This window comes from Streptomyces sp. T028 (assembly GCF_048159505.1).
Lineage (GTDB): Bacteria > Actinomycetota > Actinomycetes > Streptomycetales > Streptomycetaceae > Streptomyces.
This window is the reverse complement of the sequence record NZ_JBLRVZ010000024.1, coordinates 4,563-117,190: the sequence shown is the minus strand read 5'-3', so window position 1 is coordinate 117,190 and position 112,628 is coordinate 4,563. Positions and strand designations below refer to the sequence as shown.

General features: G+C 71.5%; 103 protein-coding genes, 5 pseudogenes and 1 riboswitch (1 of these 109 only partly in view). Of the genes and pseudogenes, 61 read left to right on the top strand and 47 right to left on the bottom strand.

Translation table 11 applies throughout. The features are described 5' to 3' along the window. Together ACLZN2_RS23385 and ACLZN2_RS23380 are read right to left on the bottom strand one after the other, a co-directional pair. Positions 1–765 carry the 5' end (the start) of a cytochrome b gene (locus ACLZN2_RS23385; protein WP_416980949.1) on the bottom strand. It extends 837 nt beyond the left edge of the window, so 765 of the gene's 1,602 nt are visible here — the first part of the coding sequence; its start codon is at positions 763–765; the stop codon falls past the left edge of the window. Beyond that, positions 758–1,051: a WhiB family transcriptional regulator gene (locus tag ACLZN2_RS23380; protein ID WP_416980948.1), complete on the bottom strand. Its 294-nt coding sequence runs from the start codon at positions 1,049–1,051 to the stop codon at positions 758–760. The genes ACLZN2_RS23385 and ACLZN2_RS23380 overlap by 8 nt, the downstream gene beginning before the upstream one ends. Before the next feature lie 199 nt (positions 1,052–1,250). Here ACLZN2_RS23380 and ACLZN2_RS23375 point away from each other — a divergent pair, with 199 nt between their 5' ends. Next, on the top strand, positions 1,251–2,165 hold the full coding sequence (locus ACLZN2_RS23375; RefSeq protein WP_416980947.1) for a sigma factor-like helix-turn-helix DNA-binding protein: 915 nt from the start codon (positions 1,251–1,253) through the stop codon (positions 2,163–2,165). Here ACLZN2_RS23375 and ACLZN2_RS23370 read toward each other — a convergent pair. Continuing rightward, positions 2,083–3,015 carry an RNA polymerase sigma-70 factor gene (locus ACLZN2_RS23370; protein ID WP_416980946.1) on the bottom strand — a complete coding sequence of 311 codons (933 nt, stop codon included), beginning with the start codon at positions 3,013–3,015 and terminating at the stop codon, positions 2,083–2,085. The genes ACLZN2_RS23375 and ACLZN2_RS23370 overlap by 83 nt on opposite strands. 227 nt (positions 3,016–3,242) lie before the next feature. On the opposite strand from ACLZN2_RS23370, the gene ACLZN2_RS23365 reads away from it, so the two are divergent. Beyond that, positions 3,243–3,449: a hypothetical protein gene (locus ACLZN2_RS23365; RefSeq protein WP_416980945.1), complete on the top strand. Its 207-nt coding sequence runs from the start codon at positions 3,243–3,245 to the stop codon at positions 3,447–3,449. Between the two features lie 105 nt (positions 3,450–3,554). Then, positions 3,555–4,004 carry a hypothetical protein gene (locus ACLZN2_RS23360; RefSeq protein WP_416980944.1) on the top strand — a complete coding sequence of 150 codons (450 nt, stop codon included), beginning with the start codon at positions 3,555–3,557 and terminating at the stop codon, positions 4,002–4,004. Positions 4,005–4,027: 23 nt separating this feature from the next. Here the strand turns inward: ACLZN2_RS23360 and ACLZN2_RS23355 are convergent, their stop codons facing one another. The 6 genes from ACLZN2_RS23355 to ACLZN2_RS23330 all read right to left on the bottom strand — a co-directional run bounded on the left by ACLZN2_RS23355 (position 4,028) and on the right by ACLZN2_RS23330 (position 9,985). After that, positions 4,028–4,369, bottom strand: coding sequence for a hypothetical protein (locus ACLZN2_RS23355; RefSeq protein WP_416980943.1), 342 nt, complete (start codon positions 4,367–4,369; stop codon positions 4,028–4,030). Beyond that, a complete protein-coding gene (locus ACLZN2_RS23350) occupies positions 4,332–5,690 on the bottom strand; it encodes an NAD(P)/FAD-dependent oxidoreductase (protein ID WP_416980942.1) in 1,359 nt (452 codons plus the stop codon). The genes ACLZN2_RS23355 and ACLZN2_RS23350 overlap by 38 nt, the downstream gene beginning before the upstream one ends. Positions 5,691–5,782: 92 nt before the next feature. Then, positions 5,783–6,679, bottom strand: a complete 897-nt coding sequence (locus ACLZN2_RS23345; protein WP_416980941.1) for an RNA polymerase sigma-70 factor — start codon at positions 6,677–6,679, stop codon at positions 5,783–5,785. A gap of 1 nt (position 6,680) precedes the next feature. Then, positions 6,681–7,787 (bottom strand): NAD(P)/FAD-dependent oxidoreductase, encoded by a 1,107-nt coding sequence (locus ACLZN2_RS23340; RefSeq protein ID WP_416980940.1) that lies wholly within the window; start codon positions 7,785–7,787, stop codon positions 6,681–6,683. A gap of 157 nt (positions 7,788–7,944) precedes the next feature. Next, complete coding sequence (locus ACLZN2_RS23335; protein WP_416980939.1) at positions 7,945–8,664, bottom strand: TetR/AcrR family transcriptional regulator; 720 nt, start codon at positions 8,662–8,664, stop codon at positions 7,945–7,947. 100 nt (positions 8,665–8,764) lie between these two features. Further along, on the bottom strand, positions 8,765–9,985 hold the full coding sequence (locus ACLZN2_RS23330) for an FAD-dependent monooxygenase (protein WP_416980938.1): 1,221 nt from the start codon (positions 9,983–9,985) through the stop codon (positions 8,765–8,767). A gap of 169 nt (positions 9,986–10,154) precedes the next feature. Here ACLZN2_RS23330 and ACLZN2_RS23325 point away from each other — a divergent pair, with 169 nt between their 5' ends. The 3 genes and pseudogenes from ACLZN2_RS23325 to ACLZN2_RS23315 all read left to right on the top strand — a co-directional run bounded on the left by ACLZN2_RS23325 (position 10,155) and on the right by ACLZN2_RS23315 (position 13,377). Continuing rightward, on the top strand, positions 10,155–10,601 hold the full coding sequence (locus ACLZN2_RS23325) for a carboxymuconolactone decarboxylase family protein (RefSeq protein WP_416980937.1): 447 nt from the start codon (positions 10,155–10,157) through the stop codon (positions 10,599–10,601). Positions 10,602–10,654: 53 nt separating this feature from the next. Then, a pseudogene (locus ACLZN2_RS23320) lies at positions 10,655–11,834 on the top strand (bifunctional class I SAM-dependent methyltransferase/NUDIX hydrolase). Between the two features lie 295 nt (positions 11,835–12,129). Continuing rightward, entirely contained in the window at positions 12,130–13,377 is a 1,248-nt protein-coding gene (locus tag ACLZN2_RS23315) for a phosphodiester glycosidase family protein (protein ID WP_416980936.1), read from the top strand. Between the two features lie 18 nt (positions 13,378–13,395). Here ACLZN2_RS23315 and ACLZN2_RS23310 read toward each other — a convergent pair whose 3' ends face one another. From ACLZN2_RS23310 to ACLZN2_RS23285, 6 genes are all read right to left on the bottom strand, one after another. Further along, positions 13,396–13,590, bottom strand: coding sequence for a hypothetical protein (locus ACLZN2_RS23310; protein WP_416980935.1), 195 nt, complete (start codon positions 13,588–13,590; stop codon positions 13,396–13,398). 110 nt (positions 13,591–13,700) lie between these two features. Further along, positions 13,701–14,555: a phosphatidylinositol-specific phospholipase C/glycerophosphodiester phosphodiesterase family protein gene (locus ACLZN2_RS23305; RefSeq protein WP_416980934.1), complete on the bottom strand. Its 855-nt coding sequence runs from the start codon at positions 14,553–14,555 to the stop codon at positions 13,701–13,703. 181 nt (positions 14,556–14,736) lie between these two features. After that, positions 14,737–15,828: an acyl-CoA dehydrogenase family protein gene (locus ACLZN2_RS23300; protein ID WP_416980933.1), complete on the bottom strand. Its 1,092-nt coding sequence runs from the start codon at positions 15,826–15,828 to the stop codon at positions 14,737–14,739. Then, positions 15,825–17,006 carry an acyl-CoA dehydrogenase family protein gene (locus ACLZN2_RS23295; RefSeq protein ID WP_416980932.1) on the bottom strand — a complete coding sequence of 394 codons (1,182 nt, stop codon included), beginning with the start codon at positions 17,004–17,006 and terminating at the stop codon, positions 15,825–15,827. Before ACLZN2_RS23295 ends, ACLZN2_RS23300 begins: the two co-directional genes overlap by 4 nt. Beyond that, positions 17,003–17,980, bottom strand: coding sequence for an NADPH:quinone oxidoreductase family protein (locus ACLZN2_RS23290; RefSeq protein ID WP_416980931.1), 978 nt, complete (start codon positions 17,978–17,980; stop codon positions 17,003–17,005). Before ACLZN2_RS23290 ends, ACLZN2_RS23295 begins: the two co-directional genes overlap by 4 nt. A gap of 139 nt (positions 17,981–18,119) precedes the next feature. Further along, positions 18,120–18,695: a helix-turn-helix domain-containing protein gene (locus ACLZN2_RS23285; protein ID WP_416980930.1), complete on the bottom strand. Its 576-nt coding sequence runs from the start codon at positions 18,693–18,695 to the stop codon at positions 18,120–18,122. Between the two features lie 69 nt (positions 18,696–18,764). Between ACLZN2_RS23285 and ACLZN2_RS23280 the strand changes: the two genes are divergently transcribed. From ACLZN2_RS23280 to ACLZN2_RS23260, 5 genes are all read left to right on the top strand, one after another. Next, positions 18,765–19,712, top strand: a complete 948-nt coding sequence (locus ACLZN2_RS23280; RefSeq protein ID WP_416980929.1) for an NAD(P)/FAD-dependent oxidoreductase — start codon at positions 18,765–18,767, stop codon at positions 19,710–19,712. A gap of 29 nt (positions 19,713–19,741) precedes the next feature. Next, positions 19,742–21,280 carry an ATP-dependent DNA ligase gene (locus ACLZN2_RS23275; RefSeq protein ID WP_416980928.1) on the top strand — a complete coding sequence of 513 codons (1,539 nt, stop codon included), beginning with the start codon at positions 19,742–19,744 and terminating at the stop codon, positions 21,278–21,280. Continuing rightward, positions 21,277–21,741 carry an NUDIX domain-containing protein gene (locus ACLZN2_RS23270; RefSeq protein ID WP_416980927.1) on the top strand — a complete coding sequence of 155 codons (465 nt, stop codon included), beginning with the start codon at positions 21,277–21,279 and terminating at the stop codon, positions 21,739–21,741. Before ACLZN2_RS23275 ends, ACLZN2_RS23270 begins: the two co-directional genes overlap by 4 nt. Before the next feature lie 263 nt (positions 21,742–22,004). After that, positions 22,005–23,390: an NADP-dependent succinic semialdehyde dehydrogenase gene (locus tag ACLZN2_RS23265; RefSeq protein ID WP_416980926.1), complete on the top strand. Its 1,386-nt coding sequence runs from the start codon at positions 22,005–22,007 to the stop codon at positions 23,388–23,390. Positions 23,391–23,415: 25 nt separating this feature from the next. Then, positions 23,416–23,652 carry a DUF6213 family protein gene (locus tag ACLZN2_RS23260; protein WP_416980925.1) on the top strand — a complete coding sequence of 79 codons (237 nt, stop codon included), beginning with the start codon at positions 23,416–23,418 and terminating at the stop codon, positions 23,650–23,652. 141 nt (positions 23,653–23,793) lie between these two features. On the opposite strand, the gene ACLZN2_RS23255 is transcribed toward ACLZN2_RS23260, so the two are convergent. Further along, a complete protein-coding gene (locus tag ACLZN2_RS23255; RefSeq protein WP_416980924.1) occupies positions 23,794–25,020 on the bottom strand; it encodes an acyl-CoA dehydrogenase family protein in 1,227 nt (408 codons plus the stop codon). 178 nt (positions 25,021–25,198) lie between these two features. On the opposite strand from ACLZN2_RS23255, the gene ACLZN2_RS23250 reads away from it, so the two are divergent. Further along, the gene (locus tag ACLZN2_RS23250; protein WP_416980923.1) at positions 25,199–25,843 is read left to right on the top strand and encodes a TetR family transcriptional regulator; all 645 of its coding nucleotides are present in this window, start codon (positions 25,199–25,201) and stop codon (positions 25,841–25,843) included. Positions 25,844–25,913: 70 nt separating this feature from the next. Here the strand turns inward: ACLZN2_RS23250 and def are convergent, their stop codons facing one another. Next, entirely contained in the window at positions 25,914–26,456 is a 543-nt protein-coding gene (gene def / locus ACLZN2_RS23245; protein ID WP_416980922.1) for a peptide deformylase, read from the bottom strand. A 156-nt stretch (positions 26,457–26,612) separates the two neighbouring features. On the opposite strand from def, the gene ACLZN2_RS23240 reads away from it, so the two are divergent. From ACLZN2_RS23240 to ACLZN2_RS23225, 4 genes are all read left to right on the top strand, one after another. After that, entirely contained in the window at positions 26,613–27,851 is a 1,239-nt protein-coding gene (locus ACLZN2_RS23240; RefSeq protein WP_416980921.1) for a MurT ligase domain-containing protein, read from the top strand. A gap of 20 nt (positions 27,852–27,871) precedes the next feature. Next, positions 27,872–28,600, top strand: coding sequence for a type 1 glutamine amidotransferase (locus tag ACLZN2_RS23235; protein WP_416980920.1), 729 nt, complete (start codon positions 27,872–27,874; stop codon positions 28,598–28,600). 213 nt (positions 28,601–28,813) lie between these two features. Then, on the top strand, positions 28,814–29,839 hold the full coding sequence (locus ACLZN2_RS23230) for a 6-phosphofructokinase (RefSeq protein ID WP_416980919.1): 1,026 nt from the start codon (positions 28,814–28,816) through the stop codon (positions 29,837–29,839). A gap of 280 nt (positions 29,840–30,119) precedes the next feature. After that, positions 30,120–31,544, top strand: a complete 1,425-nt coding sequence (locus ACLZN2_RS23225; RefSeq protein ID WP_416980918.1) for a hypothetical protein — start codon at positions 30,120–30,122, stop codon at positions 31,542–31,544. A 31-nt stretch (positions 31,545–31,575) separates the two neighbouring features. Here ACLZN2_RS23225 and ACLZN2_RS23220 read toward each other — a convergent pair whose 3' ends face one another. Further along, positions 31,576–32,334: an HAD family hydrolase gene (locus ACLZN2_RS23220; RefSeq protein WP_416980917.1), complete on the bottom strand. Its 759-nt coding sequence runs from the start codon at positions 32,332–32,334 to the stop codon at positions 31,576–31,578. A 141-nt stretch (positions 32,335–32,475) separates the two neighbouring features. Between ACLZN2_RS23220 and ACLZN2_RS23215 the strand changes: the two genes are divergently transcribed. Continuing rightward, entirely contained in the window at positions 32,476–33,426 is a 951-nt protein-coding gene (locus tag ACLZN2_RS23215; protein WP_416980916.1) for a cytochrome c oxidase assembly protein, read from the top strand. A 107-nt stretch (positions 33,427–33,533) separates the two neighbouring features. After that, positions 33,534–33,704 carry a hypothetical protein gene (locus ACLZN2_RS23210; protein WP_107103440.1) on the top strand — a complete coding sequence of 57 codons (171 nt, stop codon included), beginning with the start codon at positions 33,534–33,536 and terminating at the stop codon, positions 33,702–33,704. Here ACLZN2_RS23210 and ACLZN2_RS23205 read toward each other — a convergent pair whose 3' ends face one another. The 4 genes from ACLZN2_RS23205 to ACLZN2_RS23190 are packed head-to-tail and all read right to left on the bottom strand — an operon-like array spanning position 33,705 to position 37,793. Next, positions 33,705–34,910, bottom strand: coding sequence for a sensor histidine kinase (locus ACLZN2_RS23205; RefSeq protein WP_416980915.1), 1,206 nt, complete (start codon positions 34,908–34,910; stop codon positions 33,705–33,707). Beyond that, positions 34,907–36,670, bottom strand: a complete 1,764-nt coding sequence (locus ACLZN2_RS23200) for a cation acetate symporter (RefSeq protein ID WP_416980914.1) — start codon at positions 36,668–36,670, stop codon at positions 34,907–34,909. The genes ACLZN2_RS23205 and ACLZN2_RS23200 overlap by 4 nt, the downstream gene beginning before the upstream one ends. 11 nt (positions 36,671–36,681) lie before the next feature. Further along, a complete protein-coding gene (locus ACLZN2_RS23195) occupies positions 36,682–37,041 on the bottom strand; it encodes a hypothetical protein (protein ID WP_416980913.1) in 360 nt (119 codons plus the stop codon). Positions 37,042–37,043: 2 nt separating this feature from the next. Continuing rightward, on the bottom strand, positions 37,044–37,793 hold the full coding sequence (locus tag ACLZN2_RS23190; RefSeq protein WP_416980912.1) for a LytR/AlgR family response regulator transcription factor: 750 nt from the start codon (positions 37,791–37,793) through the stop codon (positions 37,044–37,046). A 78-nt stretch (positions 37,794–37,871) separates the two neighbouring features. On the opposite strand from ACLZN2_RS23190, the gene ACLZN2_RS23185 reads away from it, so the two are divergent. The 6 genes from ACLZN2_RS23185 to ACLZN2_RS23160 all read left to right on the top strand — a co-directional run bounded on the left by ACLZN2_RS23185 (position 37,872) and on the right by ACLZN2_RS23160 (position 45,603). Next, complete coding sequence (locus tag ACLZN2_RS23185) at positions 37,872–38,357, top strand: Lrp/AsnC family transcriptional regulator (protein WP_416980911.1); 486 nt, start codon at positions 37,872–37,874, stop codon at positions 38,355–38,357. Positions 38,358–38,460: 103 nt separating this feature from the next. Continuing rightward, positions 38,461–39,294: a dimethylargininase gene (ddaH, locus tag ACLZN2_RS23180; RefSeq protein ID WP_416980910.1), complete on the top strand. Its 834-nt coding sequence runs from the start codon at positions 38,461–38,463 to the stop codon at positions 39,292–39,294. Further along, positions 39,291–40,535 (top strand): ornithine--oxo-acid transaminase, encoded by a 1,245-nt coding sequence (gene rocD, locus ACLZN2_RS23175; RefSeq protein WP_416980909.1) that lies wholly within the window; start codon positions 39,291–39,293, stop codon positions 40,533–40,535. Before ddaH ends, rocD begins: the two co-directional genes overlap by 4 nt. Positions 40,536–40,647: 112 nt before the next feature. Then, positions 40,648–43,428, top strand: coding sequence for a SpoIIE family protein phosphatase (locus ACLZN2_RS23170; RefSeq protein ID WP_416980908.1), 2,781 nt, complete (start codon positions 40,648–40,650; stop codon positions 43,426–43,428). Between the two features lie 86 nt (positions 43,429–43,514). Further along, positions 43,515–44,774: a PP2C family protein-serine/threonine phosphatase gene (locus ACLZN2_RS23165; RefSeq protein ID WP_416980907.1), complete on the top strand. Its 1,260-nt coding sequence runs from the start codon at positions 43,515–43,517 to the stop codon at positions 44,772–44,774. 106 nt (positions 44,775–44,880) lie between these two features. Continuing rightward, positions 44,881–45,603 carry a lysophospholipid acyltransferase family protein gene (locus ACLZN2_RS23160; protein ID WP_416980906.1) on the top strand — a complete coding sequence of 241 codons (723 nt, stop codon included), beginning with the start codon at positions 44,881–44,883 and terminating at the stop codon, positions 45,601–45,603. Positions 45,604–45,686: 83 nt separating this feature from the next. Here the strand turns inward: ACLZN2_RS23160 and ACLZN2_RS23155 are convergent, their stop codons facing one another. The 8 genes from ACLZN2_RS23155 to ACLZN2_RS23120 all read right to left on the bottom strand — a co-directional run bounded on the left by ACLZN2_RS23155 (position 45,687) and on the right by ACLZN2_RS23120 (position 52,904). Beyond that, positions 45,687–47,285 (bottom strand): alpha/beta hydrolase, encoded by a 1,599-nt coding sequence (locus tag ACLZN2_RS23155; protein WP_416980905.1) that lies wholly within the window; start codon positions 47,283–47,285, stop codon positions 45,687–45,689. A 134-nt stretch (positions 47,286–47,419) separates the two neighbouring features. Then, complete coding sequence (locus ACLZN2_RS23150) at positions 47,420–48,178, bottom strand: urease accessory protein UreD (protein WP_416980904.1); 759 nt, start codon at positions 48,176–48,178, stop codon at positions 47,420–47,422. A gap of 1 nt (position 48,179) precedes the next feature. Further along, a complete protein-coding gene (gene ureG, locus ACLZN2_RS23145; RefSeq protein WP_416980903.1) occupies positions 48,180–48,857 on the bottom strand; it encodes an urease accessory protein UreG in 678 nt (225 codons plus the stop codon). Between the two features lie 251 nt (positions 48,858–49,108). Then, complete coding sequence (locus ACLZN2_RS23140; protein WP_416980902.1) at positions 49,109–49,783, bottom strand: urease accessory protein UreF; 675 nt, start codon at positions 49,781–49,783, stop codon at positions 49,109–49,111. Between the two features lie 13 nt (positions 49,784–49,796). Then, positions 49,797–51,518 (bottom strand): urease subunit alpha, encoded by a 1,722-nt coding sequence (locus tag ACLZN2_RS23135; RefSeq protein ID WP_416980901.1) that lies wholly within the window; start codon positions 51,516–51,518, stop codon positions 49,797–49,799. Further along, positions 51,511–51,822 (bottom strand): urease subunit beta, encoded by a 312-nt coding sequence (locus ACLZN2_RS23130; RefSeq protein WP_416980900.1) that lies wholly within the window; start codon positions 51,820–51,822, stop codon positions 51,511–51,513. The genes ACLZN2_RS23135 and ACLZN2_RS23130 overlap by 8 nt, the downstream gene beginning before the upstream one ends. A gap of 14 nt (positions 51,823–51,836) precedes the next feature. Continuing rightward, positions 51,837–52,139: an urease subunit gamma gene (locus ACLZN2_RS23125; RefSeq protein ID WP_037782101.1), complete on the bottom strand. Its 303-nt coding sequence runs from the start codon at positions 52,137–52,139 to the stop codon at positions 51,837–51,839. A 111-nt stretch (positions 52,140–52,250) separates the two neighbouring features. Then, a complete protein-coding gene (locus ACLZN2_RS23120) occupies positions 52,251–52,904 on the bottom strand; it encodes a TetR/AcrR family transcriptional regulator (protein WP_416980899.1) in 654 nt (217 codons plus the stop codon). A 129-nt stretch (positions 52,905–53,033) separates the two neighbouring features. On the opposite strand from ACLZN2_RS23120, the gene ACLZN2_RS23115 reads away from it, so the two are divergent. Continuing rightward, on the top strand, positions 53,034–54,023 hold the full coding sequence (locus ACLZN2_RS23115) for an ABC transporter permease (protein ID WP_416980898.1): 990 nt from the start codon (positions 53,034–53,036) through the stop codon (positions 54,021–54,023). A 60-nt stretch (positions 54,024–54,083) separates the two neighbouring features. Here ACLZN2_RS23115 and ACLZN2_RS23110 read toward each other — a convergent pair whose 3' ends face one another. Next, on the bottom strand, positions 54,084–54,386 hold the full coding sequence (locus ACLZN2_RS23110) for a type II toxin-antitoxin system Phd/YefM family antitoxin (protein ID WP_416980897.1): 303 nt from the start codon (positions 54,384–54,386) through the stop codon (positions 54,084–54,086). A 98-nt stretch (positions 54,387–54,484) separates the two neighbouring features. Continuing rightward, positions 54,485–55,380, bottom strand: a pseudogene (locus ACLZN2_RS23105) (IS256 family transposase); the annotation flags it as partial. A gap of 218 nt (positions 55,381–55,598) precedes the next feature. On the opposite strand from ACLZN2_RS23105, the gene ACLZN2_RS23100 reads away from it, so the two are divergent. The 11 genes from ACLZN2_RS23100 to ACLZN2_RS23050 are packed head-to-tail and all read left to right on the top strand — an operon-like array spanning position 55,599 to position 67,136. Further along, positions 55,599–56,855 carry an ATP-grasp domain-containing protein gene (locus ACLZN2_RS23100; RefSeq protein ID WP_416980896.1) on the top strand — a complete coding sequence of 419 codons (1,257 nt, stop codon included), beginning with the start codon at positions 55,599–55,601 and terminating at the stop codon, positions 56,853–56,855. Then, entirely contained in the window at positions 56,852–57,715 is an 864-nt protein-coding gene (locus ACLZN2_RS23095; protein WP_416980895.1) for a Rossmann-like domain-containing protein, read from the top strand. The genes ACLZN2_RS23100 and ACLZN2_RS23095 overlap by 4 nt, the downstream gene beginning before the upstream one ends. Next, positions 57,712–58,821: a PLP-dependent cysteine synthase family protein gene (locus ACLZN2_RS23090; RefSeq protein ID WP_416980894.1), complete on the top strand. Its 1,110-nt coding sequence runs from the start codon at positions 57,712–57,714 to the stop codon at positions 58,819–58,821. The genes ACLZN2_RS23095 and ACLZN2_RS23090 overlap by 4 nt, the downstream gene beginning before the upstream one ends. After that, entirely contained in the window at positions 58,818–59,876 is a 1,059-nt protein-coding gene (locus ACLZN2_RS23085; protein WP_416980893.1) for a mandelate racemase/muconate lactonizing enzyme family protein, read from the top strand. The genes ACLZN2_RS23090 and ACLZN2_RS23085 overlap by 4 nt, the downstream gene beginning before the upstream one ends. After that, positions 59,860–61,122, top strand: a complete 1,263-nt coding sequence (locus ACLZN2_RS23080) for an MFS transporter (RefSeq protein WP_416980892.1) — start codon at positions 59,860–59,862, stop codon at positions 61,120–61,122. Before ACLZN2_RS23085 ends, ACLZN2_RS23080 begins: the two co-directional genes overlap by 17 nt. Positions 61,123–61,135: 13 nt before the next feature. Beyond that, positions 61,136–61,939 carry a class I SAM-dependent methyltransferase gene (locus ACLZN2_RS23075; RefSeq protein ID WP_416980891.1) on the top strand — a complete coding sequence of 268 codons (804 nt, stop codon included), beginning with the start codon at positions 61,136–61,138 and terminating at the stop codon, positions 61,937–61,939. 22 nt (positions 61,940–61,961) lie between these two features. After that, positions 61,962–63,545, top strand: a complete 1,584-nt coding sequence (locus tag ACLZN2_RS23070; RefSeq protein ID WP_416980890.1) for an ABC transporter substrate-binding protein — start codon at positions 61,962–61,964, stop codon at positions 63,543–63,545. Positions 63,546–63,547: 2 nt separating this feature from the next. Further along, entirely contained in the window at positions 63,548–64,501 is a 954-nt protein-coding gene (locus ACLZN2_RS23065) for an ABC transporter permease (protein WP_416980953.1), read from the top strand. Then, positions 64,498–65,364 carry an ABC transporter permease gene (locus ACLZN2_RS23060; protein ID WP_416980889.1) on the top strand — a complete coding sequence of 289 codons (867 nt, stop codon included), beginning with the start codon at positions 64,498–64,500 and terminating at the stop codon, positions 65,362–65,364. The genes ACLZN2_RS23065 and ACLZN2_RS23060 overlap by 4 nt, the downstream gene beginning before the upstream one ends. Beyond that, the gene (locus ACLZN2_RS23055; protein WP_416980888.1) at positions 65,361–66,932 is read left to right on the top strand and encodes an ABC transporter ATP-binding protein; all 1,572 of its coding nucleotides are present in this window, start codon (positions 65,361–65,363) and stop codon (positions 66,930–66,932) included. Before ACLZN2_RS23060 ends, ACLZN2_RS23055 begins: the two co-directional genes overlap by 4 nt. Before the next feature lie 9 nt (positions 66,933–66,941). Next, positions 66,942–67,136: a hypothetical protein gene (locus tag ACLZN2_RS23050; RefSeq protein WP_416980887.1), complete on the top strand. Its 195-nt coding sequence runs from the start codon at positions 66,942–66,944 to the stop codon at positions 67,134–67,136. Between the two features lie 119 nt (positions 67,137–67,255). Here the strand turns inward: ACLZN2_RS23050 and ACLZN2_RS23045 are convergent, their stop codons facing one another. After that, complete coding sequence (locus tag ACLZN2_RS23045; protein ID WP_416980886.1) at positions 67,256–67,651, bottom strand: DUF2267 domain-containing protein; 396 nt, start codon at positions 67,649–67,651, stop codon at positions 67,256–67,258. 1,163 nt (positions 67,652–68,814) lie between these two features. Between ACLZN2_RS23045 and ACLZN2_RS23040 the strand changes: the two genes are divergently transcribed. After that, the gene (locus ACLZN2_RS23040; protein WP_416980885.1) at positions 68,815–69,936 is read left to right on the top strand and encodes a site-2 protease family protein; all 1,122 of its coding nucleotides are present in this window, start codon (positions 68,815–68,817) and stop codon (positions 69,934–69,936) included. A gap of 225 nt (positions 69,937–70,161) precedes the next feature. Here the strand turns inward: ACLZN2_RS23040 and ACLZN2_RS23035 are convergent, their stop codons facing one another. Then, positions 70,162–73,083, bottom strand: coding sequence for a SpoIIE family protein phosphatase (locus ACLZN2_RS23035; RefSeq protein WP_416980884.1), 2,922 nt, complete (start codon positions 73,081–73,083; stop codon positions 70,162–70,164). Between the two features lie 1,285 nt (positions 73,084–74,368). Here ACLZN2_RS23035 and ACLZN2_RS23030 point away from each other — a divergent pair. The 4 genes and pseudogenes from ACLZN2_RS23030 to ACLZN2_RS23015 form a co-directional block, all read left to right on the top strand. Then, entirely contained in the window at positions 74,369–74,896 is a 528-nt protein-coding gene (locus tag ACLZN2_RS23030) for a hypothetical protein (protein WP_416980883.1), read from the top strand. A gap of 138 nt (positions 74,897–75,034) precedes the next feature. Continuing rightward, on the top strand, positions 75,035–75,607 hold the full coding sequence (locus ACLZN2_RS23025) for a YceI family protein (protein WP_416980882.1): 573 nt from the start codon (positions 75,035–75,037) through the stop codon (positions 75,605–75,607). A gap of 186 nt (positions 75,608–75,793) precedes the next feature. Continuing rightward, positions 75,794–76,084, top strand: a pseudogene (locus tag ACLZN2_RS23020) (PAS domain-containing protein); the annotation flags it as partial. A gap of 51 nt (positions 76,085–76,135) precedes the next feature. Continuing rightward, positions 76,136–77,284 (top strand): annotated as a pseudogene (locus ACLZN2_RS23015) (ATP-binding SpoIIE family protein phosphatase); the annotation flags it as partial. 126 nt (positions 77,285–77,410) lie between these two features. Here the strand turns inward: ACLZN2_RS23015 and ACLZN2_RS23010 are convergent. Beyond that, positions 77,411–79,543, bottom strand: coding sequence for a SpoIIE family protein phosphatase (locus ACLZN2_RS23010; protein WP_416980881.1), 2,133 nt, complete (start codon positions 79,541–79,543; stop codon positions 77,411–77,413). A 341-nt stretch (positions 79,544–79,884) separates the two neighbouring features. On the opposite strand from ACLZN2_RS23010, the gene ACLZN2_RS23005 reads away from it, so the two are divergent. Next, complete coding sequence (locus ACLZN2_RS23005) at positions 79,885–80,325, top strand: hypothetical protein (protein ID WP_416980880.1); 441 nt, start codon at positions 79,885–79,887, stop codon at positions 80,323–80,325. A 335-nt stretch (positions 80,326–80,660) separates the two neighbouring features. After that, positions 80,661–82,196, top strand: a complete 1,536-nt coding sequence (locus ACLZN2_RS23000; RefSeq protein ID WP_416980879.1) for a S8 family serine peptidase — start codon at positions 80,661–80,663, stop codon at positions 82,194–82,196. A gap of 336 nt (positions 82,197–82,532) precedes the next feature. Here the strand turns inward: ACLZN2_RS23000 and ACLZN2_RS22995 are convergent, their stop codons facing one another. Genes ACLZN2_RS22995 through ACLZN2_RS22980 form a run of 4 tightly spaced genes read right to left on the bottom strand, consistent with a single transcriptional unit; the run spans position 82,533 to position 86,227 of the window. Beyond that, on the bottom strand, positions 82,533–83,345 hold the full coding sequence (locus ACLZN2_RS22995; RefSeq protein ID WP_416980878.1) for a hypothetical protein: 813 nt from the start codon (positions 83,343–83,345) through the stop codon (positions 82,533–82,535). After that, positions 83,285–85,474 (bottom strand): heavy metal translocating P-type ATPase, encoded by a 2,190-nt coding sequence (locus ACLZN2_RS22990; RefSeq protein ID WP_416980877.1) that lies wholly within the window; start codon positions 85,472–85,474, stop codon positions 83,285–83,287. Before ACLZN2_RS22990 ends, ACLZN2_RS22995 begins: the two co-directional genes overlap by 61 nt. Continuing rightward, positions 85,474–85,728 (bottom strand): hypothetical protein, encoded by a 255-nt coding sequence (locus ACLZN2_RS22985; RefSeq protein WP_416980876.1) that lies wholly within the window; start codon positions 85,726–85,728, stop codon positions 85,474–85,476. Before ACLZN2_RS22985 ends, ACLZN2_RS22990 begins: the two co-directional genes overlap by 1 nt. A gap of 55 nt (positions 85,729–85,783) precedes the next feature. Continuing rightward, positions 85,784–86,227, bottom strand: a complete 444-nt coding sequence (locus ACLZN2_RS22980; RefSeq protein WP_416980875.1) for a hypothetical protein — start codon at positions 86,225–86,227, stop codon at positions 85,784–85,786. 191 nt (positions 86,228–86,418) lie between these two features. Here ACLZN2_RS22980 and ACLZN2_RS22975 point away from each other — a divergent pair. After that, positions 86,419–86,814: pseudogene (locus ACLZN2_RS22975) on the top strand (sensor histidine kinase); the annotation flags it as partial. A 377-nt stretch (positions 86,815–87,191) separates the two neighbouring features. Next, positions 87,192–88,133, top strand: coding sequence for a matrixin family metalloprotease (locus ACLZN2_RS22970; RefSeq protein WP_416980874.1), 942 nt, complete (start codon positions 87,192–87,194; stop codon positions 88,131–88,133). Here ACLZN2_RS22970 and ACLZN2_RS22965 read toward each other — a convergent pair. Then, positions 88,127–89,071 carry an ion transporter gene (locus ACLZN2_RS22965; RefSeq protein WP_416980873.1) on the bottom strand — a complete coding sequence of 315 codons (945 nt, stop codon included), beginning with the start codon at positions 89,069–89,071 and terminating at the stop codon, positions 88,127–88,129. The genes ACLZN2_RS22970 and ACLZN2_RS22965 overlap by 7 nt on opposite strands. A 175-nt stretch (positions 89,072–89,246) precedes the next feature. Here ACLZN2_RS22965 and ACLZN2_RS22960 point away from each other — a divergent pair, with 175 nt between their 5' ends. Next, positions 89,247–89,462 (top strand): twin-arginine translocase TatA/TatE family subunit, encoded by a 216-nt coding sequence (locus tag ACLZN2_RS22960; protein WP_416980872.1) that lies wholly within the window; start codon positions 89,247–89,249, stop codon positions 89,460–89,462. A gap of 15 nt (positions 89,463–89,477) precedes the next feature. On the opposite strand, the gene ACLZN2_RS22955 is transcribed toward ACLZN2_RS22960, so the two are convergent. After that, positions 89,478–91,823: an ABC transporter permease gene (locus ACLZN2_RS22955; protein WP_416980871.1), complete on the bottom strand. Its 2,346-nt coding sequence runs from the start codon at positions 91,821–91,823 to the stop codon at positions 89,478–89,480. Continuing rightward, positions 91,820–92,512 carry an ABC transporter ATP-binding protein gene (locus ACLZN2_RS22950; RefSeq protein ID WP_416980870.1) on the bottom strand — a complete coding sequence of 231 codons (693 nt, stop codon included), beginning with the start codon at positions 92,510–92,512 and terminating at the stop codon, positions 91,820–91,822. The genes ACLZN2_RS22955 and ACLZN2_RS22950 overlap by 4 nt, the downstream gene beginning before the upstream one ends. 213 nt (positions 92,513–92,725) lie before the next feature. Here ACLZN2_RS22950 and ACLZN2_RS22945 point away from each other — a divergent pair, with 213 nt between their 5' ends. The 6 genes from ACLZN2_RS22945 (at position 92,726) to ACLZN2_RS22920 (ending at position 97,945) form a co-directional block, all read left to right on the top strand. Beyond that, positions 92,726–94,021 (top strand): sensor histidine kinase, encoded by a 1,296-nt coding sequence (locus tag ACLZN2_RS22945; protein ID WP_416980869.1) that lies wholly within the window; start codon positions 92,726–92,728, stop codon positions 94,019–94,021. Further along, complete coding sequence (locus ACLZN2_RS22940) at positions 94,018–94,716, top strand: response regulator (protein WP_416980868.1); 699 nt, start codon at positions 94,018–94,020, stop codon at positions 94,714–94,716. Before ACLZN2_RS22945 ends, ACLZN2_RS22940 begins: the two co-directional genes overlap by 4 nt. A gap of 404 nt (positions 94,717–95,120) precedes the next feature. Then, complete coding sequence (locus ACLZN2_RS22935) at positions 95,121–95,513, top strand: hypothetical protein (RefSeq protein ID WP_416980867.1); 393 nt, start codon at positions 95,121–95,123, stop codon at positions 95,511–95,513. 464 nt (positions 95,514–95,977) lie between these two features. After that, a complete protein-coding gene (locus tag ACLZN2_RS22930; protein ID WP_416980866.1) occupies positions 95,978–96,604 on the top strand; it encodes an ATP-dependent Clp protease proteolytic subunit in 627 nt (208 codons plus the stop codon). A gap of 6 nt (positions 96,605–96,610) precedes the next feature. Then, positions 96,611–96,916, top strand: a complete 306-nt coding sequence (locus ACLZN2_RS22925) for a hypothetical protein (protein WP_416980865.1) — start codon at positions 96,611–96,613, stop codon at positions 96,914–96,916. 369 nt (positions 96,917–97,285) lie between these two features. After that, positions 97,286–97,468, top strand: a riboswitch (cyclic di-AMP (ydaO/yuaA leader). 3 nt (positions 97,469–97,471) lie between these two features. Beyond that, entirely contained in the window at positions 97,472–97,945 is a 474-nt protein-coding gene (locus tag ACLZN2_RS22920; protein WP_416980864.1) for a C40 family peptidase, read from the top strand. Between the two features lie 52 nt (positions 97,946–97,997). Here ACLZN2_RS22920 and ACLZN2_RS22915 read toward each other — a convergent pair whose 3' ends face one another. Beyond that, the gene (locus ACLZN2_RS22915; RefSeq protein WP_416980863.1) at positions 97,998–98,477 is read right to left on the bottom strand and encodes an ATP-binding protein; all 480 of its coding nucleotides are present in this window, start codon (positions 98,475–98,477) and stop codon (positions 97,998–98,000) included. Between the two features lie 266 nt (positions 98,478–98,743). Here ACLZN2_RS22915 and ACLZN2_RS22910 point away from each other — a divergent pair, with 266 nt between their 5' ends. Both ACLZN2_RS22910 and ACLZN2_RS22905 read left to right on the top strand, forming a co-directional pair. Then, complete coding sequence (locus ACLZN2_RS22910; protein ID WP_416980952.1) at positions 98,744–99,604, top strand: helix-turn-helix domain-containing protein; 861 nt, start codon at positions 98,744–98,746, stop codon at positions 99,602–99,604. A 9-nt stretch (positions 99,605–99,613) separates the two neighbouring features. Continuing rightward, positions 99,614–99,859, top strand: coding sequence for a DUF397 domain-containing protein (locus ACLZN2_RS22905; RefSeq protein ID WP_416980862.1), 246 nt, complete (start codon positions 99,614–99,616; stop codon positions 99,857–99,859). 73 nt (positions 99,860–99,932) lie between these two features. Here the strand turns inward: ACLZN2_RS22905 and ACLZN2_RS22900 are convergent, their stop codons facing one another. After that, positions 99,933–101,060, bottom strand: coding sequence for an 8-amino-7-oxononanoate synthase (locus ACLZN2_RS22900; RefSeq protein ID WP_416980861.1), 1,128 nt, complete (start codon positions 101,058–101,060; stop codon positions 99,933–99,935). A gap of 148 nt (positions 101,061–101,208) precedes the next feature. Here ACLZN2_RS22900 and bioB point away from each other — a divergent pair, with 148 nt between their 5' ends. The 3 genes from bioB to bioD are packed head-to-tail and all read left to right on the top strand — an operon-like array spanning position 101,209 to position 104,451. Continuing rightward, positions 101,209–102,444: a biotin synthase BioB gene (gene bioB / locus ACLZN2_RS22895; RefSeq protein WP_416980860.1), complete on the top strand. Its 1,236-nt coding sequence runs from the start codon at positions 101,209–101,211 to the stop codon at positions 102,442–102,444. Beyond that, the gene (locus tag ACLZN2_RS22890) at positions 102,437–103,726 is read left to right on the top strand and encodes an adenosylmethionine--8-amino-7-oxononanoate transaminase (RefSeq protein ID WP_416980859.1); all 1,290 of its coding nucleotides are present in this window, start codon (positions 102,437–102,439) and stop codon (positions 103,724–103,726) included. The genes bioB and ACLZN2_RS22890 overlap by 8 nt, the downstream gene beginning before the upstream one ends. 2 nt (positions 103,727–103,728) lie before the next feature. Further along, complete coding sequence (bioD, locus tag ACLZN2_RS22885; protein ID WP_416980951.1) at positions 103,729–104,451, top strand: dethiobiotin synthase; 723 nt, start codon at positions 103,729–103,731, stop codon at positions 104,449–104,451. Between the two features lie 87 nt (positions 104,452–104,538). Here bioD and ACLZN2_RS22880 read toward each other — a convergent pair whose 3' ends face one another. After that, a complete protein-coding gene (locus tag ACLZN2_RS22880) occupies positions 104,539–106,842 on the bottom strand; it encodes a helix-turn-helix transcriptional regulator (protein ID WP_416980858.1) in 2,304 nt (767 codons plus the stop codon). A 115-nt stretch (positions 106,843–106,957) separates the two neighbouring features. Here ACLZN2_RS22880 and ACLZN2_RS22875 point away from each other — a divergent pair, with 115 nt between their 5' ends. Together ACLZN2_RS22875 and ACLZN2_RS22870 are read left to right on the top strand one after the other, a co-directional pair. Beyond that, entirely contained in the window at positions 106,958–107,644 is a 687-nt protein-coding gene (locus tag ACLZN2_RS22875) for an esterase/lipase family protein (protein ID WP_416980857.1), read from the top strand. Between the two features lie 102 nt (positions 107,645–107,746). Then, positions 107,747–108,424, top strand: coding sequence for a class I SAM-dependent methyltransferase (locus ACLZN2_RS22870; protein ID WP_416980856.1), 678 nt, complete (start codon positions 107,747–107,749; stop codon positions 108,422–108,424). Between the two features lie 52 nt (positions 108,425–108,476). On the opposite strand, the gene ACLZN2_RS22865 is transcribed toward ACLZN2_RS22870, so the two are convergent. After that, on the bottom strand, positions 108,477–108,851 hold the full coding sequence (locus ACLZN2_RS22865) for a fic family toxin-antitoxin system, toxin component (protein WP_359276407.1): 375 nt from the start codon (positions 108,849–108,851) through the stop codon (positions 108,477–108,479). 4 nt (positions 108,852–108,855) lie between these two features. After that, positions 108,856–109,098, bottom strand: a complete 243-nt coding sequence (locus ACLZN2_RS22860) for a toxin-antitoxin system HicB family antitoxin (RefSeq protein ID WP_133915249.1) — start codon at positions 109,096–109,098, stop codon at positions 108,856–108,858. A gap of 121 nt (positions 109,099–109,219) precedes the next feature. Here ACLZN2_RS22860 and ACLZN2_RS22855 point away from each other — a divergent pair, with 121 nt between their 5' ends. Both ACLZN2_RS22855 and ACLZN2_RS22850 read left to right on the top strand, forming a co-directional pair. Further along, positions 109,220–110,044, top strand: a complete 825-nt coding sequence (locus ACLZN2_RS22855) for an ABC transporter ATP-binding protein (RefSeq protein ID WP_416980855.1) — start codon at positions 109,220–109,222, stop codon at positions 110,042–110,044. A gap of 4 nt (positions 110,045–110,048) precedes the next feature. Beyond that, positions 110,049–112,616 (top strand): ABC transporter permease, encoded by a 2,568-nt coding sequence (locus tag ACLZN2_RS22850; RefSeq protein WP_416980854.1) that lies wholly within the window; start codon positions 110,049–110,051, stop codon positions 112,614–112,616. The last annotated feature ends 12 nt before the right edge of the window (positions 112,617–112,628 follow it).

Here is a 112,628-nt window from a genome sequence, read left to right as displayed (position 1 = left end):
CTTGCCGGTCCGTCCCGGACCCGGATACTGCGTGTGCTTGTGACGGAGGATCAGGAGCAGATGGGCGACCAGCAGCCCCACCATGAGGGCGGGAATCAGCAGAATGTGGATCGTGTGGAAGCGCGCCACCATATCCTTCCCCGGGAACTCGCCTCCGAAGAGGAACATCGAGAGGTAGGTTCCGATGATCGGGATGGACAGGATCGTTCCGTTCACGACCGCGAGCCCGGTTCCGGAAAGGAGGTCGTCAGGAAGGTCGTATCCGGTCAGGCCTGCGAACATTCCGAGGATCAGCAGTGAGAATCCGAACAGCCACGTGAGCTCGCGAGGCTTGCGGAAGGCGCCTGTGAAGAACACGCGCATCATGTGGACGAGCATCGCAGCGACGAAGATCAGCGCCGCCCAGTGGTGGGCCTGCCGGATCAGCAGGCCGCCACGGACGTCGAAGGAAATGTGCAGGGTCGAATCGAATGCCTCCGACACCAGCTGTCCCCGCAGCGGCGCGTAGCTGCCGTGGTACGTCACTTCCTCCATCGACGGGTGGAAGTACAGGGTCAGATACACACCCGTGACGACGATGATGACGAAGCTGTAGAGGCATATCTCTCCCAGCATGAACGACCAGTGATCCGGGAAAGCCGTTCGCGCTTTCTCCCTGGCCAGGCTGTAGACACCCAGGCGCCCTTCAGTCCACTCGGCGACCTTTTCCCCCCTTTCCCCCTTTCTCTCCGGCCGCACCTCGGTGTCCTGACTCCTGTCACCCATGCCCCACCACCAAGACCTTTTCCCGGCGGGACGCACGTCGGCGCATCGCGCGACGTTCACTCTCCGTCGTGCCGCCCCAGATGCCTTCCACCTGTACCGCCCGCAGAGCCCAGTCGAGGCATTGCTCCACGACGGGGCAACGGCCGCAGACGGCCTTGGCCTCGTCGATCTGAACAACCGTCAGGCCACTGATTCCTATGGGGAAGAAAAGGTCGGGGTCGTCAACGTGCAGGCACAATGCCCGTTCGCGCCAGTGCACGGCGTGGTGTTCTCGTTCAGCAGCCATGAGTACGCAGACCTCCACGATTCGCCGGCCGGCAGGAAATACCGGGGCTCTCATGTAGGACCGGACAACCGGCGCAGCTGTGACATGCGAGCGGCGAGCGGCGGCCGGCACACGGCGCTCATGTCACAAGATCCGTGCGTGCCCGGTCAATCGGACCGAGCCGGGAAACGAGGGCCGTCAGGACGCGGGAGGATGCCGTATGGACCACTCCGACACGGTGCCGATCGCGGAGCTGCTGGAGGAGCGTCAATTCCTGCTGGATGTCGCCTACTGGATGCTGGGCAGCCCCGGTGAGGCGGACAGCGTCGTCGACGACACCTACCGCCGGTGGTACGGGCTGTCCGACACCGCGCGTCGGCAGATCGCGGCGCCCCGGTCCTGGCTCGCGAGGACCGCGGGCGGGATCTGCCTGAGGCGGCTCGCCCTCCCCGACCGGGGTGCGGCGGGCCGGCGGGAGGATCACCGCACGCGGACGGGAGACGCCGAGGCGGCGCGGGAGCAGTTGGAGAAGGAGGTCAGTCGGGTTCTGTTGAACGTGCTGGATTCCCTGCCGCCGGCCGAGCGGGCGGCGTTCGTCCTCAGTGACGTCTTCGGGATGACGCCCGACACGGTCGCCGACATCATGGGACGCACCGCGCCGGAGTGCGCCGAACTCGCCGACCGGGGCCGCCACAGCCTTCGCCGGCTGCGCTCACGTCCCACGACAGCGGCAGAGCACGATGCCGTCGCCGACGCCGTCCGCCGGGCCTGCGTGGACGAAGACGCCGAGTCGCTGGTGTCGCTGCTGTGCCCCGACGCCACCGCGTTCTTCGACGGCGGCGGCAAGGTCAGGGCACTCACCAGGCCCGTCCACGGCAGCCGGCAGGTCGCCCGCAGTCTGCTGACGCTCCTGGCCCATCACTCGCGCACCACTGTGACCACGCACTCCGTCAACGGCCGCACCGGCCTCGTCGCCCGCTACGACGGCCAGGTCGCCGCCGTCATCAGCCTCGACATCGCCGGCCACCACGTCGTCCAGGTCTGGGTCGTCCTCAATCCCGACAAACTCCGCTCCTGGAACCGACCGCCCACCCCGCGCGGGAACCGAGGAACGCGGCGATCTTGCTCGGGCTGAACATCCACATCAACGTGTGAATGCCTTCCTTCGAGGCCGCAAACGTCATGAACACGACGGGTTGGCCGTCTCGGTAGACCATCACGCCCGGAGATCCGTTGGCGTCGACCAACCTGGGCTCCGCCTCCCGCCAGAGCTTCCGATAGGTGACCATCCTGGCCACCCTCGCACGGCCGAGCACGGGTACACGAGCGCAGCCCCGCATACCGTTGCCGTCGGACAGGCTGACGGCATCGGGAGTGAGCAGGGCCTCAAGTGACGCCACATCCCCCGTCTGAGCCGCCGAGACGAAGACGCTCAGAAGCCGTCGGTGCTCGGCCGTGTCCACCCGCTCCCGCTGTTCCTCCGACAGATGCTTGCGAGCACGGCTCACGATCTTCCGCACGTTGACCAGGCTGAGCCGCAGGATCTCGGCTATCTCCGGATAGGCGTAGTCGAATGCCTCGCGCAGTACGTATGCGGCGCGTTCAGTGGGGCTCAGCCGCTCCAGGACCAGAAGCAGCGCCAGTTCGAGCGCCTCCGCGCGCTGCGCGCCCACCTCCGGGTCCGCGCTCGTGTCGACGGGTTCTGGCAGCCACGGTCCTATGTAGGTTTCCCGACGTACCCGCGCGGACTGTGCGACGTTGATGGCCAGGCGGGTCGTCGTACTCGACAGGAACGCGACCGGGCTGACCACCACGGAACGGTCGGTGTTCTGCCACCGCAGCCACGCTTCCTGGACCACGTCCTCCGCCTCGACCGCGCTGCCGAGGACGCGGTAGGCGATGCCGAAGAGACGGTTCCGGTGCTGCACGAAGACGGAAACAGCGTCGTCAAGGTCACTCGTCGTGGGAGACGGTTCGACATCCATGGTCCTGCGGTCTCCGTTCCTCCGGGCTGCTCCCGTCGCTTCCGTTCCACTAAGACCGGGCTCGGACCGCCTTTGTGACAGTGACGGGGGCCAAGCTCGTCCAGTGCCCGCGTGTCACACCTGCGTGAGCTGTTCGGTCCATGTGGGAGGGGAGGCCTGCGGACCGCCCGCCACACGCCCCTCCGCCTGGGTACGCCCCCGGCTTGAGCCGCGCAGAGAGACACGTCATGCCACGAGATTCCGACCAGCACTCCGATCCCGCCGTCGCAGGTGTGTTCCTGGCGGCCGAGGCCGCGCTGATCGAGGCCCGCCTCCGCCTGCTTCAGGAGGCGATCGCCACCGTCGACGCACGCATCAGGGCGATCTCCGACGCGCTGGGCCGGCTGCATCCCGCTGACCCGGCGTCCTCCGGTGCAAACAGTGGCAACGATTGACACACGAAGTCCCTGTTGTGAACCTGGGGCGCGTCCCTGTCACCTCTGTGCTCCGAGTGGGCCACTGCATATGATGGCACGCGGGGTTGAGGACGAGAGGAACACATGGTCTCCGCAACGGGGCACAACATTGAGATCACCGCCGAGAGCCTTCAGGCGGACCTGGCCCGCCTGCAGATCCAGAAGCAGGCGCTGGAAAGGGAACTCGCCGCGGTCGTGGCGCATCTCGGCTCGGTACAGCGGGCTCTCGGCGCTCTCGAGACCCTGCTGCACGACCGGGCGGACGTCGCCTCCCCCGAGTCCGCGGGAAACCCTGTCACCGCAGGCACCGAGGCGGACGTACAGACGAAATACGGCAAGGTCACCGAGCAGATCATGGAGTACTTCGCCACAGTCGGCGACGCCGACGTACGGGCCCGTGATGTTGCCGCGGCCCTCGGCCGCGACACCGACAGCGGAAGCATCAACGGCGTGCGCAGCACCCTCGACCGCCTCGTCGGTGCGTCGCGAGTCCAGCGCACCGGCCGGGGGCTCTACCGCGCCAAGCGTTCTTGAGAGTGCCCTCCGGCGGGCACAGTTCAGCTCAACGATCCCAGGACCACGGTCACGCACAGTCCCAGCGCCATGGTGATCAGGACCATCGCCGTCAGTGTTCCGCGGAGCCATCGCCCGAAGCGGATGTGCTGTTGCTCTTTCACCACGTCGATGCATGCGGCTATGTGCTCGGTCACCATGCGGGCGACGTATCTCTGCTCTTCGAGGTACCACCGTTCGATGTCCGCCTTCTGCTCCCGGGTCAGCCCCGGCGCTCGTGTGGTGAAGTCCGCCACGCGCCGCCGCGCCGCCGCCAGATGAGCCTCCTGGTACAGGAATCCCTCGATGTCACTCAGGCCGCGTGCGGCCTCCTCGCTCGTGTCCATGGTGTGCTCCTGCGGAGAATCGCCCGACGAACGCGTCCCGGGGGTGCTGGACGGAGGCCAGGGAGACGAGGTCCCTCCCGCACCAGGCCGCGATGAGCCAGACGGAAAGGACGCGGACCTTCCGTTCCCAGGTGGGCACGGCCAGGACGTGATAGCCGCGGTGCATCAGCCAAGCCGGAAGTCCCTTGATGACCAGGCTCCTGTACTGGAAGATGCCGCGCCCCAGCCCCAGCGTCGCCACCACTCCCAGACTGCTGTGGCGGTAGTCCCGGACCCTGCCTCCGCGCAGGCTCGCCGCGATGTTCCTCGCGAGACACTTGCCCTGCCGTACGGCGTGCTGGGCATTCGGCACTGTGTGCGCCCCCGATACGGGCGAGGCCAGGTCGGGAACGGCAGCGTCGTCTCCGGCCGCCCACACGTCCGGCACGGGCTCGCTGTCGGTGCCCACCCGCAGGTCAGGCCGGACCACGAGCAGGCCACGCTCGTCGACGGGCAGGTCCGTGTGGTTGCGCACCACGGGGTTCGAGACGTTTCCCGCGGTCCAGACGATCAGCGCCGAGTCGAACTCCTCTCCGCTCGAGAGCACGACGTGCCCCTCTTCCGCGGAGACGAGCCGGGTGTTCAGGTGGACCTGCGCGCCCCGGCGTTCCAGCGAACGCACCACCCAGGCACCGGGCTCGTCCCCCACCTCGGGCAGGATGCGGCCTCGGGACTCCACCAGGTGGAAGGACAGGTCGTCGATGCTCAGTTCCGGATAGAACCTGAGCATCGCGGTCGCCAGTGACAGCAGCTCACCGAAGCCCTCGACGCCGGAGAATCCGCCGCCCACGAACGTGACGGTGAGCAGCCTCTGCCGCTCCGCGCCGGGCGGCAGTGACGCGGCCTCGTCGAACGCGGTCATCAGCCGGTCCCGAATGGCCACCGCCTCCTCCACGTGTTTGAGGCCTATCGCCTGCTGTGCCAGCCCCGGTATGGGGATGGTGCGCGTCACGGCTCCGGCCGTGACCACGACGATGTCGTAGCGGAGCGCGTAGTCGGCTCCGTTCACCGGCCGGACGGTGACGGTCCGGTCGGCGTTGCGGATCTCGGTCACTCTCCCCGCGATCAGACGGGTGCGGCGCAGGTGCCGCCGCAAGGACACGGCGGCATGACGTGCCTCGACCGAGCCGGCCGTCACCTCCGGCAGAAACGGCTGGTAGGTCATGTAGGGGCGTGGATCGACGACCGTGATGCGTGCCTCGTCCGGACGCAGGGTCTTCTCGAGGCCCCACGCGGTGTAGAAGCCCGCGTAGCCGCCGCCGATGATCAGAATCTCGCGCATGACTCCCTCTGGTGGTTGTTCGACACCAGATAGACAACGCGGGGCGGGACGGTGTGACAGGGCCGAGCGGCGGAACCGCATCACGACTCCGGTCAGCGGGAGGTGAGGGGGGTTTCGGACTCGATGCGGGTGAGTTTCTCAGGGTTGCGGACGTAGTAGAGGCCGGTGACGCGGGCGCTCTCCACGCGGAGGGCCAGCACGCCGTCGATCACGCCGTCCACGCGCAGGATGAGTCCGGGGTTGCCGTTGACCGTCGTGGGCTCGCTGGTGAAGGTGCCGCCGGCCTTGTCGACGCTGCCGGCCATGTAACGGAGCACCTTGTCGGCGCCGACGACCGGCCGCAGCGCCGCCAGCTTGAGGCCGCCGCCGTCGCTCACGAAAACAACGTCCGGGGCGAGTACGTCGAGCAGTCCTTGCAGGTCCCCGGTCTCCAACGCGGACTGGAACGAGTTCATCGCCGCCCGGGTCTCCTCCGGGGACACCGATGTGCGCGGTCGGCGGGCGTCGACGTGCCGGCGGGCGCGGTAGGAGATCTGGCGTACGGCGGAGGGGCTCTTGTCGATCGCGGCCGCGATGTCCTCGTAGCCGATGTCGAACACTTCGCGCAGCACGAAGACGGCGCGTTCGGTCGGTGAGAGGGTTTCGAGGATGAGCATGAGTGCCAGCGACAGGTTCTCGGACAGTTCGACGTCCTCGGCCACGTCCGGCGAGGTGAGCAGGGGCTCGGGCAGCCAGGGGCCGACGTAGGCCTCCTTGCTCCGTTTGAGGGTGCGTAGCCGGTTGAGTGCCAGCCGGGTCGTGATCCGTACCAGGTAGGCGCGCTGGTCCTGCACCTGCGTCAGGTCGACCTTGACCCACCGCAGCCAGGCCTCCTGGAGGACGTCCTCGGCGTCCGCCGCCGATCCGAGCATCTCGTAGGCGACGGTGAACAGCAGGTCGCGATGGGCGACGAAGGCCTCGGTCGCGGGGTCGGTGACGTGGTCGTTCATGTCAACTGGCCTTGCGTGCCCCGGACACCAACTTGTTGAGGGTGAACCGGCAGGCGATCTCCTTGACGCCGGCACCGGGCCGCCCGCTGATACGGAGCGCGTTCACCTTGTCGTTCGGGTAGGAGAACTGGGTGACGCCCTCGTTCCGGCCGAGGCTGAGGCACTGCCCGGCGAAGAACATCCGGACGGGAGCCGGTGTTTTCCCCCCGATCCGGCGCAGGATCGTGGCGGCGGCTGCCGGGCCCAGCTGCACGGCCGCCTGGCAGCTCATCCGGAACGGGTGGTCCGTCATCACCGCCGCGTCCCCGGCGGCGACGATGCGCTCGTCGTCCACGCAGGTCAGCGAGGAGTCGGTGACCAGGCGGCCTTCGGTGTTGGTGCGCAGCCCGCTGCGGGCGGCCAGGTCCGGTACACGGAATCCCGCGGTCCAGATCGTCACCGCGCTGGGCAGCTCACGGCCGTCCTCCAGCCGTACGGCGTCGCGTGTCACTTCCGTCACCTGCGCGCCGGCACCTTCGAGGACGGACACACCCAGCGCGGCAAGTCGGCGGGCGACCGGGCGGCGGACCCGGGCATGCAGGGAGGGGCCGAGCACGTCGCCGCAGACCAGGGTGACCTTGCGCCCCGCTTCCGCCAGCTCGGCGGCGGTCTCCAGGCCGGTCGGGCCGGCACCGACCACGGTCACCGGTGCCGACGCGGACGTGGCCAGCGCCGACCGCAGTCGTTCCGCCCCCTCGATGTCCGACACCCAGTGTGCGAACTCCGCCGCTCCGGGCACGCCGGGATCGGCGGCGCCGCTGCCCACCGCGTAGACGAGGTAGTCGTAGGAGACCGTGCCACCGCCCGCCAGTGACACCTGGCGCTCGCCGGCGTCGATCCGGGTCGCGGTGTCGACCACCAGCCGGACGTTCCCGCCCAGTACCTCACCGAAGCCCACGACCGCGTCGTCGGAGCCGGTCACGAGCTGGTGCAGGCGGATCCGCTCGACGAAGTCGGGACGCGGATTGACCAGGGTCACCGACACGCCATCGCGCCGAGCGAGGCTGTTGGCCGCCGTCACGCCCCCGTACCCGCCGCCGATCACGACCACCTGGACGTTCCCGTTCATCACTTCTCCCTGGGTGTTTATGGACTCGGCATTGAGACACCGGCCACGCGTCCGGTGTAACAGCCCCCAGGTGAGACGTAGCCCACATCGGACGCGGCGAAGCCCCCGGCCCCTTCCGCTGATCCGCAGCTGAACGGCAGGGCCTTGAGGACGCCGGTCATCTGGTTCCGGCGGCGCCCGTCGCGACGAGTCCCAGGAGGTTGTCGTGAATCTCGGTGAACCGGGCCCGCACCGCTTCCGCGGCCTTGGCGACATCGCGCGCGGCGGGGTCGCGAGGCCGTTCGAGCAGCAGGTGGACGGTGTCGGCGAGGGCGGTTTCGGGATCGTCGACGCCGAGCGGGCCTGCGACATCGGCGTCGCTCATGACGGTGAGGAACCCGACCAGCACGGCGTGCAGGGCGTACATCTGTCGGGGCAGCGGGAGATCGTCGCGCACGATCCCGTGGTCGCGCAGGATCGTGATGACCGCGTTGCCCATCGCGCCCGTGGTGGCCTCGGCGAAGCGCTCCTGGTCGGCGGGGCGGTGGAGCAGTTGCCGCAGGGCGCTTTCGTCGCTCCGGAGCCATCGCAGCCACGGGTTGTCCAGTGTCGTGCGGATGAGCAGCGGAGCGAGACGGCGGGGCAGGATGGACTGCGGGTCCTGGGCGATCCGGCGATTGATGGTCTCGATCCAGGCGAGTACCTCGCGCGCGGCCAGCCCCACGAACAGGTCTTCCTTGGTCTCCCAGTACAGGTAGACCGTGCCCTTGCCCACGCCCGCGGACGCGGCGATCTCGGCGATGGTCACCTTGCGGACGCCGTGTTCGAGGACCAACTCGCGCGCGCTGTCGAGGATTCTGGCCGCCTTGACGGAGTCGTGTTCGATCAGCCGCCTCACCGTCGTGGTTCCTCCCGTTCGCTCTTCCGCAGCATGATGTCACGGAGGTTCACGGAGGTTCACGGAGGTGAGCCGACCGTGCGGCGGGCCTGAGACGGGGTCACTCCAGGGCGATGTCGACCGTCTTCATCCGGGAGGCCCTGCTGCGGTGCTCGGCCTCCGAGAGGAGCGTTCTGCCGAGCGTCGTCCCTGCCACATGGTCGAAGACGAACCGGATCCCGTACTCGGTGCGGTCGGCCGGGACGAAGAGCTTGCGCATGGCCATGCCGGAGCCCTGGTGGAACTCGATGAAGGGGCGGAGTTTCGCCTCCCAGGCCCGCAGCGCCCGCGGCACGTCCGTGGGATACCGCTCCAGCATCGTGCCCAGCATGTCGGCCCCGGCCAGGCCGCTGGAGGCCCCCATCCCGGAGTACAGGGTCAGGCACCACGCCGAGTCGCCGACGAGGACCACCCTGCCCTGGTGCCACGTGTCGAGCCGCACCTGCTCGGCGGTGTCGAACAGGTGGTCCGGCGCCTGCTCGAACCGGTCGAGCAGCCAGCCGAGCGTCGCACCCGTGGGCTCCGGTCCGAACACCGCCCGCAGCGAGTCGATGGCGGGCCGGGTGAACTCGCCGTCCACATCGTCGGTCCGGTAGTTGAACAGCACCGTCGGCGGCCGGTCGGCGAAGGCGAACACCCATGCCGACCGGCCCAGCTCGGCCATGATGATTCCGTCCGTGCCCCGGAAACCGGGGACCGGGCCGGGCAGGGCGCACGCCGCGAGCATGTAGCCGAGACGGTGAATGCTGCCTTCATCGGGCCCGAACGCCAGCCGGCGCACGGTCGACCGCAGGCCGTCGGCCCCGACCACGAGATCGAACCGTTCGGTGGTCACCGTCCCCGCGGCCCGGTCCTCGATGTCGACCTGCACGCTTTCGGTGTCGTGGCGCAGCGCGACCGGAATGGACGAGTACCGGATCTCCACGTCCTCGGGCAGGGCGTCGAACGCGGCCTGCTCGACGTCGCCGCGCACGACCGGGCGTGACTCGCCGGGCACGGCCTCGGCGAAACCCATGCCGCGCCGCCGGTGGCCCGCGCGATCGACGTTGTAGTAGGCGATGTCCGTCGAGAAGCGGTCCGGCACCTCGATGCCCAGTCGCTCCGCCGCGGTGATCCCGGTGCCGAAGAGGGTGAGGAAGTACCCGCCGCGGCGGCGCTCGGCTGCCTTCTCCAGGACGACAACGTCCCAGCCCGCCCTGTGCAGCCGCAACGCGGAGGCGGTTCCGCTGACGCCGAGTCCGACTACGAGCGCCCGCTGTCGCGGGGTGGTGTTCGTCTTCATGCCCCCAGCCTATACTCACTGACCAGATTGGTCATTTGGTCAGTGCGCGGTGCGGCGAGGCCATGTTTGAAGGCGGGGCCGAAAGGGTGGTACGTCACGTGGCGTGAGAACCTCCACCTTGGCGGTCTCGCTCACCTCTGGATGCCCACGAATGGTTTAATATTCAACTATGAGCCGGATCTTCATAGACAAGCAGAGCCCCAAGGCCTACCACGCGCTGGTCCAGACGTCCGAGGCCGTCCGGGCGACCGCCGCCGACGCGGGTCTGGAACGGACCGTCGTGGAACTCGTCAATCTGCGCGTCTCGCAGCTCAACGGCTGTGCGTTCTGCCTGGACGTGCACACCAAGGCCGCCCTGCGGGCCGGGGAGGACACCCGGCGGCTCGGTGTCCTGGCCGCCTGGCGCGACACCGGGCTCTTCACCCCGCTGGAGCGCGCGGCCCTGGCCCTCGCCGAGGCGACCACCCACCCCACCGACGCCGACGCCCAGGAGGCCGCGTACGCCGAGGCCCGGGAGGTGCTCACCGAGGATCAGATCTCCGCGGTGGTCTGGGTCGCCGTCGCCATCAACGCCTTCAACCGGGTGTCCATCCTCAGCAAGCACCCCGTGCGCTGACCCCTCCCTGTCAGCTTCCCGCCCCCCGACCGTCGTCCCCTGGAGGCCCGCCGATGCCCGAGTCCGTCAACGCCGAGGCCTGGCAGGCGTACGCGGTCCACCACCTGCGGCGTGGCACGGCCCCCGCCGAGGCGGAGCGGATCGACTGGGGGTTCCCGGGCTCCGGGCCGGACGAGGCGTTCCTCGGGGAGCTGAAGGGGCGGCGCGTGCTGGACCTAGGCTGCGGCACGGCCCGGCACGCCGCGCGTCTGGTGCGGGCGTACGGCGCGGAGGTGGACGCGGTGGACTCCGCGCCGGGCCAGATCGAGCGGGCCCGCGCCCGGTACGGTTCCCTGCCCGGCCTGCGCCTGGCGCACGCGGACGCCGTCGCCCATCTGCGCGCCTCGGAGCCGTACGACGTGATCTACGCCGTCAACGCCGTCCCGTACATCGACCCTCGCCGGCTGCTGCCCGCGCTGGCGACCGCGCTGAAGCCCGGCGGGACGCTGTGCTTCAGCGTGCTGCACACCAACTCCCGGGGAAATGGGCCGACTTCAGAGCTCGCCCCCCGCCCCGAGACCCTGCGGTTCGCGGGCGGCGGGGAGACCACGGTCCGGATGTGGGTGCTGGACACCGAGCGGTGGGAGGAACTCCTCACCGGCCACGGTCTGCACGTCGAGCGTGTGGAGACGGTCGACGCGCCCGACCCCGCCGTCAACCGCGCCTCCTATCGCGTCTTCCGCGCCCGCCGCCCCCTACGGATCACGGCCCGTCCCCGCACCGCGCATCCGCCCGTCGCACACGCCGCCCTCGGTGTCGGCGCCATCCTCTACGGCCCCCGGGGACTGCTCCTGGGCCGCCACCGCCGGGGCACCTGGGAGCTTGCCCGGCGGCACGGTGGAACCCGGGGAGTCCCTGGAGGAGACGGTCGTACGGGAACTGCGCGAGGAGACCGGGCTGCGCGCCGCCCCCTCGGACGTACGGCTGCTCGGCACCAGCCTGGACCGGGTGGAGGGGGTGGTACGGATGACGGTCGGCGCCGTCGTCGACCGGTGGACGGGCGAACCGGCCGACCAGCCGGGCGAGAGCGTGGGCGACTGGCGCTGGTATCCGCTGGACCGGCTCCCGCCCTCCTTGTTCGAGTGCAGCGCCCAGTCCCTGACCGCCTGGCGCCCGGACCTGCCGATCGACCACGCCCCGGCCCGCTTCACGCCCTACGCGGCTCCCGTCACCCCTCCCCCGCCCTCGGACTGACCAGCCCCGAGCTTGGTGAGGACCCGGGAGGGTCATGGACTCGATGACGGCCCTGCTCACGCCCGCCTGGTCCTGACGTCGGTGATGCCGCCGCCCGGGCGGTGCGGGTCCGTACGGCGACCGCGCTGCGGACCGAGTAGCACGAACGCCCCCGGCGCCACGCCCGAACGGCCTGGGAAGACACCCGGATTCGTGGATTCCGTCACCCGTTCTTGTGGTTCTGTCCCCTCGCCCTCTGGCGACCGGTCCCGTGACCCGTGAGAAGGTTGCGCGGCCTATCGACTCAGGGGGGTCTGTGACACGGCATCAGAAAGGGTCCGAGGCACGCGGAACGTCGGTCTCCAGGGCACGCAGGACGACGCCGACGCTGCTCACCGCACTGGGAACGCTGGCCGGCGCGGGCCTCTTGGGGGCCGCGCCGGCCGGTGCCGCGAGCTGGACCACCGTGGCGGCGGGCGTGACCTACCGCCACTACGACCTGTCGGCCGCCGCCGGGACCGCGCACGTCCATGTGCTGAGCGTCGACCTCGCCCGAGTGCGGCTCGGGCTGCTGTACCCGGGGAGGGTCGCCCAGCGCTCGGCCGTCTCCTCGATGGCGAACGCGCAGAAGGCCGTGGCCGGCGTCAACGGCGACTTCTTCAACGTCTCCGAGGCCCAGCACCCCGGCGTCAGCGCGACCGGGGCGAGCGTGGGTCCGGCGATCGGGAACGGCAGGGTACTGAAGGCGGCGGTGCCGGACGCCCAGCGGTTCGGGCCGGGGCTGCCACCGGGCACGAACACCAGGGCGGTGCTCGGGGTCGGCACCGACGGCCGGGCCCGGCTGGACACACTGACGCTCAAGGGCACGGTCACCGCGTTCCACCGGCGGTTCACGCTGGCCGGGCTCAACCAGTACGCGCTGCCGGTGAACTCGGTGGGCGCGTTCACCCCGGACTGGGGCAGCGTCTCCCGTAAGCGGGCCACCTGCGGCACGGACACCAGTCGGGCCGCGCCGTGCAGCACGCGCACGTACGAGGTGGCGGTCAAGCACGGCCGGGTCGTGTCGGTCTCGACGACGCCCGGCAGCGGTGCCGTCGCGGCGGGCACCACGGTCCTCGTCGGCCGGGAGGCGGGCGCGCAGCAGTTGAGGACGCTCAGGGTGGGCGCCCGCGTGACGGTGCGGTACGGGCTCGTGTCCGGGTCGGGCACGGCGTACCGCTTCGCCCTCGGCGGCAGTCCGGTGCTGTCGGGCGGACAGCCGCTGACGGGGCTGAACACGAGCGTGTCGGCCGTACGGACGGCGGTCGGTGTGGGCGACGGGGGCAGGCGGGTGTTCCTGTTCGCGCTGGACGGCGCGACCGCCTATCGCAAGGGGCTGACGATCGCCGAGGTCGCCGCCGCCCTGAAGAGCCTCGGGGCGACCGAGGGCTTCAATCTCGACGGCGGCGGCTCCTCGACCCTGGTGGCCCGCCCTGCGGGCTCGACCAGGGTCGCGGTGCGCAACCACCCGTCCGACGGGGTGGAGCGCCCGGTGCCGAACGGCGTCGGGGTCTTCACCCAGTGATCGGGATCCCCACCGGCCTCACGGCCGAAGGCTGCCGACGAGGTCGGCCGTCGCCATGAGACCGCTGTGGATGGTGGGGGCCATGCTCGTGCCGGCCAGGAAGAAGCCGAGCAGCAGACAGACCAGTGCGTGCGAGACCTTCAGTCCGCTGTTGCGCACGAAGATCACCGCCAGGACGAACAGCAACAGCACCACGGAAATGGAAATGGCCATCGTCAACCTCCTCCGCCACGTCCGCTTTCACGGCGTTCGGCCGCAAGTGTGGCGTAACGGAGGGTTCGTCCGGGCAGCTGACCTGTCGTCCGAACGGGTGGTGTCCGGGCCTACCGGTGTGCGTCGAGGAACGCCTCCAGGCCCGCCAGGTCGTCGGTGTTGAGGTAGTCGACGCCGGCCGCGAGGAGTTCCGTCCACAGGGCGTCGCGCTCGGGGCCGGCCAGGTCGGGGGTGGCCCAGAAGCGGACCTGCTGTCCGCGCGCGTGGGCCGTGTCCACGATCCCGCGCAGCTTGGTCCGCTCCGCCTCGGGGAAGGCGCCGGCGCCGAGCCAGGTGAAGTTGAGGGTCCAGTTGTCGCTGATCAGGGAGGCGAAGGACGCCTCGCTGGTGCCGAGGTCGGCGAGGCGGCCGTCGTAGAAGGCGCGGCGGACGGTCTGTGCCGCCATGGGGACGCGGGCCGCCCGGTCGCCGGAGATGACGGCCGTGACCGGGCCGCGGCGGATCCGGCCGTGAGAGTACGTCGTGAACAGGTGCCGGTAGCGCTTGAGCAGCTCGTCCAGGGCGAGGTAGGTGGACGACCCCTCGGTCTTGATGTCGATGAGCAGTTGCAGCGGCTGCCGGTAACCCCGGTACACGGAACCGTGGTTGGCCTTGACGCGGGCGGCGAGCGGGCCGAGGTAGAGGCCCTCCAGGGTGCGGGTGGGGTCGAGCTGGTCCGCCGAGTGGGCGATGAGGAGTTCGCCGTCGACGAGGAAGATGTCGGCCTCGACACTGCCGAAACGGTGGTCGAGCGCGTCGAAGAGGGGGCGCGGGTGCTCGTAGTCGTTGTGGGCGTGGGCGTGCCACAGCGGGCGGGGGCCGCGCTTCTGTGCGTCGGCGAACGCGCTGCCGGCGGGCGGCGCGAGGACCGCGGCGGTGGTCGCGGCGAGACCGGTGAGCACTCTGCGGCGGGTGACGTGGGCCATGGTGATCCTCCCTGCGGGGCGGGTCCGAACCACAGGGAGTATGGGGCCGTACGACCCCCAACGAACCTGTACATGCCAGGAGTTGGCCGGACCGCCGTCGTCCGTTCACTCCTTCCGCCCCGCCGCACGGAAAAGCCCGCCCCAGGTGGGGCGGGCTTCACCGGATGAACGGCGGCGGAGGTCAGGGGGCTTGCAGATCGACCAGTTCGGCCACGGCCGACCGGTGGGCGCCGGCCGTGCCGTAGGCGATCGAGTCGGACTTGGCCCGCTTGAGGTACAGGTGGATGGGGTGCTCCCAGGTCATACCGATCCCGGCGTGCAGCTGCAGCGCCTCCTCGGCGGTGTGCACGGCGACACCCGCCGCGTAGGCCTGGGCGACGGCCACCGCGAGATCGGCGTCCTCGCCGGTCGCGAGGGCGTCGGCGGCACCCCGGGCGGCGGCGCGCAGGTTGACGACCTCCAGCCACAGCTGGGCGAGCCGGTGCTTGAGCGCCTGGAAGCCGCCGACGGGCCGGTTGAACTGCTTGCGCTCCTTGAGATACCGCACGGTCTCGGTCAACAGCCAGTCGGCCACGCCCAGTTGCTCGGAGGCGAGCAGTCCGGCGCCGGCGCGCAGGGCACGCCGTACGGCGTCCTCGGCGTCACCGATCGGCCGGGCCGCGGCCCCGTCGAGCGTGACGGTCGCGAGGGGACGGGTGAGGTCGAAGGAGATCTGCGGAGTCACGGTCACGGCGCCCGCCTCCACGGCGTACAGCGCACCGTCCTCGGCCGGCACCAGCAGTACGTCGGCGACCGCGGCGTCCGCGATGCCGGTCAACTCCCCGTGCAGGTTGCCCTTTTCGACGTGTACGGCCTTGAAGGCGGCGCCGGGGGCGGTGTGCAGCCCGACCGCGAGCGCGCCGATCGTCCGGCCGGAGGCGAGCTTTTCGAGCAGTTCCTCGTCACCGCAGGCCAGCAGTGCCTCCGTGGCGACCACGGCACTGGTCAGATACGGCACGGGGGCGACGGCGCGGCCCAACTCCTCCAGGACGACGGCGACTTCGCGATGGGTCGCCCCCTGTCCGCCCCGCGCCTCCGGAATCAGCAGGCCGGCCAGGCCCATGCCGTCGGCGAGCGCCTTCCAGGCGGCCAGGTCGTGCGGGGCGTCCGACTCGGTGCGGGCGATGACGCCCGGTGCGTCGCAGTGGTCGGCGAGCAGGTCCCGTACGGCCGCCCTGAGCGCCTCTTCCTCCTCCGAGTACAGCAGGTCGGGCTGCGTCGGCTGCGGCTTCATCGGGCGAGGTCCTTCCAGGCGACGTCCTTGTCGGTGCGCGGCTCGGCGGGCAGGCCCAGGACGCGCTCGGCGACGATGTTCAGCAGGACCTCGGTGGTCCCGCCCTCGATGCTGTTGCCCTTGGAGCGCAGATAGCGGTACCCGGCGTCCCGCCCGGTGAAGTCCACCAGCTCCGGGCGGCGCATGGTCCAGTCGTCGTACAGCAGGCCTTCCTCGCCCCGGAGTTCGATCTCCAGGCCGCTGATCTCCTGGTTGAGGCGGGCGAAGGCGAGCTTCATGCCGGCGCCCTCGGGGCCGGGCTGACCGGCGACGAGCTGCTGGCGCAGCCGCTCGGCGGTGAGGCGGGCGACCTCGGACTCCACCCACAGCTTGAGCAGCCGCTGGTGCAGGTCGTGGGTGCGCAGTGCGGGGCGCTCGCGCCAGGTCTTCGCGACCGGGCCGATCATGCCGCCCTCTCGGGGCAGCCGCATACCGCCGATGGCGACGCGTTCGTTGTTGAGGGTGGTCTGCGCGACCCGCCAGCCGTCGCCGATCTCACCGAGGCGGCGGGAGTCGGGGATGCGGACGTCGGTGAGGAAGACCTCGTTGAACTCGGCCTCGCCCGTGATCTGCCGCAGCGGGCGGACGTCGACGCCGGGGTCGGTCATGTCGCAGATGAAGTAGGTGATGCCGGCGTGCTTGGGCACGGTCGGGTCGGTGCGGGCGATGAGGATGGCCCAGCGCGAGTTGTGCGCGCCGGACGTCCACACCTTCTGCCCGTTGACGACCCACTCGTCGCCCTCCCGGACGGCCCGGGTGCCGAGGGCGGCGAGGTCGGAGCCGGCGCCGGGCTCGCTGAACAGCTGGCACCAGACCTCCTCCCCGATCCACAGGGGCCGCAGATAGCGCTGCTTCTGCTCCTCGGTGCCGTACCTGAGGATCGTCGGGGCGGCCATGCCGAGCCCGATGCCATTGCGGCGCGCGTCGTTGTCGGGGGCGCCGGCGGCCGCCAGCTCGGCGTCCACGACGGCCTGCAGGGAGCGCGGGGCGCCCAGGCCGCCGAGGCCTTCCGGGTAGTGCACCCAGGCCAGTCCCGCGTCGAAGCGGGCCTTGAGGAAGTCGAGGCGGTCGGTGGTGGCGGGCGGGTGCGCGGCCAGCAACTCGGCTGTGCGGCGCGTGAGTTCGGCTGCGTCGGTCATACCGCGGCTCCGTTCTCCAGGGTCGGCACGACGGCGACCCGGCCGGTGGTGACCCCGTCGCCGACCCGCTGCACGGCCGCCGCCGCCCCGGCCAGCGGCACGCGCTCGCTCACCAGCGGCTTGATCGCGCCCCGGGCGGCGAGGTCGGTGAGCCGCTCGTGGCAGTCTCGGACCAGCTTCGGGTTCTTGGTGTTGTACAGGCCCCAGTGCAGGCCGAGGATCGAGTAGTTCTTCACCAGGGCGTGGTTGAGACCGGGGCTCGGGATGGTGCCGCTCGCGAAGCCGACGACCACGATCCGGCCCTCGAAGGCGACGACCTTCGTCGACTGCGTGTAGGCGTCGCCGCCGACCGGGTCGTAGATCACGTCGGCGCCCCGGCCGCCGGTGGCCTCCTTCACGGCGGCGACGACGTCCTCGGCGCGCCGGTCGACGACCACGTCACAGCCCAGCTCCCGGGCGACGGCGGCCTTGTCGGCGCCGCCCACGACACCGATGACGGTGGCTCCGGCCGCCTTGCCGAGCTGCACGGCCGCGCTGCCGACCCCTCCCGCGGCGGCGTGGACGAGCAGGGTCTCGCCGGCTTCGAGTCCGGCCCGGCGGTGCAGGCCGAACCAGCCCGTCTGGTAGCCGATGTGCAGGGCGGCGGCCTCGGCGTCGTCGAGCGCGTCCGGGGCGGGCAGGAGGGCGGCGGCGTCCGCGACGGCGTACTCGGCGAAACCGCCGTACGGCAGGGCCGGGTTGGCGATCACACGACGGCCGTCCTCGGTCTCGCCGCAGATCTCCACCCCCGGGGTGAACGGCAGCGGTGGGCGCACCTGGTAGTGGCCCCGGCACATCAGCACATCGGGGAAGTTGATGTTGGCGGCACGCACCCTGAGCAGCACCTGGCCGTCGCCGGGCGTGGGCCGCTCCACCTCGTGGAGCCGCATCACCTCGCTCGGCTCACCGTTCTCGTGCACTTGCCATGCCTGCATGCGGTGCCTCCACAGACTGCTTCGTCGGGGTCCACCGCATACTAAGCGGTCGCTTGCCACCGAGGGAACCGTATCCGAGGTAACACCGTGTCCGAGGTAACACCGTGTCCGAGGTGACACCGCGTCCGGGGGAACGGCGTCACGCCTTCCCGCGAGGCCGCGCCCGTACGTGCATCCGCTCCCCCTGCGGACCGAACAGGCTGAGGAACTCCACCGGCCCCTCCCCCGTCGACCCGAACCAGTGCGGCACCCGCGTGTCGAACTCGGCGGCCTCCCCCGCCGCCAGCACCACGTCGTGCTCCCCGATCACCATCCGCAGCCGCCCGGACAGCACGTACAGCCACTCGTAGCCCTCGTGGGTGCGCAGGTCCGGCTCCTCGACTGCCCGCGGCACCAGCACCTTGAACGCCTGGAGGCCGCCGGGCTGCCGGGTCAGCGGCCAGAAGGTGCGCCCGTGCCGGACCAGCGGTTTGGCCCGCACCCGGGGATCGGTCACCGGTGGCGCGCCGACCAGCTCGTCCAGCGGCACCTGATGGGCCTGGGCGATCGGCAGCAGCAGCTCCAGGCTGGGCTTGCGCAGCCCCGACTCCAGCCGGGACAGGGTGCTGACCGAGATCCCGGTCGCCTCGGACAGCGCCGCCAGGGTCACCTCCCGCTCCTTCCGGATCCGGCGCAGCCGGGGGCCCACTTCCGCGAGAACGTCTTCGGCACTCATACCCCTTATTGCAGAATCGGCAAAGAAGTTTGTCAATCCGGTGCCGTCCGGGTCACCTTCTCGGTGGAGGTGGTCACCTTGACCGATACGACTGGTACGTACGAAGTGATCGTCGTCGGCGGCGGCGCCGCGGGCCTGTCCGCGGCTCTCGTCCTGGGCCGGGCCCGGCGCCGCACGCTGGTGGTCGACGCGGGCGAGCCGCGCAACGCGCCCGCCGCCCATATGCAGGGCTATCTGACCCGGGACGGCATGCCGCCCGCCGAGTTCCTCGCGAAGGGACGGGAGGAGATCGCCCGGTACGGCGTGGAGCTGGTCCGGGACCGGGCGGACGCGGCCGCCCGGAAGGAGGGCGGTTTCGCCGTCGGACTCGCGTCCGGCCGGACCGTGCGGGCCCGGCAGCTGGTCCTCGCGACCGGCCTGAAGGACGAGTTGCCCCCGGTGGAGGGGCTCGCGGAGCGCTTCGGCCGGGATGTGCTGCACTGCCCGTACTGCCATGGCTGGGAGGTCCGCGACCAGGCGTTCGGCGTGCTCGCCACCAGCCCGATGAGCGCGCACCAGGCGCTGATGGTCACCCAGTGGTCCAAGGACGTGACGTTCTTCCTGCACCGGGTCGCCGAGGAGGAGCTGACCGACGACGACCTGCGACGCCTGGCCGCCGCCGGGGTCCGTGTGGTGCCGGGCGAGGTGGCGGGGCTGCGGATCGAGGACGACCGGCTGACCGGGGTTCGGCTGGGGGACGGGAGCGTGCACGAGCGGGAGGCCCTGTTCGTCGCCCCGCGCCCGGTCCCCCGGAACGACCTCCTGGTCCAGCTCGGCGCGGAGCTGAGGGAGACCCCCTTCGGCGCCTACCCGGTGATCGACGAGCGGGGCCTGACGACCGTGCCGGGCCTGTGGGCCGCGGGCAACGCGAGCGGGTTCGCCGAGCAGGTGGTGAACTCGGCGAGCCGTGGCTACCGGGCCGGGGCGGCGATCAACGGCGAGCTGCTCTTCGCGGACCTGGACGCGGCCGGGGTGTAGTCCCGGCACCGCCGTTGCACCATGGCTGCATGCTGCTGACCCGGCTCGCCGACGTGTCCCGGGAGGTCGCGGCCACCTCGGCGCGCTCCCGCAAGATCGCTCTGCTCGCCGAGCTGTTCCGGGAGGCGGACGCGGACGACGTCCCGATCGTCATCCCCTACCTGGCCGGACGGCTCCCGCAGGGCCGGCTCGGCGTCGGCTGGAAGGTGCTGAGCCGCCCGGTCGACCCCGCCGAGGTCCCGGCGCTGACCGTGCGCGAGGTCGACGCGCTGCTGACCGGGCTGGGCAAGGTGTCCGGCCCCGGCTCCCAGGCCGAACGGCTGCGCCTGGTAGGCGAGTTGATGGGCGCGGCCACGGCGGACGAACAGCGGTTCCTGCTCGGGCTGATCACCGGCGAGGTCCGCCAGGGCGCCCTGGACGCGGTGGCCGTCGAGGGCCTGGCGCAGGCGACCGGAGCGCCCCCGGCGGACGTACGGCGGGCGGTGATGCTCGCGGGCTCCCTCCAGACGGTCGCCGAGTCCCTGCTCAGGGACGGCCCGCCGGCGCTGGAGGCGTTCCGGCTGACCGTCGGCCGCCCGGTGCTGCCGATGCTCGCCCACTCCGCGTCCTCCGTCGCCGAGGCGGTCGGCAAGCTGGGCGGCTGCGCGGTGGAGGAGAAGCTGGACGGCATCCGCGTCCAGGCGCACCGGGACGGCGACACCGTCCGCCTCTACACCCGCACGCTCGACGACATCACCGACCGCCTGCCCGAAGTGACTTCGGCAGTACGGGAGTTGGCGGGCGACCGGTTCATCCTGGACGGCGAGGTCATCGCCCTCGACGAGCACGGGCGGCCCCGCTCGTTCCAGGAGACGGCCGGGCGGGTCGGTTCCCGGGTGGACGTGGCGTCGGCCGCCGAGGCGGTCCCGGTCTCCCCGGTGTTCTTCGACGCGCTGTCCGTGGCGGGCCGGGACCTGCTCGACCTGCCGTTCGCCGAACGGCACGCGGAGCTGGCCCGGCTGGTGCCGGAGCCGATGCGGGTGCGGCGGACGGTGGTGGACGGTCCGGGAGACCTTCCGGCGGCCGAGGAGTTCCTGGCCCAAACCCTCCGGCGCGGTCACGAGGGCGTGGTCGTGAAGTCCCTCGACGCCCCCTACAGCGCGGGCCGGCGCGGGGCGTCCTGGCTGAAGGTCAAGCCCGTGCACACCCTCGACCTGGTCGTCCTGGCCGCCGAGTGGGGCCACGGCCGCCGCACCGGCAAGCTCTCCAACCTCCACCTCGGCGCCCGCACCGCCGACGGCGGCTTCGCCATGCTGGGCAAGACCTTCAAGGGCATGACCGACGCGATGCTCGGCTGGCAGACGGAACACCTCCAGCGGCTCGCCGTGCGGGACGACGGCTGGGTGGTGAGCGTACGCCCCGAACTCGTCGTCGAGATCGCCTACGACGGCCTCCAGCGCTCCACCCGCTACCCGGCCGGAGTCACCCTGCGCTTCGCCCGCGTGGTCCGCTACCGCGAGGACAAGCGGCCGGAGGAGGCCGACACGGTGGAGACCCTGCTCGCCGCCCACCCGGAGGTGCACCCGTGACGCAGAAGCGCAGCGCGGGCCTGCTGCTGTTCCGGCACACCGCGGACGGCACCGAAGTGCTGCTCGGCCACATGGGCGGCCCCTACTTCGCGAAGAAGGACGCCGGGGCCTGGACCGTGCCCAAGGGCGAGTACGAGCCCGACGAACCCGCCTGGGACGCGGCCCGCCGTGAGTTCCGGGAGGAGCTGGGGCTGGAGCCGCCCGACGGCGAGGCGATCGCCCTCGGGGAGGTCCGGCAGACCAACGGCAAGATCGTCACCGTATGGGCGATCGAGGCGGACCTCGACCCGGCGACGGTCGAGCCGGGGACGTTCACGATGGAGTGGCCGCCGCGCTCCGGGCGGACGCGGGAGTTCCCGGAGCTGGACCGGGTGGCCTGGTACGGCCTGCCCCGCGCCCGCGAACTGATCGTCCCGGCCCAGGCCACGTTCCTCGACCGCCTGCCGGAACACTCACCCTGAGGGCGTGTCGTTCGGATCGGCCCGAGGCCCCTGCGGGTGCGTTGTGGCTTGTCGCGCAGTTCTCCGCGCCCCTTGAGGTGGGTGCGGTGGACGTGTGAGGTGGGTGCGGTGGACGTGCCTGTCAGGGGCGCGGGGCTGTATCGATGTGCGGCTCCGCCGCGCGGGCGCGATCAGCCCCCACGCGCCCGCAGGGGCCCGCACGCGTTGCGGTGTCCCGTGCGGCGCGGGAAGGTCGAAGCAGGCAGCTCTCCAGGAGGTCGGTCATGCCCATTGCGACGGTGAACCCGGCGGACGGCGAGACGCTCAAGACGTACGAGCCCATGGGCGAGGAGGAACTGGAGCGCCGGCTCCAGCTCGCGGAGGCCACGTTCCGTACGTACCGGCTGAGCAGCTTCACCGACCGCTCACGCCTGCTGCTCCAGGCGGCGAACCTGCTGGAGGAGGACCAGCGGGACATCGCCCGGGTGATGACCACTGAGATGGGCAAGCCGATCAGGCAGGCGCGCGCCGAGGCCGCGAAGTGCGCCAAGGCGATGCGCTGGTACGCCGAGCGCGCGGAGGGCCTGCTCGCGGACGAGCGGCCGGCGGACGCCGACGTCGAGGACTCCGGGGCCACCCGGGCCCTGGTCCGCTACCGCCCGCTGGGCCCGGTGCTCGCCGTGATGCCGTGGAACTTCCCCCTCTGGCAGGTGATCCGGTTCGCCGCGCCCGCGCTGATGGCGGGCAACGTGGGTCTGCTCAAGCACGCCTCCAACGTCCCGCAGACCGCCCTGTACCTGGAGGACCTCTTCCACCGCGCGGGCTTCACCGAGGGCTGCTTCCAGACCCTGCTGATCGGGTCGGGAGCGGTGGACGAGATCCTGCGCGACGAGCGGGTCAAGGCCGCGACCCTGACCGGCAGCGAACCGGCCGGACGGGCCGTCGCCTCCGCCTCCGGCGAGATGGTCAAGAAGACGGTCCTTGAGCTGGGCGGCAGCGACCCGTTCGTCGTCATGCCCTCCGCCGACCTCGACCGGGCGGCACGGGTGGCGGTGACGGCCCGGGTGCAGAACAACGGTCAGTCGTGCATCGCCGCCAAGCGGTTCATCGTCCACTCGGACGTGTACGACGCGTTCGCCGAGCGGTTCACCGAAGGGATGAAGGCACTGAAGGTCGGCGACCCGCTGGAGGAGGACACGGAGGTCGGCCCGTTGGCGAGCGAACAGGGCCGGGCCGACATCGAGGAACTGGTGGCCGACGCCCGCCGCAGCGGCGCCACGGTGCTGTGCGGAGGCGAACGCCCCGACTGGCCCGGCTGGTACTACCCGCCGACCGTCCTGACCGGCATCACCCGCGAGATGCGCATCCACCGCGAGGAGGCGTTCGGCCCGGTCGCGACGCTGTACCGGGCGGCCGACCTGGACGAGGCGGTGCTCATCGCCAACGACTCGCCGTTCGGACTGAGTTCGAACGTATGGACGCAGAACGAGGCCGAGGTGGACCGTTTCGTCCGGGACCTGGAGGCCGGTGGTGTGTTCGTGAACGGGATGACCGCGTCCCATCCGGCGTTCCCGTTCGGCGGGGTGAAGCGGTCCGGGTACGGGCGTGAGCTGTCCGGGCACGGAATCCGCGAGTTCTGCAACATCACCACGGTTTGGCACGGCGCGTGAGTGCTGCGCGGCTACGATCCCGGGTGTGAACCGCGAAGTGACCCTGCCCCTGATCGTCGACGACCGGGGGACCTTGCAGGTGGCTGCCGGCGATGTGAGCAAGCTGCTCCGCACGTTGGGCGGTCGGTGGCTGCACCTTGTCGAGGCGGGGGCGGAGGGACTCGACGAGGACACGGTGGCTGCGCTGACCATCGAGCTGGCCAAGCTGGCCGACCGGATCGATGTCGCGTGCATCGCGCACAGCAGCGGGGGGACTCCGTAGGGGGTCGGTTCGTTGCCGGGTGCGGGTGCGTTGTGGCTGGTCGCGNAGTTCCCCGCGCCCCTGACAGGCACGTCCACCGCACCTACCTAAAGGGGCGCGGGGAACTGCGCCACAAGCCCCCACGCACCCGCAGACCGCGTACTACCGAATGGACATCCCCGACAGCGTCCTGGCGATCACCAGCCGCTGGATCTCACTCGTCCCCTCGAAGATCGTGTAGATCGCCGCATCGCGGTGCATCCGTTCCACCGGGTACTCACGGGTGTACCCGTTCCCCCCGAGGATCTGGATCGCCTGCGCGGTCACCTTCTTCGCCGTCTCACTCGCGAACAGCTTGGACATCGAGCCCTCGGCCGCGGTGAACGGCTTCCCGTTGATCGCCATCCAGGAGGCCCGCCACACGAGCAGCCGCGCCGCGTCGATCTGCGTCCGCATGTCGGCGAGCTGGAACGCGACGCCCTGGTTGTCGATGATCGGCCGCCCGAACTGCTCCCGGGTCTTGGCGTAGTCGAGGGCGACCTCGTAGGCGGCGCGGGCGGTGCCGACCGCCATGGCTCCCACCGCGGGGCGCGACGCCTCGAACGTCGCCATCGCCGCGTTCTTCACGCGCTCGCCGCCCGCCTTCGCCCGCTCCCGGGCCCGCGCGAGGCGCTCGTCCAGTTTCTCCTTGCCGCCCAGCAGGCAGGAGCCGGGGACGCGCACGTTGTCGAGGATGACCTCGGCGGTGTGCGAGGCGCGGATGCCGTGCTTCTTGAACTTCTGGCCCTGGGCGAGGCCGGGCGTGCCCGCCGGGACGATGAAGGAGGCGTGCCCCTTGGAGCCCAGCTCCGCGTCGACGACGGCCACCACGACATGGACGTTGGCGATACCGCCGTTGGTCGCCCAGGTCTTCGTGCCGTTGATCACCCACTCGTCCTTGGCCTCGTCGTACACGGCACGCGTGCGCATGGAGGCGACGTCGGAGCCGGCGTCGGGCTCGGAGGAACAGAACGCGGCGACCTTGACGTCGTTGGCGTCGCCGTACATCTGGGGGATCCAGGTGCCGATCTGTTCCTCGGTTCCGTTGGCGAGGACTCCCACGGCGGCAAGGCCCGTGCCTACGATCGACAGGGCGATGCCCGCGTCGCCCCAGAACAGTTCCTCCATGGCCATCGGGATGCCGAGGCCGGTGGGGTCGAAGTACTGCTGCGCGTAGAAGTCGAGGGAGTAGATGCCGACCTTCGCGGCTTCCTGGATGACCGGCCAGGGAGTCTCCTCACGCTCGTCCCATTCGGCGGCCGCGGGGCGGATGACGTCGGCGGCGAAACCGTGCAGCCAGTCCCGGACCTCCTTCTGTTCGTCGTTGAGCTCCATGGTGAACTCGGCCATGTCCCCTCCAGCGGCGGGCGTGCGTGTTACTAGCGGTAACCCCGAGTCTGTTACTCGCGGGTAGGAAAAGTCAACTCCTGACGACGACCAGGGAGCCCTCAGACCTGTTCGCTGTCAGGCTGCTGTCAGGTGTTAGTTTGCGCAGGCGGTACCGGAACATCACGGGTGGGGAGAGCACATGGACACCACACAGCGGACCGAGCAGCAGCGGTCCGCCGACCGCCGTCGGCGTGAGTTGCTGGAGGCCGCGGACCGGGTGGTGCTCCGGGACGGCCCTCAGGCGTCGATGAACGCGATCGCCGCGGAGGCCGGCATCACGAAGCCGATCCTCTATCGCCACTTCGGCGACAAGGGCGGGCTGTACGCGGCCCTGGCCAAGCGGCACACGGACGCGTTGCTGGATTCCCTGCGGGCGGCGCTGGACGCGCCCGCGGAGCGGCGGGAGCGGGTGGAGGCGACCCTCGACACGTACCTCGCGGCGATCGAGGCGCGGCCTCAGGTGTACCGGTTCCTGATGCACCCTTCCGAGGGCGGACAGGGCGCGGACCAGGGGTTCGACGTGGGCAAGCACAGTGCGCCGCTGCTCCGCAGGATGGGCGAGGAACTGGCTCAGGTGATCGAGGACCGGTTGGATCTCGGGCCCGAGAGTCAGCGGGTGGCCCGTGTGTGGGGGCATGGGATCGTCGGGATGATGCATGCGGCGGGGGACTGGTGGCTCGGGGAGCGGCCTTGTTCTCGGGCGGAGCTGGTGCGGAGTCTTGCGGATCTTTTGTGGGGGCGGCTTGCTGCTGCGGGGGACAAGATCGGGGGTCCTGGGTTCTGAGGGTTGCGGGTCGGGTGCGGGTCCGATGTGGCTTGTCGCGCAGTTCCCCGCGCCCCTGGGGTGAGACACCTCACCCCTGGCTCCAAGAGGCTCGGGACACCTGTCTCATGAGTCTTCTCTTTCGCCAGCCCTCCACCCGGTCCGCGTACATCATCCCCTCCAGGTGGTCGGACTCGTGTTGCAAGCATCTGGCAAAGAATCCCGTGCCGTGGACGGTGACCGGGTCGCCGGTCGCCGTGAAGCCCTCGACGACCGCGTGGTCGTAGCGTTCCGTTCCCGCCTCCAGGCCCGGGAGGGAGAGGCAGCCCTCCGGGCCGCGCAGGACGATTCCGTCGGCCTCCACCAGCCTCGGGTTCACGACATGGCCCAGGTGGCGGACGTCCTCGTCGTCGGGGCAGTCGTAGACGAAGACCCGCAGGGGTTCGCCGACCTGGTTGGCGGCGAGGCCCACGCCCTGGGCGGCGTACATCGTGGCGAACATGTCCTCGACGAGCCGGGCGAGTTCGGGGCCGTAGTCGGTGACCTCCCGGCAGGGCTGTGCCAGGACGGGGTCACCGAGGAGCGTGAGGGGCCGGACGCGTCCGTGCGCGCCCTGGATGGAGCCGTGTCGCATGGCGGCAAGGGTACGGTCCCTTCTGACACGCGCATGTCGTACAGGCGTGAGGTGGTGGCACGATTCGGGGCTGCGAATGGATCTCGATAGGCTGACCACCTACCACGTTGCCGTACGGCAGAGGCGCGGCGCGTACGCAAGGAGGATCGAGAACTGATGGCAGGCAACTCGGACCCGCTCACGCCGCGGGCCAAGATCGCCGTGACCGCGGGCAAGGCGGTCGCTGCGGCATCGCGCGCGGCCGGACGCGGCAGCGGATCGGTGATCGGTGGCCGGGTGGCACTCAAACTCGACCCCGATCTCCTCGCCCGGCTCGCCCAGAACCTGGACGTCATCCTGGTGTCGGCGACCAACGGCAAGACCACGACGACCCGGCTCATCGCCGAGGCCCTGCGGGCCGCGGGACCGGTCGTGTCCAACGCGCTCGGCGCCAACATGCCGGCCGGCATCACCTCGGCGCTCGCGGGCGGCTCGGACGCCAAGTACGGCGTCATCGAGGTCGACGAGAAGTACCTGGCCGGCGTCGCCCGGGACACCGCCCCGAAGTGCATCGCCCTGCTGAACCTCTCCCGCGACCAGCTGGACCGCGCCGCCGAGACCCGGATGCTCGCCGAGAACTGGCGCGAGGGGCTGGCCGGTTCCAAGGCCGTCGTCGTCGCCAACGCCGACGACCCGCTGGTGGTGTGGGCCGCCTCCTCCTCCCCCAACGTGGTGTGGGTCGCCGCCGGGCAGATGTGGAAGGACGACGCCTGGTCGTGCCCGTCCTGCGGCGGTGTCATGCAGCGGCCCGGCGACGACTGGTTCTGCGGCGAGTGCGGGTTCCGCCGGCCGCAGCCGAGCTGGGCGCTCTCCGGGGACCACGTCCTCGACCCGCACGGGTCCGCCTGGCCCATCCATCTGCAGCTGCCCGGGCGGGCCAACAAGGCCAACGCCGCCTCCTCCGCCGCCGTCGCCGCCGTGTTCGGCGTGCCGCCGCAGGTCGCGCTGGAGCGCATGTACCAGGTGCAGGCCGTCGCCGGACGGTACGACGTCGTCCAGTTCCAGGGCCGTGACCTGCGGCTGCTGCTCGCCAAGAACCCGGCGGGCTGGCTCGAGACGTTCAGCCTGATCGATCCTGCACCGGCCCCGGTGATCCTCTCGGTGAACGCGCGCGGCGCCGACGGCACCGACACCTCCTGGCTGTGGGACGTCGACTACACGCGGCTGACCGGCCACCCGATCTTCGTCATCGGTGACCGCAAGCTGGACCTCGCGGTCCGGCTCGAGGTGGCCAACCAGCACTTCCAGGTGTGCGACACCGTCGACCAGGCCGTGCAGCAGTGCCCGCCGGGCCGGATCGAGGTCATCGCGAACTACACCGCGTTCCAGGACCTGCGCCGCCGCGTCGGCAACTGACCACGAAGGACGACCAGTTCATGAGCGACAACCAACTGCGGATCGTCTGGGTCTACCCGGACCTGCTCAGCACCTACGGCGACCAGGGCAACGTCCTGGTCGTGGAGCGCCGGGCCCGCCAGCGCGGTCTCGACGTGGCCCGCCTCGACGTGCGCAGCGACCAGCCGATCCCCACGTCCGGCGACATCTACCTCATCGGCGGCGGCGAGGACCGGCCCCAGCGGCTCGCGGCGGAGCGGCTGCTGCGCGACGGGCACCTGTTCCAGGCGGTGAACAACGGCGCGATCGTGTTCGCGGTCTGCGCCGGCTACCAGATCCTCGGCCACGAGTTCGTCAACGACGTCGGCCAGCGCCAGCCGGGCCTCGGCCTCCTCGACGTCACCACCGTGCGCGGCGAGGGCGAGCGGTGCGTCGGTGACGTCCTCGCCGACATCGACCCCCGGCTCGGGCTGCCGTCCCTGACGGGCTTCGAGAACCACCAGGGCGTCACCCATCTCGGCCCGACCGCCCGCCCGTTCGCCCGCGTCAGCATGGGCCGGGGCAACGGCACGGGCGACGGCACGGAGGGCGCGTACAACGACACCGTGTTCGGTACGTACATGCACGGGCCGGTGCTGGCCAGGAACCCGCTCATCGCGGACCTGCTGCTGAAGCTGGCGCTCGACGTGAACGCGCTCCCGCCGACCGACGACCGCTGGTACGAGGCGCTGCGGGGCGAGCGGATCGCGGCGGCGCAGCAGCCTGCGTGAGCGGACGCGGGGCAGTCCTCGCGATCCATGTGTTCACCCGCTTTTCAGAGCACCGTCAGCGGCCCGTCTGACGGTACGTCCGCACAGGTGAGCAGGCACGTCCAGCAGGCGGACGCATGCTTCGGCCCCGCCCCCTCCTGCCGCTAGGGTGGCGGGGATCGAGCCGGACGACGGGGTCCGGATCCGGCCCTCGTGAAGAAGGTTTTTCGGGCTATGCGCATTGGTGTCCTCACGTCCGGCGGCGACTGCCCCGGCCTGAACGCCGTCATCCGGTCCGTCGTGCACCGTGCCGTCGTCGACCACGGCGACGAGGTCATCGGCTTCCGGGACGGCTGGAAGGGCCTCCTGGAGTGCGACTACCTCAAGCTCGACCTCGACGCGGTGGCCGGAATCCTGGCCCGCGGCGGCACCATCCTCGGCTCCTCCCGGGTCCAGCCCTCGCATCTGCGGGACGGCGTGGAGCGGGCCCGGGGGCATGTGCAGGAGCTCGGGCTCGACGCGATCATCCCCATCGGCGGTGAGGGCACGCTCAAGGCGGCCCGGCTGATGTCGGACGCCGGTCTGCCGGTCGTCGGCGTGCCGAAGACCATCGACAACGACATCGCGGTCACCGACGTCACCTTCGGCTTCGACACGGCCGTCGGCGTCGCGACCGAGGCGCTCGACCGGCTGAAGACCACCGCCGAGTCCCACCAGCGGGTCCTGGTCGTCGAGGTCATGGGGCGGCACACCGGCTGGATAGCGCTTCAGTCCGGCATGGCGGCGGGCGCCCACGCCATCGTCGTACCGGAGCGGCCGTTCGACATCGAGGAGCTGGCCCGGCGGGTCGGTGAGCGGTTCGAGGCGGGGAAGCGGTTCGCGATCGTCGTCGCGGCGGAGGGCGCGAAGCCTCTCGCCGGCACGATGGACTTCGACGAGGGCGCCAAGGACATCTACGGGCACGAGCGGTTCGCCGGGATCGCCCGGCAGCTGTCCATCGAGCTGGAGGACCGGCTGGGCAAGGAGGCCCGTCCGGTCATCCTCGGGCATGTGCAGCGCGGCGGTACGCCCACCGCCTACGACCGGGTGCTGGCCACTCGGTTCGGGTGGCATGCGGTGGAGGCCGCGCACCGCGGGGAGTTCGGGAAGATGACCGCGCTGCGGGGCACCGACATCGTGATGGTGCCGTTGGCCGACGCCGTCGAGACCCTGAAGACCGTTCCCGCGGAACGGTACGCGGAAGCGGAGTGCGTGCTCTAGCGCTCCGCTGGCTGTGTCGATATGCGGCTCCGCGCCCCCCTCGGGGCGCTGCCGAACCGCAGCGGACATCACCCGACCGGCCGAGCGGGCGTCTTCTCCGTGGCGGCCCGTGCCCCTGGGCGTGGGCCGCCACAGGCGTCCCCGCCTGACTTCTGTTCGGATTGACACCCGGTTCCGGGGGCCGCGTACTGAACGCGAGGAACTCTTGGTCAAGAGGTTCCTGTGGTGCGCTCGCGACGCGCTCCACCACCCCCCATCTCTTCCCTTTCAGGGAGCCCCCATGACCCAGCAGGTCACCATCCCCACGGTTCTCGTGTACGAGGACGACCCCGGATTCCCTCCGCAGGTCAACATGCCCGTACCGCATCCCGTGCCGCAGCTCGACACCCAGCCCTTCCCGACGGCCATCGCGGAGACCGCGCCGCAGCCGGACGGTGCCGGTCCCGGCACCGAGGCGTTCCGCTACTGGGTGACGGCCGACGCGCTCAGCAGGGCCAGCCGGACCTGGGGTCCCATGGTTCCGACCGGGACGCAGTGGCATCCGCGGGTCGGACGCGCCCTCACCGCGCACCTCAACGCGGGAGACGGCCTCAACGCCTTCTACGACCGCAGGGGACTGTGGTTCTTCCGCGCCACGGTCGCGGGCGTCACCGTCGCCTCGTGCGAGAGCAACGAGATCGTCGAGCACGAGGAGGGGCACGCCGTCCTGGACGCGCTGCGCCCCCAGCTGTTCAACGCGGCGAGCGCGGAGACGGCCGCCCTGCACGAGGCGTTCGGTGACATCAGCGCCCTGCTGAGCTCGCTCCAGCTGGAGTCGCTGCGGATCGCCGTACTGGCCGAGACGCAGGGCGACCTCGAACTGTCCTCCCGGGTGTCGAGGATGGCCGAGCAGCTGGGCTGGGCGATCCGCCAGCGCCGCCCGAGCAAGGTCGACCCGGACTGTCTGCGCAACATGGCGAACAGTTTCTTCTACCAGGACCCGGTGCTGCTGTCGCCGGAGGGGCCGGCGAGCATGCTGACCAGCGAGCCGCACTCGTTCTCTCGGGTGTTCAGCGGCGCGTTCCTGAAGATCGTCGCCGGGATCTTCCGGCAGCAGGACCTCCAGGACCAGGCCGGTCTGGCCCTGTCCGCCGAGATCGCGGGACAGCTCCTGGTGGACGCCGTCGTGGCCGCGCCCGTGGTGTCCGCCTACTACGCGCAGGTCGCCGGTCACATGATCGCGGCGGACCAGCGCCGCCACGGCGGCAAGTACGGCCAGGCCCTGCGCACGGCGTTCATCCGGCACGGCATCCTCTCCCTGGAGGCCGCCGCGTCCGTCACCGAGCCGGAGGTGTCACGCCGGGCCGCCGGGATCGCCGAGGCCATGCCGGGCGGTGCGGACGATCAGGGTCTGACGGCCATCAGCGTCCAGGGGACGGTGTACGGCCTCACCCAGCCGCTCAGCCTCGCCGCCCCGGCGCAGGAGAGGCGCTTCGGCATCGCCGGCTCCGACCCCGCCGGCGGCTCGGTGCGGCCCGCCGACCCCGAGCGGGTCGCCACGTCGTTCCTCGAGGACCTGTTGCGCCGCGGCCGGGTCGACATCCCCGAGGAACACCGCTCGGCCACGGCGTTCGTCGACGACAACCCGTCCCGGCTCAAGACCCACGAGATCGCGCGGAGCACGGACGGCGAGGGGCTCGCCCTGGTCCGGCGGTGCTTCGACTGAGAGGTCGGTGGATGAAGGCCCGACCGAGAGGTCAGTGGTAGAAGCGCAGACGGCGGACGGTCAGCCGTCCGTCGTCCGCGCGCTCGATCACATGGGTCGTCCGGGGGGTCGGCTCCTCGCCCTCGAAGACCGCCTCGCCGCGCGCCAGCAGATCACTGACGAACTTCTCGGTCGCCGGGTCCGGGGAAGCCACCAGGCCCTCCACCGGCCCCCGGACGTCCACCGTGAAACCGGCGCCCTCCAGCGCTTCGACGCCCCGCGCGGTCACCATGGCGAGCACGAGCCGCTCCGAGACGACCTCGGCGGGCACGGCCTCGGTCCCGTCCATGGCCGCCGTCAACGAGCTAAGGTCCTGAGCGTCCCGCAACTCGACCCGCGCCCGGAGTACGGGACGGTTCTCCGTCGCCGCGAGGGCGAACACCGGGTGGGCCGCGGTACGCATCCCCGCCTCCCGGGCGAAGCCACGCTCCGCGGCGTTCTCGCCCACGAAGACACAGTCGTCGGCCACTGCCCCGGTACCGGCCACCGCCCGGTCGAAGATCTGCCGGCTGTCCTTCACCCCCCAGTGCACGAGGGCCGGGTCCGTGAAGCGGCCCGGGAACGCGTCCGCCAGTGCCCGTGCCACGGCGGCCTGCTGCGACCCGGGGTTGGAGATGATGCCCTTGCGCGTCCCGCCCAGGGCGTCGAGGACGGCGAGGACACGCGGCAGGGGCAGCAGCGTCAGCGAGCCCTCGGGTTCCTGCCGGGGAGTCGCGAGGGTGTCCCCGATGTCGAAGAAGATGACAGACATGGCACATGCCTCCCCCCGGTGAACGCATCCGAGTCGGGACCGCCCGGGTGACGGCCCCGGTGCCGGAGGGCCGCGGGGGCGGTTCTACTCTGGTGGGCGGCAGGAAACGCACAACCCCCCACGAATCAGGAGCCGCCCACCATGGAACACAGCGGGCACGGCACGCACATGGATCTGTTGCCGTTCACGCTGGGGCGGGGGCTTCAGTGGTCGGCCGACCCGTTCTTCCTGGTCGCCTGTCTGGCCGGGCTGGGGTTGTACGGGTGGGGTGTGGTGCGACTGCGGCGGCGCGGGGACGCCTGGTCGGCCTGGCGGACCGTGTCGTTCGCCATCGGGGTGCTGACGATCATGCTGGTGATGTGCACCGGGCTGAACGACTACGGGATGGTCATGTTCAGCGTGCACATGGTGCAGCACATGGTCATCAGCATGCTGTCGCCGATCCTGATCCTGCTGGGCGCGCCCATGACGCTGGCGCTGCGGGCGCTGCCGACGGCCGGCGGGGGGCGCAAGGGGCCGCGTGAGCTGCTGCTGATGCTGCTGCACAGCCGGTACATGCGGATCATCACGCATCCGGCGTTCACCATCCCGATGTTCATCGCCTCGCTGTACGCGCTGTACTTCACCCCCCTCTTCGACTTCCTGATGGGCTCGAAGGTCGGGCACATCGCGATGATGGTGCACTTCCTCGCGGTGGGCGTGACGTTCTTCTGGCCGATCATCGGCGTGGACCCGGGACCGCACCGGCCCGGGCATCTGATGCGGATGCTGGAGCTGTTCGCCGGGATGCCGTTCCACGCGTTCTTCGGCATCGCGTTGATGATGGCGTCCGAGCCGATGGTCGACACGTTCCTGAACCCGCCCGCCTCGCTCGGCATCGACGCGCTGTCCGACCAGAGCGCGGCGGGGGGTATCGCGTGGGCGTTCAGTGAGATCCCGTCCGTGCTGGTGCTGATCGCGCTGCTGTTCCAGTGGTACGGCTCCGAGCAGCGACAGGCCAAGCGCAAGGACCGGGCCGCCGACCGGGACGGCGACAAGGAGCTGGAGGCGTACAACGCCTACCTCGCGGCGCTCAACGCCCGGGGGCGCTGAGCGCCGCGGGCACCGGGGGCGACGAATCCGGCGCGCCCGCGCGCGAGCCGGGGCACCATGGAGGTGGACACGCCCGGCGGAGGGCGGCCCTAGGAGAGGGTGTCGCGATGGCAGGTTCCACGGACAGTTCCACGAAGACCATGGGGGTGCTCACCGTCGGCGCGCTGGTCGCGGTGACCGCCTACACGGTGGCGCTCGGCAGCAACGGCTGGCTGTGGTTCGGCTGGGTCGTGCTCGGGCTGATCACGCTGGCGATGATCGTGCTGAAGACCGGCTGATCACCCGGGGGTGAGGCGGGCGGCCGAGTGGACGCCCGGCTGGTACTTCGGGAGCCGGGCGGTGATCTTCATGCCCGCTCCTACGGCCGTCTCGATGACGAGGCCGTAGTCGTCGCCGTACACCTGGCGGAGCCGGTCGTCGACGTTGGACAGGCCGATGCCGCCCGAGGGGCTGACCTCGCCTGCCAGGATGCGGCGCAGCAGGACCGGGTCCATGCCGGCGCCGTCGTCCTCGATGACGACGAGGGCCTCGGCGCCGGCGTCCTGGGCCGTTATCTGTATATGGCATTTGTCGGACTTACCCTCCAGGCCGTGCTTGACGGCGTTCTCGACCAGGGGCTGGAGGCAGAGGAAGGGCAGGGCGACCGGGAGGACCTCGGGGGCTATCTGGAGGGTGACGGCGAGGCGGTCGCCGAAGCGGGCGCGGACCAGGGCCAGGTAGTGGTCGATGGCATGGAGTTCGTCGGCGAGGGTGGTGAAGTCGCCGTGCCGGCGGAACGAGTAGCGGGTGAAGTCGGCGAACTCCAGGAGCAGCTCACGGGCGCGTTCGGGGTCGGTGCGGACGAAGGACGCGATCACGGCGAGCGAGTTGAAGACGAAGTGCGGGGAGATCTGGGCGCGCAGGGCCTTGATCTCCGCCTCGATCAGTCTCGTGCGGGACTGGTCGAGATCGGCGAGCTCCAGCTGGACGCTGACCCAGCGGGCCACCTCCCCCGCCGCCCGAACCAGGACGGCCGACTCGCGGGGCGCGCAGGCGACGAGGGCGCCGTGCACGCGGTCGTCGACGGTGAGCGGGGCGACCACGGCCCAGCGGAGCGGGCAGTCGGCGTGGTCGCAGGTGAGGCGGAAGGCCTCGCCCCGGCCGCTGTCGAGGGGGGCGGCGAGGCGTTCCATGATCTCGGTGCGGTGGTGTGCGCCCACGCCGTCCCAGGCCAGGACCCGCTCGCCGTCGGCGAGGCAGAGCGCGTCCGTGCCGAGGAGGGTGCGCAGTCTGCGGGCGGACTTGCGGGCCGTCTCCTCGGTGAGGCCGGCCCGCAGCGCGGGTGCGGCGAGCGAGGCGGTGTGCAGGGTCTGGAAGGTGGCGTGCTCGACGGGGGTGCCGAGGCCGCCCTGGCTGTCGGGGCGGGCGGTGCGGCGGCCCAGCCAGAAGCCGAGGGTGAGGAAGGGGAGGATGGCGATGCAGACGCCCGCCAGGAAATCGCTCATGGCCTGGCCTCCGTCGTCCTGAGTTCGTCCGTCGTCCTGAGTTCCTCCGTGCGCAGTTCCTCCGTGCGCAGTTCCTCCGGCAGGTGGAAGCGGGCCAGGATCGCCGCCGTGCCGGCCGGGACGCGGCCCGGCGTGGCCAGGGAGACCAGGATCATGGTGAGGAAGCCCAGCGGGACCGACCACAGCGCCGGCCAGGCGAGGAGGGCGTGCGGACCGCCCGTGACCGGCAGGCCCGCCATGATCGCGGCGACCGCCAGGAACGCCGACCCGCCGCCCACCACCATCCCGGCGACGGCCCCCGGCGGGGTCAGCCGGCGCCACCAGATGCCGAGGACGAGCAGCGGGCAGAAGGAGGACGCCGACACCGCGAAGGCGAGGCCCACCGCGTCGGCCACCGGCAGTCCGCCCACCAGCAGGCCGGCGGCGAGCGGTACGGCCACGGCGAGCGCGGTACCCAGCCGGAAGTGCCGTACGCCCCGGGTCGGCAGCACGTCCTGGGTGAGGACGCCCGCGACGGCCATGGTCAGCCCGGACGCCGTGGACAGGAACGCGGCGAAGGCGCCCCCGGCGACCAGGGCGCCGAGCAGGTCGCCGCCGACGCCGCCGATCATCCGGTCCGGCAGCAGCAGGACCGCCGCGTCGGCGTCGCCGGTGAGGGCGAGTTCGGGGGCGTACAGGCGGCCGAGGGCGCCGTAGAGGGGCGGGAGCAGGTAGAAGACGCCGATCAGGGCGAGGACGGCGACCGTGGTGCGGCGGGCGGCGACTCCGTGCGGGCTGGTGTAGAAGCGGACGACGACGTGCGGCAGGCCCATCGTGCCGAGGAAGGTGGCGAGGATCAGGCCGTACGTGGCGTACAGCGGGCGTTCCTCGCGGCCCGCGGCGAGCGAGGTGGACATGCCGCCGTCGCCGCCGCGCTCGGCGGTGGGGACGGGGGTGCCCGCGGCGAAGGTGAGGCGGGTGCCGCGCTCGATGCGGTGGGTACCGGCCGGGAGACGCAGGAGGGTGTCCTGCTGCGGGCGGCCGTCGACCCTGCCGTCGACCGTCACGGTCAGCGGGCTGTCGAGCCGCAGGTCGAGGGTGTCGTCGACGCGGATTGTGCGCTGTTCGCGGAAGGCGGCCGGTTCCGCGAAGGCGTGCCGGGGGGCTCCGTCGCCCTGCCAGGCGAGGACCAGGAAGAGGGCGGGGACGAGGAGGGCGGTGAGCTTGAGCCAGTACTGGAAGGCCTGGACGAAGGTGATGCTGCGCATGCCTCCCGCGGCGACGGTCGCGGCGACGACGACGGCGACGATCAGCCCGCCGAGGTAGTCCGGCGCACCGGTGAGGACGGTCAACGTCAGCCCGGCTCCCTGGAGTTGGGGCAGGAGGTAGAGCCAGCCGACGCCGACCACGAGGGTGCCCGCGAGCCTGCGGACGGTGTGGGAGGCGAGGCGGGCCTCGGCGAAGTCGGGGAGGGTGTAGGCGCCGGAGCGGCGCAGCGGGGCGGCGACGAAGAGGAGCAGGACGAGGTATCCGGCGGTGTAGCCGACGGGGTACCAGAGCATGTCGGGGCCCTGGACCAGGACCAGGCCGGCTATGCCGAGGAAGGAGGCGGCGGAGAGGTACTCGCCGCTGATGGCGGCCGCGTTGAGGCGGGGGCCGACGGTGCGCGAGGCGACGTAGAAGTCGGACGTGGTGCGGGAGATCCTGAGGCCGAAGGCACCCACGAGGACGGTCGCGACCACCACCAGGGCGACAGCGGGCACGGCGTACGCCGAGTTCATCTGTCCGGCCCCTATCGGTCTTCGACCAGCCGCACGAAGTCGCGTTCGTTGCGTTCGGCGCGGCGCACGTACCAGCGGGCCAGCAGGACGAGCGGGAGGTAGAGGCAGAAGCCGAGGACCGCCCACTGCAGGCGGTGGGCGTCCGGCATCGCCGCGAAGAGCAGCGGCAGCGGGCCGACGAGGAGGGCGAGGACGGCGAACACCGCGAGGGCGGCGCGCAGTTGGGTGCGCATGAGGGAGCGGACGTAGGTGTGGCCGAGGGTGGTCTGCTCGTCGATCTCGGTGCGCGGGCGGTAGTAGCCGGAGGCGCGGCCGGTGCGGCGGGGCGGGCCGGTGACGACGACGCGTCGTTCAACGGGGTCCTGCGGCATGGTCACGGCCTCCTCATCAGCAGGTCCCGCAGTTCGCGGGCGTGGCGGCGGCTGACCTGGAGTTCCTCGCCGCCGACGAGGACGCTGACCGTGCCGGCGTCGAGGCGGAGTTCGCCTATGTGGCGCAGGGCGACGAGATGGCGGCGGTGGATGCGGACGAAGCCGCGGCCACGCCAGCGGTCCTCCAGGGTGGACAGGGGGATGCGGACGAGGTGGTGGCCGCGGTCGGTGTGCAGCCGGGCGTAGTCGCCGTGGGCCTCGACATGGGTGATGTCGTCGACGGCGACGAACCGGGTCACGCCGCCGAGCTCGACGGGTATGTGGTCGGGGTCCGGCTCGTGGACGGGGATGCGGGGCGCGGTGCCGCGCAGTTCGGCGGCCCGGCGGACGGCCTCGGCGAGGCGTTCCTTGCGGACCGGCTTGAGGACGTAGTCGACGGCCTTGAGGTCGAAGGCCTGGACGGCGAAGTCCTCGTGGGCGGTGACGAACACGACCACCGGCGGCCGGGCGAACCCGGTGAGGAGACGGGCCAGGTCCAGGCCGTCGAGGCCGGGCATCTGGATGTCGAGGAAGACGACGTCGATGGCCTCCGGGCCGTGCGGACCGGACTCCAGGGCCCGGTTGATCCGGCGCAGCGCCTCGGTCGCGTCGCCGGCGCCCTCCACGCTGCCGATGCGGGGATCGGCGTTCAGCAGGTACAGCAGTTCCTCGAGCGAGGGGCGTTCGTCGTCGACGGCGAGGGCGCGCAGCATGAACGTGGAGTGTAGGGGCGATCGGCGCGGCTGGACATGTGCCGGGGTGTGGACGTATTCGCTGGATACAGTGCCCGCATGAACAGCGGCACTGCCTCTTTCGACGAGCTCGACCGGAAGATCGTCACCGCTCTGATGGCGAACGCCAGGACCAGTTTCGCGGAGATCGGGTCGGCGGTCGGCCTGTCGGCGACGGCGGTCAAGCGCCGGGTGGACCGGTTGCGGGACACCGGGGTGATCACGGGGTTCACGGCCACGGTGAAGCCGGCGGCGCTGGGCTGGCGCACGGAGGCGTACGTGGAGGTGTACTGCGAGGGCGCGGCCCCGCCGCGTCGGCTCGCGGAGGTGGTGCGCAACCATCCGGAGATCACCGCGGCGATGACGGTGACGGGCGGGGCGGACGCGCTGCTGCATGTGCGGGCGCGGGACGTGGAGCACTTCGAGGAGGTGCTGGAGCGGATCCGGGTGGAGCCGTTCATCCGCAAGACGATCAGTGTGATGGTGCTGTCGCATCTGCTTCCGGAGAGCCCGGAGGCGGGAGCCACACACGCGGCCCCGGAATGACGCAGGGAACGTGCGCGAGCAGGGATGATTGCGCAGCGATCGTGCGCGAACACGCAATGTTCGTTTCTTGTAGCGCTCCGCTGTCGCTTCTTACCTTTGGGACATGCCCGAGAGTGTGACCACCGGCCGCAGGCCGAGTGCCCGGCGCTTTCTCGTCTGCGAACCCAGACACTTCGCCGTGCAGTACGCGATCAACCCGTGGATGCGTCCCGACACCCCCGTGGACGTGGACCTCGCCCAGGAGCAGTGGCAGTCGCTGATCCGCGCCTACCGCTCCCACGGACACACCGTCGACACCGTGGAGCCGGCCCCCGGCCTGCCGGACATGGTCTTCGCCGCGAACTCCGCGGTCGTCGTGGCCGGCCGGGTGTTCGGCTCGCTGTTCCACGCGCCCGAGCGGCGCCCCGAGTCCGCGCACTACGACTCCTGGTTCAAGACCGCCGGCTACGACGTGTACCGCCCGGAGCACGTCTGCGAGGGCGAGGGCGACCTGGTGTGGACAGGCCGGTACGTGCTCGCCGGCACCGGGTTCCGTACGACCCGGGAGGCGCACCGCGAGGTGCAGGAGTTCTTCGGCCATCCGGTGATCAGCCTGACCCTGGTGGACCCGCACTTCTACCACCTGGACACGGCGCTGTTCGTGCTCGACGACGGGCCCGAGGAGAACATCGTCTACTACCCGGAGGCGTTCTCGCCGGGCAGCCGCGAGGTGCTCGCCCGGCTGTACCCGGACGCGGTGCTCGCCACCCGCGACGACGCGATGGCCTTCGGCCTGAACTCCGTCTCCGACGGCCGCCATGTGTTCATCGCGCCCCGGGCCGAGGCCCTCGCCGCCCGGCTGACCGAGCGCGGTTATGTCCCCGTCCCCGTCGACCTCTCGGAGTTCCAGAAGGCCGGCGGTGGCATCAAGTGCTGCACTCAGGAGATCCGTCCATGACCGCACCCGTCGTCCCCGCGCCTTCTCCCGAGACCGCCCCCGCGCGCTCCTCCGCCGAGCTGATCCGCGCCGAGGAGCCGGTCCTCGCGCACAACTACCACCCGCTGCCCGTGGTCGTCGCGCGCGCCGAGGGCACCTGGGTGGAGGACGTCGAGGGCCGCCGCTACCTCGACATGCTGGCCGGTTACTCGGCCCTCAACTTCGGCCACCGCCACCCCCTGTTGATCGAGGCGGCGCACCGCCAGCTCGACCGGCTCACGCTGACCTCGCGCGCCTTCCACAACGACCGGCTCGCCGGATTCGCCGAGCGGCTCGCGGAGTTGACCGGCCTGGACATGGTGCTGCCGATGAACACCGGCGCGGAGGCGGTGGAGAGCGGCATCAAGGTGGCCCGCAAGTGGGCGTACGAGGTGAAGGGCGTCCCCGCCGACCGGGCGACGATCGTGGTCGCGGCGGAGAACTTCCACGGCCGTACGACGACGATCGTGAGCTTCTCGACGGACGAGACGGCCCGGACGGGCTTCGGCCCCTTCACCCCGGGCTTCCGGATCGTGCCGTACAACGACCTGGCGGCGCTGGAGGCGGCGGTCGACGAGACCACGGCCGCGGTGCTGATCGAGCCGATCCAGGGCGAGGCGGGGGTGATCATCCCGGACGACGGCTATCTGGCCGGGGTGCGGGAGCTGACCCACCGCGCGAACTGCCTGTTCATCGCCGACGAGATCCAGTCCGGGCTGGGGCGCACGGGCCGGACGCTGGCCGTGGAGCACGAGGGTGTCGTCCCCGACGTCGTCCTGCTCGGCAAGGCGCTCGGCGGTGGGATCGTGCCGGTGTCGGCGGTGGTGGGCCGGCGCGAGGTGCTGTCGGTGCTGCGGCCGGGCGAGCACGGGTCGACGTTCGGCGGCAATCCGCTGGCGGCGGCGGTCGGCACCGCGGTGGTGGAGCTGCTGGAGACCGGTGAGTTCCAGCGGAGGGCGGCGGACCTGGGGAGTGTCCTCAGGGACGGTCTGACCGCTCTCGTCGGCAAGGGGGTCGTCGGTTTCCGGGCCCGGGGTCTGTGGGCGGGTGTCGACATCGATCCGGCCCTCGGCACCGGCCGTGAGGTGAGCGAGCGGCTGATGCGGGAGGGCGTGCTGGTCAAGGACACGCACGGGTCCACCGTTCGGCTGGCGCCGCCGCTGACGATCACGGGAGAGGAACTGGGGTCGGCGCTGGAGGCGTTGGAGAGGGTGCTCGCCTGAAGAGGGCCAAGCGGCCTGAGGGGGCCTGAGCGGGCCTGAGCGGTGTCGTGCAGGCAGGGTGAAGATTGGGTCAGGAGGTGGTAGACCACTCTCAGCGACAGAGAGGTCGGCCGTGGGCACACACGACGAGGACGGCGTTGCCCGGCGGCGGTTCGACGTGGCGGACGCCGCGCCCCTGCTGCTCGACGGGCAGGGCGTGGTGACGAGTTGGACCAGGGACGCCGAGCGGCTGCTGGGGTACACGGCGCCCGAGGCGGTCGGCCGGGACCTGGCCGGGCTGCTCACCCACGGGGACGCCGGCCGGGTGCCCGAGATCCTCGAACGGTGCCGTCGGGACGGCGGCTGGAGCGGGCTGCTGTCCGCCCTGCGCGGGGACGGCCGGCCGGTGCCGGTCATGGCCCGTGTCACCTGCGCCGACGAGCCCGGCGGGGCGGACCGCCGACTGGTGCTGCTGAGCGAGATGGGGGACGCCCCCGGCTGGACGATGAGCCGCTCCGTCCTGGAGCAGATGGTGTCCGGCTCCCCGATCGGCATCGCGATCGTGGACACCGATCTGCGGTTCGTGTGGTCCAACGACGCGCTGGCCAGGTTCGGCGGGGGCCGGCCCGGGCAGCGGCTGGGGCTGCGACTCGGGGACGTACAACCGGGCCTGGACGCCGAGGCGGCCGAGGCACGGATGCGGCAGGTGCTCGCCGACGGCGAGACGGTGGTCGGCTACGAGCACGTCGGGCACGTACGGGCCGCCCCGCACCGGGAGACGGCGCACATGCTGTCGTTCATCCGGCTGGACGACGACCACGGCAACCCGGTGGGCGTCTACTACACGGTCGTCGACATCACCGACCGCCACCGCGCCCGGCAGCGGCTCGCCCTGCTGGACCGGGCGGGCCGGAGCATCGGCAGCAGCCTGGACATCGCCCGCACCGCCCAGGAACTGGCCGACGTGGCCGTCCCCGGTTTCGCCGACGCGGTCGCCGTGGACCTGCCGGCCCCGGTCCTGCGCGGCGCGGAACCCACCCATGCCCCGTCCGGCGCGGAACCCACCCCGGCCCAGCCGACCACGCCGGGCCCGGCCGCCCCGGTCCCCCTGCACCGGGCGGGACTGAGAGTCGCGGCCCCGGCACAATCGGCCGACGCCGCCGAAGACACCGGGGAGACGGGGTCGGCCCCCGCCTCCGAGGGCACCGGCGCCACCGCCCCGCCCGGCGACGCCACCCCCTCCGTGCGCTGCCCCTCCGTCAGCTACCCCGCCGGCTCACCCCCCGTCCGCTGCCTCCTCACCGGCCGCCCCTGGCGCGGCGAACACCTCGACCCGTCGGCCGAGGAGTGGCTGCGGGGGCTGCCCTCCGCGCCGGGAACGGCACCGGCACCGCCCGCACCCACCGCCTGCGAAGCCGCGCACCTGCCACCCGAGCCCGCAACAGCGTCCGCACGGCCCACGCCCGCCGCCCCCGAAGCCACGTCCCTGCCGCCCGAACCCGGACCCGGACCCGGACCCGGACCCGGACCAGCGTCCGCACGGCCCACGCCCGCCGCCCCCGAGGCCGCCACCGCACCGCCCGCACACGCCACCCCCGAAACCGCCCCCACCCCGGCCGAGCCGGTCAGTGTGCTGATCGTCCCCGTGCGGGCCCGCGGCGCCACCCTCGGCGTCACCAGCTTCCTCCGGCGCGGGCTGCGGGAGCCCTTCGACGCCGATGATCTGGCGCTCGCCGAGGACCTGGTCTCGCGGGCCGCCGTCTGTGTGGACAACGCCCGGCGCTACACGCGCGAGCGCGAGGCGGCGCTGGTGCTGCAGCGCAATCTCCTCCCCCGCCGGCTGCCCGAGCAGGACGCGGTCGAGGTGGCCGCCTGTTACCGGCCCGCCGACGAGCTGACCGGCCTCGGCGGCGACTGGTACGACCTGATCCCGCTGTCGGCGGCGCGGGTGGCGCTGGTGGTGGGCGAGGTGCCCGGGCACGGCATCGACGCCGCCGCGGCCATGGGACGCGTACGGACCGCCGTACGCACCCTGGCCGCCCTGGACCTGCCGCCGGCGGAGGTCCTCGCCCACCTGGACGACCTGGTCGCCCGCATGGCCCGCGAGGAGGGGCTGGAGGCGGGCACCCAGGCGCAGGGGGCGGGATGCGTGTACGTCGTATACGACCCCGTCGACGGCCGGTGCGCGATGGCCGCCGCCGGGCACCCCGCACCGGCGGTGGTCCTGCCCGACGGCGAGGTCACGTTCGTGGACCTGCCGCAGGGGCCGGCGCTCGGCGCGGGCGGGCCGCCGTTCGAGTCGGTGGAGCTGACCCTGCCGGAGGGCAGCACGCTCGCGCTGCACACCGACGGTCTGCTGGCGCAGGGCGAGGGGTGGGCGCTGGACACCGATCGCACCCGGCTGCGGCGGGCCCTGGAGCGGCGGGCGGCCAGTCTGGACGTGCGCTGCCGGAGCGTGATCGACGCGCTCGTCCCGGCCCGTCCGTACGACGACGTGGCCCTGCTGATGGCCCGTACCCGCCGCCTCCCCGCGGACCGGGTCGCCGACTGGGAGCTGCCCGCCGACCCGGCCGCGGTCGCCGAGGCGCGCAAGACCGCGAGCCGCCGACTGGCGGAGTGGGATCTGCCGGAGCTGTCGTTCACGACCGAGCTGGTGGTCAGCGAGCTGGTCACCAACGCCATCCGGTACGCCACCGGCCCGATCCGGCTGCGGCTGATCCGTGAGCGCTCCCTGGTCTGCGAGGTCTTCGACGGCGGCGCCACCGCCCCGCATCTGCGCCATCCGCGCACCACGGACGAGGGCGGCCGCGGTCTGCTGCTGGTCTCCCAGGTCACAGAACGCTGGGGCACCCGCTTCCTCGGCGAGGGAAAGATCATCTGGGCCGAGCAGTCGCTCACGGACCCGGGCGTGTGAACACGCGGTCCTCCCTGCGTCCCCCGCATGCGAAAATTACCCAAACCGGTGGATGTGGTGCAGTACCGGCAGATGGGGCGCGAGCCATGAACGACACGCCGATCGACCACGCGTCAGCGATCGACTACGCGGCGGTGTTCCAGTCCCTGCCCGGCATGGTGGCGCTGTTGACGCCCGAGCTGGTGTACGCGGACGTCAACGAGGAGTTCCTGCGTGTCTCGGGCCGAAGACGCGAGAACATGATCGGCCGGCAGCTGTTCGACGTGTTCCCGGACAACCCCAACGACCCCGCCGCGACGGGCGCCCGCAATCTGCAGGCCTCGCTGCACCGGGTGCTGGCCACGGGTGAGCGTGACGCGATGGCCCTGCAGCGCTACGACGTCGAGGACCCCGAGCGGCCCGGGGAGTGGGACGAACGCTACTGGAGCCCGGTCAACGCGCCGGTGTTCGGCCCCGACGGCTCGGTGGTGCTCGTCGTGCACCGCGTCGAGGAGGTCACCGAGCTGATCCGGGCCCGAGGGTCACGGGGCGCCGGAGATCCCGGCACCCGGACCAGGGTGCTGGAGGCCGAGCTGTACACGCGCGCCCGTGAGCTGCAGGAGGTCAACGAGCGGCTGCGGCAGGCGCACGCCCGGGAGCGCGAGGTGGCCCTCGCCCTGCAGGAGGCGATGCTGCCCGCCCACCGGCAGGTCGGCCACCATCAGGCGGCGGTGCGCTACCGCCCGGCGGTCGGCTCGCTGAACGTCTGCGGGGACTGGTACGACCTGGTCGACCTGGTCGGCGGCGACCGCATCGGCGTGTCGGTGGGGGACGTCGTGGGGCACGGTCTGGCGGCCGCCGGGGTCATGGGCCAGCTGCGCAGCGCGCTCAGTGCCGCCTCCCGGGTCGCGGAGGGGCCCGCCGAGGCGCTCAATGTGCTCGGGCGGTACGCGCATGTCGTGGACGGCGCCGAATCGGCCACCGCGGTCACCACGTTCATCGACTTCGACCGGCAGACCATCAGCTACAGCAGCGCCGGCCATCCCCCGCCCGCGCTCGTCCACCCCGGCGGCCGGGTGGAGTTCCTCGACCGGGCCACCGACCCACCGCTCGACGCCCGCCCGAACCCGACGCCCAGGCCGCAGGAGTGCGCCTCCTACGACCAGGGCGCCACTCTCGTCCTGTACACGGACGGGCTGGTGGAGCGGCGGCAGGAGGACATCGACACCGGCCTGAACCGGCTCGCCGAGGCCCTCGCCCGGCACCGGGACGCCGACCCGGAGACCCTCGCCGACTCCGTCCTCCTCGAACTGCTGCCCCCGGGCGGCGCGACCGACGACACGGCCCTGGTCGTCGTACGGCTGTGAGGAACCGACGACAACGCCCGACGCGGACTTGCTGTGCGGCCACCGGCGGCAGGAACCTGGAGCCGCGGCCGCCCGTCGCGGATCCACCGGAGTGAGGAGCTACCCCTTGTTCTACTACGTGCTCAAGTACGTCTTGCTGGGCCCGTTGTTGAAGCTGGCCTTCCGCCCGCGCATCGAGGGCCTGGAGCACGTACCGGAGTCGGGGGCGGCGATCGTCGCCGGCAACCATCTGTCGTTCTCGGACCACTTCCTGATGCCCGCGGTCCTCAAGCGGCGCATCACCTTCCTCGCGAAGGCCGAGTACTTCACCGGCCCCGGCCTCAAGGGCAGACTCACGGCCTACTTCTTCCGCAGCGCGGGGCAGATCCCGGTGGACCGCTCGGGCAAGGAGGCGGGCCAGGCGGCGATCCGCGAGGGCCTCGGCGTGCTGAGCAAGGACGAGCTGCTGGGTATCTATCCGGAGGGCACTCGTTCGCACGACGGGCGGCTGTACAAGGGCAAGGTCGGGGTCGCGGTGATGGCCCTGAAGGCCGGGGTGCCGGTGATCCCCTGCGCGATGATCGGCACCTTCGAGGCGCAGCCGCCCGGCAAGATCGTCCCCAACCTGCACCCGGTGGTGATCCGCTTCGGCAAGCCGCTGGACTTCTCCCGCTATGCCGGCATGGAGAACGAGAAGGCGATCCTGCGCGCGATCACCGACGAGATCATGTACGCGATCCTGAAGCTGTCCGAGCAGGAGTACGTCGACGAGTACGCGGCGGTGGTGAAGGCGCAGCAGGCCGCGACGGCGGAGAAGCAGCGCAAGTTCCCCCGGATACCGCTCAGCTGACGGAAAGCCATGAGCTGACGGGATGTCACAGCGCGGAGGGGCGGCCGGAGTTGTTCCGGCCGCCCCTCGCTGTCAGCCGGTTGCTACGGCTTCGGCGTGGCGTGCGGGGCGCAGGTCACGTCCTCGGCGTCGAGCTTGCCGGTGAGCAGGTAGCTGTCCACCCTGGTGTTGACGCAGGAGTTGACGAGACCCGTCACACCGTGGGAGCCGGCGCCCTTCTCGGTGATCAGACGGGAGCCCTTGAACCGCTTGTGCAGGGAGACGGCACCCTCGTACGGGGTGGCCGCGTCCCGCTCGGACTGCACGATCAGCACACCCGGCAGGCCCTTGTGGGTCTTGACCTCCACCGGGGTCTGCTGCTTGACCGACCAGAAGGCGCACGGCAGGTTCATCCATGCGTTGGCCCAGGTCAGGAAGGGGTAGTCCTTGTGGAGCCGGGTGTTGTCGGCGTTCCACTTGCGCCAGCTGGTGGGCCACTTGGCGTCGGTGCACTCGACGGCCGTGTAGACGGCGTTGCCGTTCTCCGCGGTGATGTTGCCGGCGGTGTCGGTCAGGTCCGGGGCGGCGGCGTCGACGAGGGCCTGGGTGTCCCCGGCGAAGTACTTGCTGAAGACCGTCGCCACCGGGATCCACGAGGAGTCGTAGTACGGGGCGCCCGTGAAGAAGGAGGTCAGCTCGGCCGGGCCGACGAGACCGCCGATGGGGTTCTTCTTGGCGGTGGCGCGCAGTTCGAGCCACTTGGCCTGGACGGCGGCACGGGTGGTGCCCAGGTGGAAGGTCGCGTCGTTGGCGGCGACCCAGTCCTGCCAGTCCTTCCAGCGGCCCTCGAACGCGACGTCCTGGTCGAGGTTGGCCTCGTACCAGATCTTCTCGCGGGAGGGGTTGACCACGCTGTCGACGACCATGCGGCGGACGTGGCCCGGGAAGAGGGTGCCGTAGACGGCGCCGATGTAGGTGCCGTAGGAGACGCCCAGGTAGTTGAGCTTCTTCTCGCCGAGGGCGGCGCGGATGACGTCCAGGTCGCGCACGGTGTTCGGGGTGGTCATGTACGGCAGCATCTCGCCGCTGCGCTCGTAGCAGCCGTCGGCGTACTCACGGGCGAGCTTGATCTGCGCGAGCTTGTCGGCCTCGTTGTCCGGGACCGGGTCGGCCTTTGGCGCCTTGACGAACTCCTGCGGGTCGGCGCAGGAGATGGGCGCCGAGTGGCCGACGCCGCGCGGGTCGAAGCCGACGAAGTCGTAGGCCTTGGCCGCGTTGGCCCAGATCGCGTTCTTGGTCGTGACGCGGCGCGGGAAGCGCATGCCGGAGCCGCCGGGGCCGCCCGGGTTGTAGACGAGCGCGCCCTGGCGCTCCTCCTTCGTGCCCGTGTTGCCGATGCGGTCGACGGCGATCTTGATCTGCTTGCCGTTCGGGCGGGCGTAGTCGAGCGGCACGGTGACCCAGCCGCACTGGATCGGCTTCTCCAGGCCCCAGTCGGCCGGGCAGTCCTGCCAGTCGATACCGGCCTTGGCGGCGCGCTCCGCGGCGATCGCCGCACCCCGCTGTTCCCTGTCCTGTCCCGAACGGCCGCCGGCGGCGTTCGCGACCGGCGCCGCGACCGCGCTCGCCATCAGCGTGGCGGCGACGAGCGCGCCGGCCGAACCGAGCGCTGCGGTCCTTCTGTTCGGTCGTATGTCCCTCAAGTGGGCTTCTCCCCTACCTTGTTATGGCGGTACAGCGATACGGCGGTATGGGGATCCTTGCGGCTGTGAGGTACCTGAGAACAGGTTTGGTTGACCTTCTTTGCCAATCCGATAACCGGAGAGGAAAGCCCCGCTCAGCGGAGGTGAGGAACGGTCAGGGCCTCGTCCAGCACCCGCCGCAGCCGCAGCCCGTCCGGCGCGACGGCGGTCACCAGAGCGGCGGGCCCGGCGAGCGGCACCAGGGTGGCATGCTCACCGAGGACTTGCGCGGTCACCGGGGCGTCGGCGAACTCCGGTCGTACGATGACGAGTTGGCCGACGGCTCGATGTCCCGCCAGGACGGCGGGGCCGTCCCAGCCGCCGGGTGCGCCGGGCCCGCAGGCCAGTTCCTGGTCGAGGACGGCCCGGCCGTCCACGCGGACGACGAGCCGGCTGGTGAGCCGCCCGGGCTCCTCCCCCACCCGGCCGAGGACCTGCTCCTCGCGCAGCACCAGACGGGCTCCGGGGGCGAGGTCGGCGCGGGTGGTGACGTACAGGTCGCTGCCGCGCGCGGAGATCAACGGCTCGGGCAGCCAGTGGAGTTCGCCCTCGTCGGCGACGTCGAGCCGTACGTCGTAGTGGGCGGCGTCCTTGATCTGCCCGGGCAGCGCGATGGTGGCCGCGGCCGAGCCCACCCGCAGCCGGGCCCCGCTCTCCACGTCCGCCTCCACCGCGAAGCGGTCCCCGCCGAGGGGTCCGCTCATCGCGCCCACGAGCACGACCCGGGCCTCGTCGCCGGTGCCCCGGGTGCGTCGCAGCGCCAGCGGCCCGTCGCTCTCCAGGACGGGCAGGGCGGTTCCCCCGCGCCCGTCGGCCGTCGCCCTGATCCGGGCGACGGCACGCACTCCGCCCATGTCACGCCGTCCAGGCGCCGAGCCGCGCCCGCACCCAGGCGGCGACGTCCGCCACACCGGTCTCGGCGCGGAGCGACTGGAACACCACCGGCAGTTCGGCGCGCTGCGCCTTGGCGTCGGCGGCCATCCGGGCGAGGTCGGAGCCGACGTACGGGGCGAGGTCGGTCTTGTTGACGACGAGCAGGTCGGCGGTGGTGACGCCCGGGCCGCCCTTGCGCGGGATGTCGTCGCCGCCCGCGACGTCGATGACGAAGATCTGCGCGTCGACGAGCCCCTTGGAGAAGGTGGCGGTGAGGTTGTCCCCGCCGGACTCGACGAACACGAGGTCGAGCGGTCCGACGGCGTCCTCCAGGTCCTCCACGGCTTCGAGGTTGGCGGAGATGTCGTCCCGGATCGCGGTGTGCGGGCAGGCCCCGGTCTCCACGGCCGTGATCCGCTCGGGCGGCAGCACGGCCTCCCGCAGCAGGAACTCGGCGTCCTCACGGGTGTAGATGTCGTTGGTCACGACGGCGAGCGACAACTCGTCGCGCAGGGCCCGGCAGAGCGCGGCGACGGTGGCGGTCTTGCCCGAGCCGACGGGCCCGCCGAGCCCGATCCGCAACGCCCGCCGCGAACCGTCGGGCCGACGGGCATCGGCGCTGACGGCGGCGGGGCCGGGGTGGGAGTGGTCGAGGTGCATGGGAGCGGCTCCTTGTTCAGGGGTGCAGGGGCAAAGCCCCGCCGGGGTGCAGGGGCGGAGCCCCGCCGGGGTGCAGGGGCGGAGCCCCTGGCGGGGTGCAGGGGCGGAGCCCCTGGCGGGGTGCAGGGGCGGAGCCCCTGGCGGGGTGCAGGGGCGGAGCCCCGCCGGGGTGCAGGGGCGGAGCCCCTGGCGGGGTCGAAGGGGCGGAGCCCCTGGGGATGGGAATGGGTAGGGGCGGCGGGGGCGCTGAACTACGAGGCGAACAGTCTTACCGGCCACGCGGCATGCGCCTCCGCCCCGATCTCCAGCAGCGGCGCCGACGCCGCCGGCAGCGCGTCGACGCCGGCGGTCCGTACGGCGGCCCCGGCGACCGCCGCCCGGTCGACGACCCGGTCCAGCTCCGCCGCCAGCCGGGCCAGCACCGCCGTCGCCTCGAACGGGTCGAGACTCAGCAGCCGTACCACGGCCGTCGCCGGCCCGCTCACGCTCTCGTACGCCGCACAGTACGCCGCGTCCTCGGCACCGAGACCGGCCGCCCGCGCCGTCAGTCCCAGCACCACGCTCTGGTGGGCCCCCTTGGGGAACTCCCGGGCCAGGGCGTCCAGTTCGGAGCTCGGCCAGGTCACGCGGGCGGCCCGCATCAGCTGGCGCCCCAGCTTCCGCGCGGCAAGCCGCAGCGCCGGGGAGGGGGTGCGGGCGTCCGCCGCCGCGTCCAGCTCGGCCGGGTCCGCCCCGGCGGCCGCGGCGGCGGCGAGGGCGGCCGCGACGAGACCGGCCGTGTGCAGCCGGCCCCGGCAGAATGCCTCCAGGCTCGCCGCGCCGGTGATCCGCCCCGCCTTGACGGCCTCCTCCGCCCCGCCGGAGTGCGCGTGCCCTCCGGCGGGGAAGCGGCCGTCGGCCAGGACGAGCAGCGCTGCCCTGCCCATCAGATACCGCCCATCAGAACAGGAAGTAGCGCTGGGCCATGGGCAGCTCGGCCGCCGGGGTCGCCTCGACCAGCTCGCCGTCGATGTGCACGGCGAAGCTGTCGGGGTCGACCTGGACATGCGGCCGGGCGTCGTTCTCCCGCATGTCCGCCTTGGTCACCGAACGCGTGGACTCGATCGCGACGAACCGCTTGCCCAGCTGCAGCCGCTCCGGCAGCCCGTCCTCGATCGCGAGCGGTGCCACGAAGTTGAACGAGTTGGCGGCCGGGGCCCGGCCGATCGCCCCGTACATCGGACGCGGCAGGATCGGCTGCGGGGTCGGGATGGACGCGTTCGCATCACCCATCTGGGCGTAGGCGATCTGGCCCCCCTTGATCACGAGGTGCGGTTTGACACCGAAGAACGCCGGCTCCCACAGGACGAGGTCGGCGAGCTTGCCCGTCTCGACGGAGCCGATCTCGTTGGCCAGTCCCTGCGCGAGGGCCGGGTTGATCGTGTACTTGGCGACATAGCGCCGTACGCGATGGTTGTCGGCGCGGCCGTCGCCCGGCAGCGCGCCCCGCCGCCGCTTCATCACATGGGCCGTCTGCCAGGTCCGCAGGATCACCTCGCCGACGCGGCCCATGGCCTGGGCGTCGGAGGAGATGATCGAGATGGCGCCGAGGTCGTGGAGTATGTCCTCCGCGCCGATGGTGGACGGCCGGATGCGGGACTCGGCGAAGGCGAGGTCTTCGGGGACCGCCGGGTTGAGGTGGTGGCACACCATGAGCATGTCGAGGTGTTCCTCGGCGGTGTTCACGGTGTACGGGCGGGTCGGGTTGGTCGAGCTGGGCAGGACGTGCGGCTCGGAGACGACCGTCATGATGTCCGGCGCGTGCCCGCCGCCCGCACCCTCGGTGTGGTAGGCGTGGATGCCCCGACCGGCGATCGCGGCGAGCGTGTCGCCCACGAACCCGGCCTCGTTCAGGGTGTCCGTGTGGATGGCGACCTGGATGCCGGTGCGCTCCGCGACGGTCAGGGAGGCGTCGATGACGGCGGGCGTCGAACCCCAGTCCTCGTGCAGCTTCAGGCCCAGCGCGCCGCCCCGGATCTGGGAGAGCATCGCCTCCTGCGAGACGGTGTTGCCCTTGCCGAGGAAGCCGATGTTGAGCGGGTACTGCTCCATCGCCTCCAGCATGCGGGCGAGGTGCCAGGGGCCCGGGGTCACCGTGGTGGCCTTGGAGCCCTCGGCGGGGCCGGTGCCGCCGCCGACGAGGGTGGTCACGCCCGCCGACAGCGCCTCGTCGGCGATCTGCGGGCAGATGAAGTGGACGTGTGCGTCGACCGCGCCGGCCGTCAGGATGCGTCCGTTGCCCGCGATGACCTCGGTCTCGGGGCCGAGCACCAGGTCGGGGTGGACGCCGTCCATGGTGTCGGGGTTGCCCGCCTTGCCGAGCGCCGTGATCCGGCCGTCGCGGATGCCGACGTCGGCCTTGACGATCCCCCAGTGGTCGACGACCACGGCACCGCTGATGACGGTGTCCGGGGTACCGTCTGCGCGCGTAGCACGCGACTGGCCCATGGACTCCCGGATGACCTTGCCACCGCCGAAGACTGCCTCGTCCCCGGCGAGACCGGGGCCGCCGGAGCGGTCCTCCTCGATCTCGATCAGCAGATCGGTGTCGGCGAGACGGATGCGGTCCCCGGTGGTCGGGCCGAACAGGTCGGCGTACGCGGCACGCGAGATCTCAGGCATCGAGGGCACCTCCGGTCTCCCCGCGCAGTCCGGGCACCACCCTGGCACCCGCGAGCGGGACGAGTTCCACCTCGGCGGGGATGCCGGGCTCGAAGCGCACGGCGGTGCCGGCGGCGACGTTCAGCCGCTTGCCGCGGGCGGCGGCGCGGTCGAAGTCCAGGCCGGGGTTGGCCTCGGCGAAGTGGTAGTGGGAGCCGACCTGGACGGGCCGGTCGGCGGCGTTGAGTACGGTGAGCCGGGTGATCTCACGGCCCTCGTTGCAGACGATCGGGTCCTCGGCGAAGAGGATCTCTCCGGGAATCATGGCGGCCTCCCCCGTCAGACGATCGGGTCGTGGACGGTGACGAGCTTGGTGCCGTCGGGGAAGGTGGCCTCGACCTGGACGTCGTGGATCATCTCGGGGATGCCCTCCATGACGTCGTCCCGGGTGAGCAGCTTGCGTCCGGAGGCCATCAGCTCGGCGACCGTCCGTCCGTCACGCGCGCCCTCGAGGATGTGCGAGGTGATGAGGGCGACGGCCTCGGGGTGGTTGAGCCTCAGTCCGCGGGCCCGGCGTTTCTCGGCGACGTCGGCCGCGACATGGATCAGCAGCCTCTCCTGCTCGTGCGGGGTCAGTTGCACGTCCCACCTCACATCCTCGCTCCGGGCCGTGCGGGGCCCGGTTGCCGCAGCCACGAGGAAAAGCCCTGGTGGCGTGGAGGGGCAGGCTAGTTGGAGAGCATTTCGAGCAAGTTAACCGAGCCGTGACACAGGCTCTCGGACGTCCGGCCCCGGCTCCGGCACGCTCATCAGCGCCCGCAGCCCGTCGCCGAGCACCTCCACCGGCACCGGTCCGAACAGTGACTGCTGGGCGATGAAGCCCAGCACGGACGCGATCATCGTGCGGGCCACATGGTCCGGGTCGACGTCCGCGCGCATCGTCCCGGCGGCCTGGTACGCCTCGACGATCCGCGCCCAGGCCGCGCGCACCGAGCCGTAGCCCTCGCGCAGGACGGCCGCGAGCTCCTCGTTGCGCAGCGTCTCCGTCCAGACCTGGATGACCAGCCGGGGGAAGGCGGGCCTGCCGTCGACGGTCAGGGACTCCCGGGCGGCCAGGGTGCGGCCGAGCACCTCGCCGACCAGGACGTCCGGGGGCGGCGGCGGGTCGAGCCTTGCCGCCTCCTCGAAGGAGGCGCGGACCTGACCGAGCACCTCGGAGACGATCGCGGCGATGAGCTCCTCCTTGCCGCTGAAGTAGCGGTACACCGCCCCGGCCGACAGGTCGACCTCCTTCAGCACGTCCTGCATGGACGTGGCGTGAAAGCCGTTGCGGGCGAAGCAGACCGCGGCGCCGTCGAGGATCTGCCGGCGGCGGGCGTCGAGGTGGGCCTGGGATACGCGTGCCATGCCGCAAAAGTAAAACGAACATTCCTTCTTGACAAGCGAAGGCCGACGCCGCACGGTGGGACCACAGAAAAACGAACGATCCTTCTTTTTTAGGCCGCATCCCGCATCCCGCATCCCCAGGGGGAAACCATGTCCGCCACCCGGCGCCTGATCGCCGTCGTCCTGCTCGTCCCGACGCTCGCCGCCGTCGCACTGTGGGCCTTCGCCTGGCCCGCCGCCCGCACGGCGCCCCGCGACCTGCCGCTCGGCGTGGCGGGCCCGGCCGCCGCCACGGCCCAGATGGAGAAGCAGCTCTCCGCGCACGAGGGAGCCTTCGAGATCCACCGCTACCGGGACGAGGCCGCCGCCCGCGACGCCGTCGAGGACCGGACCGTATACGGCGCGGTGGTCGTCACCGCGCAGGGGCCCACGCTGCTGACCGCCTCGGCCGCGAGCCCGGTGGTGGCCCAGCTGCTCCAGCAGGCGGTGGCCCGGCAGGCCGCCACCGAGGGCACCCAGGTGACGACGGTGGACGTCGTACCGGCCCCGTCCACCGACCCGCGCGGCGCGGCCCTGAACGCGAGTGTGCTGCCGCTGGCGCTGGCCGGGATCGTCGCGGGCGCGGTGGTCACGTTCCTCGGACTGCGCGGCTTCCGCGCGGTGCTCGCGCTGGTCGGCGTGGCCGCCCTGGTCGGCCTGGTCGCGGCGGGGCTGGCGGACAGCTGGCTGGGCGTGCTCACCGGCGACTGGTGGGCGGAGGCCTCGGTGCTCGGCCTGTCGACGCTCGCGGTGGCCGCGGCGGTGGCCGGCTGCGCCGCGCTGATCGGCCCGGCGGGCGTCGGCGTCGTGTCGTTCCTGGTGATGTTCCTCGGCAATCCGTTCTCCGGCGCCGCCTCGGCCCCGAGGATGCTGCCCGAGCCGGTCGGGACGATCGGCCAGTGGCTGCCGCCGGGCGCGGGCACGACGCTGCTGCGCTCGGTGTCGTTCTTCGACGGCGCGGCGGCGACCGCTCCCGCCCTCACCCTGGTGTGGTGGGCCGTCTTCGGCCTCGGTGCGGTACTGCTGGGCGCCCAGCTGAAGGCTCGGACGACCCCGGCCGGACCGGCCGCCGAGCAGCGCGAGCCCGCGCTCGTCGCCTGACCGGCCCCCTCCGCCCCCTCGAAGGCCGTGCACCCCGGTGGCGTGCGGCCTTCGCCGTGTCTACGACGGGTTCGACCCCCGGTGTTCGGCCGCGGTCCCGCCCCGGTGTTCCGCCGCGATGCCGAACCGCTGCCGTTCGCGGGGAGCGGAACCGACCTCGCGCACGGAGGCGACCGAGCTGATCACCTGCTCCTCCACGGGCCGGTCCAGCTCGTCGAGTCGCTCCAGGTCGGCGGCGGAGACCAGGGCGACGAGGGGCTTGCCGTGCCGCGTCACGACGACGCGCTCACCGCCGTACACCACCCGGTTGATCAGGTCGGCGAGTTCAGCCCTGGCTTGCGTCACCGGAATCTCGTAGGCCATGACCCCAGCTTACGGGTCGTCCGTGACGTCCATCAGTTCCAGGGAGGGCGGGAAAAGGCCAGGTCAGATGTCTTTCGGCTGTCGTCTCACACAAGATGCTTGCCGAACGCGTCGGCGACAGTGTCGAGCTGGGCGCGGACCGAGATGGCGTCGGGCTGGGCGAAGATCGTGCGGATGGTCGTAGCGGCCATCTCGGCGTGCTGCTTCGGGATCACCGAGAAGACGTTGCGGACGAAATGAACGCGGCAGCGCTGGTGTGCGGCTCCGATCATGACCTTGCCGATGGCGGCGACCAGGCCGAGGTGCTGGTCGGAGATGACGAGGCGGACCCCGTTGGGGCCGCGTTTGCGCAGGTCACGCAGGAAGGTGGTCCAGAAGGTCTCGTTCTCGCTGTCGCCGGCCATGAGGCCGAGGACTTCGCGGCCGCCGTCCTCGGTGACGCCGGTGGCGACGACGACGGCGCGGGAGGCGATCTGGCGGTCGACGCGGGCCTTGAGATAGGTGGCGTCGAGGTAGACGTAAGGGAAGCGGGTGTGGTCCAGGGGGCGGTTGCGGAAGGCGGTGAGGCTTTCGTCGAGGTCGCCGCAGATCCGGGAGACCTCGCTCTGGAGATGCCGGTGTCCGAACCGAGGGCTTTGACCAGGTCGTCGACGCTGCGGGTGGAGACGCCATGAACGTATGCCTCGATGATGACGGCGTAGAGGGCCTGGTCGACGCGGCGCCGGCGTTCCAGGAGGCTGGGGAAGAAGGTGCCGGCGCGGAGTTTGGGGATGGTGAGTTCCAGGTCGCCGGCCTGAGTGCTGAGCGTCTTGTCGCGGTGGCCGTTACGAAGCGCGGTGCGCGTGTCGGTGTGCTCGTTCCACTCGGCGCCGATCCGGGCCGTGGCCTCGGCCTCGGCCTGGATCAGCTCCTGGAGCATCCGCTCGGCCGCATTCCGGACGAGTTCGAGCCCGTCCGCCGATCGGCTACACCACGTCACGTCAAGGGACGCCATCACCGGCGGGGTGGCGGACGAAAGGGCTCGCCGCGGCGGCGAGGCGCACGGCAGCGTGCTGGATGAGGCAAGTCTCTGGCTCCCGACGGCTTCGACAAGGGGCTAGTAAATGAAAATGATTATCGCTAGCGTGTGCGGAGCGCAAAGCCCGGCCCCTCCCGCCCGAGGGTTCTCCGGGCTGCCCTGACGTCTGAACCGCCGGTACGAAAAGGGGAGTTATGGCTCATCTGCTGATGGTCGAGAGCTGGGTCGGGTCGATGAGCAGACTGCTGCCACGGGCGATCCGGGAGGGCGGCCACGAGTTCACGTTCCTCACCCGCGACCTGCACCACTACCTCCGCTCGGCCCCCGAAGGGGTGGCACACCCACTGCTCGGCGCCCGCAACGTGATCACCGCCGACACCAACGACACAGACGCCCTGCTGCCGGAGATCGAGAGGCTGCACGACGTGCTGCGCTTCGACGGCGTGATCACTTCCTGCGACTACTACCTGCCGACCGTGGCCCGGATCGCCAGGCATCTGGATCTGCCGGGCTCCACCCCGCAGGCCGTGGAGGCCGCCTGCCGCAAGGACTCCACCCGCCGTGTCCTCGCCGACGCCGGGGTACCCGGGCCGCGCTTCGCCGTGCACGAGGAGTGGGCCGACATCGCCCGGGCGGCGCGGGAGATCGGCTACCCGCTGGTCGTCAAGCCGGTCGACCTGTGCGCGGGCATGTACGTGCGGCGCGTGGACGACGAGGAGCAACTCGCCGCCGCCGTACGAGTACTGGCCGATTTCTCGGTCAACGCCCGCGGGCAGCGGCGGGAGCCCGCCGTCCTGCTGGAGGAACTGCTGGACGGCCCAGAGGTGAGCGTCGAGACGGTGTCGCACGCCGACGCGGTCCACGTGGTGGGCGTGACCGACAAGAGCATCGGCGGCGCGCCCGCGTTCATCGAGACCGGCCACATGTTCCCGGCCGCCCTGCGGGCCGCCGACACCGAGGCCGCCGAGCAGACCGCCCTCGCCGCGCTCAAGGCCCTCGGCCTGACCGACGGCGTGGTGGCGCACACCGAGATCAAGCTGACGTCCGCCGGTCCACGCGTGGTCGAGGTCAACCCGCGGCCCGCCGGGAACCGCATCACCGAGCTGGTCCGCCACGTGACCGGGATCGACCTGGCTGCGGCCTTCGTCGAGGTGTCCCTCGGCCGCGAGCCCGATCTGCGGGGCGGCGACACCGGGCTGCGCAGCGCCGCCATCGGCTTCCTCGTGCCGGAGATCTCGGGCACGCTCCACCAGCTGGGCGGTGGCGAACTCCATCACGCGCCGGGCGTGCTGGAGGTGCAGCTCGCCAAGCCCGGCAAGCTCGTGAAAGCGGCGGGCAGCAACAACGAATACCTAGGGCATGTCATGGCGGGTGACACCGAGGGGCTGGGCGCCCGCGGCCGTGTCGAGGCTCTGCTCGGTGAGCTGCGCTCCGGGCTGGTGGTCCGATGACCGCCGTCACAGGCATGGCCCGCACGACGACGTTCGAGACGTACGCGTCGCACGACGAGCTCGTGGCGCGCGTCCGCGCTGGAGAGCTGGGTCCGGATCCGGCCACGCAGCGGATCGCGGTGGCTTTCACCACTCGGCAGGCGGTACGGCACGACGGGCGCGGCACCGGCTACCGCAACGAGGTGCTCAGCCTGCGTCTGGGCGGGGCCGTCGGCTCGTGCGCGGTCGAGCCCGGGGCGCTGCCCGACCGTGCGGTCGAGGAGTGTGTGGGCGCGAGCGTGGCTCACCTGCTGGAGCATCCGCTGCCGCCGGTGCGGGTGGCCGCGCTGGACGCCTATCTGATGCACGTCGCTCCGCACACTCCGCAGAACGGGGCGCGGCCCGTGCCGCTGCCCGCCGGGACGTCGCTGGAGAAGTCCCGGGCCCGGGCGAAGGCCGTCGTCGCGCTGCTCGATCTGCCGGCGGGTGCGACCGTGCTGGTGGTGGGGGTGGTCAACTCACTGCTGGAGGAGCTCCGTTCGCGTGAGCTGGACTACGTGCCCTGTGACCTCAAGGGCGGGCTGACCGAGTGGGGTCAGGCGGTCGTCACCGACGCGCCTGCCGAGACCGGGCGCTGCGACGCCCTGCTGGTATCCGGGATGACGCTGGGCAACGGCACCTTCGAGCCGCTCCGCCAGCACGCGCTGGCGCACGGCAAGCAACTGGTGATGTTCGCCCAGACCGGCAGCGCCGTACTGCCCCGCTTCCTCGGCCACGGGGTGAGCGCGGTGTGCGCCGAGCCGTACCCCTTCTTCTGGCTCGACGGCGGTCCCGGCACCCTGCACCGCTACGGCGGCCCCTCTCCTGAGGGCGGACGATGACCACGGCGGCCGTACGCCCCCTCACCCGCCCGGAACGTCCCGAACTGCTCACCCTCCTTGGCCGCACACCCCTGGTCCGCATCACGTCCGACCTGCCGGGCCCGCACCCCGGCTTCTGGGCCAAGCTCGAAGGGCTCGCGGCGGGCGGCATGAAGGCGCGGGCCGCCGTGTCGATGCTGCTGGGCGCCCGTGAACGGGGCGAACTGCCGCCCGGCGCACCGGTGGTGGAGTCCACCTCGGGCACCCTTGGCATCGGGCTCGCCTTCGCGGGCCAGGCCCTCGGCCATCCCGTCGTGCTGGTCGGCGACAGTGAACTGGAACCGGCCATGCGGCAGCTGCTGCGCGCCCATGGTGTACGGCTGGAGATCGTGGACCGCCCGGCGGCCCGGGGCGGCTGGCAGGCGGCGCGGCTGGGCCGGCTGCGGGACCTGCTCGCCGTCCTGCCCGGCGCGTACTGGCCGGACCAGTACAACAACCCCGACAACAGCGCCGGTTACGCCTCCCTCGCCGCCGAACTCATCGACCGGCTGGAGCACCTTGACATCCTGGTGTGCAGCGTCGGCACCGGCGGACACAGCGCGGGGATCATCGGCCCTCTACGGCGACGCTGGCCCGCGCTGCGGCTGATCGGCGTCGACTCGACCGGCTCCACCATCTTCGGCCAGCCCGCACGGCCGAGGCTGATGCGCGGCCTGGGCAGCAGCATCCACCCGCGCAACGTCGCCTACGACGCCTTCGACGAGGTCCACTGGGTCGGCCCGGCCGAGGCCGTGGACAGCTGCCGCCGTCTGGCCCGCGGCAGCTTCGTCAGCGGCGGCTGGAGCACCGGCGCCGCCGCCCGCGTCGCCGCCTGGGCCGCCCGGGTCCACCCCGGCGCGGTCGTCGCCACCGTCTTCCCCGACGGCCCGCACCGCTACCTCGGCACGGTCTACGACGACGACTTCGCCACCGCCCACGGCCTCGACCCGACCGAAGCGGCCACCCGGCCCGTCGAGATCCCGCACCCCGGCGCGGCGGAGGCCACCGGCTGGGTGCGCTGCACCCGCGTCACCGACCCGCTGAAGGCCACACCCCAGGCCGTACCTCACCCGGAAAGGACCCCGTGAAGGCCAGCCTGCGCACCGTACGCCTCGATCTCGCCGAGCCGCTGCGCATCTCCCGCTCGACCATGTCCGCCCGTGACGCCGTGTGGCTGGCCGTCGAGCACGACGACGTCACCGGCCATGGTGAGGCCGTCACCAGCGTCTACTACGGGCTCGACGCCGAGACCCTGGAACGGCTCCTCACCGCCGTCGGTACGGAACTCGCCCGCTTCCCCGCCCCCGAAAGCGCCCTTGAGGCCCTGCGGACGGGCGAGTTGGCCGGCAAGGGCACTCCCCCGGCCGTGACCGCCGCCGCTGAGGCCGCGCTGCTCGACCTCGTCGGCAAGCGCGCGAACAGCCCCGTCCACCAGCTGCTCGGTACCGCCGCATCTCCGGTCGCGGCCATCGCCCGCACCATCGGCATCACCTCCCTCGCCCACGCGGCGACACAGGCCCGCTGTCTCGCGACGAGCGGCTTCGAGGTCATCAAGGTCAAGGCGGGAACCCCTGACCCGGAGGACGACGTGGAGCGCGTCCGCGTCATCCGCGACGCGGCGCCCCGGGTCCGGCTCCTGCTCGACCCCAACGGCGCCTGGACGGTGGCGCAGGCCGAGGCGCTGCTGCACCGGTTCGCCGACCTCGGCGTCGAGGCCGTCGAGCAGCCCGTCGCGCCCGGCGACCCGAAAGCGCTCGGCGCGCTGGCCGAACGCTCACCGCTCCCGGTCATCGCCGACGAGGACGCTGTCGACCTGGAGGACGTGCGCCGCCTGGCCGGCCGCGTCCAGGGCGTCAACGTCAAACTCGCCAAGTGCGGCGGAGTGCACGCGGCCCTGCGCATCGCCGAGTTGATCGACGGCAGTGGCACGGAACTGATGCTGGGGTGCCTGACCGCCAGCAGCCTCGGCCTCGCGCCCGCCGTCCACCTCGCCGACCGGGTCCGCTGGGCCGACCTCGACGGACATCTGCTGCTCGCCCACGACCCGTGGACCGGCATCGGCGGCGAGAACGGCGTCGTACGTGCAAGTGACCGTCCCGGCCTGGGAGTTCAGGAGGTGGGGGCGTATGAAGACGTGGCGTGAGATGCGCCGCTTCCCACTCGCGGTCCAGCTCCTGCTGGTCAACCAGCTCGGCGTCAACACCGGCTTCTACCTGCTCATCCCCTACCTCGCGACCCACCTCACCGGCAACCTGGGCATGTCGGCGGCGGTCGTCGGCATCGTGCTCGGCGTGCGCAACCTCAGCCAGCAGGGGCTGTTCATCATCGGCGGCTCAGCCTCCGACCGGCTCGGCGCACGCGGTGTCATCATCGCCGGATGCGCCCTGCGCACCGTCGGGTTCGCCCTGTTCGCGCTCGGCGACAACCTGTCCGTGCTGCTCGCCGCGTCCGCCCTCAGCGGGCTCGCCGGGGCGCTGTTCAACCCCGCCGTGCGCACCTACATCGCCCAGGAGGCCACCGAAGGCAGGGCCGAGGCGTTCGCTCTATTCAATGTGTTCGCCACCACCGGCGCTCTGGTCGGGCCACTGCTGGGCAGCACGCTGCTGTTCGTGGACTTCCGCACGTCCGCTCTGACCGCCGCCGGGATCTTCGCTGTCCTCGCCGTCGCGCAGGCCCTTGTGCTGCCGGTCCGGGATGTCGAGCCGAGCAAGGGGACGGTCCTCGCGGACTGGCGCGAGGTCCTGGGCAACAGGGCCTTCCTCGCCTTCGCGCTCGCCATGGCCGGCATGTTCACCCTGGAGAACCAGCTGTACCTGCTCCTGCCCGACGGCGCCCGGCAGGCCACCGGCTGGAACGGCGCCGCCGGGCTCATCTTCGTCGTCGGCACCCTCGCCAACCTTGCGCTGCAACTGCGCATCACCCGTGCCCTCAAGGAGCGCGGGGACCGGGCGCGTTGGATCGCTACGGGCCTGGGTCTCATGGCACTGGCGTTCCTGCCGCCCGCCGTGGTGGCGGCCGGCTCCGGCGGCCCGGACGGCGCGGTCGACGCGGCGCTGCGCGCCCTGCCTGTCCTGGTCGGCGCCCTGCTGCTTTACCTCGGGGTGATGGTCGCCCAGCCGTTCGTGATGGAGCTGATCCCTGGCTTCGGCCGGTCGGAACTGACCGGCACCTACTTCGGCATCTTCTACGTGGTCTCCGGCATAGCCGCTGCCCTGGGCAACACGGTCGTCGGCTGGGCCATGGACACCGGGGAGCGGGGCGACGCCGACTGGCTGCCGTGGGCGTGCTGCGCCGTGTTCGGGCTCGCCTCCGCGCTGGGCGTGGCCTGGCTGCACCGGCTCGGATCGCTGCCGACGCCGTCGAAGCCCGCCGTACCGGCAACGGCCTGAGGAGGGCCACGACATGACTTCCGCGCCCCTTCCACACAACCTGCTCACCGACAACCCCGAGCTGTACGAGGTCCGCTTCCCCGACCCCGGTCGGCTGGCCGGGCGCTGGGCGGAGGACTGCCTCCGGCGGCACGGCGCGGGAACGCGCGTGCTCGACATGGGCTGCGGAACCGGACGCGACGCCGCCCACCTGCACGGCGCGGGCCGCACGGTCACTGGTGCCGACATCTCCGAGGCGATGCTCGCGTACGCCCGTGCCAACCACCCCGGACCCGCGTACGTCCATGCCGACCTGCACGGCTTCGACCTCGGCCTGGACGTGTTCGACGCCGTCGTGTGCCTGGACAGCGCGCTGCTGTACTGCCACAGCAACGACCAGCTCGACGCCTTCCTCTCCGACTGTCGCCGCGCCCTGGCTGCCGGCGGTCTCCTGGTGGCGGAGATGCGCAACGGCGCGTACTTCCTCGGCCGTACCGACCTGCTGGACACCGCCACCGTCAATTCCTTCATCTGGCAGGGCACCGCCTACCGGTCCCACACCACACTCACCGTGGACCGTACGGCCCAGCTCCTGCGCCGTTCCCGCGTGTGGACCACCGACGGCGGGTCGGCGCCGGTCGAGCAGCGTTCCGCGTGGCGGCTGCTGTTCCCGCACGAGCTGCGCCACCTGCTGGCCACACACGGCTTCGAGGTGCTCGAACTCCATGACGGGCCCGGCCCACGCACCGAGCCGCCGTGGCAGGAAGGCCGACTGCCCGGCGACACGACGGACGCGGATCGGCTGCACGTCGTCGCCCGCCTGAACTCCACCCACTGACACCCACACCCCAAGGACAGTCATGTACGACGCACATTTCCCCGGCCTGCGCCGCCGCGGCTTCCTCGCCGCCACGGGCGCCGCCTCACTCGGCGCACTCGCTCTCGCAGGATGCGGCGGCTCCGACCACGAGGGCTCCGACGCCAAGAGCGACGGCACTCCGAAGAGAGGCGGGCGGCTGCGCGCCGCGTTCGCGGGCGGCGGCGCCAGCGAGACCCTCGACCCGCACCTGGCCAACCTCTTCGCCGACGCCGCCCGCGCCAAGGCGCTGTACGACAAGCTCGCCGACTACGGCGCCGACCTCTCCGCCCAGCCCCGCCTCGCCGAGAAGTGGGAGCCGAACAAGACCCTGGACCGCTGGCAGGTGACCCTGCGCAAGGCGACCTTCCACGACGGCAAGCCGGTCACCACGGCCGACGTCCTCTACAGCTACCGGCGCATCACCGACCCGAAGCAGGCGTTCCGCGCCAGGGCGTCCCTGGACCCGATCGACCTCGATGCCAGCCGCGCCACCGGCGAGCGGAGCATCGAGTTCGTCCTCAAGCGGCCCACCGCCGCATTCCCCAACGTCCTGGCCGCGTTCGGCGCGTACATCGTCCCGGAGAACGCGGGGGCGTCAGGCGACTTCGACAAGAAGCCGATCGGCTCCGGCCCCTTCCGGTTCGTCTCCTTCGCCCCCGGCCGCTCCGCCGTCTTCCGCCGCTACGACGACTACTGGGAGGGCGCCCCGCACCTCGACGAACTTGAGTTCGTCGTCGCCAACGAGGAGTCCGCCCGCGTCATGGCCCTCCTCGGCGGACAGGTCGAGTACGCCCACGAACTCAACCCCGCCACCGCCCGCGCCCACGAGGGCAAGGGACAGATCGAGATCGTGCGGCTCCGGGGCAGCGCCATGCAGGGATTCGCGATGAAGACCGACCGGGCCCCCTTCGACGACAAGCGCGTACGTGAGGCGTTCTTCCTCATCGCCGACCGCCAGGAACTCGTCGACGGCGCCCTGTCCGGCGCGGGTGTGATCGGCAACGACCTGTTCGGCAAGGGCTACGAGTACTACGCCGACACCCTCCCCCAGCGCGCACAGGACCTCGACAAGGCACGCGCCCTGCTCAAGCAGGCCGGCGCCGAGAACCTGAAGGTCACCCTGGACACCTCGGCCGTCGCCGCCGGGTTCACCGAGGCCGCCGGCATCTTCCGCGACCAGGCGAAGAAGGCCGGCGTGACCGTCGACGTGAAGATGGGCAGCAAGGACTCCTACTGGGCCGACATACTCGACAACGGTACTCTGTCCTGCTACCGCTCCGGCGCCATGCCCATCGAGGCCCACATCTCCCAGCGCCTGCTCACCGACTCCACCACCAATGCCACCAAGTGGAAGCACAAGGACTTCGACGCCCTGTACCAGCAGGCCCAGTCCACCCGTGACAAGACCGAACGGGCCGCCGTCTACGAGCGGATGCAGCGCCGCCTGTACACCGAGGGGGGCTTCCTCATCTGGGGCTTCGCCGACTGGATCATCGGAACGGCGAAGACAGTGGAGGGAGTCGAGGCCAAGGCCCCCGCCAACACGCTCGACTGGGCCCGCTTCGACAACGTCTGGCTCGCGTGAAAGTGAGCGGCCTGCGTTCCTTCGTCGCCCGGCGGCTCCTCCTCGGCGTCGCACAGACCGTGGCCGTCGTGCTGCTGGTCTTCGCGCTCACCGAGGCGCTGCCGGGCGACGCCGCCGTCGCCCTGGCCGGTGACCAGCCCGACCCCGTCCGAATCGCCGCCATCCGCGAGGCCATGCACCTCGACAGGCCCGCGTACGAGCGGCTGGCCGACTGGGCGGTGGGACTTCTGCACGGCGACTTCGGCACCTCTCTCACCTCCGGCCGTCCAGTCGGCCAGTACATCTCCGACGGCTTCGGCCCGACCCTCCTGCTGGCCACGCTCACGGTCGCCCTTCTCGTCCCGATCGGCTTCGGCCTCGGCGTGCTCGCCGCCCGCCACGAAGGACGCCTCGCCGACCGGCTGATCAGCTCGATCACGCTCGCCGTGTACGCGGTGCCCGAGTTCGCCCTCGGCGTGCTGTTGGTGACCGTCCTCGCACTCCGACTGGGCTGGCTGCCGCCGACCGCTGTCGGCTACGGCACCGACCTGCTCGGCCACCCACCCGCGCTCGTCCTGCCCGTGCTGGTCCTGCTGTCCCGCCCCGTCTGCTCCCTGTCCCGCCTGGTACGGGCCGGCATGATCGACGCGCTCGCGTCCCCCTATGTGGCCCAGGCCCGCCGCTACGGCATCTCCGGCACCCGCATCCGCTACACCCATGCCCTGCCCAACGCCCTAGCCCCCGCCGCCCAACAACTCGCCCGCACCATCGACTGGCTGCTGTGCGGCGTCATCGTCGTGGAGGCGCTCTACGTGATCCCCGGCCTCGGGACCGTCCTGCTCAACGCCGTCGCCGAACGCGACGTGCCAGTGGTCCAGGGTCTCGCCGTGGTGTTCGGCGTGCTGACCGTCGTACTGAACCTGGGCGCGGATCTCGTCACCCACCGTCTCGCTCCCCGGGCGGGGGTGGCCGCATGACGAAGCCGACGAGACTACGGACGGCTCGCTTCGCCCTCGGCGTGACGATCCTCGCCGTGCCCCTCGTGCTCGCCTTGGTGGGACCCGTGTTCGCCGGCGAACCAGGGCCGCGGAGGGTCTCCTTCACCGTCAGCGAGGGCCACTGGTTCGGCACCGACTTCGTGGGCCGGGACGTGTGGCAGCAGGTGCTGCACGGCGGCCGGCCAGTTGTGCTGACCGCTCTCGCCGCCACCGCCCTGGCATATCTCGTCGCGCTCCCCGTCGGCCTGGTCGGCGCGCTCACCCATCGCCGCCGGCTGGATGAGCTGCTGATGCGTCCCCTGGACGTCCTGCTCGCCGTCCCGTCGCTGCTGCTGATCCTGCTGGCCGCCACCGTGTTCTCGCCCGGCCCCGTCGGTCTGGCCCTGCTGGTGGCACTGGTGAACGTGCCGGACGCGGCCCGGCTGGTACGCGCCGCCGCCACGGAGGCCGCCGCCCGCCCGGCGGTCGAGGCGCTGCGCATGCAGGGCGAGACCTGGTGGCGCATGGCCGTCGGCTACGTCGGCCGTTCCATGCTGCGCACCCTGGCCGCCGACGCCGGAACCCGGCTGACCGGCGTGCTGTACCTGGTCGCCACGGCCGCCTTCCTCGGTGTCGGGGTCGCCCCGGACGCCGCCGACTGGGCGGTCATGGTCGACCGCAACCGCACCGGCCTGTTCGTCCAGCCATGGGCCGTGGTCGTCCCCGCCCTGCTGATCGTCGCCCTGACGATGGGCGCAAACCTCCTCTTCGACGCCGCGCTGGACACGGACGAGCGACAGGGCGCCCTCCGGGGCTCGGGCGGAACCATCCGGAGCCGGACGGAGAAGGAAGCACGTCCGTGAACCACACAAGAGACGCAGCCGAGGAGCCCGTGGCCGAGATCCGCAACCTGCGCGTCGAAATCGACGGCAGGGCGATCGTCGACGGCGTGAACCTCAAGGCCCTCCCCGGCAAGGTCACCGCACTGGTCGGCGCATCCGGCAGCGGCAAGACCACCACCGGCCTCGCCCTGCTCGGCGAGTATCCGCCCGGCGCCCACGTCACCGGCGACGTACGCCTGGCGGCCGAAGGTCTGGTCGGCTACATCCCCCAGCACCCGGCAGCCGCCCTCAACCCCGCCCGTCGCATCTCCGCCCTCCTGACAGACATCGCCCGCGCCCAAGTTCGCCACCTGCCCCTCGCCCGGCGCCGGACAGCGGCCCGCGAACGCGTCCTGCGCGCCCTCGCCGACGCCCAACTTCCGGACGCCGAGATCCTGTTGCGCCGGTACCCGCATCAGCTCTCCGGCGGTCAGCAACAACGCGTCGTCCTCGCCCAGGCCCTGCTGCTCGGCGCCCGGGTCGTCGTCGCCGACGAGCCCACCACCGGTCAGGACGCCCTGACCAAGAGCCGTATCGTCGACCAGTTGGCGGCCCTCTCGGCACGTGGCATAGCCGTCGTCCTGCTCAGCCACGACCTGGACGTCGTGCGTGCGCTCGCCGACGAGGTGATCGTCATGCGGGCGGCCCGAGTTGTGGAGTCGGGGCCGGCACAACGCCTGTGGCGCGCGCCCCAGCACGAGTGGACCCGTGAACTGCTCTCCGGACAGCCCAAGTTCACGAAACCGGAAGGCACGACCGGCGCCGGCCGGCCCGTCCTGCGGATACGCGGCCTGACCGCACACCACCGCAACACCACACGCGGCACGACCGCAGTACTGCGTCTCCCCGAACTCGACCTGCGCGCGGGCGAATGCCTGGCCGTCATCGGCCGCTCCGGCAGCGGCAAGACCACCCTCGCCCGCTGCCTGGCCGGACTCCACCGCGACCACGACGGAGAGATCCTCCTCAACGGCACACCGCTACCGCGCAGCCTGCGCGACCGCGACCACACACAGCTGGCGGCGGTGCAGTACGTCTTCCAGGACGCGCGCGCCGCCTTCGACGAACGCCGCCCCGTCCTGCACCAGATCGCCCGCACCGCGATTCGGCTGCGCGCCACCGGAACCTCCGCCGCGACACAGGAAGCCCTGACCACTCTGACCGGCCTCGGCCTCCCCGAGGACCTGGTCCGCCGACGCCCCGGACAGCTCTCCGGCGGCGAACTCCAGCGCGCGGCTCTCGCCCGCGCCCTGCTCGCCCGGCCCCGCGTCCTCATCTGCGACGAGATCACCTCCGGTCTCGACCCGATCACCCGCCGGGGCATCCTCGGCATCCTCACCACCCTGCTCCACGACCGCGACGGCCTGTCCCTCGTCCTGGTCACCCACGACCTGGACACCGCAGCCCTGGCCCACCACATCGCCGTACTGGACGCCGGCGAACTCGTCGAACAGGGAGCCGCGCAGCGAGTCCTCACCGAACCGAGCCACCCGTTCACCATGTCGCTCATGAAAACAACGACACGGCTGGGGGCGGGAGCGGGCGCCTGACCAGCGCCGGTGAAGCGACTCGGGCAGAACACACCGGGGGACACCGGCGGATTCCTGGCCGAGGACACTGACCAGCAGGTCCCGATGGGCGCCGGCCGGTTCTCGTCACTCCTCGACGACGCCAGGAACGGCGTGCCGGACGCGGTCGTCCGGTTTCTCACCGGCCCGAACCCGCCTGGCCGGACCGCACGGGACTGCCGGTAACTCCTACGGCGCGATCGCATGCCATCGCCGTTGCCGCCCGCCTGACGCGAAAAGCCCGGAGGACCTGGACCGTCCTGGTACGAAGGGCTCAGCAGTGGCAGTAGTCAGGTCGCTGGCTGTCAGGCAAGTTCAGCTCGGCCGAACAGCAGCGCATAGCCGGGCGGCAGTTGGGTGAGGATGCGGTGCACCAGGTCATCGCCTGTGGTGTCGGCGAGGGTGCTGAGGACGGCGCCGGCGTCCCAGCGGGCGGTTTCGGAAGTGGCGCCCTCGATCAGGACGGCGACGGCTTCGACGAACTCGTGGGGGCTGAGGGGCCGGGTCGCGGGCACTGGGACCATCAGCAGCGGCCGGCACTGCGGCGGAACGTGCTCGGCGAGTTCCTTGCGTTCGGCACCGACCAGGTGGGCTCCCAAGGTGGCCAGCACCGCGCGGGTGACCTGCTCGGCGTCGCGGGTGGTGGCGTACTCGCCGCGGTCTTGCACCTGGGTCAGGAACCGTTCCCATGCGATCGCCATGGTGTGCCTCCCTCGATCGGTGTCCGGCGCCACGGCGCCGTAGCTCAGCGTGCATGCAAACGGGGTGCCTTGGCCCTCATTGGCACAGTCGCCGACAGCCGGAGCACGAGGAGATCACCCGCCTGGCGGGGGGCGGGTGTGGTGGGAGATCTGTGGCTCCCCGCCCCGAGGGCCTGGCGCTGTCGCGGTGCCAGGCCCTCGCGATGTTCGGCACGGTGCGAAGGCATGTGCGTCTGGTGCCTACATCTGCGGGAGGCTGACACCGGGGGAGGTCACGTCCGACGACGGCTACGGAAGGGAAACGTTCGTACCCGCCCGGGACGGTGCCCTCGGGGCTGGCCCTACATGCTGAACAGGCTGACGGGTGGCAGTACCGAAGGCGCCGTGACACGCATGAAAGGATCAAAAGGCACTTATACGGTCGAGCCGGATTTGAACTCCTCCGCGAAATGATCCTGCTCCGGTAACCCTCCGCGGCCGCTCCCCGAGATCTGACCAGAGCTCGCTGAACGCCGTCACGGCCAAGTCAACGCCGGTCGACACCTCGAGCCCGCGCTCGCCTCCTGGCGCAGTTCGCCATGGAGAAGGGTCCAGCCGACGGCGTCGCGCGGTAGAGCCCTCGGTTTCAGTGCCGCCGGTAGTGGGGTGGCGGGCAGGGCCGAAGCCTTCCCGCTCCTCGACAACGTAGGGGCGATGGCCGCATGTCGCTGCGCCTCCGACTCGGACGCCGTCCAGGTGTCGCATGCCTCCTGTGAATGCCAGAACGACACCCCGGTGATCCCCACTCCGTCCTCGGACCAGTACGCGAAGGCGCGGCGCAGCCCCTGCCGGTGAGGGGACTGGCGCCACGCCCTCTCGAACTCCTCCAACGCGCCCGGCCGAAGACAGCGCGTCGTTCACCCGGACGAAGTGCTCCTCCCTCGCGGCCTCCCCTCCACAGCACCGGCTCGGCTTTCCGCCCTGTCAGCCCACCGTGGGTCTCAAGCACCGCCTCCGTCTGCGCGGTGATCGCGGAGCCATGAGGGCTCCCCGGCGTGTGTGACGACTGCGCCGGACCCGGTCTCATCAGACGTTTCCGTTCCAGGGGCGCTGGACGGACCATGGAAGTGGGCTCGGAGCGCGGTCGGGGCTGCGTGCGGTGTGCCCCGTCGGCGGTGAGGGCGATGAAGGGTTCGATCAGGATCGGGAATGTGCGCGGGGTGGTGTTGCGGGCGCACTGGAGCGTGCCGCTGATCATGTTTCTGTTCGCATACGGTCTGGCCGACCGGACGCTGCCCGCGTACGCGCCCGGACTGGCGCCCGTGGTGTACGCGGTCGCCGGAGTCATGGGTGCACTGCTGTTGCTGGTGAGTCTGGTGATGCATGAGGCGGCGCATGCGCTCATGGCCCGCAGGTCCGGGATCGCTGTGCGGGACATGACGCTGTGGGCGCTCGGTGGGATGACCCGGATGGACCGGCCGACGACGGCACGGGCGGCGTTGGCGGTCGCCGTCAGCGGACCATTCGCCAGCCTGCTGCTGGGCGGGGTAGCCGTAGGGGGCGCGGCCGGGGTGCACGCGGCGCTCGGTTGGCGGATTCCTGTCGCTGTGCTGGGCTGGCTGGGTGGCATGAACCTGCTGCTGGGCGTCTTCAACCTGGTGCCGGCCGCGCCGCTGGACGGGGGCCGGGTGCTCCAGGCCGCGTGGTGGTGGCGTACGGGGGACCGTGAACGGGGCCAGCGGGCGGCCGGGCGCAGCGGGCAGATCGTTGGCATGGCGCTGGGCGTGACGGGATGGCTGGCGTTCGTGAGGGGGGCGTCGGGCGGATTGTGGCTGATGGCCGTCGGCCTGTTCGTGGCGGTCGTCGCCGCGGCCGAACGACGGTGGGCCCAGCTGGCCACAGCCCTGCGCGGCGTGCGGATGGCGGAGGCGATGACCAGTCCGGCGGTCGCCGGTCCCGACTGGCTGTCCGTGGACCGCTTCCTGTCCGACGTGGCCGCTCGGGCGGGGCATTCGGTGCTGGCGCTGGTGGACTTCGAGGGCCGCCCCAGCGGTGTGGTGCAGTTGCGCAGACTTGCTGCCGTGCCGTCCGGGCGGCGGGAGGTATTGCGGGTACGGGACACGGCGACCCCGTTGTCGCGGTGCACCCTCGCCGCACCGGACGAGCTGCTGACCGACGTCCTCGACCGTCTTGGCTCCGAGGGCGGACTGCCCATCCTGGTCATGGACGGCGGACGACTCTGCGGGATCGTCACCGCACACGACATCGAACGGCTCTCCCGGCAGCACACGGCAGGGATGGCCTGAGATTGCGGCGTGCGCGCACTCGCCGTAAGGAGGTGGCATTCGTCGATCGACCGGCCACTGGCTGGAGGGCTGTGTACGACGTGCGCCTTTGCATGAGGGGTGTCTGTTCGGATCGGGGGTGTCCGCCCGGCCTCCTGGCCTCGTTGTCTTCCGGCCATCCGACAACGTGACGTCACTCGAAAGCATCATGTCCGTGGTCTGTCGGCACAGGGGTGGGAGTGCTGGTCACGGCAGGCGCTGCTCGGTCCAGATGATCTTTCCGTCGGTGGTGTAGCGGGTTCCCCAGCGTTCGGTGAGCTGGGCGACGAGGAAGAGCCCTCGCCCGCCCTCGTCCTCAGTGCGGGCGCGGCGCAACCGGGGCGAGGTGCTGCTGCCGTCGGAGACCTCGCAGATCAGCGCACGGTCGCGGAGTAGCCGCAGCTGGACTGGGCCTGTCGCGTGGCGGATGGCGTTGGTGACCAGTTCGCTGGCGACGAGTTCGGTGGTGAAGGCCAGTTCGTCGAGGCTCCAGGAGGCCAGCTGCTCGGTGACCGCCGCACGGAAGTGGGAGACGGCGGCCGGGTCGCGGGGCACCTGCCACTGGGCCACCTGGTCCGGCCCCAGGACGTGTGTACGGGCGACGAGCAGGGCCACGTCATCGCTCGGCCTGGCCGGGAGCAGCGCGTCGAGGACCGCCTCGCAGGTGTCCTCCGGCGCCCGGTCGGCGCAGGCCAGCACAGTCCGGAGCCGGTCCAGGCCGGTGTCGATGTCCCGAAGCCGGTCCTCGATCAGGCCGTCGGTGTAGAGCACCAGCTGGCTTCCTTCGGCCAGTTCCAGCTCGACGGTCTCGAAGGGCATCCCGCCTAGCCCGAGCGGCGGCCCCGGCGGTAGGTCCACGAAATCCACCGTGCCGTCCGGGCCGACGACCGCGGGGAGCGGATGCCCGGCGCGGGTGAGGGTGCATCGCCGGGAGACCGGATCGTAGACGGCGTACAGACAGGTGGCGCCGATGATTCCGGAATCCGGGTGGGCGTTCTCCACTGCCCAGCCCTCGCCGCGGTCGAGCCGCCCGACCAGGTCGTCGAGATGGGTGAGGAGTTCGTCGGGCGCCAGGTCCAGGGAACAGAAGTTGTGTACGGCGGTGCGCAGCCGGCCCATCGTGGCGGCGGCGTGTAGGCCATGGCCGACCACATCGCCGACCACCAGTGCCACGCGGGTGCCGGACAGCGGGATGACGTCGAACCAGTCGCCGCTCACTCCGGCCTGCGCGGGCAGATAGCGGTAGGCGACCTCGACGGCGCTCTGCTCGGGCCGCCCCCGGGGCAGCAGGCTGCGCTGCAGGGCGAGGGCGGTGTCGCGCTCGCGCGTGTAGCGGCGGGCGTTGTCGATGCAGATCGCCGCACGGCCCACCAGTTCCTGGGCCAGGGACAGGTCGTCGTCCTCGAACGGGGCGGGCTGCTCGGAGCGGTAGAAGCTCACCACGCCGAGGGTCGCGCCCCGCGCCCGAAGCGGCACCGTGACCAGGGAGTGGATGCCCGCCCTGAGCACCCGTTCACCCCGTACCGGATCCTGGGCGATCCAGCCGTCGGCCTCGGGCAGTACGGGTTCGAGCACGGGCTGCCCGCCTTCCAGGCTGCGGGCCTGAGGCGTGGACGGCACATACCGGACCGGCTCGCCGACTTCGTACAGCCAGGACTCCTCGTGAACGGTGCCCAGCGCGACTCTGCGCAGCAAGGTGTCCGCGCCGAGCGGCCCCGGCTCCTCGCCCCCCAGCACCGAGTCGGGCAGGTCTACGGCGGTGAAGTCGGCGAACCGGGGAACGGTCACCTCCGCCAGTTCCTCCGCGGTGCGGGTGACGTCCAGGGTGGTGCCGATACGGACGCCGGCGTCGTGCAGCAGCTCCAGGCGCCTGCGGGCCAGTACGGCCAGTCGGCCGACGCCGGGTTCGCCGACGAGCAACAGCCATCCGTCGGCGCCGGCGCTTCTGCCCTCCTCATGCGCTCCCAGCCGCCCGCCGGGATCCGGCCCGGTCTCGGTGGGCGCCAGGGAGACCGGTGTCGTCGACGCGCGCAGGGGCGCGACGGCAGGCATCACGACAGGGGGTGTCGCGGCGAGCCCCGGCGCCGCGTGGGGCGGCGGTGGCTGCGAGGACGGGATCGTCACGGTCTGCGCGGACGACAACGACGACCTTCCCACCGCGAGCGGCGTGGTGGGTCCGACATGGCGCAGGCGCGGGCCGCCGGGGACACGGGCCTCGACGACCACGCCCGTCTCCCCCGCTGTTCCGATGACCTGGCGACGCAACAGGGTGGCGATCCGGCCGCCGGACAGGACCACTTCGTCGAGCGTGCCATGCGGTGCGGCGATGAGCTCCTCGGCCCTCTCACGCAGCACGGCCAGGTCGATCCTGCTGAGCTCGCCACCGTCGTGGGCGGCCCTGTGGCCTGTGGGAGCGTCCTCGGGCTGCCGCGGCCGTCCGCCGACGTCGCCCGTGTCGTAGCCCGCCCGCCGGTACGCGGCGAGCAGCGCCCGTTCCCGTTGAGTGGCCTGCTCCAGCAGCCGCGCCTCGATGTCGCGGGCCGCTTCACAGACCAGCCGCACCATGGCGGGGTCGCCGTGGTCGCGCAGGCAGGTGAGGTCGAGGACGGCCTCGATGCGGCCGCTGAGGGGGTTACGGATGGGCGCGCCCGCGCAGGCGAACGGCTGCAGACAGTCGGCGAAGTGCTCACGGCCGGCGACGTAGACGGGGATGCGCCCAGCCAGCGCGGTACCGACTCCGTTGGTCCCCACGAACCGCTCCGAGGCGTCGAACCCGGGAGCGAACTTCACCTCGTCGAGACGTGCGCGCAGCTTCCGGTCCCCGCCGTACCGCTGGACCATACGGGCCTGCCCGTCACAGAGCGCGACCGTCATGCTCACATCGGGAAGCGACGCGGTCAGCCGCTTCAACACCGGGCCGACCGCCTGCAGAAACCCCTCGTCCAGCGTCAGGTCCGACGCGTAGGGAACCAGCAACCGGTGCGGCTCGACTCCCGCGTACCTGCACCGCTTCCAGGACTCGAGCACCGAAGCCCGGACATCCGAGTCGACCCGCGCACCGGACAGGAAACGCTCGTGGGCATCGACGAGCCCGCCGATGGCGTCCCAGGCGACGGACAACCGGATCACTTCCCTCACCTGAAGGCGACCCGTCACGCACCGCCACTCGGCCCGCCCTCAGGACGTCCTCCACGTCATCTCACTCTAGATCCAATGTGACTCAAATCACAATATCGAGTATGGGGGCCGAGTCCTCGTGACACCGGGGGCGCTGTCGGCCGCGTCAGGATGCTGACTGCTTCGGCCACCCAGGTTCATCTACCACAGTGGCAACGGCACCTGTGCATGCGTTGGCGCGAGCCGCCGCCGAGGGCGCGGAAACGGCCCGGCGCGCACTTGCGCGGGCGCAAGGTCGCCGCGACGGCGCCGGCGGAGGCGATCAGCGCCAACCCGGCCTGGGACCGACACCCGCGGGACACCGGTGCTCGCCCAGGTCGTGCCGTCGCGCGACTAGCGCTGGGGAAGGGCGAGCTCACGGCCGCGGTGGAAGCTTTCCCGCTCCTCGACGACGTACGGGGCCATAGTGGCCCGCCGCTGCGCCTCGGGCTCGGATCCCCGCCAGGAATCGCATGCCTCCCTGGCATCCCAGAACGGACACCCCAGTGATCTCCTGCCCGTCCTCGGACCAGTGCGCGAAGGCGCGAAGCACCGCTCCTGCCCGCGTGGCGATCACGGCGCGGCCGAGGCTCCATTACCGGTTCCCGGTCACACGGGCCTGCGGACTGCGAAACTGGCGAGGACCCACCGGGTGTCAAGTCCCGCAGTGGGCACGGTGTGGCCGTCGGCGGCCCTGGCGGGCCTCACAACCACAACAGGGGGCCACCGGCACGAAGGCTGACGATCATGGCGTGCCAGGTTTCCGGGGCGACGGTGCTGTCGGCGCGGGAGCGGCCCCGCTCGCAGGCGGTACCCGTGGGCCGCGAACACGAGCTGAATCGCGGCGACGGCTCACCCTCGGCGCCGGACCTGACGAGGGACCACGTCTGAGGCTTGCCCGGTGCCGGGCCGGGGCGTCTCCGTCCCGGACAGCGCGGGAGATGGGAGCTGTGTCGCGGCCGATCCGGTGTCGGATCCGGCACCCATGCCCTCGGGCTCGCTGCCAGTACCGACGTCCTGGCCGAGCGGAAGGAACTCGGTCGTCCGCGCGGCAGGTGGTCGAGGCGCCAGGCGCCGACCGGCGGACCTGGCTCCGCCCGTGACCGCGCGTCAAGCACCCAGGGTGAGCCGCTGCGGACTGGTCGGCAACCGAACGAGGCGCACACTGGTAGTGCACACGTCTTCCGGGGGTGCGCCGGTACCGCGACCGCGGAGGCGTCCGCTGATCCCTGGCCCAGCCCGCCGACCAGGAGGAGCCATGCCGACACTCAGCGCATCCGCCCGGCCGGGGCCTGTGCCCTCCATCGGTCTGTGGCACCGCACGCTGCGACTGCTTGCTCAAGTACGCCGTCCACGTCCGGCTGCTGCCTGCCTGCCGCGCACGTCCCAGGTACGCGCGCTGATGGCCGTACTCGACGACGCGGTGGCGGCCCAGAAGCCCGTCGACGCGGCGGTGGCCGCCTGCGGTGCGCCGGAGGGCCCGACAGGGCAGGCCGCCCAGGACTGCGGACGAGCCGGTTCCCGGATCCACCAGTTGTGCGCCCGCCTGAGGGAGCTTCCGCTCACCCAGCCCGACCTGGTGGAAGTACGGGCGCTCGCAGGACGGTTGCTGTCCTACGACCAGTGGATGGTGCGCCAGGCCCTGAACCTGGCCTTCTCCGCGCACCCCGACGCCCGGACCGAGGCGGCGCGGCTGCAGTTCAACGGACTGTGCCGACCTGCCGACGACCTTCGACGGCTGCGAGACGCCCTGGAGGCGATCAGCCCCGAAGCAACGTGGCACTGACCGGCACCGACAAGGCCAGGAGACCACTGTGGAGTGTTCGGTGAACGACGAGCACGGTCCTCCGCCCCCGCCCCATGGGGACACGCCGACCGGACCGCGTTGACGGCCCCGTCCGTGTCCGCCCGTACGCTCGGCGCCGTGACACTGACAGACGGAACATACCGACTCGGACCGACGACCGGCCGCCTCTTGATCAGGACCGGCCGCGCCGGGCTGGGCCGCCGGGCGGGCCACGACCTCACCATCGAGGCCACCCGATGGTCCGGAGAGGCGGTCGTGACCGCCGGGGCCCCGGACAGGTCCTCGGTGAGTGTGACGGTCGAGACGGACTCGCTGGAGGTCCGGGAGGGAACGGGCGGACTGAAGCCGCTCACCGACGCCGACCGGGCAGAGATCAAACGGACGTTGACGGACAAGGCCCTGCTGCACACCGCAGAGCACCCCACGATCACCTTTCGTTCCACTCGCATCACGGGAACCCCTCAGTCCTTCGAGATCACCGGGGAGCTCACCATCAAGGGCCGGGCCCACCCGGCGACGGTGCACGGGAAGGGGAACGGCGCCGGCCTCCTGCGCGGCTGGGCGACCGTCACGCAGTCCGCCTGGGGAATCAAGCCCTACACCGCGTTCCTGGGCGCGTTGCGGCTGGCCGACGAGGTCCGGGTGGAGCTCGAGGTGGCCAGGCTCGACCCGGCGGACAGCCCCGGGTAGCAGCGGCGTGCGGGCCGGCCGCGTCGGCCCGTCACGGCCACCCGGCCGTGCCCGATGTGGGAAAATTGAGTACGAAGAGCGCGAACCGAAACAGGCAAACGCAGGGATGCTCTGCGGAAGCCGTAGGCAGCCGCACCGGATACGCGGCGAGTATTTTCCCGGCACACGAGACCACAAAACAGAACGATGCGTATGTACGGCGCTCCCCACGAGGGGGAGGTAGCTGCCGCGGCCGTTGACGCCCAGGGTGTCGTGACCGCGTGGAGCCGCGGTGCCCGGCTGCTTCTGGGATACGCACCAGGGGAGGTCGTAGGGCGCCCGGCGTCGGATCTTCTCGCCATCGGCCTTCCGGAGTCCGCGCATCGGAGCATCATGCGGCGGGAGGCGTGGCGCGGACGGGTCGCACTGCGGAACAAGACGGGTCGTCCTGTGGAAGCCGATCTGAGGGCGTGCCCGCTGATGGACGCCGAGAAGCAGGTCCAGTGGTTCCTCCAGGCCGCCATTCCGCAGGAAGGCGACAATATCGGCCTGGCACTGCAACACAGCCTGCTCCCGCATCACCGGCCCGCCCAGCTGGCGGTGGAGACGGCGACACGTTACCTTCCGTCGGATCCTCAGGCCGGTGTCGGAGGCGACTGGTTCGATGTCATCCCTCTCTCGGGTGCCCGTGTGGCCCTGGTTGTCGGCGACGTCGTGGGCCACGGCATCCATGCCTCCGCAGCCATGGGACGTCTGCGCACCGCGGTGCGCACCCTCGCGGATGTCGACCTGCCCCCAGACGAACTACTGACCCAGCTCGACGATCTGATCCTGGAAGAGATCGAAGAGGGGATCGAATCAGTCGGGGAGGTTGGCGCGACCTGCCTCTATGTGGTCTACGACCCGGTCTCCCGCCATTGCACGCTGGCCAGCGCCGGCCATCTCACCCCGGCAGCCGTCACTCCGGACGGCTCCGCGGCCTTCCTGCCCCTGATACCAGGCCCCCCACTGGGCGTGGGCGGCGTGCCCTTCGAAGCCACCGAAGTCCAGCTGGCCGAAGGCACCTTGCTTGTTCTGTACACGAACGGACTGGTCGCGGCCCGCGACCGCGACATCGACTCCGGACTGCGGGCGCTGCTGCGCGTCCTGGCCGCGCCTGTCCCGCCGCTCGAGACGACCTGCGACACCGTCCTCAAGGAGCTCATGCCAGGGCGGCCGGATGACGACGTCGCCCTCCTCGTCGCCCGCACTCAAGCGCTGGGTCCCTCCCATGTGGCCTCCTGGGACCTGCCCGCCGACCCGGCCGTCGTTGCCGACGCGCGTCGGCATGCCGCCGACCAGCTCATGACATGGGGTCTGCAGGAGGCCACTGCCACCACAGAGCTGGTCGTCAGCGAACTGGTCACCAACGCCATCCGCCACGCCAGCGGCCCGATCCGACTGCGGCTGATCCGCAACGCCACCCTGATCTGCGAAGTCTCCGACTCCAGCAGCACCTCACCGCACCCTCGACGAGCCCGCGGCCTCGACGAGGGCGGCCGCGGCCTGTTCCTGGTCGGCCAGCTCACCGAGCGCTGGGGCACCCGCCACACGCTCACCGGCAAAACCATCTGGGCAGAGCAGCCCCGGCCCCTCCATGCCCGTATCCAGCCCTGGCGCCTACCCGCGGCGAAAGCCCCGCTGAAGACGCCCGCGTGAGTGACCGCCGCTCCGGCCGTGCCGTGCTGTTCAGGGCCGAGGAGTCTCTTCCAGGAGTGAACCTGGGCCGCGTTTGACGCGGCGGAGCCTGCTGATCGTGGACACGTGCGCCTGCTGGCGGCACCTTCAGACCGGTCCGTCGTCCCGAAGCTGCCCGGAGGGAGTGGTCCGCTCGGCCGGCGAGGGGTGCTGGATGCGGGCGATGAGCAGGACGACGTCATCGTGTTCGGTTGGGTCGCGCAGGTCGTGGAGGAGCTGGTCGCAGGTTGCCTCCAGCGGTTGCTCGGGTTGGTCGAGACAGCTGAGGAGGGTGCCCAGGCGTGCGTCGATGGGCTGGTCGCGGGTTTCGACCAGGCCGTCGGTGTACAGAACGAGCTGGTCGCCCGGGGCCAGCTCGACGCGTGTGGTGGTGTAGGAGACGCCGCCGACGCCCAGCGGTACGCCCGTAGGCAGGTCGAGCAGTTCCGACGCGCGTCCCGAGCGCCGCAGGGCCGGCGGCAGGTGCCCGGCGAGAGAGATACGGCATTCGCCGCGATGCGGGTCGTATACGGCGTACAGGCAGGTGGCAATGGACTGTTCGAGGCCGGTGGTGCTGTGGTCGAGGTGTTGCAGGACCTCGGCCGGGTCGAGATCGAGGTCGGCCAGCGCGCGTGCGGCGTTGCTCAGCTGGCCCATGGTCGCGGCGGCGGCGACGCCGCTGCCCATGACGTCGCCGACGACGAGGGCGGTCTTGTCCGCGGTGAGGGGGATGACGTCGAACCAGTCGCCGCCGACTTCGCTGGCGGCCCCAGCGGGCTGGTAGCGGTAGGCGATCTCCAGGCCGGGCCGGGCCGGGGGATGCTGGGGCAGGAGCGTGCGCTGGAGGGTCAGGGCGGTGTGATGCTCGTGCTGGTACCAGCGGGCGTTGTCGATGGACACCGCGGCGCGAACCGCCAGCTCGCGGGCCAGAACCAGGTCGTCCTCGTCGAAGGGCAGCGGGTTGCGGATGCGTTTGAGGTCGAGCACGCCCAGCACGTTGCCGCGGGCCGCGAGAGGCACGACCAGATAGGAGTGGAGGCCGGCCCGGGTGAGGAAAGCCGCCGCCTCGGGATCACGGGCGATGGCCCGCACATCGCGGTCCTCGACATGCGGCACGAGGATGGGGTTGCCCGAGGTCGCGCACTGGGTCACCAGGCGGTCCGCATCGTACTGTGCGACCTCGCCCACGCGCTCTGCGGCTCGGACGGCCTGGGAAGGATGGCCCGCCTTCACCGCCAGGGCGCGGAAGAGAGCGGAACCCTCCTGCGGCGCCGTGGATGTGCCGCTGGCGCTGATGACGGTGTCGAGGACGTCGACTGCGGCCAGGTCCGCGAGGTCGGGCACGACGATGTCGGCCAGTTCGCGAGCCGTCTGGTCGAGGTCGAGCGTGGTCCCCACCAGGACGGAGGCTTCCGCGATGAGGGCGAGGCGCTGTCGCGCCTGGTGGGCTTCGGTGACGGCGCGATGCCGCTCGGTGACATCGATCACGGTGGTGGCCAGCCCCAGCACCGCACCCATGGGGGCTTCCAGCCGGTAGAAGGAGACCGACCACGCGTGATCACTGCCGGGATCGGCGGGGGTACGACAGCCGAGCACGTACTGGTCGAGGAGGGGGACTCCGGAGTCAAGGACCTGGCGCATGCAGGATTCGATCATGTCGACGTCGAGGAAGGGCAGGGCTTCGCGGACGTGCCGGCCGATGTGCTCGCCGGCAGGCAGGCCGTTGATGCGTTCCAACGCCGGATTGACGAGGACGTAGCGCAGGTCGGTGTCCAGAATCGCCAGTCCGATCGGCGCCTGGGAGATCAGACGCGTGGACAGAGCGAGATCCCGCTCCACCTCGTGCAGGTTCGCCTGATCGGTGACCAGACCCAGCGCGTACAGTACCTTGCGGTCGTCCGTCAGCCGCATGTTGCGGAATTCCAGCAGCCGGGTGCTGCCGTCCTTGTGGCGCGCGGGGAAGACCCCACCCCAGCTTTCCCCGCCCTCCATGACGCGCGTGAACAGTTCGATCACCCGATCCCGGTGCTGCTCATGGATCAGGAGCCGACCCGCCGGCCGGCCCAGGGCCTCTTCGGCGCTGTAGCCGAACAACTCCTCGGCCTGTGGACTCCACAACACGATCCGCCCGTCCGCGTCCAGCACGACGGCAGCCACCTTCAACGCGTCCAGCAGGCCACCGGGCGCCGGGGGAATCCCTGCCCGGCCGGGCTCGGACCAGAAGGCTTCCATCGCGCTCATCACCCGGGCTCTCCCTCCGCCCGCCGCACCGCTCACCCTGCCCGCTGCCGGATCAGGCCCGCGCCACCGTGTTTGTCCAGTATCCCCCCGTATATCCCGTCATCACAGCCTCATCGTGGCAAGCATTGAGGGCCACGGACTTGATGCCACTCGGACAGACCCTTGCGCCGCCGTCCATCCCCGTACCGGCCGGTGGACTGTCAGGGGTTTCCTACCCCCGGTAGCCGGTCGTCCGATTGCGGCCGAGTCGGCACCGACTTAACGTCAATTCGTCACGATACGTGACAGATCCAACACTCTTCGTGTCGGATTCCCCTTTGGTGGCATCGAACGGAGCATTCATGTCGGTGATGACCGGTACCCAACCCCTGCAGCAGGCCGGCCCGCAGCAGATCGCCCAGCTGGTCCAGCAGGCCATCCAGCAGGCGTGCCAGCAGACGGCCCAGCAGGTCGCGCAGCAGGTGCAGCAGACGTTCCAGCAGATCCAGCAGCTCCAGCAGCAGCTCCAGCAGCAGGGCATCGCCCACCAGGCGCACCCGTACCTGGCTCTCGCGCTGCACCGCTCGATGCACGCGGGCATCCGGCAGGCCGTGGAACAGTCCGTGCAGCAGGCGCTGCCGACCGCGATCGTGGCGCTGCTCCAGCAGAGCCAGCAGGGTCAGCAGGGTCAGCAGGGTCAGCAGCAGTGGGGTGGCGGGTTCGGCCAGCAGCCGTACGGCCAGCAGTACCAGCAGCCTGGATTCGGCTTCGGCCAGATGGGTCAGCCGTTCGGTATCGGCTGACCTCAGGGCGGCTCGATGCGGTGTGCCCGGACCGGATTTCCGGGCACACCGCATCATCGTGGAAGCGTGAGCCGCCCCGTCGCCGGATCAGAAGCACACATACGACGCAGGCGTGGTGAGGGTGGATGGACGTGATGGTCAAGGAAAGGCCCGGAAACCGCCGCGAGAGCGGGTCCGGGGGTGAGGGCACGGGCGAGTCCGAACCCGAGAGCAGGCAAACGGAGCCACGTGAGAAAGGCGCGCGGTCGCTGCGCCAGGTGCAAACGCGCCGCGAGCGGTACATGGTGACGCCGCTGCCACAGCACCTGCTCCCACCGGGAGTGTCCGAGCTCAGCATGGACACGGTGTGTGACCGGCTGGACCGGCTGCCCGAGGTCAGGGTGATCCGCAGGCTCCACCCGTCGGAGAAGCTGCAATCGGCCGGGCTGCACCCTTCCTGCCCGAAGATCGCGGTTGTCGAGGCGGCCGAGTCCCAGGTGCCGGCGATGCGGTCGCTGCACGTACACATCGAGCCGGACCTGCCGCTGTCCGGAACCGGACCCACCGCCACGCCGACCGCGAGGATCCTGCCGCTGCTCGATCCGGGGCTCGTCACGCCGCTGGACGAACCTGTGCGAATCTCGCTGCGTGTGTGTGGCCCGGAGGGCGAACCGCTGGCCGGCGCGGGGGTGTTCCTGATCGGGGCGTCCTGGCCGGGCCAGGGCATCACCGGAACCGACGGGACGGTCACCGTCACACTGGCCACAGAGACCGCACAGTCCGTTCAGTCCCTGTACGTCCGGCCCACGGGCGGCTACCTGGACCGCTGGATCCCTCGCCCGGACCTGTCTGCGGCCCAGGAGAACCTGGTCACCCTCACGCCGCTGGGCAAGGTGTCCCCCGGGCTCGACGAGAGGCAGCAGTACGGCTGGGGCCAGCGGGCCATGCGGCTGGACCGGCTGCCTCCCACGTTCCGCGCCTTCGGGACCAAGATCGCGGTCATCGGTTCGGGCGTCGCCGCCGAACACCCCGATCTGAAGGAACGCGTGCGCTCCGGGACTGGTCTGTCCGCCGGCACGGAACGGGGCTGGGACCGTGACCTGGTGGGTACCGGTACGCATGCGGCCGGCATCATCGCCGGGGCGGACACCGGCATGGGCCTGATCGGTATCGCGGTCGACGCCGAGATGGAGGTCTGCCAGGTGCTGCCGGACGGCTGCTTCAGTGATCTGATCGCAGCCCTGGACCACTGCATCGAACGCGAGATCGACGTCGCCCACATCGCCGTGGCCAGCCCACACTCGTCGGCCCTGGTCTCACGCAAGCTGGCCGACGCGAACGCGGCGGGCATCGCCTGTGTCGCTCCTGCGGGCGACACGGCCGGACCGGTCGCCTTCCCGGGCTCGCTGCCCACCGTGTTCGCCGTGGGTGCGCTGGGGGTCTTCGGCTCCTATCCACCGGACACATCCCAAGCCACCCACACGGGCTCGCAGCTCACCCCGGAAGGGCTGTTCGCCGCGCCGTTCAGCTGCCATGGCCCCGGAGTCGACGCTGCCGCCCCCGGCGTGGCAGTTCTGTCCTGCTCCCCCAGAGGCGGATACGCCGCCCTCGACGGTACCGGCGCGGCCTCGGCCCACGTCGTCGGTCTTGCCGCGCTCGTCCTCGCCCACCACGAGGACTTCCACGGTCAAGTGCCGCCCCGCGGCCCTGGCAGGGTGGAGCACCTGTTCGGCGTCATCGCCGCCAGCTGCCGCCCGCTGGCCGCTCCGGGCACGGTGGAGGCGTCCCGCGTCGGACGCGGCCTGCCCGACGCGCTCGTCGCCCTCGGCCTGGCCCCCGGAGTACAGCTCGCCCCAGCCTTGTCGCCCTACACCCCGTCCATGGCCGGTTAGGCCGATTCGTTCGGATCGCTTTCCGCTGGCCGAGGTTGTCGTTGATGATGTCCGCGTGACCAACCGCATCAGCGCTCTGATCTCGGCCTTCGGTGTCCTCGCCAACACGGTGATTCTCGTCGGGGCCGTTCGTGAGTACCGCTCCGGAGCGTCGGCTCTCTGGATCGCGGCTTGAGGTGTGATCTTCCTCAGCGCCCTCTACGCACCTGTGCGTGACGCGCGGCGATTGGGCACTGGGCGGGCCACCTGACGAACGTCGCCGTTCCCGGTTGTGTCCCTCTGCCGCTGATCCGCGTGTGCCGTTGACCGACTGCCGAGTCCGCGAGCGTCCGTGACTCACCCAAGACGCTGGGTGATGCGTGACCACACGTTCGGCGTGCCGGAGGGCGTGGGGGCGGGGCGGCCGTCGCGGAGCTGTTTCCATGTCGGTTTCGGGCAGCGTCCCTGGGGCCGGACGTTCGTGAAGTTGACGTAGGGCACCCGGCGCGGAGGAAGGCCGATCTCGACCCAGTGGGCCTTGCCGGACGTGAAGTCCCAGCCGTCGTTGGGGATGCGGACGTGGTCGGCGCGGTCGTCCTTGTTCTGGCTGGTGATCTGGAGCACCTCGACGTGGCGGAGGCGGGGCCTCATGACCACGCAGTAGTGGGGCAGTTCGGCGTCCGACTCCCGGAAGGGGACCAGGGCGTGCCAGATCTCGCCCGCGGCCGGGCGGCGGCGGCCGCCGTTGAGGCCGCCGTTGTCCCACCAGCGTGCCGCCCGGTGGCAGAGGAGCGCGGCGAGGCCGGCCGCCCCGCTCTGGGCCAGGGAGCGTGAGCTCCACTCGGGTGAGTCGAAGCGGGCCCCGGCCCAGGCGACGGCGGCCCAGCCCAGGACGAGAACGGCCGCCGTACGGGCGAGGAACACCCACGGCGGGAAGGGGCGGGTCCGGCACGTGAACGCCGTCACGGCTGCGGCGGCCGCGACGGGTACGCCGTACAGGACGGCGTACTGGTCGAAGCCGTGCACCTCCTGCGGCGGCTTCTGGGAGGCCATCAGGTCGGGCACGGTGACCGGCAGCGCCAGGGCGTAGCCGACCAGGACCCACAGGTTCAGCAGCAGACAGCCCCTGCCGGCGATGCCCAGGCAGGACGAGTTGGTACGACGGGACACGGATTCCTTCCGCTTTCTTCCGCTTCGTTGCGCGACGGCCGGGTCAGGGCGCCTTCCAGAGGGTCAGCTCGGTGACGTAGTCGCGTGCCTTGAAGCCGGCCCCGTCCTCCTGGAGGACGACGTCCTTGAAGCTGAGCATCGCCAGGTTGCCCTCGTCGGTGACCGTGCACAGAACCGTGCCCGGGGTCAACTGCTCGCCCTGGGCGTCGCCGTCGAGTTCGGAGGGCAGCGCGTTGGTCGCCGCGCCCTGGGCGCACTCCTCGGGGGTGGTGCCCGCGCTCTTTCCCGCGGTCGTCACGAAGCGCAGGGTGTGCCGGCTGCCGAACTCCTCGTATTGCAGCTCGGCTCCCGTCGTCGCGCTGGAGGCGTTCGCGTCGATCTTCGGTGCGTCCAGGTCGACGGTGGTGTACGAGCTGCGGCCGTCGGTGAACTGGGCGCGCAGGGTGAGCGGCTTGTCCTTGAAGATCTCCGTGTAGCCGTTCGGCGTCGCGTTCGCGGTGGGGGAGGTGCCGGTGTCCGGTGCGGGGGGTGCTCGGGGTGGTCCCGGCGGGGTCGACCAGCCGCCCCTCGACGCGCCCCCGTACACCCCGCCCCGGCAGAGAGCTGAAGTCAGCGACATCCGGCAGCCGCTGGGCGCCCGACTCCCGCCGGGCGTAGGCGGCGACCGCCCGTCCGAGCGGGTGTTCCGAACCCTGCTCCACAGCGCCGGCCAGCCGCAGCACCGCAGCGCTCCCGAGCCCGTCGGCTACGGCGGTCACCCGGGCGACGGTCATATGGCCGGTGGTGAGCGTGCCGGTCTTGTCGAGGACGACGGCGTCGAGATGCTGAAGCCCCTCCAGCGCCTGCGGCCCGGTGACCAGGACACCCAGCTGGGCACCCCGGCCGGTCGCGGCCATCAGCGCGGTCGGGGTCGCGAGCCCCAGCGCGCACGGGCACGCCACCACCAGGACGGCGACGCACGCGGTGATCGCCGCCTGCGGATCGGCCCCCGCGCCCAGCCAGAACCCGAGCGCGGTGGCGGCCAGCGCCAGCACGACCGGCACGAACACCCCCGCCACCGAGTCCGCCAGCCGCTGCGCCCGCGCCTTCCCCGCCTGCGCCTCGGTCACCAGCCGGGTGATCCGGGCGAGCTGCGTGTCCGCCCCGACGGCCGTCGCCCGTACGAGCAGCAGCCCGCCGGCGTTGACGGCCCCGCCGACCACCGCCGACCCTGGCCCCACCTCCACGGGCTCGCTCTCGCCGGTGACCAGGGACAGATCCACGGCCGAACTGCCCTCCGTCACCCGCCCGTCGGTGGCGACCCGCTCTCCCGGCCGGACGACGAAGACCTGCCCCGCCCTCAACTCCTCGATGGGGATGAGCCGTTCGGAACCGTCGTCCTCCCGGACGGCGACCTCCTTGGCCGCCAGCCGCGCCAGCGACCGCAGCGCCTCCCCGGTCCCGTGCCGGGCCCGCGCCTCCAGGAACCGCCCGGCGAGCACGAACAGCGGTACGCCGACGGCTGCTTCGAGATAGATGTGCGCGATCCCGTCCGAGGCGGAGGGCACGAGCGTGAACGGCATCCGCATCCACGGATCGCCCGCGCCGCCGAGGAAGAGCGCGTACGACGACCAGGCGAAGGAGGCCACCACGCCCAGCGACACCAGGGTGTCCATGGTGGCCGCCGAGTGCCGCAGCCCCCGCACCGCCCGCTCGTGGAAGGGCCAGGCCCCCCACACGGTGACCGGCGCCGTCAGGGCGAAACACAGCCACTGCCAGTTGAGGAACTGCAGGGCCGGCACCATCGACAGCACCAGCACCGGAAGTGCGAGAACGGCTGTCACGACCAGCCGGTGGCGCTCCTGCCTGGTTTCGTCGGACTCGTCGTCGGCGTCCTCGGGCTCCTTGGCCCTGGGCGGCTCCGGCAGGGCGGCCGTGTAACCGGCCTTCTCGACGGTCGCGACGAGTTCGTCCGGGCTGATGCCCGCCGGATGACTCACCCGAGCCATCCCGGTGGCCAGATTGACCGTGGCGGTGACCCCGTCCAGCTTGCCGAGCTTCTTCTCGACACGATTCACGCAGGCCGCGCAGGTCATGCCGCCGACGGTCAGGTCGGTCGTCACAAGGACGGTCCCTGGTTCGGCGCCCATCAGCCGTGTCCTCCCTGCATGCCGTCCATGTCCCCCATGTCGTCCATGCCTCCACCACTCCCACCGCCACGGTCACTGCCGGTCCTGTTGCCGTGCATACCGGGTGCGACAGGACCGGCGCCGGCACCCACGACGTAGGACACCGTGAAGATCAGGACCAGCAGCAGGAGGAAGCCGCAGAGCGCGGGTGGGGGTGCCGCCTTCCGTGGGATTGCGGCTGCGCCGCTCAAGGGGGATTGCCGGGACTCGTCCATCAACCGCGTCTCCAGGTCACGTCGTACGGCGGCGCTCGTTTTGCGCCGTACCGATTCACTGGTCGGACAAGCCACGGGCCGGGTTCCGAAGGAGATGTATGGCGCGCGTCACACATGGTGTCCCTGCCGCCAGATGTCCGACGGCAGGGGCACCGACCGGTCTACTCGCCCGGGATCCGGCGGAACGGTTGCGGGCGACGGCGAACACCCCGGCCGCCAGCCCCAGCACGCCCACGACCAGCCCGGCGACACCGGGCCCACGGGCGGTCGAGTCGCTGCTGGACGCGGTGGCCGTGGAGCTGCCCGAACTCTTCGTGGTCGCCGAGGCGGCCGTGGTGGAGGCGCTGCCCTCGGCCGTCCCCTCCGCGGCCTCCGCGGCCTCCGCTCCCTCCGCTCCCTTCGCTCCCTCCGCTCCCTTCACGGTGAGCTTGACGACCGGCGCCGGGTTCTCCGGCTCGTCGTCACCGGACGCGGCCCATCTCGAAGCCCTTGAGCGCATTGTTGGTCCGCCCAACTTCGTTCCTGCGGGCATAGAGCGCCCGGTCAATGTCTGGCGTCACGGAACTTCGAACCGCGTGCCATCGAACGTTGACGGATGCGGGTCTGTGTCATCGAAGATTGATCGAGCTGATCAGGGGCCCCCGCGGAGCCGGGCCCGGTGCCGCCCCGGGGCCCCCGGAGGGTGAGCTGCTGCGGCACATGATCAACGTTCTGGGGGCCTCCGGCAGCTGCCACCCGGAACTCACCCCCCAGCCAGACCTCGCCGACCTGGAGCGCCTCGTCGACGCCAGCGGCATCGAAGCGAAGCTGACGACCGACCTGCCCGACGACCTTCCACCCACGGTTTTGTGCGCCTTCTACCGCACCGTCCTGGATGCGTTGACCAATGTCCGCAAACACGCCCCAGGCGCCACAGCGACCGTCCGCATCCACCACGTGGATGGCGCCGTCCGCTCCGCCCTCACCAACACCGCCCCCAACAGACGCGCGTTCGCCCTGCCAAGCGCCCATCACGGCCTTGTCGGCCTGGCCCAGAGAGCCGAACTCCTCGGCGGCACCGTCAGGAGGCCGATGACGTACCGCGGACGGTCCAGGGGCGCATGGGCAAGACCGGCCCCCCGCGGACGGCGCCGACGTGCCAGTGGTGCCCCGGCTTCAGCCTCCCTTGCCCGCGGCCCGGGAACCTCTCTGGGAGGCGCGGGAGTCGGCTTGCCCGTCTCGCCCTGAGCGGGCCGGATGTCACGCCTCGCGGTGAAGACAACCTGTCTGTCCATCGGGTCAACAGACGACCCGCCGTTTGAGTGGTCACTCAAACAGGCGGCATTAAAGATGGTTTTCAGTCCGTGTGGGGCGGCTAACTTCTCCGCGACTCGATCAGGTTCCGTCCGGAGGACGGACATGCAGGCGGAGGCGAAGTGGCAGGGTGGCGCGGGCCGGGAATGGTGGGCAGGATCATCGCGGCAGTGACTCTTGCCGTGCCTTTGGCGACGGCCGACAGCAGCACACTCACGCAAGCGGTCGACGGGTGTGTCCTCCCGCCGGGCGTACTGACGGCGGACGACCTGCCCACCGGATCCTCCGTGCTCGACTGCGCGGCCGTCGGACGCCTCGTCACCCATGAGGGCGTCGGCGTCACGGTGCCCGAACCAGGCATGACGGTCGGCGTCGACGCCCTGGCGGTGGACGGCTCGCGGCATGGCTTCACCTTGGCGGTCGCCGCCGACGGCACGATCTCCTACGGCCTGGAGGCCCACGCCGGTTCCGGGGAGCGCCCCCGCGCCTCCGCCGCGGGCACTGCCGGCCGCGCCGCGTGCGCCGACGGCGCCTACGCCCTCTCCGGCCACAAGGAGTACGGCACCTACGACTGGTGGCTCGGCGACGACACCCTGCCCGGCGGTCTCACCCCTCGCGAGGCTCGCCGCGTCTTCGAGCAGGCCATCGGAACGATCACCGGCACCCGCAACGACTGCGGGTACGACGACGTCGTGGGAGCGCGGGCCAAGTACCACTCCCTGACCCGTCGTGAAGCCGGCATCGACCGCAAGGGTCACTGCACCGCACGCGACGGTCAGAGCGTCTGGGACGCCGGGGAGCTGAGCAGGGAACTCGTCGCCACGACCTGCTCATGGAGCCGCCGGGTGCGCGGCGGCCCGGACTGGCTGAAGGAGGCCGACGTCCGCTTCAACACCAGTGACTACACGTTCACGAACAATCCCGCCGACGACTGTACTGGCGCCTACGACATCCGCAGCGTCGCCACCCACGAGGCGGGACACGTCTTCGGTCTGGCCCATGTCGGCCCCGGCCACGAGAACCAGACCATGTTCACGAACTCGTTCGCGTGCACCACGGGAGCCCGCGCCCTGGGCCGGGGAGACGTCCTCGGCCTGAGTGCCCTCTACTGAGCAGCGCTTTGCCGAGCGACGCCGACGCCGTCGCGTGAACAGCCAGTGCCGGGGACGACGGACGGCCTCCCGTGAGCGAGTTCTCGTTCGAGGTCGTCCAGGGCGCGGCGGGCCGCGGTGATGCGGTCGAGAAGTGCGTGCCCGTCTTCGGACGCCTGTTGTTCCGGCAGAGCCGGTGGTTCCTCCTTCTCCATTTCCTTGGCCTCCTCAAGGGAGGTGAGAACGACCCCGATGAGGACGTTGACGAGGACGAAGGAGGCGATGAGGACGTAGGAGGTGTAGTAGACGAGGCTCCAGCGGGAGACCTCCAGGCCGGCGCGGACCGCGTCGCCGATGCCGTCCAGGGTCATCAGCAGGAAGAGGGTGAGGACCGAGCGGCCGATGGAGCCGTAGTGCTCGGGGTCGTGGCGGGCGAAGAAGACCCAGCCGACCATGGCGTAGACGTACAGGAGCAGGGCACCGACGAGCAGGAAGCTCAGGGTGCCGGGGAGGCTGCGGGCGACCGCGACCAGGACGACACGGAGCTGCGGCAGGAAGCGGGCGGTGCGCAGGACGCGGGCCAGGCGCAACAGCCGTAGGACGGTGGTGTTCTCGCGGACGACGGGCAGGAACGCACACAGGACGACGGCCAGGTCGAAGAGGTTCCAGGGGTCGCGGAAGAAGTCCCTGGGGCGGTCCGCGTGCGCGCCGAGGCGCAGCAGGATCTCGACAGTGAAGGCGGCCAGGCAGAGGTGCTCGGCGAGGCGTAACCAGCGGTGCCAGTCGGCGACCAGTCCGCTGTACGTCTCCACCCCCAGCAGCGCCGCGTTGGCGAGGATCACCGCGAAGACGGTGAGGGCGAACCAGCGGGCCTCGGTGAGGGCGCGGCAGCGGTGGGCCAGCTCCAGACGGGCGGGGTGAGCCGCCGTACCGGCGGTGGGGGCGTGGCGGTCCGGCATCCTGTTGTGTCTGCTCCTGGTGCGGGGTAACGGTCTCGGCCAACCGGTCTGGAAGGCGGCCTTGTTGAGCGGTCATGCTCCAGGAGAGACTTCTACAGCAACGTAGATTTCCGTGCGTCACCGGTCCGCCGATCGGGCGCCGCAAGCCCGGGAAAGAGAGCGCACGATGTTCGGCATGAGTGAGCTGGCCCTCATCCTCCTCGTCGTCGTGGTCATCCTCGGGATCAAGAAGCTGCCCGAGTTGACGCGGTCGGCGGGCAGGGCCGCCCGGATCTTCAAGAGCGAGGCCAGGGCTTTGAAGGAGCAGGACGCGGCTGGCGCTCCCGCCGGATCGAGGACGGTCGTCTCCGGCACAGTGGTCGAACGGGACGAGCCGACCTCGCGTTCCTGACGTAGGCGTCACGCCCTACTCGGTACGAAGGGCCACGGCGGTACGGGCTTTGGCCGCCCAGCTCGCGGGCAGCAGCGCGCCCAGGACGGCGATGAGCGGGCCCCCCAGGGCGAGCAGGGTCAGTTCGGCGGCGTGGTAGACGGCGAGTACGGAGTCCGGGAGGTTGAGGCCGGCGCTGTGGCCCATGGCGGGAATGACCCACCCGTGCAGAGTGACGCCGAGTGGAACGGCCAAGGTGCCGCCGGCCAGTCCGGTCACGACGACGGAGGTGACGACCATCGCGATCATCTGCCGCGGGGTCATGCCCAGGGCTTTGTGCACGCCGAGTTCCCGGACGCGTTCACGGGTGTCGAGCACGACCGCGTTGAGCACGCCCAGCGCGGCGACGGCAACGAGCACCAGCGTCAGGAGCGCCGACAGGGCGTTCAAGGTGGCGACCATGTCGCTGCCGCCTTCGGCCCCGCCGGTCCGGGCGGTGACCCCCAGCGGTTTCAGGCTCTTGTTCAGCGTGTCGACATAACTGGCCACGTCGGTGCCGGATTTCACCGCGATGTGCTGCGTGGTGTCGGTAAGGTCCGGGTGCGCGGGTGCGAGCGTCGCGGTGTCGGTGAACGTCTGCATGCCGTCGTTGCGGGGGTCGAGGACCTCGCCGACGATCCGGACCGTGACCGCCTCGCCCAGGCCGCCCAGCGTGACGGTGTCCCCGATGTGTTTACCGGTGGCGGTGAGGAAGCCGGTGGGCACCACGGCCTCTCCGGGCCCGTCGATCCAGCGGCCGGAGATCATCGTGTAGCCGCCCCAGGAGGCGTCGCCCGTGAAGGCGACGACCGCGGTGGTGCCGGCCACGCCGGGGACGGTGGCCCGGGCTGTCGCGGTGGTGTAGTAGGTCCGGGTCGAGGGCTGGGCGTCGATCGCCGCGGTGACCGCGGCGGCATCGGACTCGGGCCGCGTGTCGGCGATCGGACCGTCGGGGCCGGGTTCTGGCAGCGGCGCGGCCACGGTCACGTCGGCGGCGTCGTGGGCCCTTACGCTCGTCACTTCGCCGAGCGATGCACCCATGCCCACAGTGAAGGTGATGGCCGTGGCGCCGAACAGGATCCCCGTCCCCATGCCAAGGGCACGGGCGGGGCGGGCGAAGGGGCGGGTCAGCCCCAGGGCGAGCGGCCGTGACAGAGGCAGCCGTCCGGCCAGGCGTGCCGCCCACCGGCCGCGGTCCGTCCGCGCGCCGCGCCCGACGGCGATCGCGTCGACCGTGCGCAGCCGCCCGGCCCGCCAGGCGCTCGCCCATGCGGTCACCGCGACCAGGCCGAGCACGCCGGCGACCACGGCCGCGTCGACCCAGGGGGCGACGGCAAGGGACGTGGCGCCGTAGACGTCCTCCGTCTCGGACATCACCGGCACGGCCAGCAGGTGGCCCGCGAGGACGCCGAGCGCCATGCCGGCCGCCGCCGGGATGAGCGCCTGGCCCACGTAGGCCCGCACCACCTGCGCCGGGGTGAAGCCGATGGCCTTGAGGACGCCGATCCGGCGCAGTCCCGCACCCACGGTGCCGGCGACCACGTTGCCCACGATGAGCACCGACATGACCAGGCCCAGGACACCGAAAGCGAGGAGGAAGGGTACGTAGAGCGCGGTGTCGCGCTCGGCGGAGGCCCTGACGGTGAGCCAGGATTGCGTCCCCGTCACGGCCTTGGCTCCCGTTGTCACGGCCTTGCGGCCTGCCGCGACCTGTGCGGCGGTGTCGGCGGCGGTGAAGCGGTAGAGCATCTGGTAGCCGCCGGGGCGTTCGGGCGTGGTGAGCGCGGTGACCTGGGCCGGTGTCACCCACGCGTCGGCGGTCTGGGTGACCGAGCGGGCCGCGCCCACCACCTTCAGGGTGGGGTCGCCGGGCAGCCCCGGGAAGGTGAGTTCGAGACCGAGGGTGGGGAACAGTGAGGCGTCGGTGTTCAGCACGATCTCGCCGGGACGGATGGCCCAGCGCCCGGCGGTCAGCGTGAGGTCGTCGACCGCTCCGTCGGGATCGCCGCGGCCGACGACGGTCATCGGCCACTCGTCCGCGCCGTCGCGGACGCGTGGAGTGAGCGACACCGTGCGGAACGGGCCTGCCGAGGCTGCCACCCCGTCGGCGCGCCCGGTGTCCTTCGCCTGCCCGGCGCTGGTGCGGGCCGCGTCGAACTCCACGGACAGGTGCGCGCCGTGCTGCCGGGCGAAGGCGTCGTCGAACGGCGCGCCGGAGACCACCAGCAGCGAGCCTCCCAGGACGGACGCGGCCACCGCCATCATCGCGGTCAGGCCGATCACGAGCGTCTGTACCCGGCGCCGTCCCACACCCGAGCGCACCACCCGGCCCAGCGCGCTCATCGGGTCGCCCCCGCGCTGATGTCCTCGGCGATCCGACCGTCGACGATGCGGATCGTGCGGTCCGTGCAGGAGCGGGCCAGGGTGAGGTCGTGGGTGACCACGACGAGGGTCTGGCCCTCGGCGTTGAGTTCCCTGAGCAGCCGGCTGACGTCGTCGCCGGCGGCCGTGTCGAGCGCGCCGGTGGGTTCGTCGGCGAGGATCAGCGGCGGGCGGTTCATCAGCGCCCGTGCCACCGCGACGCGCTGGCGTTCACCGCCGGACAGCCGTCCCGGGTGGGCGCGGGCGTGCCGGTCGACACCGAGGGTTTCGAGGAGCTCCGCCGCGCGGTGATGCGCCTCGCCCCGCGCCATGCCCGCCAACTGCGCGGGCAGCGCGACGTTGTCGGCGACAGTCAGATCGTCGAGCAGGTTGAAGAACTGGAAGACCATGCCGACCTTGGAGCGCCGGTAGCGGGCCGCCGCGGCCTCGCCCAGCCGGTCGACCCGTACACCGTCCACGGTGACAGTCCCCGCGTCAGGGCGGTCCAGGCCGGCGATCAGGTTGAGCAGCGTGGACTTGCCACTGCCGGACGGCCCGAGGACCGCGACAGCCTCGCCGGACCGCACGGTCAGCGACACGTCGTGCAGGGCCGGCGGCCCGTCGTCGTATCTGCGCCTCACGTCGCGCAGTTCGATCACCGGCTCGGTCATGAAGGGCTCCTTGTGTCCACGCGTCTGGCGCCCTGGACGCTAGGCGGGCTCCCGGTCCGGCCACGTCCTCCGCCCGAGCCGTTCGTGGTCCTCCGTCGGAACGAGGACCTGCCGGTGTCCTCCCTGAGAAGTAGGCGGCTGATGTACGTGGGGTTCCAGGAGTGATCTCCGAGACGGATCCCACGGGGGCGGGGTGGCGGTGAGAATGTGCCGGTGACGAACGAGACGACCGCGGTGGACCGGCTGCGGGAGACAGCCCGCCGTGCGCTGCACCCGACCGGGCCGGCACCGCGACTCACCCGGCGCGGGTGGCAGTTCGACCTGGTGGTGGCGGTGGCTTTCGCCGCCACCACCGTCTACTACGCCATCGACGTCACGAACAATCAGGTTCGCGAGGTCCTCCCCGGTGTGGAGAAGGCGATCCACCCGTCGGGTACGGACGCCGCGGTCGCCTTGAGCGCCCTCGCGCTCGTCACCTCGGGCGCCCTGGTACTGCGCCGCCGCTACCCGCTCGCCGTGTTGTGCACCGTGACCTGCCTGGCGCTGCTGACCCCTCAGGACGTTGCGCGGCTGACCTTCTACCCCCTCGTCGTCGCCGTCTACAGCGCCGCCGCCTACAGCCCGTACCGGATTCCCACCCTGGCGGCCGTACCGACGGCGGTCCTCCTGGTCTACACGTCGGGCACCTCGACCACCCACGTCTACCCGTATCAGCCGGGCATCGTCCCGAACGAGTACGTGGTCCTGTGGATCCTCGGGCCGCTGGCGATGGTCGCCAACGGCCTGCGCACCTGGCGAGTTCGCACCGACGAGGGCCGCGCCCGGCTGGCCACCGTGGAACGCGAACAGGCCGAGGCGCTGCGCCGCGCCGTCGGCGAGGAACGCGCCAGGATCGCCCGCGAACTGCACGACGTCGTCACCCACAACGTCAGCGTCATGGTCATCCAGGCCGGCGCCGCCCGCAGGGTCATGAGAGCCGTACCCGACGAGGCCGACGAAGCACTGCTCGCCGTCGAGGCGAGCGGCCGGGCGGCCATGACCGAGCTGCGTCACGTCATGGGCCTGCTCACCATGGACAGCGGCAGCCAGGATGCGGACCGCACCGAGAACCTGACCCCGCAACCAGGTCTGGAGCAGTTGGAGGCACTCATCGGGCGGGTCCGGGAGACCGGCCTGCCGGTCGACCTGGAGATCACCGGAACGTCCCGCCCCATGCCACCGGGCATCGGGCTCACCGCCTACCGCGTAATCCAGGAGGCCCTGACCAACACCGTCAAACACGCCTCCGGGGCACATGCCACCGTCTCCGTCGAGTACGCCCCCGACCGGCTCAGGGTGGAAGTCTCCGACACCGGCGGCCTTCCCGGCCCCGGGGCGGGCACGGGTAACGGCCGCGGGCTGCTCGGCCTGCGCGAGCGTCTTTCCGTCTACGACGGCACCCTGCACACCGGCCGGCGCCTCACCGGCGGCTACCGTGTCGAGGCACTCATCCCCCTGGAGGCACCGTGACCGAGCCGCCGCCGCGTGTGGTGCTCGCCGACGACCAGACCCTTGTCCGCACCGGATTCCGGATGATCCTGCGCTCCGGCGGCATCGAGGTGGTCGCCGAGGCCACCGACGGGTCCGAAGCCGTCGACGCGGTCCGCCGTACCCGGCCCGACGTGGTCCTGATGGACGTGCGGATGCCGGAGATGGACGGCCTGGAGGCCACCCGCCGCATCCTCACCGGCGCCCCGGGCGAACCCCGTGTGATCATCCTGACCACCTTCGACCTCGACCAGTACGTCTACGCGGCGCTGTCCGCCGGTGCCAGCGGCTTCCTCCTCAAGGACGTCACCCCCGAGCAGCTGATCTCCGCCGTCCGCACGGTCCGCTCCGGTGACGCCCTGCTCGCACCGGCCGTCACCCGCCGCCTGGTCGAACGGTTCACGCGACACGGGAGTCATACGGCCTCGATCCACCGCGACCTCGCCTCGCTGACCTCGCGCGAACGCGAAGTCCTGGGTCTGGTGGCCCGGGGGCTGAGCAACTCGGAAGTCGCCGACCGCCTCCACCTGGCCGAGACGACCGTCAAAACCCACGTCTCCCGCGTCCTCGGCAAGCTCCAACTCCGTGACCGCGTCCAGGCCGTCATCGCCGCCTACGAGACCGGGCTGGTCAGCGTCGGCGGGCAGGCGCCCGCACAGCCGACCGCCGAACACTGACGACGGCGTGACGGGCCCCTGCTGGGCAGCCTGCGGATGCATCAGCCGGCCGAGCAGGTCGTCGAGGACGGCTCGGTGACCGAGGTCGGCACACGACTGACCCCGCATGACGGCGAGCACGTACTCGACGCACGAGGCGGTGCCCTGCCGCCCGGCCGGTGTGACCACCACCTGCATCTGCACGCGATGGCCGCGGCCGACCGCTCGGCGCCCTGCGGCCCGCCGGCCGTGAACGACTCCGGGGCACTGGCCAAGACCTTGGCGCGCACCCCACCGACGAGCACGGCTGGATCCGCGGGATCGGATACTCCGAAGACGTCGCCGGTCCGCTGGACGCCGCGGCACTGGACCGCCTGCATGCCGCCGAACCGGTCCGGATCCAGCACCGCAGCGGCGCACTGTGGATGGTCAACACCGCCGGCGCACTGGCCCTCGGACGCGCGCGGGCGAACCACCACGGCATCGAACGCGACGGCCGGGGCCGACCCACCGGACGGCTGTGGCGCGCCGACGACTGGCTCCGCGCCCGTTGGCCCCGTACCGGGCCACCCGACCTGCGTGCCCTCGGCGCACGCCTCGCCCGCTGGGGGGTCACCCAGGTCACGGACGCGACGCCGGACCTGGACGCCACGGCCGTCGGCGCCATCGACGAGGTGATGCGCACGGGTGCCCTCCCCCAGCGGGTCCACCTCCTGGGCGCCCCTCTGGGCTGGACCCGGCCCGGCGGGGTCCCCGCGTCGACCTCGGGACCGTACAAGATCGTTGCCTGCGTGCGGCCCGCAGATGACCGATCGTGAAGCTGAGCGCGAAGACGGTGCCGAGTGCCGCGGTCACGCCGACGACGATGGCCACCTACGCCCAGGCCGCCTCTCCCTGGGCGAGGCGCATCCAGACGATCCGCCCCAGCACTGTGACAAGGCCGAGCAGCAGCGCATGTCATCCATGTCCTGAGGCCACACACGGCACTGCCCATGGCCACGAGCGAATGAGTGTCCGGCTTCGGTCATCGCCACCCGCTACGAGACGACCGCAACCGTCTACCCGGCCGGACTTCACATCGCAGGCATTTTCCCCTGGTCCGCCCGGCGATCCAAACGAAAGTTCGTAGAGAAAGTTGTGAGATATCCGCCCTCGGCGAACCGTCAAAACGGCCTCTGAGCTGGGCATTCGACTTGATCACCAGAACCTGACCCCATTCTAACGTCACGTACGTCCTGTACATTTTTTACAGATGCGCCAGACGTCGAAGGAGGGGTTCCCGATGACCCGACCGTCCGCCCGTTACGTCCTGCCCGAGTTCACGGAACGCACGAGCTACGGACACCGCACGATGGATCCGTACTCGAAGCTGCTGGAGGAGCGGATCGTCTTCCTCGGGACGCCGATCGACGACACCGCGGCGAACCACGTGATGGCCCAGTTCATGTACCTGGAGCACAAGGACCCGGACCGGGACATCGCGCTGTACATCAACTCCCCCGGCGGCTCGTTCAGCGCGATGACCGCGATCTACGACACCCTCCGGTACGTCACCTGTGACGTGGAGACGACCTGCCTGGGCCAGGCCGGCTCGTCGGCGGCCGTGCTGCTGGCGGCGGGCACGCCGGGCAAGCGGTTCGCGCTGCCGGGCGCCAGGATGGTGGTCCGGCAGCCGGCGCTGCCCGAGCCCGTCGAGGGACAGACCAGCGACCTGGCGATCCAGGCCGAGGAGCTGTCCCGCACCCGGGACCTGCTGGAGGAGATGCTCGTACGGCACACCGGGCGCGCCCCCGAACAGGTGACCGAGGACATCGAGCGGGATCTGATCCTGACCGCGGCTCAGGCCGTGGAGTACGGCCTGGTGGACGGGGTCGTCCCGAGCCGTCGCGACATCGCCGGGGCGAGGTGAGCCGCGATGGTTCCCGAGCTGCCGCCGCTGCCCGCGCTCACCCGCGCCGAGGCCGAGCTGATCGACCGTTATCTGGACGTGGTGGATCTGCTCGGGCGGATCAATCCCGCGCACGACGGTGACACCTACCGGGGCCTGCGGGCCGCCCAGGCGCTGGTGGCGAGGGCAGCGGAGCTGCGGGACGCGCTGACGTTGATGCACCAGCGGGGCGAGAGCGAGCTGCACGCGCCGACCCTCGCGCGGGCGCTGCGCGTCCTGGACGGGGAGCGCCGCACAGCGCGCGTCACGGTACCTCCGCTCTCCGACAGTTGACGCACGCCCGTCCGGCTCGGCGCACCGCCGCGCCGTCCGTGACGTCCGGGCCGGACCTGAAACGCACCAGACGGGTTACCCCCGTTCGGCGTAGCGGCGGCCCCCCTTGCGAGCGAGCGCATTGTGCCGAAGGCGCTGTTTTCCGGGTCGGCGCAAGGGGTAGCGGCGCAGGTCGGGGGGCCTTTGGCGGCCTTGACACCTGAACCCCCATCAGGGTGTCCACCCGAACGGGTGAGTGGTGAGGAACCCCACAAATCACCGGTTCCATTGGGATTTTCGGTCAACGGTGAGTCAAGATCCGTGTCTGACGACAAGTCCCCGCCACAAGCGGCGGGGCGGTCCGGGCGGACGCCGAGTCCTGCCGCTGCCCGGATTGACCCGTCGACAGGAGTGCATCGGCAGGAGTGGAGGACCCAAGCACGACGGGTCGCCGGAACGGTCACGCCATGACCGGGTCGAGCAGCCCTTGGGGTGAAGCCGCGCGAGCGGCCGGGCACCTTTGTCAGCCCGAATCCGACAGGTCATCCTTCACAGGCGGTTGACGAAGGGTTGCGCATGACTGCGCTCAATCGTGTCCCGTCGCTCATGGCCCGGGCCGGTACGGCCTCCGCGTTCGCCATCGCCGCCGTGGGCGGATCGATCGTGATCCCCGGTGTCGCCTCCGACGCCGCGGCGGCCACGCCGGCGACCAAGGCGCTCCAGGTCGCGGCGTCCAAGAAGGGTGCACCGTACAAGTACGGGGCGGCCGGACCGAAGAGGTTCGACTGCTCAGGTCTCACGATGTACTCGTTCAAGAAGGCGGGCAAGACCCTGCCGCGCACGGCTGCGCAGCAGTACAACAAGACGCGCCACATCTCGGCCTCCAGCCGCAAGGCGGGCGACCTGGTGTTCTTCCACTCGGGGTCGTACGTGTACCACGTCGGGATCTACGCCGGTAAGGGCAAGATCTGGCACTCGCCGAAGACCGGTAGCGTGGTGAAGCTGGAGAAGATCTGGACCAAGAGCGTCTGGTACGGCCGGGTCCGCTAGGACCTGCCCGAGCACCGCTTCCCGGGGTGGTGGCGGCGTCCCTGACGCGCCCTCACCGCCCCGGGAGCTCGCCCGGTCGCGGAGGCGCCGCGGCGCCCGCCACCGGCTCGGCCGGGACGGTCCACGGCAGCTCGACCGTGACCGTCTTGCCGCCCTCCCGTGTGGGGCGGACTCTGAGCTTGCCGCCGCGCTCGGCGGTCAGCCAGCGAATGATCACCATGCCTCGGCCGTTGTCCTGCTGGACGGCGGCCGGCAGTCGTTTGGGGAAGCGCGGGTGGCTGTCGGTGACGCCGATGCGCAGCCGTTCGTCCCGGTCGAGCACCAGGGCCACCGTGAAGGTGGGTGACTGTCCGAAGGTGTGCTGCACGGCGTTGGTCGCGAGTTCGGAGACGATCAGCCGGATGGTGTCGGCCGCCTCCGAGTCCGCCGGCAGTCCCCATTCGCCGAGCGCGCCGGCCACGAAGCCGCGGGCCGTGGAGACCGAGGCGGGATCGCTCGGCAGAGTGACGGATGCTTCCAGATGGTCTGCCATGGCGACCTCGTCCCTTTCCCACGGGACCGGAGTCCGACACGCTGCGGATGGTTCGAGTACGGTCCCGGACTGGTGCTTCTTCGCCAGACTGCCATCAGCACGCCGGTCACGGGTGGCGATCCACCAAGATATGCATATATCTGTCGCCCAATGCGGTGAACTCTGCCGCGGCAGAGCGTTTTTGGACAGCCCATAAGGACGGCCCATAAAGACGGTCCACAGGGACGGTCCATCAAGGACGATCCATGGGGAGCAAGGAGGAGCCCATGCAGCACGGTCCCGCGGTGCGCCGCCGAAAGCTGGGCGCGGAACTGCGCAGTCTGCGCGCCCGGGCGGGGCTCACGAGCGGTGAGGCGGCCCGGCTCGTCGGCTGGCACCAGTCCAAGGTAAGCCGTATCGAGACCGGCACCAGTGGTACGAAACCGGCCGATGTGCGGTTACTTCTCGACGCCTACGGCGTGACGGACCCACAACTGCGGGACCTGATGACGGCGTTGGCCGGCTCGGAGGAGAGCGGGGGCCGGGACCACTGGTGGCACGCCTATCGCGGGGTCCTGCCGGCCGCCTACCGGGACTTCATCAGTCTGGAGTCGCAGGCCGGCGTGATGCGCACGCTGGAGACGACCGTGGTCCCGGGGCTGCTCCAGACGGCCGAGTACGCGCGCGCGGTGACCCGGGCGGCGGTGGAGGGCGCGGACGAGGACCAGCTGGACACGCTGGTGGAGGTGCGGATCGCCCGCCAGGACGTGCTGCACCGGCAGCCGCCGCTCAGGCTGACAGCGGTGCTGGACGAGGCGGTGCTGCGGCGGGAGGTGGGCGGCCCCGAGGTGATGGAGCACCAGCTCGTCCGGCTGATGGAGGCGGCGCACCTGCCCCAAGTCCGGCTTCAGGTACTGCCGTTCGCGGCCGGCGCCCATATCGGCGTCACCGGCCCTTTCGTTATTTTCTCATTTTCGAGCGCTCCCGATCTGGATGTGGTTGTTCTCGACCACTTGACGAGTAGCCTCTACCTCGAACGGAAAGAAGACCTCGAGGCCTACACCGAGGCCTTCAACGCCCTTCGGGCGCATGCCCTTTCGCCCGGGGAATCACTGGAATACATCGCCGCGATAGCTGACGGCGCGTAGGGAGGCACCATGACTGCTCTGCCTCGGAACGTACTTCGGACCGTACCTCTCAGCACCGACCCCCACGCTCTCCCTCAGGTGCGGTGGCTGCGCAGCAGCTACAGCACGGGAGCGAACAACTGCGTGGAGACGGCCCGGCCGGCCCTCGGGCCCTGCGCCGGACTGCTCGCCGTACGCGACTCCAAGGACCCGGACGGGCCCGCCCTGCTCTTCTCCCCCGAGAGCTGGTCGGGTTTCACCGCCGCGTTCCGCTGATCACCGTCGCCTGATCACCTTCCGAACACAGCCACCTGTCAGCAGGGGCGACCCACGGCCGTGTCACGCCGACTCATGGTCGCGTCTCCCCGATCACCCGTACAGCGCGATCCAGCTCGGCCCCGGAGAGGTCGGCGCGGGCGGTCAGCCTGAGGCGTGAGATGCCGTCGGGCACGGAGGGAGGACGGAAACAGCCCACGGCGAGGCCTGCCGACCGGCAGTCCGCCGCCCACTGCACGGCCTCCTCCGGGGACGGCGCACGCACGGAGACGACCGCGGCGTCCGGACGTACCGCCTCCAGGCCCGCGGCCGTCAGCCGCTCGTGCAGTTCGGTCGCCACCGCACGCGCGCGTGCCGCCCGCCCGGGCTCCCGGCGCAGCAGCCGGAGCGCCGCGAGGGCCGCGCCCGCCGCCGCCGGCGCCAGACCCGTGTCGAAGATGAAGGTCCGGGCCGCGTTGACCAGATGGTCGATCACCCGCGCGGGCCCCAGCACCGCCCCGCCCTGACTGCCGAGCGACTTCGACAGCGTCACCGTGACGACGACGTCCTCGGCACCGGCCAGTCCCACCGCGTACGGGGCGCCCTGGCCGCCGTCGCCCAGCACACCGAGGCCGTGCGCGTCGTCCACCACCAGCCCCGCGCCGTGCTCCCGGCAGGCGGCGGCGAGGGCGGCCAGCGGGGCGGCGTCGCCGTCGACCGAGAAGACCGTGTCGGAGACGGCCACCGCCGGGCCGTCGTGCGTGCCGAGCGCCTTGCGCACGGCGTCCGGGTCGGCGTGCGCCACGACCTGGGTGGTGCCCCGGGCCAGGCGGCAGCCGTCGATGAGCGAGGCGTGGTTGCCCGCGTCCGAGACGATCAGCGAGCCGTGCGGGGCCAGCGCGGTGACCGCGGCCAGGTTCGCGGCGTACCCGGAGGAGAAGACGAGCGCCGCCTCGACACCGCAGAAGGCGGCCAGCTCCCGCTCCAGCTCGGTGTGCAGCTCGGTGGTTCCGGTGACCAGCCGGGAGCCGGTCGATCCGCCGCCCCAGGTCCGCGCGGCCGCCGCGGCGCCCTCCCGGACCTCCCGGTGGCGGGACAGGCCCAGGTAGTCGTTGCTCGCGAGATCGAGCAGCGGGGAGTCGGCCGGACGGGGCCGCAACGTCCGTACGAGTCCGGCCCGGCGGCGCGCGGCCGCCTGTTCGTCGATCCAGCCGAACGCCATGGCTCCTCCGGGGCTTTTGTAGGTAGCGGACAGACCCTAGCGTCACGGACCGCTACCCACGGTGTGGCAATACCCACACGTCGAACCGGGTGTGTTGTGTGATCCCTACCTTGGCCCGGGGCGGTCCCGTAGGACAGGATCGGCTCTCATGGACCTGCTGAACACGCTGGTGGACAAGGGGCTTCGGCGCGAGCTGCCGACCCGCGAGGAAGCGCTGGCCGTCCTCGCCACTTCCGACGACGACGTGCTGGACGTGGTGGCCGCGGCCGGGAAGGTGCGCCGGCACTGGTTCGGCCGACGGGTGAAACTCAACTACCTCGTCAACCTCAAGTCGGGCCTGTGCCCCGAGGACTGCTCCTACTGCTCCCAGCGGCTCGGCTCCACGGCCGGGATCCTGAAGTACACCTGGCTCAAGCCCGACGAGGCGTCGAAGGCCGCGGCGGCCGGGCTCGCGGGCGGGGCCAAGCGGGTCTGTCTGGTGGCGTCCGGGCGCGGTCCGACCGACCGTGACGTGGACCGCGTCTCTGAGACCATCAAGGCCATCAAGGACCAGAACGAGGGCGTCGAGGTGTGCGCCTGTCTGGGCCTGCTCTCCGACGGCCAGGCCGAACGGCTGCGCGAGGCGGGCGCGGACGCCTACAACCACAACCTCAACACCTCCGAGGCGACGTACGGGGACATCACCACCACCCACACGTACGCCGACCGGGTGGACACGGTCTCCAAGGCGCACGCGGCGGGTCTGTCGGCCTGCTCGGGTCTGATCGCGGGCATGGGCGAGTCGGACGAGGACCTGGTGGACGTGGTCTTCTCGCTGCGCGAGCTGGACCCGGACTCGGTGCCGGTCAACTTCCTCATCCCGGTCGAGGGCACCCCGCTGGGCAAGGAGTGGAACCTCACCCCGCAGCGCTGTCTGCGGATCCTGGCGATGGTCCGGTTCGTCTGCCCGGACGTCGAGGTGCGGATCGCGGGCGGCCGTGAGGTGCATCTGCGCACCCAGCAGCCCCTCGCGCTGCACCTGGCCAACTCGATCTTCCTCGGCGACTACCTCACCACCGAGGGCCAGGCCGGCAAGGCCGACCTGGAGATGATCGCGGACGCGGGCTTCGAGGTGGAGGGCGCGGGCGAGATCACCCTGCCGGAGCACCGGGCGACGGCGGGCGGGGGCGGGTGCGGGTCGCACGCGGAGGCGGGCTGCGGGTCGCACGCGGAGGCGGGCTGCGGGTCGCACGCGGAGGCGGGCTGCGGTTCCGTCTGCGGTTCGCACGAGGGCGGCTCGGTGTGCGGTACGGCCGCTGCCGCCGCCCCGGCCGGTGAGCCCCGTACGGACCTGGTCGCCGTACGCCGCCGCGGCGCCGGCACCGACCTCGCGCCCAATGCCTGAGCCGACCGGACTGCCCGTCGCCGGGCTACTGGAACTGGACCGGCGGCACGTCTGGCATCCGTACGGTCCGATGCCCGGCCGGGTCGACCCGCTCGTCGTGGAGTCGGCGAGCGGGGTGCGGCTGCGCCTCGCGGACGGCTCGGGCGAGCTGGTCGACGGCATGTCGTCCTGGTGGTCGGCGATCCACGGCTACCGGCACCCCGTGCTCGACGAGGCCGCGCGCGAGCAGCTCGGCCGGATGAGCCACGTCATGTTCGGCGGGCTCACGCACGAGCCCGCCGTCCGGCTGGCGAAGCTCCTTGTCGACATGTCTCCCGACGGCCTCGAGCATGTCTTCCTCGCCGACTCCGGTTCGGTGTCGGTCGAGGTCGCGGTGAAGATGTGCCTGCAGTACTGGCGTTCGCTCGGCCGCCCGGGCAAGCAGCGGCTGCTGACCTGGCGCGGCGGCTACCACGGCGACACCTGGCAGCCGATGTCGGTGTGCGACCCGGAGGGCGGGATGCACGAGCTGTGGAGCGGGGTGCTGCCCCGTCAGGTCTTCGTGGACCCGCCGCCCGTCGAGTACGAGGAGGCGTACGCCGATCAGCTGCGCGCCGCGATCGAACGGCACGCGGACGAACTGGCCGCGGTGATCGTGGAGCCGGTGGTGCAGGGCGCGGGCGGGATGCGCTTCCACTCCCCCGCGTATCTGCGCGTGCTGCGCGAGGCGTGCGACGCGCACGACGTGCTGCTGGTGTTCGACGAGATCGCGACCGGGTTCGGGCGCACGGGTGCGCTGTTCGCGGCGGACCACGCGGCGGTGACGCCGGACGTGATGTGCGTGGGCAAGGCCCTGACCGGCGGTTACCTGACCATGGCGGCGACGTTGTGCACCTCCCGGGTGGCCGCCGGGATCTCGCGGGGCGAGGTGCCGGTGCTGGCCCACGGCCCGACGTTCATGGGCAACCCCCTCGCCGCCTCCGTCGCCTGCGCCTCGATCGGGCTGCTGCTCGGCCAGGACTGGCTCGCGGAGGTCAAGCGGATCGAGACGGGACTGCGGAACGGGCTGGCGGAGGCCGCCGGGATCCCGGGCGTGCGGGACGTACGGGTCCTCGGCGCCATCGGCGTCGTCCAGCTGGACCATCCGGTGGACATGAAGGCCGCCACCTCGGCGGCCGTGCAGGAGGGCGTGTGGCTGCGGCCGTTCCGCGACCTCGTCTACACGATGCCGCCGTACGTCACCGGCGACGCGGACGTGGCACGGATCGCGCGCGCGGTGTGCGCCGCGGCGCGGGAGGGATGAGCATGCCGATCCTGGTGATCACCGGCACGGGCACGGAGGTCGGCAAGACCGTCACCACGGCGGCCATGGCCGCCTCCGCGCTCGCGGCGGGCCGCACGGTGGCCGTCCTGAAGGCCGCGCAGACCGGTGTACGGCCCGATGAGCGCGGTGACGCCGACGAGGTCGCGCGGCTCGCGGGCGCGGTCACGACGGCCGAGTGCGCGCGCTATCCCGAGCCGCTCGCCCCGGCGACGGCGGCCCGGCGGGCGGGACTGCCCCCGGTGCGGCCGTACGACGTGGTGGAGGCGGCGCAGAAGCTGGCCACGGAGCACGACCTGGTGCTCGTCGAGGGGGCGGGCGGGCTGCTCGTACGGTTCGACGAGACGGGCGGCACGCTGGCCGACGTGGCCCAGTCGCTGCGGGCGCCGGTGCTGGTGGTGGCCTCGGCGGGCCTGGGCACCCTGAACACCACGGAACTGACGGCCCGTGAACTGCGCGCACGCGGCGTGGAGCTGCTGGGCGTGGTGATCGGCGGCTGGCCCGACTCCGCCGATCTGGCGATGCGCTGCAATGTCACCGACCTGCCGGAGGTCGCCGGGGCGCCGCTCTTGGGTGCCCTCCCGATGGGCGTGGGCGCGCTGGCCCCGGCCGACTTCCGCACGGCGGCACCGGGCTGGCTGGCGCCACGCCTGGACGGCACCTGGAAGGCATCAGCCTTCCGAGAGAGGGCAACAACAGCACCGTAAGGGGCGCGGGGCTGTATTGATTTGCGGCTCCGCCGCGTGGGCGCGATCAGCCACAACGCACCCGCAGACGAAAACGACGCATCTCGCTCATTCCGCCTCCGCCAGGAGCCGTACCAGCTCGATGCGGGAGCGAATCCCGAGGCGGGTGAAGACCCCGCGCAGATGGTGGTCGATGGTGCGGGGGCTGAGAGCGAGCCGCGCGGCGATCTCCCGATTGGTGGCACCCTCGGCGGCCATGCGCGCGACCATGAGCTGCTGGGCGGTCAGCCGGGCTGTGGCGGTGTCACCGCCGTGGGCGGCGGTGGCGGGCGCGCCCAGGGCGCGCAGCTCCGCGCGGGCCGCCTCCGCACAGTGCGGCGCCCCGAAGGACTCGAAGGCCTCACGCGCACTGTGCAGCCGGTCCCGGGCCTCCGCGCGGCGCCGCAGCCGCCGCAGGGCGCTGCCGAACAGCAGTTCCGTGCGGGCGCGTTCGAAGGCGCGGGTGCCGTCGGCGTGCAGGCCGAGGGCGATGCGGTAGTGGTCGAGGGCCTCGGCGCCCGGGGTGAGCAGGGCCTGGCAGCGGGCGCTGAGGGCGAGGTCGTCGGGGCTGCGGACGGCGCGCGCCCAGCGGTCGTAGTCGGCGTGGGCGGCGCGGGCGATCCGGGTGTCGCCGGCGCGTACGGCGGCCTCCACGTAGTGCGGGGTGGCCAGATGGCGGACGGCCCGGTGGCCGTGGCCCGGGCCGAAGGCGGCGAGGGCGCGCAGCCGGGCCGCGGCGGCGCCGTAGCGTCCGGAGCCGAGGTCGAGGAAGGCGAGCGCCCACTGGGCGAGGGCACCGGGCAGCCCGAGACCGTGTGCGAGGGCGTAGGAGCGGGCCGCCGCGGCGCGTTCCCGGCACAGGTCGCCGTCGCCGGTGAGCGCGGCGAACATCGCGAGGGCGGCCTGCAGATGGCAGGCGCCGTTGTCCTGTCCGGTGGCGTACGACTGCCGTAGGGCGTCCAGCGCGGCGGCCTCGGCGGCTTGCGGGCGGCCGGTCCAGAAGTCGGCGTAGGCGCGGAACTCCATGGCCTGGGAGACGCCCGGGGTCAGGCCCCGGGCCCGGGCGGCGGCGGCCGCGCGGACGGTGGCGGTGGCGGCGCGGGTGTGGTCGCCGAGCATCAGGGCGGCGATACCGGCGTGCAGCAGCCGGGTGGGGTCACCGCCCGGCCCGCATCGACCGGCGGTCGCCTCCAGCAGGTCGCGGGCGTCCCCGTACCGCCCGTCGACGGCGGCGGCGAGGGCCGGAAGCACCCCCGGGGGCTCGACGCCCAGCCGCCGCGCGACGACCATCGCTTCCCTGCATCGCCGCAGGTCACCGGTGTAGATGGCGGCTTCGGTGGCAGCGGCGAGGAGATGTTCGGAGTGGGGGTCTACGGCGTGGGGGTCTACGGCGTGGGGGTCTACGGCGAGGGGGAGCCGGGGGCGGTCGGCGGGCGGCGTGGTCGGGGTGGTCGGGGCGGATGCGGTACCGGGGGTCGTCATGGCCTGCCCGCTGTGGGCACGCCCGCGTGCCGCCCCGGCCAGCAGCGCGTCGAAGGCCTCCCCGGCCTGGCCGGTACGCAGGGCGAGAACGCCGGTGAGGGCGTCGGTGTTGGTGCGGGCGGCGAGGGTGCGGGCCTGGTCGGTGTCGCCGGCGTGCCAGGCGTCGGCGGCCGCGCGGGCAAGGAGGCGGGACTGTTCGCGGGGGTCGGTGCGCAGCGCGGCGGCGCGTGCGGTGAGGGCGGCGGCGAGGGCCGGGTCGGCGGACCGGCGGGCCCGGTCGGCGGCGGCCGTCAGCTCGGCGGCGAGCCGTCCGCTGGGGCCGAGCGCGCCCGCGCCCCGGTGCCAGGAGCGGCGGGGCAGTTCGGTGTCGTCGTGCAGGACGCGGGCGAGCAGCCGGTGGGCGTCGCGCCGGTCGGCCGGTGCGGCCGTCTCGTAGGCGGCGATCCGGGTCCAGGCGTCGCGGAAGCCGACCCCGCCCGCGGTGGCGTATGCGATGCCGGCCGTCTCGGCGGCCTCCAGCGGGCGGGTGTCGAGGCGGGCGGCGGCCACGGCACGCAGGAAGGCGTGGGTGGCGACCGGGTACTGGTCGGCGGCGGCGAGGAGCAGCAGCAGCCGGGTGTCGTCGGGCAGGGCGCGGATCTCCCGGCGGTAGCCGTGCAGCAGGCCGGGGGCGAGGTCGGCGGGGTCGGTCGGCAGGGGGTCCAGGCCGGCGGCCTGACGGTCGGTGAGCCGCGCCGCGAGTTCGGCGGCGGCGCGCTGATCGCCGTACACGAGACGCAGCACGCGCACCCGGACGCCCTCGGGGAGGGACACGGCCGGGCGCCGCCACGGGTCCGGGAGCGGAGGTGGCGAAGTGCCGTCGAGACGTGGGGGGTTTACAGGAGTCACCACGCGATTGACGTTACTGGCGGGTTACTTGAACAGTAAAGACCGGCGATTTCACCGATGCGGCGCGCGTAGACCCGATCGGACACTCCTGGCAACCCCACCCGTTTCAGGAGGCATCATGCAGCGCGCCAAGCGTCGCATCGCCACGGTCCTCACGGCCGCGGCCTCTTCGCTCCTTCTGTCACTGTCGTTCTCCGCCCCCACCGCCCAGGCGGCGACCCACGACCCGGTCGTGTTCGTACACGGTCTCAGCAGCTCGTCCAGCAGCTGGGACGACTGGGTCGCCGACTTCAAGGCCGACGGCTACACGTCCGCCGAGCTGGACGCGTGGACGTACAGCTGGTCCCAGTCGAACGCCACCACGGCCTCGCAGCTGTCCACCGAGATCAAGAACGTGCTGGCGAGAACCGGTGCGAGCAAGGTCGACGTGGTCGTCCACTCGATGGGCGCCCTCAGCTCCCGCTACTACCTCAAGAACCTCGGCGGCACGGCGTACGTGGACGACTTCGTCTCCGTCGCGGGCACCAACCACGGTACGTCGGTCGCCTCCTGGTGCAGCTGGCTGTACACCTCCTGCGCGGAGATGGTCACCGGCAGCTCGTTCCTCACCTCGCTCAACTCCGGTGACGAGACCCCGGGCAGCGTCAGCTACGCGACCTACTGGTCGAACTGCGACGCCGCCATCGACCCGGACTCCTCTGCGCTGCTGAGCGGGGCCACCAACGTCGGTGTCGGGTGCATCTCGCACAACGACATGAACAACGACTACGGCGTGTACGAGCAGGTGCGCGACTTCATCCAGTGACGCACCGGTTGGTCCGGTGACACCCGTGTGAAGGACAGCGGGGGTGCGGCGGCTCCCTCCGGGGGAGAATCCGGGTAGGCCCGTCCTGCCCGGGAGGTCGTCATGCCGATACGGTCCGCCGGCTCCGGCCGACTGCCCGGTGACCCCGTCCACCACCCGCTGTTCGCCCGTTTCTATGCCGCGCTCGGTTCGGCGGCGGAGACCCGGGCCGGTCTCGCCGGAGTGCGGGACAGGCTGCTCGGCGGGCTCTCCGGCCGTGTCATCGAGATCGGCGCGGGCAACGGACTGAACTTCGCGCACTATCCGGGTGCCGTCTCGGAGGTCGTCGCGATCGAACCGGAGCGCCGGATGCGGCAGCTGGCGCTGGAGGCGGCGCTGCGCGCCGGGGTGCCGGTGGACGTGGTGCCCGGCGTGGCGGAGGCGCTGCCGGTCAAGAGCGAGGCGTTCGACGCGGCGGTGGTCTCGCTGGTGCTGTGCAGCGTACGGGACGTGCCGCGCGCGCTGGCCGAGCTGCGGCGGGTGCTACGGCCCGGCGGTGAGCTGCGGTTCCTCGAACACGGCCCCGGTGGCGGCCCGGCGATGCGCGCCACCCAGCGTGCCCTGGACCGCACGGTCTGGCCGTCCCTCGCGGGCGGCTGCCATCTGACCCGGGACACGGTCGGCGCGCTGCGCGACGCCGGGTTCGAACTCGGCCCGTACCGGCGGATGCTGCTGCCGGAGAAGGGGCCGCGGTTCCCCTTCTCCTACGCCGTACTCGGCACGGCCCGCAGGCCCGCGTAGGGCGTGTCCGCCCGGCAGGCTGGGGCCAACAGGCGCTGGCCTCAAGCAGCCCTCACAGGCTCCACTGGCGCAGCTCCTGCGCGATGTCGGCCACCGACGCGTCACCGGTCTTGACCAACCGGGCCAGATCCCGCACCTGTTCGGGCGAGGTGGCCACCTTCAGACCGCTGGCCACGAGGTAGGCGTAGGCGACCGCGCAGGCGAACAGCGCGTTGGAGCGCTCCAGCGCGGGCACATGGATGAGGAGTTGGAGCAGCGCGGCCGCACGGGCCGGAGGGTCGGTGTATACGGGGACGTCGAATATCTCGGCCTGGTGACGGGCCACGGCGGCGATCAGGGCGCCCCAGTCGGTGACCTGGGGGTCACCCGGGGTCTGCTGTTCGGCGAGCATGAGGAGCCAGGCGAGATCGATACGGAGGTCGCTCAAGGGATCAGCGGCGGCCTTCCGGCACGGTGCCCTCACGGTCCGCGCCGAACTCCTCGGCGAAGACGCTCTCGTACTGCTTCATGAAGTCGGCGGCGGCCTCCACGAAGGTGTGGCCCACCTCCCCGGCGTCCTGTCTGACCAGTTCCTCTATGTAGCGGTTGACGCTCATGCCGCGCGCCGTGGCCCGCTCGCGGGCGGCGCGGGCGGTGCCCTCGTCCACGCGTACGTTCAGCTGGGTCTTCGCCATACCTTCGACGCTAGCGCGAGGGCGCTAGCGCGGCAAGGGCGCGCCGGAGGCGAAAAGGGATACCGGCTGTGCGCCGGGTCACACTACTCTCGGCACGGTCCACCCGAACGAGGAGGCAGTCTTGTCCACAGCGGCCTTGTCCACACCCGACGGGATCGCGGCCCGAGCCCAGGGACTCACCAAGGCGTACGGTTCCGGCGAGACCACGGTGCTGGCCCTGGACTCCGTGGACGTGAGCATCGCGCGGGGCCGGTTCACCACGGTCATGGGGCCCTCGGGGTCCGGGAAGTCCACGCTGATGCACTGTCTGGCCGGGCTCGACACCGTCTCGGCGGGTCAGGTCTGGCTCGGCGACACGGAGATCACGGGCCTGAGGGAGCGGGAGCTGACCCGGCTCAGGCGGGACCGGATCGGGTTCATGTTCCAGTCGTTCAACCTGATCCCGACGCTGAACGCGGCCGAGAACATCACGCTGCCCATGGACATCGCGGGCCGCAAGCCCGACGAGAAGTGGCTGGACCAGGTCGTCGACACGCTCGGGCTGCGGGAGCGCCTTGGGCACCGGCCGTCCCAGCTCTCCGGCGGTCAGCAGCAGCGCGTGGCCTGCGCCCGGGCGCTGGTCTCCCGCCCCGAACTGATCTTCGCGGACGAGCCGACCGGCAACCTGGACTCGCGGGCCGGCCTTGAGGTCCTCGCGTTCCTGCGCCAGGCGGTGGACGAACTCGGCCAGACGGTCGTCATGGTCACCCACGACCCGAACGCCGCCGCCCACTCCGACCTGGTCCTCTTCCTCGCGGACGGCCGGATAGTGGACGAGATGGAACGGCCTACGGCCGATGCCGTACTCGAACGCATGCGCCTCTTTTCTGGGGGAGACCCCCAGACCCCCGGCTTCGACGTCGGCCGGGCCCCCGTCGTCGACGGCACCGCCCCCGAGGAGGACTGACCCCGTGCTGAAGGCGACCCTCAGGAGTTTCCTCGCGCACAAGGGACGGCTGCTGCTGTCGGCCCTCGCCGTCGTGCTGTCCGTGGCGTTCGTCTCGGGCAGTCTGATCTTCTCGGACACGGTGACCCGTACCTTCGACCGGCTGTTCGCCTCCACCTCGGCGGATGTGACGGTGGAGCCGAAGGACGACCTGAACTCCAACGTGCCGAGCGGCGCGACGCAGACGGTTCCGGCCGCCCTCGCCGGCCAGGTGGCGCGGGTCGACGGGGTCGCCTCCGCGCACGCCGACGTCAGCGTGGAGAACATCACGGTCGTCGACAGCGACCACAAGTCCGTCGGCCCGACCACCGGCGCGCCCACCATCGCCACCGACTGGTACGTCACCGACCGCAGCCCCGTGAAACTGACCTCCGGCCACGCCCCGCAGGGCGCCGGCCAGGCGATGCTGGACGCCGACACCGCCGACAAGAAGCATGTGAAGATCGGCGACACGCTCACCGTGATGGCCCAGCCGGGCTCGTTCGACGTCGAGATCGTCGGCATCGCCACCTTCACCACCACCAACCCGGGCGCGGCCCTCGTCTTCCTCGACCCGAAGGTCGCGGCGACGGAGCTGCTGGGCTCGGCGGACAAGGCGACCGGCGTCTCGGTCGACGCGGCGCCGGGCGTCTCCGACGCGGTGCTCAAGGAGCGCATCACGGCCGCGCTGGGTTCGGGGCCGTACGACGTGAAGACCGCCGACGAGCAGGCCGAGTCCTCGGCCGCGTCCCTGGGCGGCTTCCTCGACGTGATCAAGTACGTGATGCTCGGGTTCGCCGGCATCGCCGTCCTGGTCGGTGTGTTCCTGATCGTCAACACGTTCTCGATGCTGATCGCCCAGCGCACCCGTGAGCTGGGCCTGCTGCGCGCGCTCGGCGCCGACCGCCGTCAGGTACGGCGCTCGGTGCTCACCGAGGCGGTGCTGCTCGGGCTCGTCGGCTCCACTCTGGGCCTCGCGGCCGGCATCGGGCTCGCGGCCGGGCTGATCAAGCTGATGAGCGCGTTCGGCATGAACCTGAAGACCACGGAGATGGTGGTCGGCTGGGGGACTCCGGTGGTGGCGTACGCCGTCGGCGTGGGCGTCACTTTCGTGGCCGCCTACCTCCCGGCCCGTCGCGCGGCCACGGTGTCGCCGATGGCGGCACTCGCGGACGCGGACATCGCCGGCGTGGGCCGGCCGCTGAAGGTGCGCGCGATCGTCGGGTCGGTCGTCGGGGCGCTGGGCGCGGCCGCCCTGCTGGGCTGTGTGACCGCCGCGAAGACGGCGTCCGCGGCCTCCCTGCTGGGCCTGGGCGTGGTCCTGACGCTCATCGCCACCGTGATCGCGGGACCGCTGCTGGTACGGCCGGTGATCCGGGTGCTCGGCGGTGCCTTCCCGGCCCTGTTCGGCCCGGTCGGGCGGATGAGCCAGCGCAACGCCCTGCGCAACCCCCGCCGCACGGGTGCCACCGCCGCGGCGCTGATGGTGGGCCTGGCCCTGGTCGGCGGCATGTCGGTGGCGAGCGCCTCGATGTCGAAGTCGTTCGACGAACAGATCGACAAAACGCTCGGCGCGGACTTCGTGATCCAGAACGCCAACTTCACGCCCTTCTCCCGGGAGGTGACCGACGCGGTCCGCGACACCGACGGCGTCGGCCTCGTCGTACGGCAGCGGTTCGCGCCCCTCGCGGTACGGCTGCCGGACGGCAAGCGGGTCGAGACGACGGCCTCCGGATACGACGACCAGGTCGACGACGTCGCCCACATCACCTACGCCCAGGGCGACTCGGCGGCGGCGCTGGCGGACGGCGCGATCGGCATGGACGTGGACTTCGCGAAGGACCACGGGGTGAAGCTGGGCAGTGTGCTCCCGGTGGAGTTCCCCGGCGACCGCGCGACATCGCTGAAGGTGGGTGCGCTCACCGACCAGGAGGCCGCCGACGGGTTCGGCATGGAAGGCGGACTGTTCCTCGGGATGGGGACCGTCGAGAAGTACGTGCCCGACGGCCAGGACTCCGCGCTGTACGTGAACGCGGCGCCCGGCACGAGCGCCGAGCAGCTGCGGCCCCGGCTGGAGCGGACGCTCGACCCCTATCCGCAGGTCCAGGTGCGTGACCAGGCCGACTACAAGAAGCTGGTCCACGACCAGATCGCCGTTCTGCTCTACCTCGTGTACGCGCTGCTCGGCCTCGCGATCGTCATCGCGGTGCTCGGCGTCGTCAACACCCTGGCGCTGTCGGTCGTGGAGCGGACGCGGGAGATCGGGCTGCTGCGGGCGATCGGTCTGGGCCGGCGCCAGCTGCGGCGGATGATCCGGCTGGAGTCGGTGGTGATCGCGGTGTTCGGCGCGGTCCTGGGGCTGGCGCTGGGGCTGGTGTGGGGTGTCTGCATACAGCAGGTGCTCGCCCTCCAGGGCATGAAGGCGCTGGCCGTCCCGTGGGGCACGATCGTCGCGGTCGTCATCGGCTCGGCGGTGGTGGGCGTCGTGGCCGCCCTGCTCCCGGCCCTGCGCGCGTCCCGGATGAACGTCCTGGCGGCGATCGCCCACGAGTGAGCATCGGCGGTG

Coding starts and splice junctions, on each gene's coding strand:
- ACLZN2_RS23275 (WP_416980928.1), top strand. CDS start 19,742: ATGCTGCTGACCCGGCTCGCCGACGTGTCCCGGGAGGTCGCGGCCACC.
- ACLZN2_RS23340 (WP_416980940.1), bottom strand. CDS start 7,787: ATGAACGGGAACGTCCAGGTGGTCGTGATCGGCGGCGGGTACGGGGGC.
- ACLZN2_RS23300 (WP_416980933.1), bottom strand. CDS start 15,828: ATGAAGCCGCAGCCGACGCAGCCCGACCTGCTGTACTCGGAGGAGGAA.
- ACLZN2_RS23255 (WP_416980924.1), bottom strand. CDS start 25,020: ATGGCCGAGTTCACCATGGAGCTCAACGACGAACAGAAGGAGGTCCGG.
- bioD (WP_416980951.1), top strand. CDS start 103,729: ATGCCGATCCTGGTGATCACCGGCACGGGCACGGAGGTCGGCAAGACC.
- ACLZN2_RS23150 (WP_416980904.1), bottom strand. CDS start 48,178: ATGGGCGGAGTGCGTGCCGTCGCCCGGATCAGGGCGACGGCCGACGGG.
- ACLZN2_RS23100 (WP_416980896.1), top strand. CDS start 55,599: ATGGCTCATCTGCTGATGGTCGAGAGCTGGGTCGGGTCGATGAGCAGA.
- ACLZN2_RS23215 (WP_416980916.1), top strand. CDS start 32,476: ATGGAACACAGCGGGCACGGCACGCACATGGATCTGTTGCCGTTCACG.
- ACLZN2_RS23310 (WP_416980935.1), bottom strand. CDS start 13,590: ATGGCCATTTCCATTTCCGTGGTGCTGTTGCTGTTCGTCCTGGCGGTG.
- ACLZN2_RS22900 (WP_416980861.1), bottom strand. CDS start 101,060: ATGGCGTTCGGCTGGATCGACGAACAGGCGGCCGCGCGCCGCCGGGCC.
- ACLZN2_RS23165 (WP_416980907.1), top strand. CDS start 43,515: ATGAACGACACGCCGATCGACCACGCGTCAGCGATCGACTACGCGGCG.
- ACLZN2_RS23375 (WP_416980947.1), top strand. CDS start 1,251: ATGGACCACTCCGACACGGTGCCGATCGCGGAGCTGCTGGAGGAGCGT.
- ACLZN2_RS23370 (WP_416980946.1), bottom strand. CDS start 3,015: ATGGATGTCGAACCGTCTCCCACGACGAGTGACCTTGACGACGCTGTT.
- ACLZN2_RS23325 (WP_416980937.1), top strand. CDS start 10,155: ATGAGCCGGATCTTCATAGACAAGCAGAGCCCCAAGGCCTACCACGCG.
- ACLZN2_RS22920 (WP_416980864.1), top strand. CDS start 97,472: ATGACTGCGCTCAATCGTGTCCCGTCGCTCATGGCCCGGGCCGGTACG.
- ACLZN2_RS23290 (WP_416980931.1), bottom strand. CDS start 17,980: ATGCAGGCATGGCAAGTGCACGAGAACGGTGAGCCGAGCGAGGTGATG.
- ACLZN2_RS22950 (WP_416980870.1), bottom strand. CDS start 92,512: ATGACCGAGCCGGTGATCGAACTGCGCGACGTGAGGCGCAGATACGAC.
- ACLZN2_RS23095 (WP_416980895.1), top strand. CDS start 56,852: ATGACCGCCGTCACAGGCATGGCCCGCACGACGACGTTCGAGACGTAC.
- ACLZN2_RS23305 (WP_416980934.1), bottom strand. CDS start 14,555: ATGGCCCACGTCACCCGCCGCAGAGTGCTCACCGGTCTCGCCGCGACC.
- ACLZN2_RS23250 (WP_416980923.1), top strand. CDS start 25,199: ATGGACACCACACAGCGGACCGAGCAGCAGCGGTCCGCCGACCGCCGT.
- ACLZN2_RS23295 (WP_416980932.1), bottom strand. CDS start 17,006: ATGACCGACGCAGCCGAACTCACGCGCCGCACAGCCGAGTTGCTGGCC.
- ACLZN2_RS23240 (WP_416980921.1), top strand. CDS start 26,613: ATGGCAGGCAACTCGGACCCGCTCACGCCGCGGGCCAAGATCGCCGTG.
- def (WP_416980922.1), bottom strand. CDS start 26,456: ATGCGACACGGCTCCATCCAGGGCGCGCACGGACGCGTCCGGCCCCTC.
- ACLZN2_RS22915 (WP_416980863.1), bottom strand. CDS start 98,477: ATGGCAGACCATCTGGAAGCATCCGTCACTCTGCCGAGCGATCCCGCC.
- ACLZN2_RS23235 (WP_416980920.1), top strand. CDS start 27,872: ATGAGCGACAACCAACTGCGGATCGTCTGGGTCTACCCGGACCTGCTC.
- ACLZN2_RS23225 (WP_416980918.1), top strand. CDS start 30,120: ATGACCCAGCAGGTCACCATCCCCACGGTTCTCGTGTACGAGGACGAC.
- ACLZN2_RS22860 (WP_133915249.1), bottom strand. CDS start 109,098: ATGGCGAAGACCCAGCTGAACGTACGCGTGGACGAGGGCACCGCCCGC.
- ACLZN2_RS22990 (WP_416980877.1), bottom strand. CDS start 85,474: ATGGGCGCCGAACCAGGGACCGTCCTTGTGACGACCGACCTGACCGTC.
- ACLZN2_RS22925 (WP_416980865.1), top strand. CDS start 96,611: ATGGTTCCCGAGCTGCCGCCGCTGCCCGCGCTCACCCGCGCCGAGGCC.
- ACLZN2_RS22935 (WP_416980867.1), top strand. CDS start 95,121: ATGGTCAACACCGCCGGCGCACTGGCCCTCGGACGCGCGCGGGCGAAC.
- ACLZN2_RS23045 (WP_416980886.1), bottom strand. CDS start 67,651: ATGGCGATCGCATGGGAACGGTTCCTGACCCAGGTGCAAGACCGCGGC.
- ACLZN2_RS22980 (WP_416980875.1), bottom strand. CDS start 86,227: ATGCGCTCAAGGGCTTCGAGATGGGCCGCGTCCGGTGACGACGAGCCG.
- ACLZN2_RS22870 (WP_416980856.1), top strand. CDS start 107,747: ATGCCGATACGGTCCGCCGGCTCCGGCCGACTGCCCGGTGACCCCGTC.
- ACLZN2_RS22965 (WP_416980873.1), bottom strand. CDS start 89,071: ATGCCGGACCGCCACGCCCCCACCGCCGGTACGGCGGCTCACCCCGCC.
- ACLZN2_RS23060 (WP_416980889.1), top strand. CDS start 64,498: ATGACGAAGCCGACGAGACTACGGACGGCTCGCTTCGCCCTCGGCGTG.
- ACLZN2_RS23080 (WP_416980892.1), top strand. CDS start 59,860: ATGAAGACGTGGCGTGAGATGCGCCGCTTCCCACTCGCGGTCCAGCTC.
- ACLZN2_RS23380 (WP_416980948.1), bottom strand. CDS start 1,051: ATGGCTGCTGAACGAGAACACCACGCCGTGCACTGGCGCGAACGGGCA.
- ACLZN2_RS23285 (WP_416980930.1), bottom strand. CDS start 18,695: ATGAGTGCCGAAGACGTTCTCGCGGAAGTGGGCCCCCGGCTGCGCCGG.
- ACLZN2_RS23350 (WP_416980942.1), bottom strand. CDS start 5,690: ATGCGCGAGATTCTGATCATCGGCGGCGGCTACGCGGGCTTCTACACC.
- ACLZN2_RS22930 (WP_416980866.1), top strand. CDS start 95,978: ATGACCCGACCGTCCGCCCGTTACGTCCTGCCCGAGTTCACGGAACGC.
- ACLZN2_RS23030 (WP_416980883.1), top strand. CDS start 74,369: ATGCCGACACTCAGCGCATCCGCCCGGCCGGGGCCTGTGCCCTCCATC.
- ACLZN2_RS22985 (WP_416980876.1), bottom strand. CDS start 85,728: ATGGACGAGTCCCGGCAATCCCCCTTGAGCGGCGCAGCCGCAATCCCA.
- ACLZN2_RS23205 (WP_416980915.1), bottom strand. CDS start 34,910: ATGAGCGATTTCCTGGCGGGCGTCTGCATCGCCATCCTCCCCTTCCTC.
- ACLZN2_RS23040 (WP_416980885.1), top strand. CDS start 68,815: ATGAAGGGTTCGATCAGGATCGGGAATGTGCGCGGGGTGGTGTTGCGG.
- ACLZN2_RS23230 (WP_416980919.1), top strand. CDS start 28,814: ATGCGCATTGGTGTCCTCACGTCCGGCGGCGACTGCCCCGGCCTGAAC.
- ACLZN2_RS23090 (WP_416980894.1), top strand. CDS start 57,712: ATGACCACGGCGGCCGTACGCCCCCTCACCCGCCCGGAACGTCCCGAA.
- bioB (WP_416980860.1), top strand. CDS start 101,209: ATGGACCTGCTGAACACGCTGGTGGACAAGGGGCTTCGGCGCGAGCTG.
- ACLZN2_RS23210 (WP_107103440.1), top strand. CDS start 33,534: ATGGCAGGTTCCACGGACAGTTCCACGAAGACCATGGGGGTGCTCACC.
- rocD (WP_416980909.1), top strand. CDS start 39,291: ATGACCGCACCCGTCGTCCCCGCGCCTTCTCCCGAGACCGCCCCCGCG.
- ACLZN2_RS22960 (WP_416980872.1), top strand. CDS start 89,247: ATGAGTGAGCTGGCCCTCATCCTCCTCGTCGTCGTGGTCATCCTCGGG.
- ACLZN2_RS22955 (WP_416980871.1), bottom strand. CDS start 91,823: ATGAGCGCGCTGGGCCGGGTGGTGCGCTCGGGTGTGGGACGGCGCCGG.
- ureG (WP_416980903.1), bottom strand. CDS start 48,857: ATGCACCTCGACCACTCCCACCCCGGCCCCGCCGCCGTCAGCGCCGAT.
- ACLZN2_RS23185 (WP_416980911.1), top strand. CDS start 37,872: ATGAACAGCGGCACTGCCTCTTTCGACGAGCTCGACCGGAAGATCGTC.
- ACLZN2_RS23130 (WP_416980900.1), bottom strand. CDS start 51,822: ATGATTCCCGGAGAGATCCTCTTCGCCGAGGACCCGATCGTCTGCAAC.
- ACLZN2_RS23220 (WP_416980917.1), bottom strand. CDS start 32,334: ATGTCTGTCATCTTCTTCGACATCGGGGACACCCTCGCGACTCCCCGG.
- ACLZN2_RS23110 (WP_416980897.1), bottom strand. CDS start 54,386: ATGGCCTACGAGATTCCGGTGACGCAAGCCAGGGCTGAACTCGCCGAC.
- ACLZN2_RS23330 (WP_416980938.1), bottom strand. CDS start 9,985: ATGAAGACGAACACCACCCCGCGACAGCGGGCGCTCGTAGTCGGACTC.
- ACLZN2_RS23115 (WP_416980898.1), top strand. CDS start 53,034: ATGTCCGCCACCCGGCGCCTGATCGCCGTCGTCCTGCTCGTCCCGACG.
- ACLZN2_RS23200 (WP_416980914.1), bottom strand. CDS start 36,670: ATGAACTCGGCGTACGCCGTGCCCGCTGTCGCCCTGGTGGTGGTCGCG.
- ACLZN2_RS23355 (WP_416980943.1), bottom strand. CDS start 4,369: ATGGACACGAGCGAGGAGGCCGCACGCGGCCTGAGTGACATCGAGGGA.
- ACLZN2_RS22875 (WP_416980857.1), top strand. CDS start 106,958: ATGCAGCGCGCCAAGCGTCGCATCGCCACGGTCCTCACGGCCGCGGCC.
- ACLZN2_RS22905 (WP_416980862.1), top strand. CDS start 99,614: ATGACTGCTCTGCCTCGGAACGTACTTCGGACCGTACCTCTCAGCACC.
- ACLZN2_RS23075 (WP_416980891.1), top strand. CDS start 61,136: ATGACTTCCGCGCCCCTTCCACACAACCTGCTCACCGACAACCCCGAG.
- ddaH (WP_416980910.1), top strand. CDS start 38,461: ATGCCCGAGAGTGTGACCACCGGCCGCAGGCCGAGTGCCCGGCGCTTT.
- ACLZN2_RS23190 (WP_416980912.1), bottom strand. CDS start 37,793: ATGCTGCGCGCCCTCGCCGTCGACGACGAACGCCCCTCGCTCGAGGAA.
- ACLZN2_RS23360 (WP_416980944.1), top strand. CDS start 3,555: ATGGTCTCCGCAACGGGGCACAACATTGAGATCACCGCCGAGAGCCTT.
- ACLZN2_RS23070 (WP_416980890.1), top strand. CDS start 61,962: ATGTACGACGCACATTTCCCCGGCCTGCGCCGCCGCGGCTTCCTCGCC.
- ACLZN2_RS23010 (WP_416980881.1), bottom strand. CDS start 79,543: ATGAGCGCGATGGAAGCCTTCTGGTCCGAGCCCGGCCGGGCAGGGATT.
- ACLZN2_RS23120 (WP_416980899.1), bottom strand. CDS start 52,904: ATGGCACGCGTATCCCAGGCCCACCTCGACGCCCGCCGCCGGCAGATC.
- ACLZN2_RS23135 (WP_416980901.1), bottom strand. CDS start 51,518: ATGCCTGAGATCTCGCGTGCCGCGTACGCCGACCTGTTCGGCCCGACC.
- ACLZN2_RS23265 (WP_416980926.1), top strand. CDS start 22,005: ATGCCCATTGCGACGGTGAACCCGGCGGACGGCGAGACGCTCAAGACG.
- ACLZN2_RS22910 (WP_416980952.1), top strand. CDS start 98,744: ATGCAGCACGGTCCCGCGGTGCGCCGCCGAAAGCTGGGCGCGGAACTG.
- ACLZN2_RS22890 (WP_416980859.1), top strand. CDS start 102,437: ATGCCTGAGCCGACCGGACTGCCCGTCGCCGGGCTACTGGAACTGGAC.
- ACLZN2_RS23005 (WP_416980880.1), top strand. CDS start 79,885: ATGTCGGTGATGACCGGTACCCAACCCCTGCAGCAGGCCGGCCCGCAG.
- ACLZN2_RS23365 (WP_416980945.1), top strand. CDS start 3,243: ATGCCACGAGATTCCGACCAGCACTCCGATCCCGCCGTCGCAGGTGTG.
- ACLZN2_RS23195 (WP_416980913.1), bottom strand. CDS start 37,041: ATGCCGCAGGACCCCGTTGAACGACGCGTCGTCGTCACCGGCCCGCCC.
- ACLZN2_RS23140 (WP_416980902.1), bottom strand. CDS start 49,783: ATGGGCAGGGCAGCGCTGCTCGTCCTGGCCGACGGCCGCTTCCCCGCC.
- ACLZN2_RS23345 (WP_416980941.1), bottom strand. CDS start 6,679: ATGAACGACCACGTCACCGACCCCGCGACCGAGGCCTTCGTCGCCCAT.
- ACLZN2_RS23000 (WP_416980879.1), top strand. CDS start 80,661: ATGGACACGGTGTGTGACCGGCTGGACCGGCTGCCCGAGGTCAGGGTG.